At 41.0% G+C, this 115,343-nt stretch carries 113 protein-coding genes, 2 tRNA genes, 5 pseudogenes and 1 other annotated feature (2 of these 121 only partly in view); of the genes and pseudogenes, 75 read left to right on the top strand and 45 right to left on the bottom strand.

The window, feature by feature from the left end; all coding sequences use genetic code 11:
* Window positions 1-5, bottom strand: the start of a protein-coding gene (pyrC, locus tag J4G44_RS10865; protein ID WP_004972678.1) for a dihydroorotase. The gene continues 1,030 nt to the left of window position 1, outside the view; only the first 5 of its 1,035 coding nucleotides appear in the window; its start codon is at window positions 3-5; its stop codon lies beyond the left edge, outside the window.
* Window positions 6-202: 197 nt separating this feature from the next.
* On the opposite strand from pyrC, the gene J4G44_RS10860 reads away from it, so the two are divergent.
* Window positions 203-1,462, top strand: coding sequence for a GGDEF domain-containing protein (locus J4G44_RS10860; RefSeq protein WP_096902183.1), 1,260 nt, complete (start codon window positions 203-205; stop codon window positions 1,460-1,462).
* Between the two features lie 116 nt (window positions 1,463-1,578).
* Here J4G44_RS10860 and argG read toward each other — a convergent pair whose 3' ends face one another.
* Window positions 1,579-2,922, bottom strand: a complete 1,344-nt coding sequence (argG, locus tag J4G44_RS10855) for an argininosuccinate synthase (protein ID WP_004972682.1) — start codon at window positions 2,920-2,922, stop codon at window positions 1,579-1,581.
* Window positions 2,923-3,533: 611 nt separating this feature from the next.
* On the opposite strand from argG, the gene J4G44_RS10850 reads away from it, so the two are divergent.
* The 3 genes and pseudogenes from J4G44_RS10850 to J4G44_RS13670 form a co-directional block, all read left to right on the top strand.
* The gene (locus J4G44_RS10850) at window positions 3,534-5,567 is read left to right on the top strand and encodes an NADPH-dependent 2,4-dienoyl-CoA reductase (RefSeq protein ID WP_004972684.1); all 2,034 of its coding nucleotides are present in this window, start codon (window positions 3,534-3,536) and stop codon (window positions 5,565-5,567) included.
* A 129-nt stretch (window positions 5,568-5,696) separates the two neighbouring features.
* A tRNA-Ser gene (locus J4G44_RS10845) sits at window positions 5,697-5,786 on the top strand.
* 177 nt (window positions 5,787-5,963) lie between these two features.
* Window positions 5,964-6,155 (top strand): annotated as a pseudogene (locus J4G44_RS13670) (SIR2 family protein); the annotation flags it as partial.
* Between the two features lie 358 nt (window positions 6,156-6,513).
* On the opposite strand, the pseudogene J4G44_RS10840 reads toward J4G44_RS13670, so the two are convergent.
* Window positions 6,514-7,167 (bottom strand): annotated as a pseudogene (locus J4G44_RS10840) (IS66-like element ISAba25 family transposase); the annotation flags it as partial.
* Window positions 7,168-7,267: 100 nt separating this feature from the next.
* Between J4G44_RS10840 and J4G44_RS10835 the strand changes: the two are divergent.
* The 4 genes and pseudogenes from J4G44_RS10835 to purL form a co-directional block, all read left to right on the top strand.
* Window positions 7,268-10,087, top strand: a pseudogene (locus tag J4G44_RS10835) (ImcF-related family protein); the annotation flags it as partial.
* Between the two features lie 37 nt (window positions 10,088-10,124).
* Window positions 10,125-11,084, top strand: a complete 960-nt coding sequence (gene tagF / locus J4G44_RS10830; protein ID WP_207973962.1) for a type VI secretion system-associated protein TagF — start codon at window positions 10,125-10,127, stop codon at window positions 11,082-11,084.
* 2 nt (window positions 11,085-11,086) lie between these two features.
* Entirely contained in the window at window positions 11,087-11,854 is a 768-nt protein-coding gene (locus tag J4G44_RS10825; RefSeq protein WP_207973646.1) for an OmpA family protein, read from the top strand.
* 331 nt (window positions 11,855-12,185) lie between these two features.
* On the top strand, window positions 12,186-16,022 hold the full coding sequence (gene purL, locus J4G44_RS10820) for a phosphoribosylformylglycinamidine synthase (RefSeq protein WP_207973645.1): 3,837 nt from the start codon (window positions 12,186-12,188) through the stop codon (window positions 16,020-16,022).
* A 26-nt stretch (window positions 16,023-16,048) separates the two neighbouring features.
* Here purL and J4G44_RS13615 read toward each other — a convergent pair whose 3' ends face one another.
* Window positions 16,049-16,180: a hypothetical protein gene (locus J4G44_RS13615; protein ID WP_256732322.1), complete on the bottom strand. Its 132-nt coding sequence runs from the start codon at window positions 16,178-16,180 to the stop codon at window positions 16,049-16,051.
* 51 nt (window positions 16,181-16,231) lie between these two features.
* On the opposite strand from J4G44_RS13615, the gene J4G44_RS10815 reads away from it, so the two are divergent.
* Window positions 16,232-17,299 (top strand): 4-phosphoerythronate dehydrogenase, encoded by a 1,068-nt coding sequence (locus tag J4G44_RS10815; protein WP_004972744.1) that lies wholly within the window; start codon window positions 16,232-16,234, stop codon window positions 17,297-17,299.
* Window positions 17,296-18,276 carry an EF-P lysine aminoacylase EpmA gene (gene epmA, locus J4G44_RS10810; RefSeq protein WP_207973644.1) on the top strand — a complete coding sequence of 327 codons (981 nt, stop codon included), beginning with the start codon at window positions 17,296-17,298 and terminating at the stop codon, window positions 18,274-18,276. The genes J4G44_RS10815 and epmA overlap by 4 nt, the downstream gene beginning before the upstream one ends.
* Window positions 18,277-18,446: 170 nt before the next feature.
* Here epmA and J4G44_RS10805 read toward each other — a convergent pair whose 3' ends face one another.
* The 6 genes from J4G44_RS10805 to ahcY form a co-directional block, all read right to left on the bottom strand.
* Window positions 18,447-19,682, bottom strand: coding sequence for a multifunctional CCA addition/repair protein (locus tag J4G44_RS10805; RefSeq protein ID WP_004972751.1), 1,236 nt, complete (start codon window positions 19,680-19,682; stop codon window positions 18,447-18,449).
* A 90-nt stretch (window positions 19,683-19,772) separates the two neighbouring features.
* Entirely contained in the window at window positions 19,773-22,052 is a 2,280-nt protein-coding gene (locus J4G44_RS10800; RefSeq protein WP_004972754.1) for an NADP-dependent malic enzyme, read from the bottom strand.
* 139 nt (window positions 22,053-22,191) lie between these two features.
* Window positions 22,192-25,068: an EAL domain-containing protein gene (locus tag J4G44_RS10795; protein ID WP_180061152.1), complete on the bottom strand. Its 2,877-nt coding sequence runs from the start codon at window positions 25,066-25,068 to the stop codon at window positions 22,192-22,194.
* A 186-nt stretch (window positions 25,069-25,254) separates the two neighbouring features.
* Window positions 25,255-25,971, bottom strand: a complete 717-nt coding sequence (locus J4G44_RS10790; protein WP_004972758.1) for a 16S rRNA (uracil(1498)-N(3))-methyltransferase — start codon at window positions 25,969-25,971, stop codon at window positions 25,255-25,257.
* A gap of 41 nt (window positions 25,972-26,012) precedes the next feature.
* Window positions 26,013-26,849, bottom strand: a complete 837-nt coding sequence (metF, locus tag J4G44_RS10785) for a methylenetetrahydrofolate reductase [NAD(P)H] (protein WP_004972760.1) — start codon at window positions 26,847-26,849, stop codon at window positions 26,013-26,015.
* Between the two features lie 183 nt (window positions 26,850-27,032).
* Window positions 27,033-28,415, bottom strand: a complete 1,383-nt coding sequence (gene ahcY / locus J4G44_RS10780) for an adenosylhomocysteinase (protein WP_004972762.1) — start codon at window positions 28,413-28,415, stop codon at window positions 27,033-27,035.
* Window positions 28,416-28,635: 220 nt separating this feature from the next.
* Here ahcY and J4G44_RS10775 point away from each other — a divergent pair, with 220 nt between their 5' ends.
* Window positions 28,636-29,142 carry a cysteine peptidase family C39 domain-containing protein gene (locus J4G44_RS10775; protein ID WP_096902396.1) on the top strand — a complete coding sequence of 169 codons (507 nt, stop codon included), beginning with the start codon at window positions 28,636-28,638 and terminating at the stop codon, window positions 29,140-29,142.
* A gap of 90 nt (window positions 29,143-29,232) precedes the next feature.
* Here J4G44_RS10775 and J4G44_RS10770 read toward each other — a convergent pair whose 3' ends face one another.
* Entirely contained in the window at window positions 29,233-29,745 is a 513-nt protein-coding gene (locus J4G44_RS10770) for a tetratricopeptide repeat protein (protein ID WP_004972766.1), read from the bottom strand.
* Between the two features lie 205 nt (window positions 29,746-29,950).
* On the opposite strand from J4G44_RS10770, the gene J4G44_RS10765 reads away from it, so the two are divergent.
* Complete coding sequence (locus tag J4G44_RS10765; protein ID WP_004972768.1) at window positions 29,951-30,211, top strand: hypothetical protein; 261 nt, start codon at window positions 29,951-29,953, stop codon at window positions 30,209-30,211.
* Between the two features lie 77 nt (window positions 30,212-30,288).
* Here J4G44_RS10765 and J4G44_RS10760 read toward each other — a convergent pair whose 3' ends face one another.
* Both J4G44_RS10760 and lipA read right to left on the bottom strand, forming a co-directional pair.
* Window positions 30,289-30,675: a carboxymuconolactone decarboxylase family protein gene (locus tag J4G44_RS10760; protein ID WP_004972770.1), complete on the bottom strand. Its 387-nt coding sequence runs from the start codon at window positions 30,673-30,675 to the stop codon at window positions 30,289-30,291.
* 211 nt (window positions 30,676-30,886) lie between these two features.
* Window positions 30,887-31,900, bottom strand: coding sequence for a lipoyl synthase (gene lipA, locus J4G44_RS10755; protein ID WP_096902386.1), 1,014 nt, complete (start codon window positions 31,898-31,900; stop codon window positions 30,887-30,889).
* 287 nt (window positions 31,901-32,187) lie between these two features.
* On the opposite strand from lipA, the gene sthA reads away from it, so the two are divergent.
* Window positions 32,188-33,603 carry a Si-specific NAD(P)(+) transhydrogenase gene (gene sthA / locus J4G44_RS10750; protein ID WP_042068765.1) on the top strand — a complete coding sequence of 472 codons (1,416 nt, stop codon included), beginning with the start codon at window positions 32,188-32,190 and terminating at the stop codon, window positions 33,601-33,603.
* Window positions 33,604-33,734: 131 nt separating this feature from the next.
* Here sthA and J4G44_RS10745 read toward each other — a convergent pair whose 3' ends face one another.
* From J4G44_RS10745 to map, 4 genes are all read right to left on the bottom strand, one after another.
* Window positions 33,735-34,160, bottom strand: coding sequence for a VOC family protein (locus J4G44_RS10745; protein WP_136144686.1), 426 nt, complete (start codon window positions 34,158-34,160; stop codon window positions 33,735-33,737).
* A gap of 194 nt (window positions 34,161-34,354) precedes the next feature.
* Window positions 34,355-35,566, bottom strand: a complete 1,212-nt coding sequence (locus tag J4G44_RS10740) for an MFS transporter (RefSeq protein ID WP_207973643.1) — start codon at window positions 35,564-35,566, stop codon at window positions 34,355-34,357.
* Window positions 35,567-35,760: 194 nt separating this feature from the next.
* Window positions 35,761-36,813 (bottom strand): OmpW/AlkL family protein, encoded by a 1,053-nt coding sequence (locus tag J4G44_RS10735; RefSeq protein WP_207973642.1) that lies wholly within the window; start codon window positions 36,811-36,813, stop codon window positions 35,761-35,763.
* Between the two features lie 341 nt (window positions 36,814-37,154).
* Window positions 37,155-37,982, bottom strand: coding sequence for a type I methionyl aminopeptidase (map, locus tag J4G44_RS10730; protein ID WP_004972787.1), 828 nt, complete (start codon window positions 37,980-37,982; stop codon window positions 37,155-37,157).
* Between the two features lie 208 nt (window positions 37,983-38,190).
* Here map and rpsB point away from each other — a divergent pair, with 208 nt between their 5' ends.
* The 3 genes from rpsB to J4G44_RS10715 all read left to right on the top strand — a co-directional run bounded on the left by rpsB (window position 38,191) and on the right by J4G44_RS10715 (window position 40,670).
* Window positions 38,191-38,937 carry a 30S ribosomal protein S2 gene (gene rpsB, locus J4G44_RS10725; RefSeq protein WP_004972791.1) on the top strand — a complete coding sequence of 249 codons (747 nt, stop codon included), beginning with the start codon at window positions 38,191-38,193 and terminating at the stop codon, window positions 38,935-38,937.
* A 143-nt stretch (window positions 38,938-39,080) separates the two neighbouring features.
* Window positions 39,081-39,956 (top strand): translation elongation factor Ts, encoded by an 876-nt coding sequence (gene tsf / locus J4G44_RS10720; protein ID WP_004972793.1) that lies wholly within the window; start codon window positions 39,081-39,083, stop codon window positions 39,954-39,956.
* A 192-nt stretch (window positions 39,957-40,148) separates the two neighbouring features.
* A complete protein-coding gene (locus J4G44_RS10715; protein WP_004972795.1) occupies window positions 40,149-40,670 on the top strand; it encodes a DUF3465 domain-containing protein in 522 nt (173 codons plus the stop codon).
* 34 nt (window positions 40,671-40,704) lie between these two features.
* Here the strand turns inward: J4G44_RS10715 and J4G44_RS10710 are convergent, their stop codons facing one another.
* The 7 genes from J4G44_RS10710 to J4G44_RS10680 form a co-directional block, all read right to left on the bottom strand.
* A complete protein-coding gene (locus tag J4G44_RS10710; protein ID WP_004972797.1) occupies window positions 40,705-41,160 on the bottom strand; it encodes an Mpo1 family 2-hydroxy fatty acid dioxygenase in 456 nt (151 codons plus the stop codon).
* A 231-nt stretch (window positions 41,161-41,391) separates the two neighbouring features.
* Window positions 41,392-42,000: a septal ring lytic transglycosylase RlpA family protein gene (locus J4G44_RS10705; protein WP_004972798.1), complete on the bottom strand. Its 609-nt coding sequence runs from the start codon at window positions 41,998-42,000 to the stop codon at window positions 41,392-41,394.
* A 294-nt stretch (window positions 42,001-42,294) separates the two neighbouring features.
* The gene (gene mltB / locus J4G44_RS10700) at window positions 42,295-43,296 is read right to left on the bottom strand and encodes a lytic murein transglycosylase B (protein ID WP_096902392.1); all 1,002 of its coding nucleotides are present in this window, start codon (window positions 43,294-43,296) and stop codon (window positions 42,295-42,297) included.
* Window positions 43,297-43,665: 369 nt separating this feature from the next.
* Window positions 43,666-44,316, bottom strand: coding sequence for a hypothetical protein (locus tag J4G44_RS10695; protein ID WP_207973641.1), 651 nt, complete (start codon window positions 44,314-44,316; stop codon window positions 43,666-43,668).
* A gap of 18 nt (window positions 44,317-44,334) precedes the next feature.
* Complete coding sequence (gene queF, locus J4G44_RS10690; RefSeq protein ID WP_207973640.1) at window positions 44,335-45,150, bottom strand: NADPH-dependent 7-cyano-7-deazaguanine reductase QueF; 816 nt, start codon at window positions 45,148-45,150, stop codon at window positions 44,335-44,337.
* Window positions 45,150-45,923: an ABC transporter permease gene (locus J4G44_RS10685; RefSeq protein WP_096902393.1), complete on the bottom strand. Its 774-nt coding sequence runs from the start codon at window positions 45,921-45,923 to the stop codon at window positions 45,150-45,152. Before J4G44_RS10685 ends, queF begins: the two co-directional genes overlap by 1 nt.
* Entirely contained in the window at window positions 45,920-46,855 is a 936-nt protein-coding gene (locus J4G44_RS10680; protein WP_179988939.1) for an ABC transporter ATP-binding protein, read from the bottom strand. The genes J4G44_RS10685 and J4G44_RS10680 overlap by 4 nt, the downstream gene beginning before the upstream one ends.
* Window positions 46,856-47,034: 179 nt before the next feature.
* On the opposite strand from J4G44_RS10680, the gene J4G44_RS10675 reads away from it, so the two are divergent.
* A tRNA-Arg gene (locus tag J4G44_RS10675) sits at window positions 47,035-47,110 on the top strand.
* Window positions 47,111-47,278: 168 nt separating this feature from the next.
* Window positions 47,279-48,559 (top strand): tyrosine-type recombinase/integrase, encoded by a 1,281-nt coding sequence (locus J4G44_RS10670; RefSeq protein WP_104852264.1) that lies wholly within the window; start codon window positions 47,279-47,281, stop codon window positions 48,557-48,559.
* Here the strand turns inward: J4G44_RS10670 and J4G44_RS10665 are convergent.
* The 9 genes from J4G44_RS10665 to J4G44_RS10625 form a co-directional block, all read right to left on the bottom strand.
* Window positions 48,554-48,763, bottom strand: a complete 210-nt coding sequence (locus tag J4G44_RS10665) for an AlpA family phage regulatory protein (protein ID WP_104852263.1) — start codon at window positions 48,761-48,763, stop codon at window positions 48,554-48,556. The two genes, J4G44_RS10670 and J4G44_RS10665, sit on opposite strands and share 6 nt — an antisense overlap.
* A 79-nt stretch (window positions 48,764-48,842) precedes the next feature.
* The gene (locus tag J4G44_RS10660) at window positions 48,843-49,172 is read right to left on the bottom strand and encodes a hypothetical protein (protein WP_207973639.1); all 330 of its coding nucleotides are present in this window, start codon (window positions 49,170-49,172) and stop codon (window positions 48,843-48,845) included.
* Window positions 49,169-49,921 (bottom strand): hypothetical protein, encoded by a 753-nt coding sequence (locus J4G44_RS10655; RefSeq protein WP_207973638.1) that lies wholly within the window; start codon window positions 49,919-49,921, stop codon window positions 49,169-49,171. The genes J4G44_RS10660 and J4G44_RS10655 overlap by 4 nt, the downstream gene beginning before the upstream one ends.
* 139 nt (window positions 49,922-50,060) lie before the next feature.
* Entirely contained in the window at window positions 50,061-51,056 is a 996-nt protein-coding gene (locus J4G44_RS10650) for a recombinase RecT (protein WP_207973637.1), read from the bottom strand.
* A 4-nt stretch (window positions 51,057-51,060) separates the two neighbouring features.
* Window positions 51,061-51,276, bottom strand: a complete 216-nt coding sequence (locus tag J4G44_RS10645) for a hypothetical protein (RefSeq protein ID WP_207973636.1) — start codon at window positions 51,274-51,276, stop codon at window positions 51,061-51,063.
* Between the two features lie 7 nt (window positions 51,277-51,283).
* Window positions 51,284-52,264, bottom strand: a complete 981-nt coding sequence (locus tag J4G44_RS10640; protein WP_207973635.1) for a YqaJ viral recombinase family nuclease — start codon at window positions 52,262-52,264, stop codon at window positions 51,284-51,286.
* A gap of 2 nt (window positions 52,265-52,266) precedes the next feature.
* The gene (locus tag J4G44_RS10635; protein WP_207973634.1) at window positions 52,267-52,524 is read right to left on the bottom strand and encodes a hypothetical protein; all 258 of its coding nucleotides are present in this window, start codon (window positions 52,522-52,524) and stop codon (window positions 52,267-52,269) included.
* Window positions 52,524-52,862, bottom strand: a complete 339-nt coding sequence (locus tag J4G44_RS10630; protein WP_179995571.1) for a hypothetical protein — start codon at window positions 52,860-52,862, stop codon at window positions 52,524-52,526. Before J4G44_RS10630 ends, J4G44_RS10635 begins: the two co-directional genes overlap by 1 nt.
* 490 nt (window positions 52,863-53,352) lie before the next feature.
* On the bottom strand, window positions 53,353-54,030 hold the full coding sequence (locus tag J4G44_RS10625; RefSeq protein WP_207973633.1) for a S24 family peptidase: 678 nt from the start codon (window positions 54,028-54,030) through the stop codon (window positions 53,353-53,355).
* A 115-nt stretch (window positions 54,031-54,145) separates the two neighbouring features.
* Between J4G44_RS10625 and J4G44_RS10620 the strand changes: the two genes are divergently transcribed.
* From J4G44_RS10620 to J4G44_RS10500, 25 genes are all read left to right on the top strand, one after another.
* The gene (locus tag J4G44_RS10620; RefSeq protein ID WP_179995573.1) at window positions 54,146-54,340 is read left to right on the top strand and encodes a Cro/CI family transcriptional regulator; all 195 of its coding nucleotides are present in this window, start codon (window positions 54,146-54,148) and stop codon (window positions 54,338-54,340) included.
* Window positions 54,341-54,352: 12 nt separating this feature from the next.
* On the top strand, window positions 54,353-54,628 hold the full coding sequence (locus tag J4G44_RS10615; protein ID WP_179995574.1) for a hypothetical protein: 276 nt from the start codon (window positions 54,353-54,355) through the stop codon (window positions 54,626-54,628).
* Between the two features lie 42 nt (window positions 54,629-54,670).
* Entirely contained in the window at window positions 54,671-55,531 is an 861-nt protein-coding gene (locus tag J4G44_RS10610) for a replication protein (RefSeq protein WP_207973632.1), read from the top strand.
* Complete coding sequence (locus J4G44_RS10605; protein ID WP_207973631.1) at window positions 55,524-56,336, top strand: hypothetical protein; 813 nt, start codon at window positions 55,524-55,526, stop codon at window positions 56,334-56,336. Before J4G44_RS10610 ends, J4G44_RS10605 begins: the two co-directional genes overlap by 8 nt.
* 5 nt (window positions 56,337-56,341) lie before the next feature.
* Window positions 56,342-56,611, top strand: a complete 270-nt coding sequence (locus tag J4G44_RS10600) for a hypothetical protein (protein ID WP_338029143.1) — start codon at window positions 56,342-56,344, stop codon at window positions 56,609-56,611.
* Window positions 56,608-57,189 (top strand): hypothetical protein, encoded by a 582-nt coding sequence (locus J4G44_RS10595; RefSeq protein ID WP_207973629.1) that lies wholly within the window; start codon window positions 56,608-56,610, stop codon window positions 57,187-57,189. Before J4G44_RS10600 ends, J4G44_RS10595 begins: the two co-directional genes overlap by 4 nt.
* Window positions 57,186-57,338 carry a hypothetical protein gene (locus J4G44_RS10590; RefSeq protein WP_158660389.1) on the top strand — a complete coding sequence of 51 codons (153 nt, stop codon included), beginning with the start codon at window positions 57,186-57,188 and terminating at the stop codon, window positions 57,336-57,338. Before J4G44_RS10595 ends, J4G44_RS10590 begins: the two co-directional genes overlap by 4 nt.
* Window positions 57,331-57,846: a RusA family crossover junction endodeoxyribonuclease gene (locus tag J4G44_RS10585; protein WP_207973628.1), complete on the top strand. Its 516-nt coding sequence runs from the start codon at window positions 57,331-57,333 to the stop codon at window positions 57,844-57,846. Before J4G44_RS10590 ends, J4G44_RS10585 begins: the two co-directional genes overlap by 8 nt.
* A gap of 2 nt (window positions 57,847-57,848) precedes the next feature.
* Window positions 57,849-58,274 (top strand): hypothetical protein, encoded by a 426-nt coding sequence (locus J4G44_RS10580; protein WP_207973627.1) that lies wholly within the window; start codon window positions 57,849-57,851, stop codon window positions 58,272-58,274.
* Window positions 58,275-58,641: 367 nt separating this feature from the next.
* Entirely contained in the window at window positions 58,642-58,896 is a 255-nt protein-coding gene (locus J4G44_RS10575; protein ID WP_207973626.1) for a hypothetical protein, read from the top strand.
* Window positions 58,897-58,966: 70 nt separating this feature from the next.
* Window positions 58,967-59,263, top strand: a complete 297-nt coding sequence (locus tag J4G44_RS10570; protein WP_207973625.1) for a hypothetical protein — start codon at window positions 58,967-58,969, stop codon at window positions 59,261-59,263.
* Between the two features lie 2 nt (window positions 59,264-59,265).
* Window positions 59,266-59,496, top strand: coding sequence for a hypothetical protein (locus J4G44_RS10565; protein ID WP_207973624.1), 231 nt, complete (start codon window positions 59,266-59,268; stop codon window positions 59,494-59,496).
* A 1-nt stretch (window position 59,497) separates the two neighbouring features.
* Complete coding sequence (locus J4G44_RS10560) at window positions 59,498-59,728, top strand: hypothetical protein (protein ID WP_207973623.1); 231 nt, start codon at window positions 59,498-59,500, stop codon at window positions 59,726-59,728.
* Window positions 59,729-59,731: 3 nt separating this feature from the next.
* Window positions 59,732-61,390 (top strand): portal protein, encoded by a 1,659-nt coding sequence (locus J4G44_RS10555; protein WP_207973622.1) that lies wholly within the window; start codon window positions 59,732-59,734, stop codon window positions 61,388-61,390.
* On the top strand, window positions 61,387-61,899 hold the full coding sequence (locus J4G44_RS10550) for a Bbp19 family protein (protein ID WP_207973621.1): 513 nt from the start codon (window positions 61,387-61,389) through the stop codon (window positions 61,897-61,899). The genes J4G44_RS10555 and J4G44_RS10550 overlap by 4 nt, the downstream gene beginning before the upstream one ends.
* Window positions 61,892-62,515 (top strand): hypothetical protein, encoded by a 624-nt coding sequence (locus tag J4G44_RS10545; RefSeq protein WP_207973620.1) that lies wholly within the window; start codon window positions 61,892-61,894, stop codon window positions 62,513-62,515. Before J4G44_RS10550 ends, J4G44_RS10545 begins: the two co-directional genes overlap by 8 nt.
* A gap of 14 nt (window positions 62,516-62,529) precedes the next feature.
* On the top strand, window positions 62,530-63,429 hold the full coding sequence (locus J4G44_RS10540) for a phage capsid protein (RefSeq protein WP_207973619.1): 900 nt from the start codon (window positions 62,530-62,532) through the stop codon (window positions 63,427-63,429).
* Between the two features lie 215 nt (window positions 63,430-63,644).
* A complete protein-coding gene (locus tag J4G44_RS10535; RefSeq protein WP_207973618.1) occupies window positions 63,645-64,205 on the top strand; it encodes a phage connector family protein in 561 nt (186 codons plus the stop codon).
* Window positions 64,205-66,244, top strand: coding sequence for a phage nozzle protein (locus J4G44_RS10530; RefSeq protein ID WP_207973617.1), 2,040 nt, complete (start codon window positions 64,205-64,207; stop codon window positions 66,242-66,244). Before J4G44_RS10535 ends, J4G44_RS10530 begins: the two co-directional genes overlap by 1 nt.
* A gap of 2 nt (window positions 66,245-66,246) precedes the next feature.
* Window positions 66,247-66,699: a GNAT family N-acetyltransferase gene (locus tag J4G44_RS10525; RefSeq protein WP_207973616.1), complete on the top strand. Its 453-nt coding sequence runs from the start codon at window positions 66,247-66,249 to the stop codon at window positions 66,697-66,699.
* 2 nt (window positions 66,700-66,701) lie between these two features.
* The gene (locus J4G44_RS10520; RefSeq protein ID WP_228291695.1) at window positions 66,702-67,100 is read left to right on the top strand and encodes a hypothetical protein; all 399 of its coding nucleotides are present in this window, start codon (window positions 66,702-66,704) and stop codon (window positions 67,098-67,100) included.
* A complete protein-coding gene (locus J4G44_RS10515; protein WP_228291694.1) occupies window positions 67,100-69,139 on the top strand; it encodes a methyl-coenzyme M reductase in 2,040 nt (679 codons plus the stop codon). The genes J4G44_RS10520 and J4G44_RS10515 overlap by 1 nt, the downstream gene beginning before the upstream one ends.
* Window positions 69,139-71,982, top strand: coding sequence for a lytic transglycosylase domain-containing protein (locus tag J4G44_RS10510; RefSeq protein ID WP_207973615.1), 2,844 nt, complete (start codon window positions 69,139-69,141; stop codon window positions 71,980-71,982). The genes J4G44_RS10515 and J4G44_RS10510 overlap by 1 nt, the downstream gene beginning before the upstream one ends.
* Window positions 71,983-71,985: 3 nt before the next feature.
* Entirely contained in the window at window positions 71,986-74,511 is a 2,526-nt protein-coding gene (locus tag J4G44_RS10505) for a hypothetical protein (protein WP_207973614.1), read from the top strand.
* A gap of 23 nt (window positions 74,512-74,534) precedes the next feature.
* Window positions 74,535-74,711: a hypothetical protein gene (locus tag J4G44_RS10500; protein WP_228291693.1), complete on the top strand. Its 177-nt coding sequence runs from the start codon at window positions 74,535-74,537 to the stop codon at window positions 74,709-74,711.
* Window positions 74,712-74,747: 36 nt separating this feature from the next.
* Here J4G44_RS10500 and J4G44_RS10495 read toward each other — a convergent pair whose 3' ends face one another.
* A complete protein-coding gene (locus J4G44_RS10495) occupies window positions 74,748-74,891 on the bottom strand; it encodes a hypothetical protein (protein WP_207973612.1) in 144 nt (47 codons plus the stop codon).
* A gap of 148 nt (window positions 74,892-75,039) precedes the next feature.
* Here J4G44_RS10495 and J4G44_RS10490 point away from each other — a divergent pair, with 148 nt between their 5' ends.
* The 7 genes and pseudogenes from J4G44_RS10490 to J4G44_RS10455 all read left to right on the top strand — a co-directional run bounded on the left by J4G44_RS10490 (window position 75,040) and on the right by J4G44_RS10455 (window position 84,124).
* Complete coding sequence (locus J4G44_RS10490) at window positions 75,040-75,384, top strand: hypothetical protein (RefSeq protein ID WP_180060958.1); 345 nt, start codon at window positions 75,040-75,042, stop codon at window positions 75,382-75,384.
* Window positions 75,385-75,386: 2 nt separating this feature from the next.
* On the top strand, window positions 75,387-77,036 hold the full coding sequence (gene terL / locus J4G44_RS10485) for a phage terminase large subunit (RefSeq protein WP_207973611.1): 1,650 nt from the start codon (window positions 75,387-75,389) through the stop codon (window positions 77,034-77,036).
* A gap of 116 nt (window positions 77,037-77,152) precedes the next feature.
* The gene (locus tag J4G44_RS10480) at window positions 77,153-80,857 is read left to right on the top strand and encodes a hypothetical protein (protein WP_207973610.1); all 3,705 of its coding nucleotides are present in this window, start codon (window positions 77,153-77,155) and stop codon (window positions 80,855-80,857) included.
* 77 nt (window positions 80,858-80,934) lie between these two features.
* Window positions 80,935-81,252 carry a hypothetical protein gene (locus J4G44_RS10475; RefSeq protein WP_180060962.1) on the top strand — a complete coding sequence of 106 codons (318 nt, stop codon included), beginning with the start codon at window positions 80,935-80,937 and terminating at the stop codon, window positions 81,250-81,252.
* A 248-nt stretch (window positions 81,253-81,500) separates the two neighbouring features.
* Window positions 81,501-82,016 carry a glycoside hydrolase family 108 protein gene (locus J4G44_RS10465; RefSeq protein WP_207973959.1) on the top strand — a complete coding sequence of 172 codons (516 nt, stop codon included), beginning with the start codon at window positions 81,501-81,503 and terminating at the stop codon, window positions 82,014-82,016.
* Between the two features lie 336 nt (window positions 82,017-82,352).
* The gene (locus tag J4G44_RS10460; protein WP_228291692.1) at window positions 82,353-83,195 is read left to right on the top strand and encodes a tyrosine-type recombinase/integrase; all 843 of its coding nucleotides are present in this window, start codon (window positions 82,353-82,355) and stop codon (window positions 83,193-83,195) included.
* Window positions 83,170-84,124: pseudogene (locus J4G44_RS10455) on the top strand (IS3 family transposase). Before J4G44_RS10460 ends, J4G44_RS10455 begins: the two are co-directional and overlap by 26 nt.
* Window positions 83,445-83,561: a sequence feature (AL1L pseudoknot), on the top strand. Its footprint overlaps the pseudogene before it by 117 nt.
* Here the strand turns inward: J4G44_RS10455 and J4G44_RS10450 are convergent.
* Window positions 84,114-85,189, bottom strand: a protein-coding gene (locus J4G44_RS10450; protein WP_085945815.1) for an IS3-like element ISAba20 family transposase whose coding sequence is annotated in 2 segments (ribosomal slippage) — window positions 84,114-84,937 and window positions 84,937-85,189 — 1,077 coding nt in all. Because the reading frame shifts where the segments join, the coding sequence is not laid out codon by codon here. The pseudogene J4G44_RS10455 and the gene J4G44_RS10450 sit on opposite strands and share 11 nt — an antisense overlap.
* 70 nt (window positions 85,190-85,259) lie before the next feature.
* Between J4G44_RS10450 and J4G44_RS10445 the strand changes: the two are divergent.
* From J4G44_RS10445 to J4G44_RS10405, 9 genes and pseudogenes are all read left to right on the top strand, one after another.
* Window positions 85,260-85,607: pseudogene (locus J4G44_RS10445) on the top strand (integrase core domain-containing protein); the annotation flags it as partial.
* A gap of 103 nt (window positions 85,608-85,710) precedes the next feature.
* Window positions 85,711-85,947: a hypothetical protein gene (locus tag J4G44_RS10440; protein WP_228291691.1), complete on the top strand. Its 237-nt coding sequence runs from the start codon at window positions 85,711-85,713 to the stop codon at window positions 85,945-85,947.
* Between the two features lie 140 nt (window positions 85,948-86,087).
* Window positions 86,088-86,543 carry a helix-turn-helix domain-containing protein gene (locus J4G44_RS10435; RefSeq protein ID WP_004973749.1) on the top strand — a complete coding sequence of 152 codons (456 nt, stop codon included), beginning with the start codon at window positions 86,088-86,090 and terminating at the stop codon, window positions 86,541-86,543.
* Entirely contained in the window at window positions 86,533-87,099 is a 567-nt protein-coding gene (locus J4G44_RS10430) for an IS630 family transposase (protein WP_121533679.1), read from the top strand. Before J4G44_RS10435 ends, J4G44_RS10430 begins: the two co-directional genes overlap by 11 nt.
* A 524-nt stretch (window positions 87,100-87,623) precedes the next feature.
* On the top strand, window positions 87,624-88,526 hold the full coding sequence (locus tag J4G44_RS10425; RefSeq protein WP_207973609.1) for a helix-turn-helix transcriptional regulator: 903 nt from the start codon (window positions 87,624-87,626) through the stop codon (window positions 88,524-88,526).
* A 95-nt stretch (window positions 88,527-88,621) separates the two neighbouring features.
* Entirely contained in the window at window positions 88,622-89,677 is a 1,056-nt protein-coding gene (locus tag J4G44_RS10420; RefSeq protein WP_228291690.1) for an ATP-binding protein, read from the top strand.
* Window positions 89,678-89,690: 13 nt separating this feature from the next.
* Window positions 89,691-90,989 carry a coiled-coil domain-containing protein gene (locus tag J4G44_RS10415; RefSeq protein WP_179994490.1) on the top strand — a complete coding sequence of 433 codons (1,299 nt, stop codon included), beginning with the start codon at window positions 89,691-89,693 and terminating at the stop codon, window positions 90,987-90,989.
* Window positions 90,990-90,992: 3 nt separating this feature from the next.
* The gene (locus J4G44_RS10410; RefSeq protein WP_207973608.1) at window positions 90,993-92,912 is read left to right on the top strand and encodes a coiled-coil domain-containing protein; all 1,920 of its coding nucleotides are present in this window, start codon (window positions 90,993-90,995) and stop codon (window positions 92,910-92,912) included.
* Window positions 92,913-92,916: 4 nt separating this feature from the next.
* The gene (locus J4G44_RS10405; RefSeq protein ID WP_207973607.1) at window positions 92,917-93,564 is read left to right on the top strand and encodes an OmpA/MotB family protein; all 648 of its coding nucleotides are present in this window, start codon (window positions 92,917-92,919) and stop codon (window positions 93,562-93,564) included.
* A gap of 53 nt (window positions 93,565-93,617) precedes the next feature.
* Here the strand turns inward: J4G44_RS10405 and J4G44_RS10400 are convergent, their stop codons facing one another.
* The gene (locus tag J4G44_RS10400) at window positions 93,618-94,349 is read right to left on the bottom strand and encodes a Fic family protein (RefSeq protein WP_207973606.1); all 732 of its coding nucleotides are present in this window, start codon (window positions 94,347-94,349) and stop codon (window positions 93,618-93,620) included.
* Between the two features lie 434 nt (window positions 94,350-94,783).
* On the opposite strand from J4G44_RS10400, the gene J4G44_RS10395 reads away from it, so the two are divergent.
* Both J4G44_RS10395 and J4G44_RS10390 read left to right on the top strand, forming a co-directional pair.
* Window positions 94,784-94,981: a hypothetical protein gene (locus tag J4G44_RS10395; protein WP_004972905.1), complete on the top strand. Its 198-nt coding sequence runs from the start codon at window positions 94,784-94,786 to the stop codon at window positions 94,979-94,981.
* A 532-nt stretch (window positions 94,982-95,513) separates the two neighbouring features.
* A complete protein-coding gene (locus tag J4G44_RS10390) occupies window positions 95,514-95,732 on the top strand; it encodes a hypothetical protein (protein WP_004972907.1) in 219 nt (72 codons plus the stop codon).
* 114 nt (window positions 95,733-95,846) lie between these two features.
* Here the strand turns inward: J4G44_RS10390 and J4G44_RS10385 are convergent, their stop codons facing one another.
* The 3 genes from J4G44_RS10385 to J4G44_RS10375 form a co-directional block, all read right to left on the bottom strand.
* Window positions 95,847-96,215, bottom strand: coding sequence for a hypothetical protein (locus tag J4G44_RS10385; protein ID WP_004972910.1), 369 nt, complete (start codon window positions 96,213-96,215; stop codon window positions 95,847-95,849).
* A 217-nt stretch (window positions 96,216-96,432) separates the two neighbouring features.
* A complete protein-coding gene (locus J4G44_RS10380; RefSeq protein WP_167846115.1) occupies window positions 96,433-97,149 on the bottom strand; it encodes a hypothetical protein in 717 nt (238 codons plus the stop codon).
* A gap of 109 nt (window positions 97,150-97,258) precedes the next feature.
* Complete coding sequence (locus J4G44_RS10375) at window positions 97,259-97,957, bottom strand: exonuclease domain-containing protein (protein ID WP_096902516.1); 699 nt, start codon at window positions 97,955-97,957, stop codon at window positions 97,259-97,261.
* 251 nt (window positions 97,958-98,208) lie between these two features.
* Here J4G44_RS10375 and J4G44_RS10370 point away from each other — a divergent pair, with 251 nt between their 5' ends.
* From J4G44_RS10370 to ahpF, 7 genes are all read left to right on the top strand, one after another.
* Window positions 98,209-99,471, top strand: a complete 1,263-nt coding sequence (locus J4G44_RS10370) for an alpha/beta hydrolase (RefSeq protein ID WP_207973605.1) — start codon at window positions 98,209-98,211, stop codon at window positions 99,469-99,471.
* A gap of 177 nt (window positions 99,472-99,648) precedes the next feature.
* Complete coding sequence (gene glyA / locus J4G44_RS10365; protein ID WP_019836649.1) at window positions 99,649-100,902, top strand: serine hydroxymethyltransferase; 1,254 nt, start codon at window positions 99,649-99,651, stop codon at window positions 100,900-100,902.
* 163 nt (window positions 100,903-101,065) lie between these two features.
* Window positions 101,066-101,470: a nucleoside diphosphate kinase regulator gene (rnk, locus tag J4G44_RS10360; protein ID WP_004972920.1), complete on the top strand. Its 405-nt coding sequence runs from the start codon at window positions 101,066-101,068 to the stop codon at window positions 101,468-101,470.
* 213 nt (window positions 101,471-101,683) lie between these two features.
* Window positions 101,684-102,475, top strand: a complete 792-nt coding sequence (locus tag J4G44_RS10355; RefSeq protein ID WP_004972923.1) for a hypothetical protein — start codon at window positions 101,684-101,686, stop codon at window positions 102,473-102,475.
* A 30-nt stretch (window positions 102,476-102,505) separates the two neighbouring features.
* Window positions 102,506-103,633, top strand: a complete 1,128-nt coding sequence (locus J4G44_RS10350) for a toxic anion resistance protein (RefSeq protein ID WP_104852204.1) — start codon at window positions 102,506-102,508, stop codon at window positions 103,631-103,633.
* 56 nt (window positions 103,634-103,689) lie between these two features.
* The gene (locus J4G44_RS10345) at window positions 103,690-104,607 is read left to right on the top strand and encodes a hypothetical protein (RefSeq protein ID WP_131261786.1); all 918 of its coding nucleotides are present in this window, start codon (window positions 103,690-103,692) and stop codon (window positions 104,605-104,607) included.
* A gap of 216 nt (window positions 104,608-104,823) precedes the next feature.
* Window positions 104,824-106,389: an alkyl hydroperoxide reductase subunit F gene (ahpF, locus tag J4G44_RS10340; protein ID WP_096901839.1), complete on the top strand. Its 1,566-nt coding sequence runs from the start codon at window positions 104,824-104,826 to the stop codon at window positions 106,387-106,389.
* 236 nt (window positions 106,390-106,625) lie between these two features.
* On the opposite strand, the gene J4G44_RS10335 is transcribed toward ahpF, so the two are convergent.
* From J4G44_RS10335 to arsC, 3 genes are all read right to left on the bottom strand, one after another.
* Window positions 106,626-106,895 (bottom strand): YfhL family 4Fe-4S dicluster ferredoxin, encoded by a 270-nt coding sequence (locus J4G44_RS10335; protein ID WP_004972931.1) that lies wholly within the window; start codon window positions 106,893-106,895, stop codon window positions 106,626-106,628.
* A 27-nt stretch (window positions 106,896-106,922) separates the two neighbouring features.
* Entirely contained in the window at window positions 106,923-108,305 is a 1,383-nt protein-coding gene (trhP, locus tag J4G44_RS10330) for a prephenate-dependent tRNA uridine(34) hydroxylase TrhP (protein ID WP_136144203.1), read from the bottom strand.
* Between the two features lie 315 nt (window positions 108,306-108,620).
* Complete coding sequence (arsC, locus tag J4G44_RS10325) at window positions 108,621-109,049, bottom strand: arsenate reductase (glutaredoxin) (protein WP_154320582.1); 429 nt, start codon at window positions 109,047-109,049, stop codon at window positions 108,621-108,623.
* 98 nt (window positions 109,050-109,147) lie between these two features.
* On the opposite strand from arsC, the gene J4G44_RS10320 reads away from it, so the two are divergent.
* From J4G44_RS10320 to arsH, 3 genes are all read left to right on the top strand, one after another.
* Entirely contained in the window at window positions 109,148-109,465 is a 318-nt protein-coding gene (locus J4G44_RS10320; RefSeq protein WP_136144348.1) for an ArsR/SmtB family transcription factor, read from the top strand.
* Between the two features lie 4 nt (window positions 109,466-109,469).
* On the top strand, window positions 109,470-110,528 hold the full coding sequence (gene arsB / locus J4G44_RS10315) for an ACR3 family arsenite efflux transporter (protein WP_207973604.1): 1,059 nt from the start codon (window positions 109,470-109,472) through the stop codon (window positions 110,526-110,528).
* A 72-nt stretch (window positions 110,529-110,600) separates the two neighbouring features.
* Window positions 110,601-111,302, top strand: a complete 702-nt coding sequence (gene arsH / locus J4G44_RS10310) for an arsenical resistance protein ArsH (protein WP_178865848.1) — start codon at window positions 110,601-110,603, stop codon at window positions 111,300-111,302.
* A gap of 51 nt (window positions 111,303-111,353) precedes the next feature.
* On the opposite strand, the gene J4G44_RS10305 is transcribed toward arsH, so the two are convergent.
* Entirely contained in the window at window positions 111,354-111,755 is a 402-nt protein-coding gene (locus tag J4G44_RS10305) for a MerR family transcriptional regulator (protein ID WP_136144351.1), read from the bottom strand.
* A 75-nt stretch (window positions 111,756-111,830) separates the two neighbouring features.
* Here J4G44_RS10305 and J4G44_RS10300 point away from each other — a divergent pair, with 75 nt between their 5' ends.
* From J4G44_RS10300 to J4G44_RS10290, 3 genes are all read left to right on the top strand, one after another.
* A complete protein-coding gene (locus J4G44_RS10300; protein WP_178318927.1) occupies window positions 111,831-112,451 on the top strand; it encodes a cation efflux transmembrane domain-containing protein in 621 nt (206 codons plus the stop codon).
* Window positions 112,452-112,677: 226 nt separating this feature from the next.
* Window positions 112,678-112,932 carry a hypothetical protein gene (locus J4G44_RS10295; RefSeq protein WP_004972946.1) on the top strand — a complete coding sequence of 85 codons (255 nt, stop codon included), beginning with the start codon at window positions 112,678-112,680 and terminating at the stop codon, window positions 112,930-112,932.
* A gap of 20 nt (window positions 112,933-112,952) precedes the next feature.
* Complete coding sequence (locus J4G44_RS10290; protein ID WP_004972947.1) at window positions 112,953-113,138, top strand: hypothetical protein; 186 nt, start codon at window positions 112,953-112,955, stop codon at window positions 113,136-113,138.
* Between the two features lie 59 nt (window positions 113,139-113,197).
* Here J4G44_RS10290 and J4G44_RS10285 read toward each other — a convergent pair whose 3' ends face one another.
* Entirely contained in the window at window positions 113,198-113,977 is a 780-nt protein-coding gene (locus J4G44_RS10285) for a ferredoxin--NADP reductase (RefSeq protein WP_004972950.1), read from the bottom strand.
* Between the two features lie 120 nt (window positions 113,978-114,097).
* On the opposite strand from J4G44_RS10285, the gene tsaA reads away from it, so the two are divergent.
* Window positions 114,098-114,835, top strand: a complete 738-nt coding sequence (tsaA, locus tag J4G44_RS10280; RefSeq protein ID WP_207973603.1) for a tRNA (N6-threonylcarbamoyladenosine(37)-N6)-methyltransferase TrmO — start codon at window positions 114,098-114,100, stop codon at window positions 114,833-114,835.
* On the opposite strand, the gene J4G44_RS10275 is transcribed toward tsaA, so the two are convergent.
* Window positions 114,832-115,343, bottom strand: the end of a protein-coding gene (locus J4G44_RS10275) for an MgtC/SapB family protein (protein ID WP_167846470.1). It continues 691 nt past the right edge of the window; the window shows 512 of its 1,203 coding nt (coding positions 692-1,203); its start codon lies beyond the right edge, outside the window — the gene reads right to left on this strand; its stop codon occupies window positions 114,832-114,834. The genes tsaA and J4G44_RS10275 overlap by 4 nt on opposite strands.

The raw sequence follows: 115,343 nt of genomic DNA, 5'->3' as shown, positions 1-115,343 counted from the left end.
TTCAAGGCGCTGCCAGTCTGAAAAATAAAACAGATGATAATCTATAAATGTTAAAATGGTAACGTCGAAAGCCATAAAAAATAGAAATGCCTGAATTAATTGTTTCGACATTGTGTTATTTTTAAACCACTAAAAAAATTATATTCAGGTTGTTACAGTTTTGCTGTGCAACAATCGTGATTAAATGGAATTTAAAGCATCCATGGAATACAAATATAAGTTAGCCAAGCTACAGTACGACAAAGAAAAAAATGAAGAGTTGATTAAACGTCAACGTAAACGTGCGGGGCAGGTTTTTCCGAAACAACTGGAAGTTGAGTTTTGGCAACAGCATCTTGAACAAGCTCGGCACAACATTAACCAATATTTTTGGTCGGGCGTACTCATCTACTTTATTATCACCGTGCTGATGATTACTGGGGATTATTGGATTATTGATCGTAATTTTTTTAAACACGATTTTATCCACTCTTTACTAGGCTTGGTCAATGGCGCGTTTTGCTTACTGACCCTGTTCTTTTTTGCCCATTATAAAATTTTGCGCCCGTATTATGCCTATGCCGCCATGGCTATGATTTTTTGGGCCATTGTGTCGATGACCTGGCTGACCATGACGGTGCATACCGAAGTGTTTAGACACCAAGCCATGATGATCATCAGCATGATTTATATTATGGGTTTTGTACTGACGGGGGTGAAGCCGTTTCACATGCTGCTGACTGGGTTAATGGCGGCTGTGGTTGCCATGATTATGCTATTAACCTTGTATATTCCAATTGATGTGATGGTGATGGGGCGGGTGTTGGTTGGCAGTACGGTAGTGGGTTTTTTAATCAGTAAAATGCTGTGTACCCGTGAGCGGATGATTTTTTTGGTCATGCACCAAGCCCGACTTAGTGAAAAAATTAACCGTATTCATGCTGAAGAATTGTTGCATTTAAGTCAGCATGACGCGCTGACTAAAGTATCCAATAGACGTACTTTTGATGAAATGCTGGACAGCTATTTCGAACAGGCACGGCATGATGAAGTGCCATTGTCTTTACTCTTTATCGATGTCGATTTTTTTAAAAAATATAACGATCATTATGGGCATCAAAAGGGAGATGAAGTCATTTCAGCGATTGCCAAATCCATTAAAGACTCAATTCGTCACATGGATTTTGTTGCGCGTTATGGTGGTGAAGAATTTGTGGTGTTATTGCCAGAAACCGATGCGCATGGTGCGTATGCTGTGGCTTCCAATATTTTTAAAGCGGTTGAGCGTTTAGCGATTCCACATAGTCAATCTTTGGTTGACAGTAATGTCACCATCAGTTTGGGCTTTACCGTCTATAAAGGTGAGGCGGACATTTTTAAAAGCGATTTCTTACAACGTGCAGACCAAGCCTTGTACCGTGCGAAACAGTTGGGACGTAATCAAATTTATTACCACACTTTGCAGGTGGAAGAAGTGCTGTAAATTTTTCTATTGCAGCTTTCATTTAGTATGAATTGTTTAGTCCTCATGTTTAAACAAACATAAAAAAGCCGCTCAATTTGAGCGGCTTTCGATTTCACAAAATCATCACCAAGTGATTATTTGTTTTTGTCTTTCAATTGTGGCACTGCAGAACCTGAACCAATCGACAATAAGCCAGAATTGGTATAAAGACCCAATTTAGCGCGTGTATCGGTAATGTCTAGGTTACGCATAGTTAACTGACCAATACGATCCATTGGCGTAAACATTGAATCACCTTTCTCCATAGTTAAACGCTCAGCTTCATAAGTGAGGTTCGGAGATTCAGTGTTCATAATGGTATAGTCATTACCACGACGTAATTCTAAAGTCACTGTACCAGTAATTGCTTTAGCCACCCAACGCTGCGCAGTTTCACGTAACATTAACGCTTGAGAATCGAACCAACGACCTTGATACAATAAACGACCTAAACGTAAACCGTTAATGCGGTATTGTTCAATCGTATCTTCGTTGTGAATACCCGTAACCAAACGCTCATAAGCAATGTGCAATAACGCCATGCCTGGTGCTTCATAAATACCGCGAGATTTTGCTTCAATAATACGGTTTTCGATTTGGTCAGACATCCCCAAACCATGACGACCACCAATACGGTTCGCTTCAAGAATCAACTCAACAGGGTTTTCAAAACGCTGACCGTTTAATGCAACTGGCATACCTTCTTCAAAGGTAACCGACACTTCTTCGGCTTTAACTTCAACGTCATCTTTCCAGAACGCCACGCCCATGATTGGATCAACGATTTTGATGCCAGCATCTAGGTACTCAAGGTCTTTCGCTTCGTGTGTTGCACCTAGCATGTTTGAGTCAGTTGAATAAGCTTTTTCTTTTGACATTTTATAGTCAAAACCATTGTCGATAAGGAATTGTGACATTTCCGCACGACCGCCTAATTCATCAATAAAGGTTTGGTCTAACCACGGCTTATAAATTTTAAGCGCAGGATTAGTCAATAAACCATAACGATAGAAACGCTCAATATCGTTACCTTTATAGGTTGAACCATCACCCCAGATGTTTACGTCATCTTCTTTCATGGCAGTCACTAGCATTGTACCTGTTACTGCACGACCAAGCGGGGTGGTGTTAAAGTAAGGTATACCGCCTGTGCTGATATGGAATGCACCACATTGAATGGCAGCAATACCTTCCAAAGCCAACTGCATACGGCAGTCAACCAAGACTGCTTTTACCGCACCGTATTCTTCGGCTTTCTTTGGAATGGCATCATAGTCATCTTCATCTGGCTGACCCAAGTTTGCGGTATACGCATATGGTTCAGCGCCTTTTTGCTTCATCCACAATAAAGCAGCTGAAGTATCTAGACCACCAGAAAAGGCGATACCGACTTTTTTGCCTACTGGTACATTCTGCAAGATAGTTGCATTATCAGTCATTGCTAGTCCTAACTTTTTTAAAATAGGCACCACATTTGGTGGCCAAGGAGAATTCTAAACTGCAAATTATAGCACTCTTTAAAATGCTTGTTTTCGTTAAAAAAGCGCATTTGATAAAAAAATCAGGTTCAGGCTTAAATTTTCATTTAGAAATGGCAAACTTGGTATAGATGTTGAAGATCAAAACCTGCAATTGGGATGGTGCAGAATAAAATCACTTTTACTTTTGGGCGGTTTTATATCAAGTTTATATCAAGAATAGTTAGGGTCTATTGCCAAGTTTCATAACGCAATCTGAGAAAGTTTTAGCCACATGAGCAAGAACAAAGCACTGCTTTGTTTGCTGCGCAAGGGGACAAGCATATTTTTTGCTGCTATTGCGTTATGAGTCAGTCATTTAGAATGACTAAATTTCCTGCCTCATGCCTTATATCAGCTAAAAAACTTTGCGAGATATATCTCTCACGTCGCAAACATAGAAGAAGTGTCAACAGACCCTATAAATTGACGTTTGCGCCACACAGTCGAACTTTAGAGTCATAAACAGTTTATAAAAATCGGTTAAAGTATTCATGCAACAAGTTGCAAAGCTCATTATATAAGGACTCATCATGACAACTCGCTATGCAAATATTCTAAAACCATTACATTTAGGATTTACCACCATTAAAAACCGTGTCGTGATGGGTTCAATGCACACGGGTTTGGAAGATCGTTTTTATAATTATCCAAAACTGGCTGCTTATTTTGGCGAACGTGCCAAAGGTGGCGTGGGTTTAATTATTACAGGTGGTATTTCACCTAACCGTCAAGGCTGGTTATTGCCTGCGGGCGGTACTATGAATACATTGGGCGATGTTGCACCACATCGATTAGTGACACATGCCGTACATAAGCATGGTGCGAAAATTTTAATGCAAATTCTGCATTCAGGACGCTATGGTTATCAACCATTTGTGGTGTCTGCAAGTCCGATTAAATCTCCAATTTCACCATTTAAACCACGTAAAATGAGTGAAAGACAAATTTTAAATACCATTGAAGATTATGCGAAAACAGCTAGTTTAGCCAAAATGGCAGGCTACGATGGTGTCGAAATTATGGGTTCGGAAGGCTATTTACTGAATCAGTTTTTAAGCCGTCATGTGAATCAGCGTGAAGACCAATGGGGCGGTACGATTGAAAACCGTATGCGTTTTGCTTTAGAAGTAGTCAAAGCCATTCGCGCCGAAGTGGGTGAAAAATTTATTATCTGCTTCCGCTTGTCGATGCTGGATTTAGTCCACGATGGCAATACCATGCACGAAGTGATTACCGTTGCCAAAGCCTTAGAGCATGCGGGTGTGAACTTGCTCAATACAGGGATTGGCTGGCATGAAGCGCGCATTCCAACCATCGTGACTTCTGTGCCACGCGCAGCTTTTGTTGATTACACCGCAGAAGTGAAAAAACACGTTGAGATTCCTGTAATTGCATCCAACCGTATTAATATGCCTGATACTGCAGAAGAAATATTGGCAGCGGGTAAAGCTGATATGATTCAAATGGCACGACCATTGTTGGCAGATGCGTTTTGGGTCAATAAAACTGCGACCAATCGTGTCAATGAAATTAACACCTGTATTGCCTGTAACCAAGCGTGTTTAGATCATACCTTTAAAAATCAGCGTGCGACTTGTTTGGTCAATCCGCGTGCAGCCTATGAAACTGAATTGGTCTATGAAAAAACCAAGCAACCGAAGCGTATTGCAGTTGTCGGTGGTGGTGTTGCGGGAATGTCTGCTGCTACAGTTGCTGCTAGTCGTGGGCACCATGTGACTTTATTTGAAGCCAGCAACGAAGTGGGCGGTCAATTCAACTTGGCAAAAGTCGTGCCGGGCAAAGAAGAATTTCACGAAACCATTCGCTACTTTAAAGTGCAAATTGAAAAAACTGGGGTCGATTTGCGTTTAAATACCAAAGTCAACCGCGAGCAACTCGAACGTGAAGGTTTTGATGAAGTGGTCATTGCAACAGGTGTAGTACCACGTGCTTTAAAAATTGAAGGCAGCGATGCACCGCAAGTATTGTCTTATGCAGAAGTATTACGTGGTGCACCTGTTGGACAAAAAGTCGCTGTGATTGGTGCAGGCGGTATCGGTTTTGATGTGTCGGAGTTTTTACTGAAACCTGAACATCAGCCACAACCGCAGCCTTTGGCAGATTGGCAGCGTGAGTGGGGAGTCGATCCGAATCCTAACTATGTGACTGAAGGTGGTATGCTTGCTCCAGAAGTTCATCCCCCAGTCCGTGAAATTTATTTATTGCAACGTAAGACGACAGCTTTAGGTGCAGGTTTGGGTAAAACTTCAGGATGGGTACATCGTGCACAGTTGAAAAAACATGCGGTGCGTATGCTACGTGGTGTGCAATATAAAGCCATCAGCAATGAAGGCTTGTGGATTGAAATGGCAGGTCAAGACCAATTGTTACGTGTAGATAGCATTGTAGTCTGTGCAGGGCAGGAGTCGGTTAAAGATTTAATGCCTGCGGCAGATGAAAATACTTTGGCTAACTATCATATTATTGGTGGTGCAAAGCTTGCTGCAGAGTTAGATGCAAAACGTGCGATTCGTGAAGGGGCTGAATTGGCTGCTAAACTTTAAAAAGTGAGGTGGCTATGCTGTTGTTTTGATGAACTTTAGCGCTGATTTGGTGAAACAATATTCACTTGAGTGCTTGAGTGGTATTTTTTACTTGTCATCAAATCAAAAGCTTCGTATCATGGCCCACATGGAAGCGTGGCAGAGCGGTTTAATGCACCGGTCTTGAAAACCGACGAGGGCGCGAGTCCTCCGTGAGTTCGAATCTCACCGCTTCCGCCAAATATCAATGACTTAGCCCTGACATATTCAGGGCTTTGTTGTTTCTAGGGTTATGCAACGTAAGCCTGTAGTAAGCAAAAAATATTTAATTTTGAAATACTAATTATCAAATTGCTTGAATTGTTTCTAATATATAAGATGTGCTTATCTTCAGAACAACAATTTAGAAGTTAAGTTATGGACATTTTTGAGTTTGTTAGTAGTTACAAGAATCACCCAGTTTTATTTGTGGGTACTGGTCTAAGTCTTCGATATTTAAATAACTCTTTTAATTGGGAAGGGCTTTTGAAGTATGTAGCTATTGATCTCTATGGCACCGATGAAAAATTTTATGATATGAAGAACAAGGTGCATAAGACCCATGATGGCATACGCGCCAACTTAAGGCTTAAATTGTTGAAATATATTATAATTATCGCTTGAAAAATAAAAAAGGTGGTTGTATTTATTAATGCGCTAACACAAAACACAACTACCGTGGCGTATCATGATTCATTTTCAACAGTTATTACAAGTACTTCCTTCAAATATTGAACAAATGGCGATCAATTGTAATGCTTTTCAACGGGCTAGAAAAATTAAATGTAAGCGTCCGCTGAACCCCATGCCTATTTTTTAATTTGAGTTGGATTTCCAGCGATGTGGCAGTAATTCTTCTATTTGGGTCGCTTTATGCGTCGGCAGCCTTTTCAGTACAGTAAGCATCCGCTGAACCCCATAGCTTTTTTTAATTCGATTCAGGTTTCCAGCGGTGCGGCAGCAATTCTTCAATTTGGGTCACTTTATGTGTCGGCAGCCTTTTCAGCACATCACTTAAATAGGCATACGGATCCAAGCCATTCAGCTTTGCTGACTGGATTAAAGTCATGATATTCGCCGCTCGCTGACCACTGCGCAGCGAACCTGCAAACAGCCAGTTCTTGCGCCCCAACGCCCAGGGACGCATCTGATTCTCTACCCAATTGTTGCATATCGGTAGATTGCCATCATCCAGATAGCGGCTTAAGGCTGGCCAACGCTTCAGAGTGTAATTGATGGCCTTGGCGGTGGGAGAACTCGATGGCACCGTCAGATGATGTTGGTTGAGCCATTCATATAGTTGTTGCATCACCGGTTGGCTATGCTGTTGTCGGTATTCGCGGCGGTCTTCCGCTGTACCATCCGTCTTTTTCCTGAGTTCTGCTTCTATGGCATACAGTTTCTGAATCAGCACTAATGCCTGTTCAGCGACCTGACTTTTCCCGGTCACATGCAGTTCATGGAATTTACGACGTGCATGGGCCATGCAGCCCACCTCAATGACCTGGCCTGATTTGAAGCGTGCTTTATAACCACTGTAATCATCACAGACTAGATAGCCCTGCCAGCCTTTCAAGAACTCTGTCAACGGCAATTTAAAACTGACCCCTTTGATCTCGTATTAAGTTTCAACCTGTGGCTGAATCCCTATTCTTTTTTATCCTTCAAACGATAACTCTCACCCGATGGAATTTAAAACCTTAAAGCCAGCATTAAAAAGTTTTATTGGTACTTTATTTGAAGATAATCCGTATCAATTCCAACCTGTTTTTCGAGGTTTTTATTTTACCAGTGCTTTACAGGAATGCAGCATCGAAAGCCCGATGACAGAAAGTATTGCACAAGAATTTCAACTGCAGCAGCTTGCAAGCCCTTTTCAGGACGAAGAAAAAAGTTCGATTGCCCCAAATCATGGTTATTTTTTACAAGGTTTGTTTTCCAATGTGATTTTGCGTGATCAACATTTGGTGAAACAACATATTAATCCTGCGAAAAAACGTCAGCGATATATGGCGTTTACTGCTGCATTACTTGGTGTTGGATTGTTGCTCAGTGTTTGGGTGTGGTCATATCGTCATAACCAACAACTCATTGCCGATGTTCAGGCAGACTTAGATCAAGTTATACGACTGGAAAAAACTTTTGGACAGGTTTTATCCACACAACTCGAAAGCTTATTAATTTTACAAGCACGTCTGCAACAGTTGGATGGGTTTTCCGAACAACGTCCACTTAAGTTCAGTTTTGGCTTATATCAGGGCAAGAAGTTACGCGAACAGCTCAAAGTTGAATATCTAAAAGGCGTTCAGCAGATTGTATTGTTGCCAACCCAGCAAAATATCGCGCAATACTTACAGCGTGTCCAACAAGATGCGGCAACACTCAAAGCGCATCATATACATGCAAAAACGCAGCAAGTTGCGAAAACTCAACCATATTTAGAGCCTTCCGTGCAAAATCCGCAAGATGCTTATAATGCGTTAAAGGCTTATTTAATGCTGACGAATCCTGAATATCGGGAGAGCAGTCATTTAAGTGATCAGATTTCACGTTTTTGGCGCACTTGGTTGGATGCCCATCGTGGAGAAATGCCACGTACGGACATGATTCAGCAGGCAGAAAAAATCCTGTCTTATGCCATGACACTCGCTCATCAGGACGATTTTCCTGTACTGGAAAGCGATGCACAAATGGTCGATCAAACTCGTCAAGTGCTGTTGTCGGTCATTCAGGGAATGCCTGCACGAGATCGGGTATATAACGAAATAAAAATGCGTGCAGCAGTACGTTTTCCTGCACTTACGGTCAGTCAAATTGTGGGGGAGCAACACAGTCGCATTGTTTTAGGCAGTCATGCTTTGCCTGGTATTTTTACGCAGCAGGCGTGGAATGAATATGTCGAACAAGCCATTGATCAGGTAGCCAATCAGCCAACGGACAGCAAAGATTGGGTGCTCAATAGTCATCAGTCGGATGATCTAACTTTTTCAGGAAGTCCTGAACAAATCCGTAAACAATTGCTGAGCTTGTATCAGCAAGAATATGTGAGTGAATGGAAGAAATTTCTAAATGGCATCCATTATGCAAAAACAGATCAGTTCAATCAGCAAGTGAAACAGCTTGATCTGTTGGGAGAGCCGCAAAACTCGCCAATTCGCAAGTTATTGCAACGTATTGCAGTGGAAACCAATTGGGATAATCCAATTGTGCAAGCTGAACTTGCTGTGCCTGAACAAGGATTTATGGCGTGGTTTAAAGACAAAGTGCTGCGTCAATCTAATGACAAAGCTGCAGCGCAGGCAGCTCTAAAAGCACAAGGTGCGATTTCTCAAGAATACCAAATGTTTTATCAACTGCTGCGTAAACGTGACGATTTACAGGATCAATCTCTGTTTGATGTGTATATGAACAACCTTGCACAGGTGCGCAGCAAGTTAAATGATCTTCAAACGGCAGGGGAAATTGGACCAAGTGCAATGGCATTGTTCAAACAAACCATCCATGATCAAAACTCGGTCTTTAATACAACGCAAAAATATGTCGATGAAAAAATGATGGTGGGTTTAAAAGAGGCTGACCAACAATTATTACAAAAACTGTTGATGACACCGCTAACTCAATCTTTTGCAAGTTTAATTGTACCGACACAAGATGAAATTAATAAATTATGGCGTATTCAAGCCTATCAACCGTTTGCAACACATTTAGGTCAGAAATATCCATTTCATTCAGGGGGGACTTTACAGGCAACCAGTCAGGAAATGGGACAAATTTTTGGTGAAACAGGAAGTATTGCTGGCTTTGTCAAAGACACTTTAGATCCGTTGTTGATTCGTCGTGGTTATGTCTTAACTTCAAAAACATGGAAAGATTTAGGCTTAAATTTAAATCCTCAGTTTGTGATGGCATTTCCGCAATATGTTGCGCCAATTCATGGTATGGCAACAGGACGTTTAGATCAGCCTGCAACATCTGCTGTTTCAAATCAATCCAATTTCCAATTTTATCCATTACAGCACCCACAATTTTTATCGTATAGCATCGATATTGATGGTCAGCGAATGCAGTTTGAAAATGGAATTCAACAATGGGTCAACTTTGTGTGGCCCAATCCAGGCGCAATTCCCGGCGTGCGTATTAGTGCAGTCGATTTAAACGGTCAGTCGCATACTATTTTTGAAGCACCGGGCGAATATGGCATTAACCGTTTAATTGATGCTGCACAGCGCAAAGAGCAAAACGGTCACTTTGAAATGACTTGGGTCAGTAAAACGGAACCATCTTTATCTTTAAAAGTGAATTTCCGACTCATTAGCGGACATAGCTCGGGCAATATTGGTTCAAGTCGTGGTTATGTGGGGTTGCAGTTGGTCGATCAAGTCACCACGACCAAAGCACTTCTTGTGGTTGCTGCACAAACGACAGCAATGAGTCCCGCACAAACAGCGGCTACGCAGTCTAAAACTACAATGTCTGCACAAGTGGGAGGCGTTCCGCAATGATCAAGAGAAATAACACTTGGCAAAAGGCGTGGTGGGTATGCAAGCAGTAAAAACCGTACCTTTATATTATGGAAAAATACCTGCCCGTGGTGATTTTATAAAGTCTAAAGGGCAATCGGAACTCATTCAGCAGCTCGATCAGTGGATTAGTAATGCACTGGAACATGCCATGCAGAGCGCAGATTTTAAACAGCGTTATGCAACTTTGCCTGCTTTAGATTTTTTGATTGCCCATCCAGCAGAACCAATGTTTTTAGCTGTTAATTTAAAGGCGAGCCAAGATAGCTCGGGGCGGGCATTTCCAATGCTACTGGGGCAGTTGTTTGAGGTCGAACAGCCGAGTCAAAAGTTATTATTTGTGCCGTTTTTTTACAAAGCTATTTGGACTGATTTATTGCAACGCAATCAGGTCTTAAGCAATATCCGTGATCCCAATATGTCATTTGAACTGTTGAATCAATTGCCGAATAGGGTTCAACTTTTGAGTGCAGAAGAATACCAAGACTTTTATGAAAAACACAGCACGCATTCATTGGCACAATTAATGAAAATCAGTGTCAATGACTTGGCTCAGAGTATGATTGGGTTGGGACTTTTACTGCAACCCGTCCTCAAAAATGGCACTCGTCGTTTAAACAAAGTGATGATTTTACCGCTGAATCATCCGCGATATTGCTTTGAAATCGCAGCATTTTGGATGGGCATGATCGGGCGGTTTTTAGGCGCGCATCATACTGAAACTTTGCTGGGGATACTACATTTTGAGGCACCCATTTTGATCATTGATTTTCAGGGGGCTGATGTCATGACGCTGCGCGATCTATTTATTCAAAATATGCAGGGTGAACATTGGGTTTCTTTAATTCAAGCCACTTGGATTGATGCTTATTTAGAACAAAATGCAGGTCTTGCAACATTGGAACAATTACTTTGTCAGCGGCAGTTAAATCTTAACCAAGCCTTGAAGCTGTTTAGGCAAACTTTTTTAGATAAATAAATATGAAAAATAATCAAAAACGTATTCGCGTAAGTCTACTTATTGGCTTGTGTTTTTTAGTCCAAAGTCATTTGATCTATGCAGCGCCCATTGTTATAGAAGGTGTGGTGCCAAACGAAGCAAGTAAACAAGCCATTTTGGCGAAAATGCAAGCTGTGTATGGTGAATCGCAGGTGTTAGATAAAATTCAAGTCCGTGCAGTTGCTGCACCGAATGGTTGGGATGATTCAGTCACTCGTATGATTACAGCAGAGTTAAAAAAGATTTCTCAAGGGCAGTTACGTGTGAAAGGGACTCAAGTTGATTTGAAAGGAAAAGTGAATGCTGCTCATCAAATTCAAGCCACGACAGCAAATTTTCAGGCTTTGGTACAGCAGCCTTATCGTTTGAACACACAGCTTTCGGAGAGTCAGTATGAACAAAAAATGCTGGATGCTGCGCTCAAAAACAGGATTGTTGAGTTTGAATCGGGCAGTGCAATTTTGACTGACGTAGGGCAAAAAATTCTGGATGAAATGGCTGTGGCATTGAAGCAAGTTGGCACCCAAAAAGTGAAAATTGTTGGACATACAGACAGTTCGGGCGATGCGCATAAAAATATAGTGTTAAGCCAATCACGTGCAGGCGCGGTAAAAAATTATTTGATCGATAAAGGTATTGCGATAACGCATTTAAGCACCGAAGGTCAAGGTTCTAATCAGCCTGTCGCAGACAATACAACGCCACAAGGACGTAAGAAAAATCGACGTATTGAATTTGAGGTGCTTTGATTAGTTGATATTGAGCAAGGCGGAAGTTGAGCGTCATGTCCTGATCTTTAGAGCATCTGTGTGTAAACAGATGGCATAGAAAATAAAAACAGCATCAATCATTCAGTAATTTCCACAGTGAGAGTGCTTTGTGCAATTTAAAGCACGAATCTTGAATACATTGATCTGAAATAGAGGCTTTAAATCAACATTCGGAAGTTTTACTGCCGAAACGCGCCAAGAAAACCATTTTCCATCTAGCTGATTATGGCATTTCACAGTAGAATATGCGCTCTCTTCAAGTCACATTGTGGCATGGTCCAAAAGATCAGCCCGTGGAGCCAAAATCAGCATGTTTATCGTTGCCGGTGCACCTGCACATTCATCTTTTAAGAAAACTCAACTCTTAAACCGTTTAGCGTCAATGAGTTCTGTTCAATCTTTCGATAGCCAATGGGTTTATTTATTTGACCAAGCGCTCGACGAGCAACAACAGCAATCTGCTTTACAGCTTTTAAACGATGGTGCATCTTTTGAATTACGCCAAGCTGCAAGTGATGAAGTTCAAATTTTAGTGACACCACGTGTGGGCACAATTTCTCCTTGGTCATCAAAAGCAACCGATATTTTTGCCAACTGTAATACGCCTGTACACCGCCTAGAACGCGGTGTTTTGTTTACCTTAAAAGGTATTGCAGACGTTTCAAATGAAGCAAAACAAGTATTGCATGACCGCATGACCGAAAGTGTGTTTAACCACATTGATGATGCAGCAGCGTTATTTGTTGAAACTGAACCAAAGCCTTTAAATAGCATTGATATTTTGGGTGAAGGCAAAGCGGCATTGGTAAAAGCCAACAGTGAGTTTGGTTTTGCCTTATCTGATGAAGAAATTGACTATTTAACTGAAGCATTTATCAAGTTAGGCCGTAATCCGCATGACATCGAATTGATGATGTTTGCACAAGCCAACTCTGAGCACTGCCGTCACAAAATCTTTGGTTCTGAATGGACAATTGATGGCGAAGTACAGCCATTATCATTGTTCCAAATGATCAAAAATACTTATAAAGAATCACCAACAGACGTATTGTCGGCTTACAAAGACAACGCTTCGGTGATTGTTGGTTTTGATACGCAGCGTTTCTATCCGAAAAAAGATGCTGCAACAGGTCACTACGTTTATAAATATAAGAGCCAAGCTGCCCACATTCTTATGAAAGTGGAAACACACAACCACCCAACTGCAATTGCACCATTTGCAGGTGCTGCGACAGGTTCGGGTGGTGAAATCCGTGATGAAGGCGCGACAGGTCGTGGTGGTAAACCAAAAGCAGGTTTAACAGGCTTTACAGTATCGAATTTAAATATTCCTGGTTTTGAACAGCCTTGGGAAGAAAACTATGGCAAGCCTTCACGTATGGCATCGCCATTACAAATTATGATTGAAGGCCCATTGGGCGGTGCAGCGTTTAACAACGAATTTGGTCGTCCTGCGTTAAATGGTTACTTCCGTACTTTCGAGCAAAACGTGAATGGTGAAGTAAAAGGCTTCCATAAACCAATCATGATTGCAGGTGGTTACGGCAACATTCGTCCAGACCATGTCGAAAAAGACCCAATTCAGCCAGGCGATTTATTAATCGTTTTAGGCGGCCCTGCGATGTTGATCGGTTTAGGCGGTGGCGCTGCATCTTCTGTAGATAGCGGAACCATGGGTGAAAATCTTGACTTCGCTTCAGTACAACGTGAAAACCCAGAAATGGAACGCCGTTGCCAAGAAGTGATTGATACATGCTGGCGTTTGGAAGATGCTAACCCAATCGTATCAGTGCATGACGTGGGTGCAGGTGGTATTTCGAACGCAATGCCTGAGTTGGTGAATGATCACGAACTAGGTGCTGTACTTGATTTGCGTAAGATTCCATCTTTAGAACCAGGCATGTCACCAATGGAAATTTGGTCAAACGAAGCGCAAGAGCGTTATGTATTGGCCATCCGTCCAAGTTCTTTAGAATTATTTGAATCAATCTGTGCGCGTGAGCGTTGTCCGTTTGCAGTATTGGGTGAAGCGACAGAAGCGCGTCATTTAACGGTTGAAGATCCACTGTTCAATAACAAAGCTGTAGATATGCCAATGCAGGTCTTGTTAGGTGGTACGCCACGCATGAGCCGTTCTTATGAAAGCATTGAGCGTCAAGGTGATGATTTTGATGCAGCTCAAGTTACTGATCTGAAAGATGCGATTTACCGTGTCATCAAGAATCCAACTGTTGCGTCCAAATCATTCCTAATCACGATTGGTGACCGTTCAATTACAGGTATGGTTGCACGTGATCAGTTGGTTGGCCCATGGCAGGTGCCTGTTGCAGATGCAGCAGTAACCACTACCAGCTTGCAAGGCTTTACAGGTGAAGCAATGGCGATGGGTGAACGTCCACCTGTAGCTTTATTAAACCCTGCAGCATCTGCGCGTTTGGCAGTGGCAGAATCTATTTCCAATATCATGTCAGCCAAAATTGACCAGATCAGCGACATTAAATTATCTGCAAACTGGATGGCAGCAGCAGGTCAAAAAGGCGAAGACCAAGCTTTGTTTGAAGGTGTAAAAGCCATTGGTATGGAAATGTGTCCTGCGCTAGGAATTGCAATTCCAGTAGGTAAAGACTCATTGTCTATGCGTACCACTTGGAATGACGAAGGTGTTGATAAATCTGTAACTTCACCAATGTCAGGTGTAATTACTGCATTTGCACCAGTGACCGATGTACGTAAAACACTAACCCCTGAATTGAAAAATACCGATTCAGTATTGGTACGTATTGACTTGTCTAAAGGTCAGTTCCGTTTAGGCGGTTCAATTTTAGCGCAAGTGTATAAAGCTATTGGTTCAGTAACACCAGATGTCGATAACTTTGACGAATTCAAAGCATTCTTTGCTTTGGTACAAGACTGGAATAACCGTGGCTTGATTCAAGCTTATCACGACATTGGTGATGGTGGTTTATTGGCAACTGTAACAGAAATGATGTTCGCTTCACGTTTAGGTGTGGCGTTAGAAGATCAATCTGTTGCGGCATTGTTTGCTGAAGAAATTGGTGCAGTACTACAAATCTCTAAAGCAGACTGGGCTAACTTAGCTGCTGAAGTTGCTGCATCTACTTTGAAAGATGCGATTTCGGTAGCCGGTACAGTTAATAGCACAGACCAACTTGCTGTAAATGGCTTGGTGCTTGAACGTGCCGATTTGCAAGCGGCTTGGAGTGAAGTATCACACCAAATCCAGCGTTTACGTGACAACTCAGAAACTGCTGATCAAGAATTTGCTTTGATCACAGACAAAAACCACAAAGGCTTAATTGCTCAACCGACATTTGACTTAAATGAGCCAGTTGAAGCGCCATACATCAACACACGTCGTCCTAACATGGTGATTTTACGTGAACAAGGCGTAAACGGTCATGTAGAAATGGCGGCAGCATTTGACAAAGTCGGCTTTAACACCGTTGACGTACACATGAGTGACTTGCTTGCAGGGCGTGTCGATTTAGACGACTTTGAAGGCTTAGTGGCGTGTGGTGGTTTCTCTTACGGTGACGTATTAGGTGCTGGCGGTGGCTGGGCGAAGTCAGTCTTGTTCAACCCGAAATTACGCGACCAGTTTGAGAAATTCTTTAACCGTCAAGAAACGTTCTCACTGGGTATCTGTAACGGTTGTCAAATGTTGTCACAATTAGCACCACTCATTCCAGGTGCAGAAGCGTGGCCACGTTTCCATCGCAATACTTCAGAAGTGTTTGAAGCGCGTAGCGTTAACGTCCGTGTGGAAAAATCAAACTCTGTATTATTGCAAGATATGGAAGGCTCGATTTTACCAATCGCAGTGGCACATGGTGAAGGTTGCGTCGTTGCACCAGAAGCTAATTTGGCAGCCTTGAACGCAGGCAACCAAGTGATTTTACGTTATGTCGATAGCCACGGAAATGCGACTCAACATTATCCAATGAACCCGAATGGTTCGCCAGAAGGTATTTCAGGCGTAACTTCAAAAGATGGTCGTGCAACAATTATGATGCCGCACCCTGAACGTAATTTCCGTGCGCTTCAACATTCTTGGAAACCTGAAGAATGGACTGAAGATGGTGCATGGTTACGTATGTTCCGCAATGCGCGTAAATTTATTGGTTAAGATTTAACTCGCTTAATCTATAGCAGTCAGCCACCTTCGGGTGGCTGATTTTTTTGCTGTGAATATGCAACTTTTATATAGACGTGCATGTTTCCACCTAAATGAATCGTCGGCTTGCTGTTCAACAATTCTGCATTAATCTCAACAATCATAGTCATCCTAGACAACTCAAGCTATCATAAACAAGCAAACACACATGGGATGGCGTTATGAAAATCATTGCAGATGAAAATCTGGCATATACCGATTATTTCTTTGCAGATTTGGCAGAAATAGAGCACAAGGCTGGACGCCGTCTAACGCATCAAGATGTGCAAGATGCTGATGCGCTGCTAGTTCGTTCCGTCACCCAAGTGAATGCAGCATTGATTCAACAGACCGCGCTTCAATTTATTGGCAGCGCGACCATTGGCACAGACCACCTTGATATCCCAGCCATCGAGCAGCAGGGCATTGCATGGTCAAATGCGGCAGGTTGTAATGCGCAGGCGGTGAGTGAGTATGTGATTACCGCATTGCTTCATCTCGAGCCTGAATTACTACATGCCAATCAAAACTTTAAACTTGGCATTATTGGACTGGGCAATGTCGGCTCGCGCTTGGTCAAAATGGCACAATTATTAGGTTGGGATGTCATCGCATACGATCCATTTGTGCAGTTGCCCAATGTGCAGCAATGTGACTTAGATGCACTATTACAACAGGCAGATGCAATTTCCATTCATGTGCCATTAACAGAAACTGGTGAACATCCTACTCATCATTTAATTAATGCAGCGCGTTTGGCATGTATGAAGCCTCAAGCCATTCTGATTAATTCAGCGCGTGGGCCAGTGGTAGAAGAAGCGGCTTTAATGCAGGATATTCAACATACTCAGCGTTTAGTGGTATTAGATGTTTTTGAATATGAACCTGAAATCTCTGCAGAATTATTAGATTTGCTTGCTTTGGCAACCCCGCATATTGCAGGGTATAGCCTAGAAGGCAAGGCACGCGGCACACAAATGATTTATCAGGCTTTTTGTGAAAATTTTGGTTTAGATGCCACAAAACAATTTGAAACTCAATTGCCAAGCTGCGCGCAATATTTCAAAACCCAAGATTTGAAAAATAGTCTGCATGCACATTTAAGTCAAATTTATGATATTGCACAGGATGATGCCAATTTACGTGCCTGTGTCAAAGCGGGCAAAGTTGAGCAGCAGGCTTTTGATCATTTAAGAAAAACCTATCCTCTGCGTCGTGAATGGGCAGCACACGGAGGCCCGCAAGCATGAGTTCAAATCTCCAATATCAACCAACTTGCGACTTAAACAGCATGCGCGCACGTGCACAATTGTATGCACAAATACGCCATTTTTTTGCGGAACGTGAAGTACTTGAAGTTGAAACGCCAATTTTGTCACAGGCAGGAGTGACAGATGTGCATTTGGCTTCAGTGCAAGCACAGCGCCATGTGCAGGGCAAATTGCATACGCACTATTTACAGACCTCACCTGAATTTGCCATGAAGCGTTTATTGGCCAGTGGTAGTGGTGCTATTTATCAAATTTGCAAAGTCTTTCGTGATGATGAGCATGGACGTAAACACAACAGCGAATTTACCATGTTGGAATGGTATCGTCCCGAATTTAGCCTGAAAGAGCTTATGTTTGAGGTGACAGATTTACTTAATCTGACGTTAAAACAACGCTTTGGCGAAGTACGTCCAACAGTGTTGAGTTATAAACACGCATTTATGGATCGTTTGGATTTAAATCCTTTACAGGCAAGTCTGCAACAATTGAAAGACTGCTGTCATCGTGTGGGTTCGCATCTGGATTTGGGTGATGACCGTCTAGGCTACATCGACCTATTGTTTTCACATTTTGTAGAACCAAGTTTGGGCTTTGATGCTCCTGTATTTTTAACCGATTTTCCACCTGAATTAGCATCTTTGGCTAAAACCAGAACAGATGATGATGGGGAATTGGTCGCAGCCCGTTTTGAGCTATATATCGAAGGTTTAGAGCTTGCCAATGCCTATGATGAATTGATTGATGCTACTGTGCTGCGTTCTCGTTTTGAAGCCGATAATGCAGAACGCGCACAACTTGGTTTACATGTGATGCCAATTGATGAATATTTATTGGCTGCGTTGCCGAACATGCCTGAATGTTCAGGTATCGCCTTGGGCATAGATCGCTTATTGATGATTGCAACTGAGCAGATGCGTTTAGAGCAAGTGATTAGCTTTCCTGCGCAGCTTGCCTAAAAGCAAAAGACAGTTTCTTATTTCAAGAAGGATTTATTTGAGCTAAAAAGCCGTAGCTTCTATATTTTAGAAGATTACGGCTTTTCGATCAGAAATTTAGGCTGACTTAAATAGGTTAAGAATGATAGATCAAAGAGCGCATGTAATGACGTTCTATAGACTTAAATAGCCTAAGCAGTAGCAGCCAAGTGACGTGCCTTTAATTGCTCAATCGCTTTAATGCGTCGTTCAATCAGCATTTCACCAATATCGGGGCCTTGGACATCGGCAGGTAAGTCTTGCGCCTTAATGCTGCGTACCACTTGAATCGCTTCCAAAATATAGCTCGCTTGCGGATAGTCACGATCTTCCAAACCTAAACGCCCACGAGAGTCACATTCACAGGCTTGTACAAAGGCTTCTACACGCTCAGGACGACGCAAGACATCCAAACGCTGTAATAAGCGCCATAACGTGCCAGGCTTTAAGCTCAATGCTTGGTGGCATTTTAAATGCTCTTTACATACAGCAAGTGCAAGTTGTTTGGTATTGGTCGGTACGCGCAGGCGTTCACACACTTCCGTTACAGGTCGAATCCCACGTTCTTCATGCATAATGTGCCGTGGTAATTCATCGGCAGGGGTCAAGGCCTTGCCTAAATCATGCAATAACACTGCAAAGCGTACATCGAGTGAGTAATTGGCACGACAGGCTTGTTGTAGTGACATCATGGTGTGCACACCACTGTCAATTTCAGGGTGATATTCAGGACGCTGTGGAATACCGAATAAAGCATCTAATTCAGGAAATAAAACTTTTAAAGCACCACAGGCACGCAACGTTTCAAAATAAACATCGGCACGTGCTTCCATTAAGGCGCGTGAAGTTTCTTTCCACACGCGTTCAGGTGTCAGCGCGTGTAACTCACCAGATTCTGCCAATTCTTGCATTAATAACAAGGTTTCAGGGGCAACCACAAAGCCTAAAGCATGATAACGTGCCGCAAAACGGGCAATGCGCAGTACTCGTAACGGGTCTTCTACAAATGCATTGGATACATGGCGCAGCACTTTATTGCACAAATCTTGCTGTCCACCGTAAGGGTCATAAACATTGCCATCGCTATCCATTGCCATGGCGTTAATGGTTAAGTCACGGCGGATTAAATCTTCTTCTAGAGTCACGCTTGGGTCGGTATGAAATTCAAAACCGTGATAACCATGTCCAGATTTGCGCTCTGTACGAGCAAGTGCATATTCATCTTTGGTTTCAGGATGAAGAAAAACAGGGAAATCTTTGCCCACAGGTTGAAAACCTTGAGCCAAAAGTTGTTCGGGCGTTGCGCCAACGACAACATAATCTTTTTCGTGATAGGGATGCCCGAGTAAGTGATCTCGAACTGCACCGCCTACTAAATAAACTTGCATGAAAAAACCTCTATTCTTCAAGCAATCATGCTACAGAATAGAGGTTTTCTCAAGTCTATAATTCTGAGTCAGTCACTCAGAAATATAGGTTTATGCTTTAACTTGTGCTGTTTGTTGAATTTCAGCAACAGTGAGGGCAGTCATATTCACAACACGACGTGTCGTTGCAGTCGGAGTCAAAATATGTACAGGTTTTGCTGCACCTAACAAGATAGGGCCAATCGTAACATTGTTACCTGAAGTCGATTTCAACAAGTTAAATGAAATATTGGCAGCATCTAAGTTCGGCATAATCAACAAGTTTGCAGAACCTTTGAAGCGTGAGTTCGGGAAAGCAAAATGACGGATATTTTCGTCTAATGCTGCATCACCGTGCATTTCACCTTCAACTTCAAGCTCAGGTGCAATCTCACTCAAGATTTCAAAGACTTTACGCATTTTTTGTGCGCTAGAGTCTTGTTGGTCAGAACCAAAACTTGAGTGAGAAAGTAGAGCAACGCGTGGTGTCATACCAAAACGGCGTACTTCTTCAGCCGCTAAAAGTGTCATTTCAGCCAACTGTTCAGCAGTTGGGTTTGTGTTGACATAAGTGTCGGCAATGAACAAGTTGCGATCTTCAAGCATCAATGCGTTAAGGGTAAAGAAGTTAGTACGACCTTCTTTTAGACCAATCACATTTTTTACGAAATCAAGGTGAATGTCGTAGCTTGAATAAGTACCACATAACATACCATCGGCTAAACCATGCTTCACTAACATTGCTGCAATGAGGGTAGAGCGACGACGTGCTTCACGCTGCGCGTATTCAGGTGTAACGCCTTTACGCTGCATGATGGTGTAGTAATCATCTGCAAATTTTTCGTAGTTAGGGTTGTTTTCCTGGTCTACTATTTCCATATTCACGCCATGTTCAAGACGTAAACCTAACTTTTTGATGTTCGCTTCAATTACTGAGGTACGACCTACAAGGATTGGTTTAGCCAAGCCTTCATCCACTGCAATTTGTACTGCGCGAAGGACGCGTAAGTCTTCACCTTCTGCATAAGCAATACGTTTAGGATCAGTTTTTGCTTGAGCAAAAATAGGCTTCATCATAAATGCCGAGTTATATACAAACTCAGACAAACGCTGACGGTATGCAGAGAAGTCTTGAATTGGACGACTTGCTACACCTGAATCCATTGCTGCCTGAGCAACTGCAGGTGCAATTTCAAGAATTAAACGCTGATCAAGTGGGCGTGGAATTAAATAGTCACGACCAAATGATGCAGATTTTTCACCATAAGTTGCTGCATCTGCTTCAATGTGTGCCATGCGTGCAATTGCGTGTACACAAGCAATTTTCATTTCTTCGTTGATGGTAGTTGCGCCAACATCTAATGCACCACGGAAAATATACGGGAAGCAAAGTGCGTTGTTAACTTGGTTCGGATAATCCGAACGACCTGTTGCCATAATCACATCTGGACGTACTTCATGCGCATGTTCAGGCAAGATTTCTGGGTCTGGGTTAGCCAAAGCAAAGATAATTGGATTTTCAGCCATTTCTTTGACCATAGCTTTGGTCAAGATACCCGCTGCAGAAAGACCAAGGAACATATCCGCACCGCTAATTACATCAGCAAGTTGCGTTCCTTCAATGTCTTGCATATAGCGTTTTTTCGAGTCATCCAAACCTTCACGTTTGGTGGTGATTAGACCACGCGAATCCGCAACAATGATATTTTCTTTTTTCGCGCCCAATGCACATAACAGGTCTAAACAAGACAGTGCGGCTGCACCTGCACCTGAAGCAACGATTTTGATTTCTTCAATTTTCTTGCCGTTAAGTAACAAGGCATTGAGTAGGGCAGAACCTACAATGATTGACGTACCGTGTTGGTCATCGTGGAACACAGGAATATTCATGCGTTCACGAAGTTTTTGCTCAATGTAGAAACATTCTGGCGCCTTGATGTCTTCAAGGTTGATACCACCAAAAGTTGGTTCTAATGCTGCAACAATATCTACAATTTTGTCTGGATCATTTTCAGCAATTTCGATGTCAAATACATCGACACCAGCAAACTTTTTAAAGAGTACGCCTTTACCTTCCATCACAGGTTTAGACGCCAAAGGACCGATATTACCTAAACCTAATACTGCTGTACCGTTACTAACGACAGCAACCAAGTTACCGCGAGCGGTATAAAGTGCAGCTGTTGAAGGATCACGTTCAATCTCTAAACATGGTGCTGCGACACCTGGTGAGTAAGCGAGCGCTAAGTCACGTTGGTTGACCAGCTGCTTACTTGGAGTAACGCTGATTTTTCCTGGTGTTGGAAATTCGTGATAGTAAAGTGCCTGCTGTTTTAATGATTGATCGTCCATCTGAATCTCGTGTGTGACAAGTTGGCCAGCGATGCTGGTGGTTTTTTTATGAATCTTATCGAATATACCATTACTTGCCCCCTTAGCACAGACGTCACTGTTTATTTTTAGAACAAACTTAGAGCTTTTGGGTCTAGTTTCAGATTAAGGAGCGATAAGCGCGCGATACTAAATTGGCTTTTAGAAATTGGGTCGCTTCACTTTCAGGCAAAGGCCTAGAGAATAAATATCCCTGAGCAATATCACAATTTAAATTCTGCAAATATTGCAGTTGTTGCTCAGTTTCAATCCCCTCAGCCACCACGCTCATGCCCATGGCTTTGCCCATAGCAATCATGGCACTAACAATGGCTTCTTGTTTGGTATTTCCAATTTTAGAAACAAAGCTACGGTCTATTTTTAAACTGTCAATTGGGAAGTCTGTTAAGTAAGAAAGTGAAGAATAGCCTGTACCAAAATCATCTAAGGCGATATGAATATCACGTTGTTTAATTTCATCTAATAAAGACTTCACGGTTGTGGAGTTTTCCACTAAAGAGGATTCGGTAATTTCTAATTCTAAGCTTGCACCTGAAATTTGATAGGTATTAATCGCATCATCTAAATCTTGCAGCAATTGACCACGTTGCAGTTGTTGTGCAACTACATTAACCGATACTTGGATATGATCAAAACCTAACAGATTCCATTCACGAATTTGCTTGGCAGTTTGTTGAATTACAACCCGACCAATATCGGAAATTAAACTGGTTTGTTCTGCAATAGGAATAAATAGGTTGGGTGGAATAATGCCTTTGGTTGGATGCTGCCAGCGCACCAATGCTTCAAACCCGATCACCTGATAATTATGGAAATCAATTTTAGGTTGATAATATACAATTAATTCATCATTTTTAATGGCTTGGCGTAAGTCACGCTCTAAATGTACATCCTGCTCTAGCAGTTTGGTGTTGTCTAAAGTGTAATATTTAATGGTATTGCCACCTAAACGCTTAGCCTCAGACAAGGCTTGTTCAGCACAATTATTTAGATAATCCAACTGGCGTCCATGTTCAGGATAGAGGGAAACCCCCATCGATAGGGTAATAATATGTTCTTGTCCCTGTACATTAAACGGCAAATTAAAGGCTTTGGTGATACGTTCACAGTGCTCTTCGATTGAAGGGCGAATATGAGAAATTTCATAAACAATTGCAAAATCATCGCCATTTAAGTGTGCAACAAACAGCGCTTCGGCATTGGTGATACGTAAACGCTGCGCCACTTGGCGGAGTAATTCATCGCCACCATTATTGCTTAAATATTCGTTTAAAGGTCTGAAACGGTCAATATTGAGTCGAATGACCGCCAATTGCTGCAATGAATCTTGCTGTGAAATAAGATATTGATGTAGTTGATAATTATAATAAAAACGATTGGGGAGATCGGTCAGCGCATCATAATTTTCTAAATAGGATAAACGCTGTTCTTGTAGTTTATGTTCGGTTAAATCAGACACAATTCCAATATAATTAATAATACGGTTTTGCTCATCTTTGACTGCATTGATATGCATACGAACTTCTAATTCTTTTCCTGAGCGGAATTTTATATTCCTTTCAGTATGATATTCACCCTTGCTGAGTAATTGTTGAACAATTTCCTCTTGTGTCATGCGTGGATTTGCTTTGTTGGATTTGACTAAATCAAACAGATATTTACCTATAATATGGTCACGTTGAAATCCACTCATTTGTGCATAGAATGGATTGCTTTCAATATAGCGCAGGTTTTCATCTAAAATAAAAATACCTTCAGCTGCTTGTTCAAGTACGCTAGCAGTGAGTTTTAAGCGTTCTTGTGCAATCCGTTCTTGGTGAATGTCACGGCGAACCCCGACCATGCGTAAAGGTTTATTGGTGACAGGATCACGCTCAATTACCCGCCCAATATCTTGCACCCAATACCATTGACCTGAATTATGTTGAATGCGATAAGTGGCTTGATAGCGTTCTGTCTGACCACGTAAATGCTCTTTCATGGTTTGATGAAGGTGTGCAATATCATCACGGTGAATTAATTGCTGTAATTTATTCAGATGCTTTTTGGAATTTTTTAAACGAGTTTGCTGTGAGCCAGTGCCAAAGACAATGCTTCTTTCTCGGATATTCCAGTCCCACGCTTTAATACCTGCGGCTTCATGTGCCAAAATTAAACTATGTTGTTGATTGATTAAGTGTAGATGGGTTTGTTCTAAGTCAAAGGTACGTTCTCTAATTTTTTGTTCCAGCATTTGATTGTTAAATTGCAGTTGTAATTCAATATCTTTAGATTTGTTCATTTCCACTTGCAATTGTTGGCGGAGTTGATCTGTCCAGCCGACTTGTTGCTCTGCGGCTTTTTTGAGTTGGTCGTTCTTAAAATAGACGCTCGATAAACGACGATGCATGTGCATTGAAGTATTGGCACAAATCAGTAAGGTAATTAAGGCAAAATTTGTCGCGAGAAAAAAGAAAGCGGAAGTTTCGGAGTGAACTAAAAACTGTGCGGCAATATAGGGTGTGATCACTGGAATGAATACCCAGCAAAAATAACTCAAGCGCTGCGTTAAAAAGGTGAGGGCAAAGGTTTGACTCACAATAATTAATAAGGTCGCTAAAATAATCGCTTCATAGTTGCTCAGTTCAGGGTTTTGCTGAGGTAAAAAGTAATACAGTAAACTTACCCCAACCGCGATTGCTGTTCCGATCAAGAAACACACCAATTTTAACCAACGATGTGCTTGTTGGAGTTGATATTGTCCCACTTTAAAGTGAATTGCTGTGAGCAGTAAACACGAACCAATGGTCAGTTCAGTGAGAATAAACCAGATATTGAAGTAAGGTGATGAATGTGAGAAAGAAATTTGATAAATAAAAAACACATACAGGCAAACAATCAGGATGCTGACCAAAAAGAATCGAATAAGCCGAATGGTATTGGTGATTTGCGCAGCATCTAAGTATTGCTGCAACAATTCATCTTGAGCGTCTGACATACTTCCCCAAAATCTAGTTAAATGATTCCATCATTTATATTTTTAAATAACATCACTTTCATGCATAAAATATTGCTGTTTTGTGTTTAAATTTTATGCAAATTTTTTAATATATTGTTCGAGATTAATCCTGTACTTTATAAATTGCAATGTTATTGGCAATCGATTTCTGTAAAAACGGATAAATTACTCGGCCAAGCGATAATTTAAGAGAGCTAAAGCAACCACAGGTGCGGTTTCAGTGCGTAATACCCGAGTACCAATACACCAGTTTTGAAAGCCAACCGCATTGGCAGCGCTAATTTCTGTTTCGCTTAAACCACCTTCAGGCCCAATTAATAAAGCCAAATCTTTACTGACATTGTTTAGCACATCTACTTGATCTTTATTCGGTGCTAACACTAATTTGGTGGTAGGAAGGTCACTATTCAGCCAGTCCTCTAAACGTAGTGGGGCTAAAATTTTCGGTACGATATTCATGCCACATTGTTCACAGGCTGCAATGGCAATGCCTTGCCAATGATCTAATTTTTTTTGATCGCGGTCATATTTTAAGCGCATTTCACAGCGTTCAGAGGTGAGCAACTGAATGTTAGTCACGCCAAGCTCTACCGCTTTTTGAATCGCATAATCCATACGATCGCCTTTGCTCATTACTTGTCCTAATAAGGCGCTAAAGCTTGGGATGCGATTGTCTGGATTAAAACTTTTAATCTGCACTTGCGCTGTTTTTTTGGTAACTTCAACCAGTTCCACTTCATATTCACCACCTTGCCCATTGAACAAGGTGGCGGTTTCACCGACTTGTGCGCGTAGTACTTTCACCCAGTGATGAAATACTGTTTCAGTCAGTTCAACTTGCGTATCTACTGCTAATTCAGCCTCAATATAAAAACGGGGCATAGGGATTACTCGTTCAAGTCAATAAATATGAAAAATACAGCTTAAGCCAAACCAAGATCTGTCACTAATTGACGAGTCGGTTCGGTGTTGTTCATGGTGTAAAAATGCAAACTTGGTGCACCACCTGCAATCAGGCGTTCGCACAGTTTAATAATCACTTCATGACCAAAGGCTTTGATTGAAGCTGTGTCATCACCATAGGTTGCTAATTGCTTACGAATCCAGCGTGGAATTTCTGCACCTGTACCATCTGCAAAGCGAATTAAATTGCTGGCATTGGTAATCGGCATAATGCCAGGCGCAACAGGAATATTCACACCTTGCTTTTGAATACGTTCTACAAAGTAAAAGTACGCATCTGGATTAAAAAAGAACTGGGTGATGGCAGCATTGGCACCAGCATTTACTTTGGTGACAAAGTTTTTAATGTCTTGATCAAAGTGGTCTGCTTGTGGATGCATTTCAGGATAAGCCGCAACTTCAATGTGAAAATGATCACCTGAATGTTCACGAATAAAACGCACCAAGTCAGACGCATACGGCAATTCGCCTAAACCAACTTGACCTGAAGGTAAATCACCACGCAAAGCCACAATGCGGTCAATGCCTTGTGCTTTATAAATATCAAGCAATTCAGCAATACGCGCTTTGTCATCACCAATACAAGACAGGTGCGGCGCTACAGGTGTGCCTTTGCCATTGAAGTCGCTAATGGTCGATAAAGTACGTTCACGAGTAGAACCACCTGCACCATAAGTGATAGAAAAAAACTCTGGATTTAAAAGTTGTAATTCTTGATGCACAACTTTGAGTTTTTCTGCACCTACATCGGTTTTAGATGGGAAAAATTCAAATGAAATAGGAACTTGTTTGGTCATGATTAAATCCTTGCTATAAATACTTATTTATATTTTTTCACCTCTCCTAAATCCTCTCTTGCGCTGGGTTTAAAAGCAGTGCTTTAAACTTGCTCAGGAGAGGACTTACCCTCGAATACATTCATTAAACAATGAATCATTCCCTCTCCCTATGAGAGAGGGTTAGGGAGAAGGATTAAAAACTTAGTATTTATAAGCATCCGATTTAAACGGACCTTCAACAGCTACACCTAAGTAGTCCGCTTGTACTTGAGTCAATTGTGTTAATACACCACCAAAACCAGCAACCATTGCAGCAGCAACTTCTTCGTCTAGTTTTTTCGGTAAGATTTCAACACGAATTGCCGCTTGTTTTTGATCGGCAGGAAGATCGGCAAATTTCTCTGCAAATAAGTGCATTTGTGCCAATACTTGGTTAGCAAATGAACCATCCATAATACGTGATGGGTGACCTGTTGCGTTACCCAAGTTCACTAAACGACCTTCAGAAAGCAAGATTAAATAATCGTTTTCGTTTTCTGAACGATACACTTGGTGTACTTGTGGCTTCACTTCAACCCACTTATAACCACGTAAGTAGTTGGTGTCGATTTCAGTATCGAAGTGACCAATGTTGCATACAACAGCGCCTGCTTTAAGTGTATCTAGCATTGCTGCGTCACACACGTGATAGTTACCTGTTGTAGTCACAATCAAGTCAGTATTTTCTAAAAGCTCTAGGTTCACGTCTGCTTTATTGCCTGTTTGTACGCCATTCTTGTACGGAGATACAACTTCGTAACCATCCATACATGCTTGCATTGCACAAATTGGGTCAATTTCAGAAACACGAACAATCATGCCTTCTTGACGTAAAGATTGTGCAGAACCTTTACCTACATCACCATAACCAATAACCAATGCACGACGACCAGACAATAACATGTCTGTACCACGTTTAATCGCATCGTTGAGTGAGTGACGGCAACCGTATTTATTGTCGTTTTTAGATTTAGTCACAGAGTCGTTGACGTTAATTGCAGGCACTTTTAAAGAACCATCTTTCCACATTTCAATTAGACGTTGTACGCCCGTAGTGGTTTCTTCAGTAATGCCGTGAATGCGCTCTAATAATGCAGGATATTTTTCGTGAACAAGTGCAGTTAAGTCACCGCCATCGTCCAAAATCATGTTGGCATCCCATGGTGTGCCATTTACATTAATTTGTTGTTCAAGACACCATACATATTCTTCTTCAGTTTCGCCTTTCCAAGCAAAAACAGGCACACCTGAAGCAGCAATTGCTGCAGCAGCGTGGTCTTGAGTAGAGAAGATGTTACAAGAAGTCCAACGAACTTCTGCGCCCAATTCAACTAGCGTTTCAATTAAAACAGCAGTTTGAATGGTCATGTGGATACAGCCGAGAATTTTCGCGCCTGCAAGAGGTTTTGCAGCTGAGTAGCGCTTACGCAAACCCATAAGGGCTGGCATTTCTGCTTCTGCAAGTTTGATTTCTTTACGACCAAAATCAGCTAGTGTGATATCGGCAACTTTATAATCTGTAAATGAAGCATTAACCGCGTTCATCACGATCTCCTTATAAAAAACAATTGATCATTCAGTTCGCGGATGCCGTTTCTTGCATAGCAAACGCATTGCTATGCTGGTCGAGCCTGGCGATTTTACGTTTCGTGCCTGTAAAACGTCGCAGCATCCCTCGACTAGCGCGATATTGTACTTGGAAATTGATTCAGTTCCAATCATGTTTTGTTTATTATCACTACAAACATATTTTTGAGATTGAATGATGGCTTTAGAGCTTCCTCAAGAGTTGGCAAATTTAGAAGCCAACGGCGGGATTTACGCAGTGTGGATGTTGCTACGACACTTAGGAATTGATGCCGATATTCAACAATTGATTGAAGTGTGTGGTTATACGCCAGAGCAGGGCACAACCACAATTGGCTTGGCTGTTGGACTGAAAAAGTTTGGCTTTAATGTGCAGTTTTATACTGACCCTGACCCAGATTTACAAGATGCAGAAAAGTTAAGTTATGCCGAAGCTAAACAGCTTAAATTGCCTGTATTGGCGGCAATCGGCTATCAGCAAATTCAGCACGCATTTGATGAAAATAAATTTATAATTGTCTATTACGACACTTTAGAAGGCGTGGGCAATCACTCATTGCTATATTCAATTGATGATGCTGAAATTTGTTTCTTTGACAGTTTTGAGCCGATGCCTGCGGCTGTGTTTGAACAACAGCGTCAGCAAGAGGGCATTTGCAGACAAGTAATTGTGGTCGAAGTCTAAGTGTTATTCAAAGTCTAAGCTTTATTCAATGACGATTCGAGTCATGCAAAAAATTGTCTAGCCCATCAATTGATTGGCTAGACAAAGGGATTACTCCGCTGCGTCTGCTTTTTGTGTCCAATATTCAGCTTTATTTTCGTCAGCATCTACACCCAAAGCATTTGCATAAATAAAAGCAAGGTCACGCATGGCTTGTACTTCGCCCAATTCTGCTGCTTGCTGTACCAATGCCACAGAGCGAGCGACATCTTGTTCAACCACATCACCACGACGGTAGTAGCCTGCCAACTCTAAAATAGCGGCAGGGTGTTGTGCATCACTGGCTTTTTTGAGCCAGACAAAAGCATCTTCAAAATGTTGTTTGGCATCTTCAGGGTCATCTTCTAGAACATCTTTGGCATATACGGTATAGCCTTCACCAAGCCAATACATGGCTTCGATATGTCCGTTTGCGGCAGCTTTGAGCGCCCATTGTTCGGCAAGTTCAATATCTTCATTAAAATCGCTTTGCATATACAGCACCGCCATTTCAAATTGGGCATCGGCTTGTCCTGCAATGGCGCGGTTCATTAGCGCAGGGGAGATTGAAACAGATTCTGACATAATGTCATCCAGCAAAATTACAACATAAGATTGTGCGATAGCCTAAAAGGTCTGCTGGGAAAAAGCCATCTTCGGTGTGATTTTTTTAAAAAATTAGGGTTAATTGATCATGCGTTTATGCAGACAATAACAAAAAATCACTTGAGCCATATCGTCAAGTTTCAATATGCTGAATGTTAAACATGGTCATAATGAGAACAATAAGATGGCAAATTTTTTAACTGCTGAACAAGCAAAAGTTTATTCAGATCATGCCAAGCTAGATATTGAATTATATAAGCAGCGTTTGGCGTCTTTAATCGAAGAGAATGCCAAGCAGGGCAATACCGCAGTTTTTACTGTGCTGCCAAAACATTTACCTTTAGAAGATATTCGAAATTTATCGGCACAGCTGACTGATTTGGGTTATCAGGTGCGCTTTGAGTTAAATGAGTTCTTTTATAGCTTTAATGTGTATTGGATTTAAAACTCAACTCTACCGACATTTCACCAAATAGTTTTAGTGAAATGTCGAGCGTTTATATTTTTTGATTTAGATTGCGTTTAAGTATTTGCAGTATGTTCTGCCAAAACTTCCAACGCTGCGCGAAAAGCTTCCTGAGTTGCAGGTGCGCCACAATAAGGCAAGCTGTGTAACAAGACTTCCTGAATTTCTTCGACACTTGCCCCGTTATTTAGCGCACCACGAATATGTCCTTTAAGCTCTGTCGGGCTTTTTAAAGCAGTTAAAAAGGCGATAGTAATTAAGGAACGATATTTGCGTGGTAACACACCTTCACGTTGCCAAGTTGAACCCCATGCATGTTCATTAATCCAGTCCTGCAAAGGTTGGGTAAATGGTACAGTGTTGTCCTGTGCGCGTTTTACAAAGCTTTCGCCCATGACTTCAGTGCGAACTTTTAAGCCATTGTCATAGTCTTGTTGTGACATTTTACTATCCCTGTTTTATTGTTTGAGCTCGGTGTATAGATTAAGTGCATAGATTAACAATTTATGGCGATGACACCATGCGCACTTGGTCGTAGACCATCAAAAAATATTCACATCTATCTATTTTTAATATATCCACAAGGTATAAAAAACCCCGAACATAAAGTCGGGGCTGTTTTAGCTTTATCGCAAATTTTGAAATAAGCGAGTGTTAAGCTTCAATGGTTTGCACGCTAATTTTTTTAGCAGGGTCGGCTTTACGACGTACTGTTGGTACAGGTTCACCATAATATTGACGGTCTGCAAAATAACTTGAACGTACCATTGGCGCAGCCCAAATATTTTTAAAACCTAACTTTTGACCATGCGCTGTATAACGCTCAAATTCTTCAGGTGTTACAAAGCGGTCAATTGGCGCATGTTCTTTAGATGGCTGTAAATATTGACCAATGGTCACATAATCTACATCGTGCGCTTTAAGATCATCTAACAGTGCAATAACTTCTTCTTCAGATTCTCCAATACCTACCATCAAACCGCATTTGGTTGGAATATCTGGGCAATATTCTTTAAACATTTTCAGCAAGTTCAAAGAGTGCTGATAGTCTGAACCCGGACGCATGGCTTTATATAAGCGTGGCACAGTTTCAATGTTGTGGTTAAAAACATCTGGCGGACATTCGGTCATAATGCGTAGTGCAATATCCATACGACCACGGAAGTCTGGCACCAAAATTTCTAACAACGTATTTGGGCTTAAAGAGCGGGCTTCTTTAATACAATCGACAAAATGTTGTGCACCACCATCTAACAAGTCATCACGGTCTACAGAGGTGATCACGGCATATTTTAAGCCTAAGTTGGCAATGGTTTCTGCCATGTGACGAGGTTCTTCAGGATCTAGTGCATTTGGACGACCATGCGCAACATCACAGAACGGGCAGCGACGGGTACAAATATCACCCATGATCATAAAGGTTGCTGTACCACCACCAAAGCATTCTGGAAGGTTTGGACAAGCGGCTTCTTCACAAACGGTGTGCAATTTTTGCTGACGCAAAGTGGTTTTAATACGTTGAACTTCTTCTGGTGCCGTCATTTTGACCCGAATCCAGTCAGGTTTACGAGGCGTTTCAACCGTAGGAACAACTTTTACAGGAATACGTGCGACTTTTTCAGCACCACGAAGTTTGACACCCTGTTCTGGTTTACGGTTTGCAGACATATTCAACTTTTCCACTGTTTTTGAAAGGGGAGAGATTTAGTGTAGGCTAGATTTTACGTGAAATAGAGTCTGATTAAACCGAATCTAAGTGCAAAAGTAAAATGTCACCTTAACTTCATCATAAGACGGTTATTATAACGAAATTGTGCTTAAATTGGGTAAAAACGATATTCATATAAAAAATGTGGTTATCACGTAATATATGCACAGTAAATACAGAAAATTCAAAAGATTTACGTCATAATATAGCCCATTGAAAAGACAGATTTAAAGAAAAGGAGCGTTGAATGCCACGTAAAAAAGAGGTCGTTAGTGGAACTTTCGTGAAGTACGATGCGGTTGTTCTCGGTTCAGGCCCTGCGGGTGAAGGCGCGGCAATGAAACTTGCCAAATCAGGTAAGCGTGTTGCGATTGTAGATGTTCGTGAGCAGCTTGGCGGTAACTGTACCCATGTGGGTACCATTCCAAGTAAAGCATTGCGTCAGACAGTGTCGAATATTATCCGTTATCGCCGTGACCCAATGTTTAAAAAAATGGGCGATTGGCGTCAGTTCACCATGAAGCAAGTGTTGCAAAGTGCGCATAAAGTTATTCAGCAGCAAGTTGAAACGCACTCTCGCTTTTATGACCGTAATGAAATTGCGATTTATCATGGTCGTGCTTATATCCAAGATAAAAATACGGTCTTGGTATTTGGTGCAGATGGCATTAAAGAAACCATTATGTGTCAGCAAATTGTGATAGCGACAGGTAGCCGTCCATATCGTCCAGAAATGTTGGATTTCAACCATCCACGTGTATTTGATTCAGACAAAATTTTGGATTTGGATTTCTCGATTCAAAAAATTATTATTTATGGCGCGGGTGTGATTGGTTGTGAATATGCATCCATCTTCATTGGTTTAGATCATAAAGTTGATTTGATTAATACTCAGCACAAATTGCTCAGCTATTTGGATGATGAAATTTCAGATGCCTTGTCATATCACTTGCGTGCGCAAGGGGTGCTGATTCGCCACAATGAGCAAATTGATCATTTAGAAACTTTTGATGATCACGTGGTTTTATATTTGCAAAGTGGCAAGAAAATCAAAGCCGATGCGATTTTGTGGTGTAACGGACGTTCAGGTAATACTGATGGTTTAGGTTTAGAAAACGTAGAACTTAAACCAAACAGCCGTGGTCAATTAACGGTGAATGATCAATATCAAACCGAAGTAGAGAATATTTATGCTGCGGGCGATGTGATTGGTTGGCCTTCGTTGGCATCTGCTGCCTATGACCAAGGTCGTTGCGCGGGTGCAAATATGAGCGGCGAAGAAAATGTTGCGCCTGTGACCGATATTCCAACAGGTATTTATACCATTCCAGAAATTTCTTCGATTGGTAAAACTGAGCAGGAATTGACGGAAGAAAAAATTCCTTATGAAGTTGGTCAGGCATCTTTCCGTCATTTAGCGCGTGCGCAAATTACGGGTGATACAGTGGGTGAATTGAAGATTTTATTCCACCGTGACACTTTAGAAGTATTGGGTGTGCATTGCTTTGGTAATAATGCGGCAGAAATTATCCACATTGGTCAGGCGGTGATGAACAGCCCGAACAATACCATTAAGTATTTTGTGGAAACCACATTCAACTATCCAACCATGGCGGAAGCGTATCGTGTGGCGACCTTGAATGGGATGAATCGTTTGTTTTAAGTGATTCTGCTGACTGTAAAATAGAAAATTTAAAACACCCCATAAGATCATTCTTGTGGGGTATTTTTTTATTGACTTGCTGTAAGGAAATTTATGCATTGAGGGAAAGTTGATTTGTGGAACATTGAGCGTTAAATATCAATTATGACTGATGCCGCACTGCGTGGCGTTTCGCCATGAAAGACAGCTTCAATATTGTTACCATCAGGATCAAGTACATAAGCTGCATAATAACCAGGATGATAAGCACGTTCATCAGGTTTGCCATTGCACTTGCCGCCATGTGCCAATGCTGCAAGATAGAAAGCATTGACCATTTCACGATTTTTAGCTTGAAAGGCGAGATGATGACGCCCAGTGAGTATGCCTTGTGCGGCAGGACTTTTTACTGAGGAGATAAAAAGTTCATCTGCCCAAAAGTGATCCTTGGCTGTTCCCATAACTGGAATATCCAACACTGCCAAGATGGCGGTATAAAATGCTCGACTTGCTTCAAGGTCACTCACCACAAGATGAATATGGTCAATCAGTCTTCCACGATGCAATTGAATCTGCATAAGACGCTCCATGTCTAAAGCGGAATTTTGAATAGCAAAATAGACTTAATATTTTAGAGATTGGGTTTTAATGCGCACAAAACGCCTGATTAAAATATTCGAATAGTTGTGGCGTTTGCATCCATAAAAAGATCGATAAGCCAAAAAGGGCAGTGATGGCAAGTGTGAGCAATACTTTAAAATTCAATAAAGAATTAATCATGAATGACGTGCTCCTCATCTACCCAAAAATGGACCAAGACCGCAAACGCACTTAAAGCAATAGAAACAATCCAGATTGCATTATAGTTACCTGTCAGATCGTGATTTAAACCGCCAAGCCATCCACCAAAAAATGAGCCGACTTGGTGTGTGAAAAACACAATGCCGCTGAGCATGGTCAGGTACTTAATCCCAAACATATTTGCCACAATACCATTGGTCAAAGGCACTGTAGATAACCACAATAAACCCATAATGATCCCGAATGCATAAATTGTCCAGATGCTTAAAGGCAGGATTAAAAAGGCGATAATGGCAATGCCGCGTAGTCCGTAAAGCCACATTAGCAAATGCGGTTTGGAATAGCGACCGCCTAACCAACCCGCCGTATAGGTGCCTACAATATTAAATAAGCCCACGAGTGCTAGAAAAACTGTGCCTGTGGTTGCATTAAAGCCATGATCAATTAAGTAGCTAGGTAAGTGAATCCCAATAAAAACCACTTGAAAGCCACAGACAAAAAAGCCCAAAGCTAAAAACCAAAAGGGTTTATGATTTTTGGCAATCACCAAAACCTGCTTAAAGCCTAAAGCGGGTTGGCTGACTGAACTTGCATTAGGGTTTTGATACATGGGTGCTTTGAGCATCCATGCCAAAGGAACAATCCAGGCAATTAAAATTGCACTGACAATTAATGCGCCCGACCAGCCCACATTTTGTAATAACAATAAGGTCGATGGCAACATAATAAATTGCCCAAACGAGCCTGCAGCACTGGCAATACCCATTGCAAGGCTACGCTTTTCTGGTGGAGCTGCACGACCCACTGCAGAAAGTAATACTGGGAATGATGTCGCAGAAAGAGCCAATCCTAAAATTAAACCCACACTTAAATTTAGCAATAACCCAGTCGAGCTGACGGCCATGAGCAATAAGCCGAGTGCATACAGTGCACCACCAACTGCAACTACAATTTTACTGCCGTATTTGTCTGCAAAAGCACCTGTGATGGGTTGGACTGCACCCCAAATCAGGTTTTGCATGGCAATGGCTAAACTAAAGACATTATGTCCCCAGCCAAATTCATGGCTCATAGGCACCAAATACAAACCAAATGCATGCCGAACCCCAAGCGATAATGCCAAAATAATGGCGCTTCCAATTAACATATAAATTAGAGGTTTGGAAAATTGAGCATTCGACATAAGGCATCCACGTATGGCTAACAGCTTGTTATGGTAATCGATTCAGCTCAAGAGCGCGATAAAATAAAATTCATCAAATGATAAAATTGAGTTATCAAGATAGAAGCGATTGCTTTAATTAAATAGTGTAAGAAAAAATAAGACGACCGTAGCCGTCTTAAATTTAGTTGAAAGTGGAAAAGTAAAATTAGAGCTTAAAAGCGCATCCCAAAACCTGCATATGCAATGATCGGATTCACTTCAATATCGGCTTTGGAGTGAATGAGTTCGCCGTGTTTAGCATCGGTCACAGTAATGGTGGTTTCGTTTTTAAGATGTGCATAAGATACAGAACCGACCGCAAACCATTTTTCATTAAAGTCGTAGGTAAAACCGACAGTGGCAACGGGCGCAAAGGCATCGGTGGCATCTAATTCAACTTTAGGATTGGCTGCACTTGGTGTGCCTTCTAAAGATGCGCCCGCTTTTCCTTCTTTAATATTGGCAATCATGTGACCTGCGGCAATCAGATCTTGTTCAGTGCGTGGGTTAATTTCTAATTCATTAAAATAAGCATACATTAACCCGACACCGACATAAGGACGGAATTTATTTACACCTGTTTTGCCAAAATGGTATTGAAACTCAAATGCAGGTGTCCAAGCACGGGCAGAAGCAGCAGGGCCATGTGCTGCTAAATCGGTAATGAGAATATCATTTTGTAATTCTAGCTCACCCAACGCACCGCCTAATGGACGTGCAATTGCGGAGAAGGGAGCATAAATTTTCCCTTTGCCTTGCAAATCAACTTTAGGTGGAATACCGCCTTTAACTTCAAAGGAAATATTATCGGTAAAGAAATAGTTGCTGATAATACCCAGTGTGGTGACATCATCTGCTTCTAAACCTGTGCCGGGATTATCCCATTGCTCCAAACCTGAAATTGTGGCTTGTCCACTCATGTTGGCAGGTACGGTAGGCAGTAAATTTAATGCTCCGCTTAATAATACGGGTGGCTCAAAACCGTCACGTAAATTATCTCTTACAGTTTGAGATTGAACCTCACCGACATCGGCTGTGTAGCCGTTGTGAATGGCTGTATTGACCCGAAAAGGTTGTGCTTTGCCTTGCGGCATAACGTGCAATGCTCCCACCGAGACAGAAAAGCGTTTAAAACCATCACCATCTTTTAAACTAAAATAAGGTGAGTTGGCATAACTGATGACTGGCAAACTACTCAGTGCCAAACAGCATAGTGTTTTTTTCATTGTGGAACTCCATGTCCAATTTTGCTTGTTGTTATTTACGGCATTGTTATGCAAGGCATTATGAAATGGACTGGAAAAATAAAACTGTTGTTTTTACAAGATATTTTTTTAAACTTTTGTGAATAACTGGAAAAGTGTGCAGGTGTTTTGTTAAATCCAAAACTGTTGAATACGTGAAAATGCTTGTTTTATTGGATGGCTTTAAAGTTCTATTGGTTTGAAATAAAAAGATTTTATAGAAATTGTATGCGTTGAAATTAATAAAAAAGACCAGTCGGAACTGATCTTTTTGACATACGGGTTAAATTTTTAGCCAATGACAGATTTTGGCTGCAAACACGTTATGCAGTAAAGCGTGATAAATCTTCATCAGGGCGGGCAGTCAGCACTTCCAAGCCATCTTTGGTGACCAAAATGGTGTGTTCAAACTGTGCCGATAATTTGTGGTCTTTGGTCACCACTGTCCATTTATCGCCAAGTAATTTGGTTTGCCATACGCCTGCATTGACCATTGGTTCAATGGTAAAAGTCATACCTTCTTCTAAAATCATGCCTGTGTTGGCTTGACCATAGTGCAATACTTGTGGCTCATCGTGGAAGGTCGTCCCAATACCATGACCGCAATATTCACGCACGACACTAAAGCGTTCAGATTCAACATATTTTTGAATCGCATGACCAATATCACCAATGGTTGAACCGGGTTTAACGGTTGCCATACCGCGATACATCGCTTCTTGGGCAACTTTGCATAAACGATTGGCTAAAATGGAAGTTTCACCACCCACGATATACATCATATTGGTATCGCCGTGGAAACCATCTTTAATGACTGTGACATCAATATTTAAAATATCGCCTTTCTTCAGCACTTTACTTTCTGACGGAATACCGTGACAAACCACATGGTTAACCGATGTGCAAATGGTGTGTTGGAATGCTGGACGACCCGGAGCAGCACCATAACCTAAGCAGGCAGGAATAGCTTGTTGTTGATTGACAATATAGTCATGGCAAATCGTATCCAGTTCGAGCGTAGTAACGCCTGGTTTAACGTGTGCTTTGATCATCTCCAAAACTTCTGCCGCCAGTCGTCCTGCCACGCGCATTTTTTCAATATCTTCTGCGGTTTTGATGAGTCGACGAGGTGCTTGATAAGTTGTGTTCATGATCTTTAAAAACTTTTGGAAATTTGTGTGTGACTATGGTATAAATAGCCGCCCATTTTATCAAATGCTTTTTATGAATATGTTTCAAAGAGCTTGGTAAAAGGGAAATTAAAAATCCGCACATATATCGTCACATTACTCTGGGTGCCCTTTGGGGTGGAGAATGCGGATATATGGAGGCCTAACCCAAACATTTAAGGTAAAGAAAATGGCAGATTACAACGTAAGCATGCGCGACCTTCTTCAAGCTGGCGCACACTTTGGTCACCAAACACGTTTCTGGAACCCAAAGATGCGTCAATACATCTTTGGTGCGCGTAACAAAATTCACATCATCAACCTTGAACACACTGTTCCTGCGTTAAATGATGCTTTGAACTTTGCAAACCAATTGGCTAGCAAAAAGAACAAAGTTTTGTTCGTTGGTACAAAACGTGCTGCTTCTGCAATCATCCGTGAACAAGCTCAACGCGCTGGTCAACCGTATGTAGATCACCGTTGGTTAGGTGGTATGTTGACGAACTGGAAAACACTTCGCCAATCTATCAGCCGTTTAAAAGATCTTCAAGTTCAGTCTACTGACGGTACTTTTGCTAAGCTTACTAAACGTGAAGCTTTAGAGCGTAGCCGTGAAATGGAAAAACTTGAGCGCGCTTTAGGCGGTGTGAAAAACATGGGTGGTTTACCTGACGCATTATTCGTAATTGACGTTGATCACGAAGCAATTGCAATTAAAGAAGCTAAAAACTTAGGTATTCCTGTAATCGGTATCGTAGATACAAACTCTAACCCAGACAACGTAGACTACGTTATTCCGGGTAACGACGATGCGATCCGTGCAGTAACACTTTACGCTTCTTCAATGGCTGATGCGATCATTGCTGGTAAAGAATACGCTCAAACTCAAGCCAATGCTCAAGCAAAAGGCGAAGAAGCTCCTGCTTCTGAGGCTTAATGCGTTTTGACGTAAGCTTGTCATTTTTGCGACATGTGATGGTGGCAAAGTAAGCGTCATGTATGCAGACGGCCCAAGAGACACCCTCTGGGCCGTTTCTGTTAAAAAAAGAATTCATTTTCTACCGATTTTAGGAGATAAACATGACTGCAGTTACAGCAAGCATGGTTAAAGAATTGCGTGATCGTACTGGTCTAGCAATGATGGAATGTAAAAAAGCATTAACAGAAGCGGGCGGTGACATCGAATTAGCGATTGACAACCTTCGTAAATCTGGTCAAGCAAAAGCTGCTAAAAAAGCAGGTAACATTGCTGCTGACGGTGCAATCACAATCGTTCAAGAAGGCAACAAAGCGATTCTTTTAGAAGTAAACTGTCAAACTGACTTCGTTGCAAAAGACGAAAACTTTGCTGGTTTCTCTGCGAAAGTTGCTGCTGCTGCTCTTGCTGCAAACGAAACTGATGCTGCTAAAATTGCTGAACTTAAACTTGAAGATGGCGCAACTGTTGAAGAAACACGTGTTGCACTTGTTCAAAAAATTGGTGAAAACATCCAAGTTCGTCGTGCACAAATCGTTGAAGGTGAAAACCTTGCTGTGTACAAGCACGGTTTAAAAATCGGTGTTGTTGTTTCTTACACAGGTGATGCTGCGACTGGTAAAGGTATTGCAATGCACGTTGCTGCATTCAACCCAGTTGCTGTTACTGCTGAACAAGTTCCTGCTGATCTTATCGCTAAAGAGAAAGAAATTGCAGAAGCGAAAGCAGTTGAATCTGGTAAGCCTGCAAACATCGTAGAGAAGATGGTAACTGGTTCAGTTGAAAAATACTTGAACGAAGTTGCGCTTGATCGTCAAATGTACGTAATTGACAACGAGAAGAAAGTTGCTGAAGTATTAAAAGCAACTGGTACAACTGTTGCTCAATTCGTTCGTTTCGAAGTAGGCGAAGGTATTGAGAAAAAAGCAGAAATGAGCTTCGCTGAAGAAGTTGCTGCTGCTCAAGCTGCTGCAAAATAATTTTTACTTAAGGTAAAATATTTTGTAAGGAAAGCCCCAATTTATTTTGGGGCTTTTTTGTGAATATAGATTTTGGCAATATGCAATCGTGGCATAAATATTGAGATGAAGATTAAAGATATTAATTTTAAATCAGTATGTTACGAATAATTGACTTAATCGTATAGGGTGGAATCAGAACAAGAAGGTTATATGGCAAATAAAAAGAATTTAAGCATCGGCGCAATTATTGTAGTGCTAATTGCTGCATTTTTTGGCATAGATTTACAGCAGTTTCAGTCTGAAACATCAAATGCACCATCTACAAGTACTGCTCGCACATCGCAAACTGAAAAAGAGCAGTTAGACGTACAGCGAGATGCGCTGCAAGATGATGCTCAGGGTGTTCAGCTGATTGAACGTGCGTTTGAGCGCAAACAGAGCGATTTACAAGTCCGTGCGAGTGGGCAGGTCATTGCAGTGTTAGCGGATGACAACGAAGGCTCACGTCATCAAAAATTTATTTTAAAACTGAATAATGGGCAAACTGTATTGGTTGCACATAATATTGATCTTGCACCACGAATTACCAATATTGCAAAAGGTGATACTGTTGAGTTTTTTGGTGAATATGAATACTCAGATAAGGGTGGGGTGATTCACTGGACGCATCATGATCCAGCAAATAAACACGTGGGCGGATGGTTAAAACATCAAGGAAGAACCTATCAATAACGGTTCTTCCGATAACGAAAATAGGATATAGCGTTTAAATGCTCATAATGCTGTTTTTACGACGTGTTTTCCAAGAGGGTAGGATTTTACCTAAATAGGCATCCATGCACCAAATTGGGCCAATGAGAAGGAATTGGAGGTCTTTGAAGAATGAAGGCTTTTTCCCTTCAACTTTGTGACCATAAAACTGCCCAATCCACGCCAAAACAAAAATTGCGATATAAAAACCCATTCCAACAGGCAAAACATAAATCAGCCATGCCATTACCAGCATTAATGCTGCCATTGCAACTGCAAGAACCAAGTCTAAACGTGCATAAAAAATAAAACTGAGCACCAGAAGTAATGTTGTTAGTAAAGCGCTGAAATGCGCCAAGATGCCGACAATCGAAAAAAAGATCGTAGGTACGCACACCCAGTGAATTAATTTATTGGTTTTATTTTGATGGCTCTCGCTGTATTCATCTAGCCACTCGCTTACTGTCTTCATGTGCTACTCCTGTAGACCGATCATCCGTTGTTATTGTTTGACTGTCTAAAATATAACTGAGAACAGTGAGGCGGTCAAAACAGTATTCATATTTTCAAAATGAAGTGGCAACAAAATTTGTGTGGATCATCTTTGTGCAGACATGCATGGGATGACTGTAAATCTTACAGGCATTAAAAAAGCCACATTGCTGTGGCTTTCAAGTCAAATGTGAAGTCGTGTAAGCGAATCTTAAGAGTTTGGACCGTCAATACGCTCAATGCTTACTTTGGCAGTACCTGCATTGGTGATGCCCAATTGTTTTGCAGCGCCATAAGAAAGATCGAGTACACGGTTGCCATGGAATGGACCACGGTCATTTACTTTAACTACAACGCTCTTACCATTGTTTTTATTGGTTACGCGAATATAGCAGTTTAGCGGCAGGCTACGGTGTGCAGCAGTCATTGCGTTCATGTCGAACGTTTCACCGCTTGCAGTTTTACGACCGTGGAATTGACGACCGTACCAAGATGCCATACCTGTTTGGCTAAATTTACGTACAGTGTTCGATGCCACTGTATTTAACTTTTCAATCACTGAAGGCTCTTCAGCAGGAATTTCAATTTTCGCTGCAATCGTTTGACGACGGATTTGGTCGCCTGAACGTTCGGTGATTGAAAGGCTATTCAAATTTGAGAAATGTGAATTAAAACTTTGTGCTTCTTTGTTGAGTACACGCGCAGCTAGGCTAGATGACTCATTATCATTGTTGAATGATGATTGCACCATTTCAGCTTGCGACTGACTTAGGGCAACAGCTGCAGAAAGTGCAAGTAAGTATTTAAGTGAACTATGCATGGTTTGAACTCCTGAAGACAGAATTTTTAACTTATTTCGCTCTTAACTGATTGAAATAGCGGTAATCCTGTCTGTAATTTCACTTTTTCGACTACATTTGACGAAGTGGATAATATTCATCCCTTACTAAAGGTGTCTAGTCTTTATACGAAAATAATGACAAAAAGTACCAAAAACTAACTCTATTTGATTAAAAAATAACCAATATTGTAACACAATGTGTAAAAAGTTTGTTCTGTGATCAAATTGTCAAAAATATTTCTTGACTTTTTTGTTTTATATTTAAATTTTTGTTTAGCGACTCGCAATTTCAGTGCCCAATAACCACAATGCAGTCGCATACATACGGCTACGGTTATAAGTCGTAATCACCTGAAAATTTGGATAGGTTATATAGTAGATATGACCATAATTTTCTTGTAATTGAATGACATTGACCAAGTCGAGGTCATCTATTTGCACAATTGGATTCATTGGCATCACGCCTTGCGATTTTAAAACCCCATAAGGTGTTGGCAGGGTCAAATCTTTGGCAATGACACTGTCAGGATTGTTGCCTGTATATCGTGCAGCAAATGCAATGGGTTGATTGCGCTGCCAGCCATGTTGTGCCAAGTAGTTTGCAATGGAGCCAATGGCATCGACTGCCGAGTTGCGTAGATCAATATGTCCGTTGCCGTCATAATCGACCCCAAATTTTGGAATATTGCTAGGCATAAACTGCGGATAACCAACAGCACCTGCATAAGAACCAACAATTGAAGAAGTTGGCACACCATCTTTATATGACCATGCGATCAGTGCCGCGAGTTCATCTTTAAAGTATTCCGCGCGACGTTCATAACCAAAGCCTAAGGTGGCAAGGGCATCACGGGTTACAAAAGAGCCCTTATTGCTTCCAAAACCTGTTTCTACACCCAGAATCCCTAAAATAATGGATTGCGGTACACCAAATTGCTGTTCAGCACGATTGAGCGTGTCCGCATATTGTTGTTTAAAGCGCACACCGCGCTGAATAGTGCTTTCTGCAAGGAAATTGGTTTTATAGTCGTACCAAGGCTTACTTTCGCCTGGGCGGTTCATGATGTTGATGATATTGGGTAAGTTTTTAGAGCCTTCCATCGCCCAATCGACTTGTGCTGCACTCAAGCCATAGGTCTGCATGGTTTTTTGTTTAAAACTGGCATAAGACGGATGATTTTGGAAATCATTGGCCTGACAAAAACTGGTGATAGAAAATGCACCAATGAGTAAAGAAAGACGTTTTAGTTTGTTATAAAAATCAAGTTTGAACATATTGAGGAAAATTCCAAATTGATGATTTACACAACTTATTTATATGCAGTAAATAAGTTGCTACTTATATATGAAGAATAAGCCGCTATTGGGGCCAAACTGCGAAAGCGAAGTAAGCGGCTAAGATAGCATTCATGCGTGACTGGTTTGCAAAAACTTATACAAAAATAGACAAAGAATGTGTAAAAAGCGCGCAGGATTTGTAACAAAATTCAATCTAGGTGCAAAAAGTTATTCTTGATTGTGCAAAAGTTGCAGACATATCCTGATATTGCATTGCATATAAAAATGCCTGATCAAAATCAGGCATTTTGCACTTAACATGCAACAAAAGGGCTTAAAACGCATTATGAGTTAAACCCACTGATATTAATGATGGAATAAGGTGTCGTGATATTCCGCTAAAACCAAGAGTTCCTCTTTGGTTAAATTTGGAATGATTTTATCCACCGCAATATGGACAGCTTTAATTACCGCTGCTGCGCCAATATCTGCTGCTTTACGCTTAATCATGCCCAAATCGAGGGTTTTGTTAAAGTCGCTCATAAAGTGGCGTACCGTCGCTTCTGCAAACTGTTTATACAGTTCACCAAAAGCAGCTTTATTTATATCTGCGCCCGATTTAATTTCCGCATAACTGTTTTTAAGGTTAGTGACCAGTCCTGCATCTAAATTCAGACCTACACGATGAGTGCCGACTGTGTCCTGAAATAAACTTCGTTCTGAAAATTCAATGGATTGTTTCACCACATCATTCGGAGATTTACCTAGTAGTTGCTTTAACAATACAGCGACTGTTGATTTGACATAGCCCGCAAGTTTTTCGGCAGTGTCGCGTTTATCGCTGGCAGGAAAACGACGTACCAACTCGGTTAAAATGGCATCAATGATTTCTTCATTAATCATTAATGCGGTTTTGTCGCGCAGTGGGTACAGCGGCTCACTTGAATTTTTTTTCTGTTGTGCAGTTTCAATCGTATTTAATAATTCTGCAGATGGAATGAATCCAAAAAATGGCATTGTTCAACCTCAATGTTGTTATTGTCGCGCTAAACGAATAGGGCGAGGCATCCATGTTAAGTCCGATACACGGCAAGGGTTAATGTCTAAACCACCACGACGTGTATAGGTTGCATATACCATCAGTTTTTCTGGTGCGAATTTTTGCCAGATGTCTGCAAACATCTGTTCCACACATTGTTCATGGAAACCATTATGCTGACGATAAGAAATAATATAAGCCAAAATACTGCGATAACAAGGTTTTTTGCCTTGATAACGGATAAAAACCGTGCCCCAGTCAGGTTGTCCTGTGACTGGACAATTGCTGCGTAATAAATGCGAGTAAAGTTGTACCTCTACATCTTCCGCTTGTTCTAAATCGAATTGCAATAAATTTGGGTCTGGATGCTGTTCTAAACGCTCAGGCGTGAGCTGATCAATGCAAATGCCCTCAGGTTGGCTAATTGCCAAATCATCAACCTTAAATAAAGTTAGCGTAACAGGTGCTTGTGCTGCAGCCGTTAAATCATGCTCAACAGTTTCAATGAAATTGGCTTCAGACTGAAAGCGAGTAAAGTTCATACTATTAAAGTAGAGCTTTAATGATTTTGATTCGATCAGGTTAGGTGATGAAGCAGGTAGTGTAATCCGACCAATCGCAACTTGCGGAATGCCTGCGGCATTCAACCACGAAATTTCAAAAACGTGCCACCAGTCTTGCCCGAGTTGAATTCCCTCGACATCTGCATATTTTTCGCGTGAATCAACACGTGAAATAGGGAATAAAATATCGGGTTGATATTCTGTAGGATAATTGGTGTCTTTACCAAGGAGAGATTGTTCAACACTCATTATTCACGCATTCCTGAACCACGAGAAAGTAAATGATAGGCAATACCATAAAGCACTGCGCAGCATAGTGTAATCACAGATAATGAAATCGTCACGTTGACATCACTATGTCCTAAAATGCCGTAACGGAAAGCATTAACCATATACACTACAGGGTTAATTAAAGAGAGATTTTGCCAAAAAGGGCTTAAGGCACTAATGGCATAGAATACACCACCTAAATAAGTCAGTGGAGTCAGTACAAAAGTTGGAATAATAGAAATATCATCAAATGATTTGGCATAAACAGCATTAATAAAACCGCCTAATGAAAATAAAAAGGACGTAATTAATACGGTATAAATGGTAACAAACCAATTGGTAATATAAAGGTCGGTAAAGAATAGACTCATGGTGGTGACAATAATACCGACCAATACGCCACGACTAACACCACCCAAAACATAGCCCCATAAAATGGCATGCAAAGGTACAGGGCTCATGATTAGTTCTTCAATGCTTTTCTGGAATTTTGCACTAAAAAAACTTGAAGATACGTTGGCATAGCTGTTGGTAATGACTGCCATCATAATTAAGCCGGGCACAATAAATTGCATATAGCTAAAGCCGCCCATTTCACCAATACGCGAACCGACCAAATTACCAAAAATCACAAAGTACAAACTCATGGTGATGGCTGGCGGGAGCAAGGTTTGAGGCCATATGCGCATAAAACGACGAACTTCTTTATGCACTAAGGTATAGAGTGCAATCCGTAGTTGGGTAAAATTCATTGCGCAGCTCCATCTAAATTCTTTTCGACCATTTTGACAAATAACTCTTCTAGACGGTTGGACTTATTGCGCATACTGCGCACGCGAATGCCTTGCGCTTCTAAAAGTTGGAATAAATCATTTAAGGTATGAGCTTTATCCATGGTGACTTCTAGGGTCACTGCATCAATTAGGTTGAAACGTACACCAATAATATCTAAATGAATGGGTTGAATCGGTTCAGCTAAATCAAAAATAAAAGATTCTTCACTTAACTGGTTTAAGAAGTTTTTCATTGAAGTGTCTTCTTTAATCACACCACGATCAATAATCGCGATACGACGACACAACATTTCCGCTTCTTCTAAATAGTGGGTGGTGAGAATGATTGAAGTGCCTTTATCATTCATTTCTGTCAAGAAATCCCACATTGAACGGCGCAGCTCAATATCTACACCTGCAGTGGGTTCATCCAAAATAAGTAGTTTCGGTTCGTGCATCATGGCACGTGCAATCATTAAACGACGCTTCATACCGCCAGACAGCATACGCGCTTGAGTGGCACGTTTATCCCACAAACCCAGTTTTTCTAAATATTCTTCGGCACGTTGTTCGGCAACTTTTTTAGGAATACCGTAATAGCCTGCTTGTGTGACCAAAATATCAAACGTCTTTTCAAACTGACCGAAGTTAAATTCTTGCGGCACAACCCCTAAGCATTGCTTGGCTTGAGATGGATGTGTATCCAAATTGTGCCCAAAAATTTCTACTGTACCTGCCGTTTTTTTGGTGAGAGAACTGATGATGCTAATGGTTGTAGATTTACCTGCACCATTGGGTCCAAGTAGGGCATAAAACTCGCCTTCAGGAACGGTCAAATTAATTCCTTTCAGTGCTTGGAAACCATTTCGATAGGTCTTTGACACGTCCCTTAACGTCAATGCATCAGTCATGAAATTCTCACTTGAGGAATAGAGCCACTATTGTGAGCGATCTGCGCCAATAAACCAAGTAAGTTAGATGGAATTCTATGTTGCAAGTTTGGAACATTGTTTAAAGCATAAGCATAAAAATACGTAACTTATATATAGTTGCTTTACCTTCAGCAATTTTTTGTTATGATGTGCAGCGCGCGCTCATAGCTCAACTGGATAGAGTACAGGTCTCCGAAGCCTGTGGCGTGGGTTCGAGTCCCGCTGAGCGCACCAGATACTTTGTTTAAACTTGTATAAACTCGTATAAACCTATTGAATATAATAGACATAACAAATAAAACCTGTATAAAGTTGTATAAACCTTTTTAAAGTTGTAACGCATTGATGCATTACAGGATGCGTTACACACCAACTTTGTACTCATCGGTGTAACGCAAAAACATGCCAAAGCAAGTAATTTCGCTTACAGACAGTAAGATCAAATCCTTTTTACGTGAATTAAAACTTAACAATCCCAACGGCTTAAATACTGATGTAAGGCTGTCAGATGGTGCGGGATTAAATCTTCTAATTCGCAAAAATGGGTCGGTAATGTGGCGATTCGACTACACACGGCCAGTCACAAAAAAAAGAAATACCATGTCCATTGGTTATTACCCTGAGATTACTTTGGCAAAAGCACGCGATTATCGTGAACAATTTAGGGCATTATTGGCAGAAGGTAAGGACCCACAAGTAGAGAGACAGGGCGTAGAAGAAAAAGAAAGACTTAAACAGCAAAATACTTTTAAAGCGGTAGCTGAGTTATATAAAAGCAAACAGCGATTGGCTGAGGCTACTGTGATACGCAATGAGCGCATCTTTGAAAAACTTTATCGAGACATTGGTAATTTGCCTATTGCTGATATCACGCCACGTGACTTGGCTAAAGTTATCGAAAAAGATGAAAACAAGGGATTCATTGAATCCGCCATGAGAATTAGATCAAAAGCATCGCAGGTATTTCGTTTTGCCGTAAAAATGGGTTTGTGTCAGCGAGATATTGCTCAAGACCTATCTGGCACCATTACACAAAGAGAAAAACAACACTATTCAGCATTAACTGATCCGTTTGACTTCGCACGATTGCTTTTTGATATTGATAACTATGAATCGCAACTTGTACACGTAAAGTTTGCGTTACAGCTGGCACCTTTGGTTTTTGTACGCATTGGAGAATTAAGAGCTGCTAAGTGGGCTGATATAGATTTTGATAATGCTACATGGTCTTACACGCCATCCAAGACTTCTGCAAAAACAGGTTTGAGCCATATTGTGCCGCTATCAACTCAAGCTGTAGCGATTTTAAAAGAAGCATATAACTTCACAAACAATTCAATTTATGTATTCCCATCACGTTCTGATAAAAACCGCCCTATTTCCAATATGTCAATTAATATGGCATTACGTCGCATGGGATACGGAAAAGAGGAAATGACAGGTCATGGCTTCCGAGCGATTGCACGCACATTGCTTGATGAAGTCTTGGAATTTCCATTGGAGCTGATTGAGCAGCAGCTTGCGCACCAAGTCCGTGATATGCACGGCAGGGCATACAACCGAACAAAGCATTTAGACAAAAGAAAAGTGATGATGCAGCGATGGTCAGATTATTGTGATGAATTAAAACTGCAATTTGAATCATCGAAAAATATTAGATATGACGAAAAAAAGCCCTCATGATACGAGGGCTTGTTTTTTATTGAAGTGAGCATAAATAGTCGACTTCCACCAGTGCTTGTATCCGCTTTCACTTACCCAGTCAGGCTCTGGAAATTGCTGAGATTCAATCATCTTGATGATAGATGCACGCGTCATACCGACCATTTTGGTGACTTCACTTGTCTTTAAAAGGCGATCTTCTTCACCATATAAGGCGTTTTCCATCCTCACACCTCACTTAAACCCACATTTACTACAAAACACACCACAGCGAACCGTGAACTTTTTACACATGAAGCAGTATTCAGTCATTGGCTGGCTCCTGTGACTCCAGTGCCGCCTTAACCCCAATTGCAATAAGCTCTTGCAAGCGCTCATAAGTGACCATGTTTTCCATTTGCTCAACAAGTTTATTGTTGATTTCAAATTGTTCGAGTAGAGCTTTTTCGGATTGGGCTTTGGCTGCTTGCCATCCAGCACGGAACGCATCCCAAAGCTCGTTAAACTCGTCTACTTGCAATTCCATTTCGCTATCTAGCGCAATATACTGCTGCAATTCTTCATCAAACTTAAAAGACCAATCTGGATTTACATTGTTTGATTCCTCAAAACATTTTCTTTGAATATCCATCACGCCACCACTTCCTCACTAAGATTCACACCAACAAGACGACCACCATCAATACAGAAATTGACTGTGTTTAAACCAAATAAGTCAGACAATAGGACGTACAGCTGATCTTCCGTAATTGTTAAGTGGTTTTTGGTTGTGACCACTGTTTTGATTTGGTCTTTTAGTAAAGCGATGGCATCAGGCTCACTAGGCTGTGGATCCTGAGCTGGTGTCGCTAAAGTAGGCTGCACTTGAATCACATTTTCTTCAGCAGTTGGTGCCGCAATAACTTCAGTATTCATTTCTTGACCATTAGTTTTTAATTGATATTTGTAGCTGCCGAATTTACCAGTGCGGATTATTTCACCCTCATTTTTCAGCTTATAAATGCCATTGGTGAATTGCTTGTCATTCAGTTGCAAAGCAGCCATCAATTCAGGCTTTGTTAAACCTGCAGGAAAGTCATGTAAGTACTGCAAAATTGCATCATGAACCTTTCCCCGTACCACAGTTGCGACTTGTTCTGCTTGTGGCTCAGTTGAAATTTCTGCTCTAGTCACACCTGACAGAAAATAAACTCCATGCTCTTCTTGCACATCGATCGTTGCTAGGATGTTTTTCACGGTCTTAATACTAAGGCGGCAAACAGTCATTAATTGGTTTGCAGACAAGCCAAGCGGATCATTCTTTAAAGCATCAATTACCTTGTCTTTTGCTTTTTCTAGAGCCGTTTGCTCATGAAAGCGTCTCATATCAGCAGCTGAATTCATTATTCTCTCCAGTTCGCTTCTTTGAATTTTGCGTTCAGAATTAGGCTGTCAATTTCACCTAAACTCACGTTGTTAAATATGTGTGTCATCTTGGTCCCGAACACTGTTAGTGTTCGGGTGATGGTTGAATATGAAAAACTCATGGTGTTAGAGCTGCTTCTTGAGCTTCATACGCTGAATTAATTTGAGCAATTTGCTGTTCAGTCATTTTCGCTGTAAATGGTTCAAAACGGGTCGCCATGACTGTATTCAACGCATCCAGGTCGCTTACATTGTTAATTTCATCAATCACAGCGGTCACAGATTCAGCAGGGAGCATTTGAGCTTCTTTAAGCTCTTTATGTTTGGCTTTGTATGCCTCACCAATTTCAGATTTGGCAGGCTCACCCAAATTAAGTGCTGCAATATCAGCACCGACCTGTTTCAAATCATCAAGTGATGTTGAGTTATCAATGCGCTGGTAATACGGTGTTAAGTCAATTTCGGTAGCAACAGACTCAACCGCCTGCTTCTTAGCCATGCGTGCTTTTAATGCTGACGAACCACTATTGGCTTTCGCTGTGCTTGTTTCTGCTGTAACAGCAGCAGGGGTAATATCAATTTCCTTGTCCTTTTCTTCCTCAGCAATTGCCATACCTTTGAGCACGTCAGGGAAGACATCACGCAAAGCATAAGAGCGTGCGCGTAACTTCATCATGCGCTTTGGATACTGCGTCCAAGGTCCTTGCTTACCTGACAAGCCAGCTTTTTTGGCATCTTCCATGCTGAACTCAGAAACGGTTGGCTCTTCGCCTTTACGTTTTACTGTGCAAATTGCCTTAGTACCATCTTCTGAAAGTTCTTCACGGATGAAGTCGAGTAAGCCTGAGCTGCGCACCAAAGCAAGCATTGCATCACCCCAGATAGAAGGGCGACCATTAATCACCGCAATGTTTTGCATTGCTTGAAGTGGCTGCAATCCGATTTCAGCACCCCATTGCATGGCAACAAGAATGTTGCCTGGCTTGCGCTGATAATCCTTTGGAACAATGTCAGAACCCGCTAAAAGGTCAGCAATCTGCATTGCTTCTTGCAAGTTATTTGGCGTTAAGAAATTAACAGCTTGGTTCGCTGGAGCTTTAACAATTGAGTTCATGGTTTTAATCCTTTGAGTTTAATTCTTTAAGTTTTTGCAGCATTTGGTGTGCAAGTTCGATTTCTTCTTCATACAGGTAAATTTCACGGCCATCATTGATATGCAGGCCGTAAATCACATCTATCTTCTCGGTTTCCACATCCCGAAAAAGATCTACCTGTACCTCCTCATCGTGTTTAGTGAACCTAGCGGAAAGTTTTTCCACTGTGATTTGACTCATACCCACCTCAACCAATCCGCAGCACGCGAGTGCTTGAAGTCTTTACAAATTGTTCGTAGATGTCTGGATGGGCTGCTTTCAGAGACTTGCTGTCCAGCGTGTTGCGTTCCTGATATTTGAATGTGGCCAAACGCTTTTCTTCAGCAATAATCATTTCTGCGTCTTGCATGTGTGTGCAGATCTGCAGCTTTAATGCATCAAGTTCGCCACTTGCTTCTTTGATCGTGGCGTTTAGGTCCTTATACTCAGCTACTAGCTGGGCAAGGTCGTCATCTGCTTGCAGCGCCTGATCAGGATTGTGTTTTGCCCAACGATGCAAGACATCATCAAATGTGGTTGGCGCTGGTGGCACGTCTGCCAGTACATGCTCGTGCCAAAACTCAGAACATTGCTCGATAAGCATTTCAAACAATTCAGGGTCGAAAGCAATTTGGTAGGTACGGAACTTTTGACCACCGATCAGCACACCTAAACCGCAAAGTGATGCACCTGTAATACCCATGTACCACTGGCATTGAGTCAGGTAATAATCAGGTACCGATTCAGTTTGCTCATCGCCCCAAAGTTTTGCCAAGTATTGGTTTGCAGTCTTGCACTCAAGGATTCGGTCTGTGGTTAGCTTTCCATTTTTAATGCGCACATTACCTGCAATTTCAGGATTAATGATTGCACGGTCGATATTGGCACGCATCCAGTCTTGTTCAGGGTGAGCGATCGTTGCATTAACACGCTGCACCTTAACGCCATTTCGTTTGGCATACTCTTTGGCAACAATGTCTTCTAAAGTGTTGCCCCAGTAAGCAGCCTCGGATTGAGAATCTTCAAGTTCAGACCGTGAAGTTTTATCAAGCCACAATTGATAAGGTGATTTATATTTGCTCAAACCAAGGATTGCCGCCACATCTGAACCACCAATGCCTAAACGACGAGACTCAAGCCATGCTTGGCGAGCGTTTTCAGCACTTTGTAAATTAACTGCAGTATTCATATTTAGTCCCCTTGATATGCGCCACAAACGCTTTTACGTGGGTAAATTTCAGAACGCACAAAGCCACGAGTTATTTGTGTTGGCATTTGGTTGATAGGTGCAACCCATGTCGGGAAGTATTTAGAATCCAAGTCAACCCACTGACCACCATCAAATTTTTGATTCGAGTCTTTGCGGTAATACTCAAGCGCTTCACCATTCACTAAAGCGTGATGTGTTGTGCCAGCTGGAGGTGCTACTTTCGGAGTGAAGATACTCATCAAACACCCCCTACAATCGCAGCATTAATTTTTTGAATTTCGTAGCGATCTATTTCAGCGTTTACTGACTCGTTGAAGCGAATCACGTTGATAACTTCCATTTCTGCAACAGATGCGTCATCAAGTTTGTATTCAACATAAACGTCAGCATCATCAGCCTTGATACGTGCCGTGCAATATTCATCAGCGCAGAAGCTGTTTTGCATTTGGTATGAGCTGCTATAAAAATGCTCAGTAGGTTGCTCTTTGGCAGGCTGTACCGCATACGCTGCGAACATCCCTGAGCCAACAAGTAGTGCGAATAACGCAGCCTTGAATGATTTTTGAAGTTTTGCCATAATGACCTCGTTGTATTCGAGCCCGCCTGATTTGACCGTCTGCGGGCTTTTTGTTGTTTACGAGGTAAAGCATACTTTACTAATTGCAAGTTGTAAAGAGTGCTTTACTTATTATTTTCAAGCAAACTTTACTTTTATTTTCTATAGGCAATAAAAAACCCGCTCAAGGCGGGCATTTGGGTTATTTGTTTTTATAAATCCAACTCCCTATAAAAATAAAAATTCTCATGAAAATTGGATAAAACCACGTCATTAAAACACCTAAGGCTATGAGATAAGGATAGGATGCATAAAACCCATCGTATTTAAATTCGGGTGGTCGCTCAAATACAGTGAAAAAGTAGTATTTGACTCCCTCATAAAACCAGTAATTAACTTTTACTGAATATGCGAAAGATAGGATCAACCCAAGTAATATAATTAATAAGCCAATCCTTTGAACTGGTTTGTAAGTTCCATAGTTCCAAAATTTTTTAAGCATTCGGCCCCCTTATAACTCCCTGGTAAATCTAACAACTACACCTAGAACTTTAATGTCATGTTTTTGAGAATCTAGAACAGGAAAATCATTGTTGTGAGGTATGAGCTCAAATTGTGCCTCACCATCATCATCATATCCTGTTACTCGATATCTCCTAAAAACCACAGTATTTCCTTCACAGAGGGCTAACACGTAGCCGCCTGGGCTGGGTAATTTATAAGGATCAATAATCAATCTATCCCCAACCTCAAAGATAGGCGACATGCTCTGATCTACTACTTTAACTATAAAGACAGATTCCCTATCTAAACCCTCATAGTTAGTAGCAATATATTCTTCAGGGGTAATCTGACCATTAATATATTCACGCCATTTCTGTGTTTGATCCATGCTCAGCACTGGTGCATCAATACTATTTGATTTAATTGTTATAGAAAGCTTAGAAGGATTAGCAGTCAGCATAGGTGCATTACCACCAGCAAGCCATTTGTGATTTACGCCTAAAAATTCTGCGGCTCTTGAAAGGTTGGCACCTTCCAAATTTTTGGTGGGACCATTAAACCATTGACCAATACTGGCTTTGCTCACTTTGCAATATTCAGCCATTTCGGTGTTTTTTAATTTCTTACCGAAAGCGCTTTCGTAATGCTGCCGCGCCAAAGCCATTCGATCCTGAAGATTAGCCATCCGATTGCCCTCGCTCTAAGTAAAGCTAGCTTAACTTTTTGAAAGTAAAGTGTGCTTGCATATAGTTGGTAAAGTGTGCTTTACTATTCAAAAGCGTACTTTACGGAGTTATGTCATGCATATCGTTATGAAAACTTCCGATGCTCTTGCAATTTTCAAAACCAAAGTTCGAATCGCCCAAGAAATCGGAATTACCAAACAGGCTGTAAGTCAATGGGGTGAAACAGTCCCAGACGAATCAGCGTTAAAGCTCCTAAGAAAGAAGCCAGAAATTCCACACCGGGAAGTAAGTGAGAAAATTCCCGCCTAAAGAGGTGTTTTTATGAGTCTTGAAAAGAAATCCACGCATGTTCGTTTGTCTCCAGAGATTCATGAGCGAGCTAAAACACTCGCCATGATCAAGGGTAAAGATCTTGCCCAATACCTAGCGTTTCTTCTTGAAAAAGAAATCGTTGGTGAGTGGCATGTTCTTAATGTACAGGCGAAATCTTTTGAGCGCTTGGGATTAGCAGCTTTGGTGCGGGATATCTCATCCGAGATTAGTTTTGTAGAGGGATTTGAAGGGAATTCAGATCATCTAGAAGAAGAAAAAGCCTGACGAGCGAGGTCAGGCTTTTGTTGCATTCACGCGAGGTAACGAATGAATACACAGATAAATATAACAGAACTCATTGGGGCATCAAAGCCTATATGGAGCGAAAGTGTGTCATATACCAAGAAACCTAACGTCATATTTGATGATGTTATGGGGCAGATCAGTGGCAATGCGTACAAGTGCTTAGATGTAATTGTGCGCTGTACTTATGGTTATCACAAGCCAAGTGCTCAAATTTCGGAATCTGCCTTTATGGAGTTTACTGGTATTAAGCGCAAAGAGACTCTTCGCTCTGCTATTCGTGAGTTAGAGCAAGTCAAGATTGTGGAGATCACCAGAAAAACAGGTGTTGTAAACAACTTTAAAATAACCCCAAACCAGTACGAAAATTTAGCACCAGGACTAAAGAATAGCACCAGCACTAAAAATCCGTCCCAGACTAGCACTAAAAAACCGTCCCAGACTAGCACTAAAAAACCGTCCCCTAATAAAGAAAACCTTAAAGAAAACTTTAAAGAAATATATCCATTAGAGAGCGAGCAAAAAAAATCGTCAGTGGATGATGTTCTGAATCTTTGGATTCCAAATCTGAGTTCACTCAATGCATGGCTGCAAAGAGCGGGTGAAAAAGCAATGAGCCAAGATGAGGTTAATCACTGGCTTGTTGAAATCAATGCTCACTACGAACCAAAGATCAAAGCTGGTTTGGTGTCGGAAAACCAAATGTATTCCAACTTTGTGAAGTGGGTGAAGCGCAACTATAAAAAACCAAAACAATCACAACATCCTGAAAAACCACAATCTGCAAAACAGCAACGTGATGACGCATGGGCTAATTACTACGCAAAACGAAATCAGCAGCAGCCGAACAACATCATTGATGTGATCGAGGTGCAGCATGACTAATTTCTTTTTTGGCCCACAGCAAGCACAGCAGCTTATTGACACCATGCGCGTCATTCATGGAAACCTGTTTACTCACCAGATGGGCAACGTATCACCTGAGCAGGTCGAAACTATCATCACAGGCGCAATGGTTGGCGTGTCAGAGGCTCAATTCCACTTCGGATTAGCACAGCTAAGCACACAGGCTTATTGCCCATCTATCGCGCAATTCAGAGCGTTATGTGTATCTGGTTCGTGGTGGTCAGTTGATGAGGCGTGGGCGCGTGCATGTGAATACACCAAAGACCGCAACAAGAACAAGATCACCACACTGGCGAAATACGCACTGGAGCAAGTGGAGCACTTGATCACGATGGGTCAGATGCGTGAGGCACAAAGCCAATTCAAGGGTGTTTATAACGCCAATCTACTCAAGGCACAGGTTAGCGGCAAATCACAGGAGTTCTATAAAGCACCTTTGCAGATCGGAACGAAGCAAATCGCTGAGGAAAAAACTTCTGCGCAAAAGGCGGGCTTGAATGATGAACAAAAACTTATCTTGGTGATGGCAGACCGATTGCGTCAGCAGGGAATGTCGCCAAAAGAGGCGTTTGTTCAAGCACAAATTGCAATTCGTGGTGAGGTTAAGAAAGCAAACAAGTTTGAGCATGCTGAACACGACTTGGAAATGAAAGCTGATTCTGATTATTGGCCTGACCCGTTTGATGATTTTGAAAAATACAAAGCTGCTTTGCAGGCTGAGCAAAAACCATTGCCGAATGCGGTGCGTTTTATTGAGTTAGAGCAAGCAGGGGGTGGGGTGTGAACGAAATGCTAAACCAACGTATCCAAGCTGTTCAAATTGGCAAAGACATCACGCATGCACAGTTGGTTGCCAAGCGTAATTTACGCGAAGAACTTGAAACCGAAATGGAGAAGTATTTAGCGCGTGGCGGGCAGATCAAACAGGTTGAGCAAAAACAATACGAGGCAAGGCACGGCACAAATACCCAGTACACAAATATGGGGTGTCGTTGCAAGAAGTGCCATGCGTGGGCGTTAAAGGCGAAAAAGGTGAAAACTGGGGAGATTAGACTGTGAAAAAGCGCAATAAGAAATATAACCCGAATAAACCCGCGATTAATCCAGTGCGTAAATTTCAGTTGATTGGTGAGGCACAAGAAGAAAACAGAATGCTTGAATTGTGGCAACTCATGAATGGAAAAACCGAAAATGATGCACCTGAAATTGGGCGCTTATTGAAATTTACAAAGGGTGATCTAGTTATCGCAATGCGTAAAAACCTCATTGATGAACAGCAAAGTTTTCATATTGCCTGCGAGATTCATGCAAAGCATCCAGATGGCACTGCTATCAAATTGGACTACGAGATAGCGATACCAGAACGCATGACATACAGCCAATTCTTAGGTGGTGCTGATGTTGAAAATGGAGAGGATCCAATCTATGTGATGGATAAGGGAATAAAGACTCGGTGGGAGGGTGTGAACAAACTAATGGATGCGTATCTCCATGAAATCGCGGGACCTGGCTTCAAGATTATAAAGCAGCCTTATGTTGTGACTTGTTTTTCAGCATTCAGAAATCAGGAGTGTTTAAGAAAGTTTAAGTGCGTTCAATTAGTGACTCTCGGTAATGGCTTGGGGGTAGCAGCATGAATGATTTAAAAACATTACGCGACAAGTTAAACGGCTCAATTCGTCACAACGAGGATGAGGCTGAACTACAAGCTCAATGGGACGCATTGCATCAAGCCATGGAAGATGAGCAGGCGGCTGAAGAATTTGAACGGAGTTTTAATGAGTAATCTACGTTGGTCTGAAAATCAGCTAGAAGTTCATTTGAATAGGCATAAATTACGCAAGGATTTCGCCACAGCGCAATTTAAAACCAAAAATGATGCAAAGGTACATGACGCACAGCAAAACGCAATACAAGAGATTACAGCGCAAAATACAACACATCAAGAAAAAACAATTTTGGATTGTGAAATAGCGACGATTCCACCGAGCGTAAATCATTACTGGGTAGCGTCAGGAAAGCGCCGCTATTTGAGCGACAAAGCACGTGATTTTCATGATGTGGTCAGCATGTTGGTACCACGAATCAACACAGCAGCACGCTTAAAACTTGATGTGACGTTCCATTTTCCAAATCGTGTGCGTCGTGACATCGACAACTACCTAAAAGCGACAATCGACAGTTTAGTGAAGTGTGGGCTGTGTGTGGACGATGAGCAGTTTGATGAGCTGATTGTTAGACGTGGTGATGTGGTCAAAGGTGGATTGATAAAAATTAAAGTGCTGGAGATTTAGCAATGGAAAGTCTGGTGGATTTAGTAAGTTCAAGCACTGACCCTCGCGCGCGCGCGCGTTTTCAAAATCTTCAATTAAAAAAGAAGGTTAAAGAATTTCGTGTGGCGATGCGTGGATATAAACGACCAGACTTCAATCGCATGATTTTAGACCTTTGCAAACTCGGCTGGACACACGAAAAGATTGCGTTTGTTTTGCCAGTTGCAAACGCCAGTACCGTGTCTGAATGGGCACGTGGTGGCAAACCTAATTACGAAAATGGAGAGGCATTTGTGATGCTATGGAAAACCGAAACAGGTATTGAGCGTGAACCGCGTGAAGGTGAGTGGCAAACGTATAAATATACCGTGGGGCAGTTAGATATTTTTGAAGATGGCGGTTTGTGTGACCAAGTGATTAGTGAGTTGGATCGGGAGATTAAAGGGTGATTAAGTTTATTACGGTATGGGTGCTTACAGTCAATTTCGTTGATTACTATGATCGTGGAGCTGGTGCATCTTCATACCAATTGCAATACGCCACTCAAGCTATTTGCGAAAGACAGCGTAAGTACCATGATAGACATGAAACATCTACACGCTGCGACTTTCAGCAAGTGCCACTACTGGTGAAGTAAATGCCACCTGACTACACCCACATCGAAAAAGACGGCACGCCGTGGAAGAACGTCAATAACGATTGGTATTTTTGGCGCGATGGCTGGGGATGGATTCAGTATGTCGGGCCGAAGAATAGTAATTTTTTTAATAAGTTTAGGTAGTATTATCACCATATATTTTAATTTTAAGAGGGCTTATGATTTTTATCGCTGGCATCATGATTACATTTTTGTTTTGGCATATTTCAGTTGTGCAGAAAAACTTAAATGGCCGTATAAATATTTTGCAGGAAAGTAGCAGTAAAAACTTTTCAGATATTAGAGGGGAGTACAGAAAGAAGATTGATAGGCTTGAAAAGCAAATATCTGATTTAAGCGTAGAGCTACACGAAACAAAGAAACAATTAACAAAAATTCAGAACAAGGATGATGATTCAGATTTATATCTGTAACACCCAACAAACCGCCACACATTACCATCCAAATTGACCCTATTCGACAACCATTGAATAGGGCTTTTTTATGTCTACACGTCGCGCAACTCGAACACCAGGTGCAAAAGAACCTGAGCCAACAACACAAGAACAAGCAGATCAGGCATTGGAAGAAATTCTAAATGATGCATCTGCAGGTGCAGTGATTCCCATTGAACAATTTGATGCTGTTGCTGAACGTGCGGAACAGCTAGATCAGATTCTTGAAAACCAAAAACGCATTGAAAAGAAACTCGATCAATTGCTGAAAGCGGGTGGTATTGAAGCGCCTAAACAGAAGCGCTGGGTGCAAGGCAAGAATGGGCTAGAACACAAGGAGATTTAGCCATGTGTGGTGGATTTGTAGGAAAGGCAATCAGCACGGTAACCGATGCAATTGGCTTGACTGATACCAAAGCAGCTGCAAAGGGTTTTGATGCCGAGGCAGCAGCACAGCAAGCAAAGAATGAAGCACAACGGGCAGAGAATAACGCTAAAGCACAGCGTAAAAAACGCAAAGCGTCAGATGTTCTTTCGTCTGCAGTGACTGATGAAAAGAAAAATACATTAGGGGGTTGATATGTGCGGTGGTGGTTCGCTCGGAAAGCTATTCAAAAAAGGTGCTGGAAGTATTTTTGGAAATGGTATTTCAGAAATGCTTGGTCGTGTTGATCAGAAAAATGCGGAAGCATCATCACCAGAAGCCCAGCAAACTAAAGATGACAACGCAGCTCAGGCGGTGCGTAAAAAGAAACGCTTATCTGAAGTACTGTCATCAAGTGAAGATAAAAAAACAACTTTAGGCGGCTAATGCATGAATGATCTAGCGAATCGAATTTGCAAACGTCTTAGTGAGCTTCGGACAGAACGGGCAAAGTTCGAAGCGCACTGGACGGAATGCTACAAATACGGTGCACCAGAGCGGCAGCAGTGTTTTAGCGGCGGTACTGATCTTAGCTCGACACGTGAAAAACAGCGTGCGGATTTGCTGGACTCTACTGCAGCCGAAGCAGTTTTAAAAATTGTGGCCACACTTATTGCAGGTACAACACCTGCAAATGCGCAATGGTTTAAGGCTGTGCCTGATGGTGTAGACGATCCTGCGGTATTAACCGAGGGCGAACACTGGTTAGAGCAAGTCTGTCAGTTCATTTTCCGTAATATTCACGGTGCAAACTTCGACAGTGAAAACTTTGATCAGATGGTGGACTTTGTTGTAGCAGGCTGGTCAGTCATCTATGAAGATATCGACCGCAAAAAAGGCGGTGGCTATGTGTTTGAGTCGTGGCCGATTGGTGAATGCTTTATTGCATCTACACGGCCTGACAACATTGTCGATACGATTTATCGCGAGTACAGCCAAACCGCAGCACAGCTTGTCTCAAATTACGGCAAACACAAAGTAAGTCAGCGTGTTTTAGATGCTTATGAAAAGACACCTGATCAAGCTTTTAAAATCGTTCGTGTGATTGAGCCGCGGGATGTTAAAGCACCAGACATCAACAAGGTTTTGTTGCCTAAACACATGCCGTTTGCTTCATATCACATTGAACTTGAATCAAAAGTCATTCTTAAAGAATCAGGCTATAACGAATTTCCTTGTGCAGTACCACGGTTTAGAAAGATTCCAGGCAGTGTTTATGGTATCGGCTTGATGTCTACGGCTTTGCCTGAGGCAAAGTCTGCCAATGCTTTGATGCGGGACACATTGCGCAGTGCTGAAATTGATGTGCTCGGCTTTTGGATTGCCGAAGATGATGGTGTTCTAAACCCACGTACTGTGCGTATTGGTGGTGGCAAGATTGCTACTGCAAACAGCGTGGATTCAATGAAACGCCTAGACTCAGGGCGTGGCTTTCAAGTTGCAGATGCGCTACTGGGACGTTTACAGGATTCAATCAAGCGCAAGTTAATGGCGGATGGTATGGACTCGCCATATAACCAACCGATGACAGCCGCAGAAACCTACATGCGTCTTGACATGATTCGTCAGCAGATCGGACCGCTATATGGTCGTGCTCAGGCTGAAATGCTTATTCCATTGTTGGAGCGTTCTTTTGGTCTAGCTTATCGTTCAGGTATTTTGGGTGAAGCTCCCGAAGAACTGCAGGGGCGCAACACATCATTCAAATTTATCTCACCTTTGGCACGTACTCAGCAGCTTGAGGACGTGGGCGCTATTGAGCGCTTTATGGCTTCCATGGCACCAATTGCCGAAATGGACCCGAATGCACTGGACAACATCAATGTAGATGCAATTCCGCAAGTATTGGCACAGCGTTTGGGTGTACCAACTTCAATTATTCGCACAGAAGAACAGTTGAGTGAATATCGTGAGCAGAAAGCTCAAGCACAGCAGCAACAAGCGGAACAAGAACAACAGGCAGTTATGGCACAGCAAATGACAGGTGCAGTAGCGCAGGGCATGGGCAAGGGTCTAGAAACTCAAATGGCCAGTGAGGTGATGCAGTGATTTTAATTATCGCAATTTTGGCAATTCTTTTATTGATTGCATGTGTGGCTGTTTATGCAGTGCATGAAAAGCTTGAAGCATGTTGCGCTCAACGAGATCGTTTTCATACCTATGCATCTGTCAGATTGACGAAGATACGTGCTTTAGAGAAAGAATCTGAAAAATTACGTCATGAAATTGGCAGTCTGCATGCGTCATTTAAAAACATGTTGGCTGAAAATGAAGAAGAACTTGGTTTTGGTCATCACGTGAAATGGCGCTCACACCGTAAGCCGACGTCTGAAACCTACCGCATTCATTTTGATATGGAGCCAAACGGCCAGCGCATTTTAGAAGAACTCACTATGCGTTTTAAACGCGGTATTTATACCGATGATGAACGTGAAACATGTCGACGCATTGGGCGTTCAGAAGTCGTGGACTTCATTATTAACCGCATTAATACCGCTAACGACAGCAAGTACAGCGAACACTTAGAACTAGCACACATGGAGCAATACAATGACTGAGCAAACTAATACGCCTGCAGTAGACGACACGGCAAACAATACGCCAGCGCCAACCGATAACAATCAACCTGCGCCAGCTGCAGATCAAAACAACACGCCTGCAGATCAGGGCAATCAAGAAACTACGCCTGCGGTTGTTCCAAATGTTCCTGCATCGGCTGGTGATTATGAGTTCAACATTGATGGTTTTGATGTAGATGCATTTAAAACCGAAAACGGTGCGGTTTTAGATCGTTTTCATTCTGCAGGTTTAACTAATGAACAAGCCAGTGAAGTTGTCAAAATTTGGGATGAATTTCAGCAAGTTAATTTAGAAGCATTGCAACAGGAATGGGGTGCTGAATATCAAGCCAACGTCAATTTGGCACAGCAGGCGATTGAAGCACTTGGTTTTAAACCTGCAGATTTAGATTCACCAACAGCCGTGATTAAGCTTGCTGCAGCAATTGGCAAGCAGATTCAAGAAGATTTACCACCACAAAACACACAGCAAAGTGGTTTTGAATCAATTGAACAATTAATGAAATCGGAAGCGTATAGCAATGCTAATCATCCTGAACATGCTGCAACCGCAGCTCGGGTACGAGATTGGTTTTCAAAAAGTACACCAGAATAAATAAGGGGTAAGAGATGTCACAAGACTTCGCAACTAACAATGGGATGATTACCGCTGCTTTTAAGCGTGAATTCCACACGGCATTTGAAATTCAATGCCAACAAACGCAGTCAGTTCTACAGGCATTGGTCAACGACCGTGGTCAAATTAATGGCTCATCTTTCACTGTAAATGATTTGGGTACAGTTGAAATGGAGAAAATGACAACTCGCTTTGCTGACACTAAGTGGTCAGTACCAGAGGCGGGTACACGTTTGGCGGTCATGGAAGATTATGGCTTGTTTGTACCAATTGACCCACGTGATGAGCCTAAACTTTCTGCCAACCCAACATCAAGCTATATGCAAGCATGTTTGGCAGCAGAGCATCGTCAGCGTGATCGTATTATTTACAAGTCACTTGGTGCATCGGTTCAGCGTAAAACCACCGATGGCGAAACCTATACAGCAACAGCATTGCCAGCTGGTCAAATTATTGCTGCATCTGCAGCACCAATGAACAAAGCCAAAATTGCAAAAGCACGTGCATTGTTCCGCAAAAACCAATGCGACAATTTGCCGTTATACATGATCTATAACTCAGAAATTCTTGAGCAGATTCTTGTAGATGAAGCGCTAACAAAGTGGGATCGCGACACCATTCAGCAAATTCAAGATGGTGATGTAGCTAAAAAATGGGGTGGCTTTATTTGGCTACCGTATGAAGAACTTGCTGATGGTGCGGGTGGTGCTACAGAAGGTCGTACCTTTGCAGTGGCAAAAGGTGGAACGCATTACGGTCGTAACACAATTTCTAACTTTGATATCGCTGTCCGTGCAGATAAGTCAAACGTGAAGCAAATTGGTGGCATCTCGTCTTACGGTGCAGCGCGTGCCAATGAGCAGAAGTTAGTACAAATCGACTTCCTTCGTTAAGGGCTTGACCTAGCATCTTGGGCATGGGGTGCTAGGTTTTTTTGGAGCAGTAAAAATGCTGCAATTCTTAAAATGTTTATTTGGTTTTCATGGTGCTATAGAGGTCGGTTGTTACAACTGCAAAGAGTGTCGTGATTGTTTGAAATCGCTCGACTGATACTCAACAAACCAAACCTTAAAAGCTTTCAAGATCATAAAAACTTGAGGGCTTTTTTATGACCACAACAAAAGTATCTATCTGCAACCATGCCTTAAATTTAATTGGTGACCGCAGTATTACAAGCTTTGACGAGAACACGGCAATCGCTGAACGCTGCCGCAGTATTTACGATCAAATCCGTAAATCTATTTTGCGTGACCATCCTTGGAGCAGTGCCAAGAAGCGTGTGATTCTTGCGCCAGTATCCACATATCCAGCATTCGGCTACTCACATGCCTTTCCATTGCCGCGTGATTTTATCCGCATTATTAGCGCCAACATTGAGCGTTATGAAGTGGAAAGCCGCTACATCTTGGCAGACACAGAGCAGATCAATCTTGAATATATCTTTGACAACGACAACGAAGATACATGGGATTCAATGCTGGTTGAGGCGATGTCACTTAAATTGGCATCTAAGTTATGCAAGCCGAATACAGGAAGTGATGCAGCAGGGCAAACCGCGTTGGCTGAATATGAGCGATTGATTAAGCGAGCACGTGCAATCAATGCGCAGGAACGCCCAAGTGATGACATTGTGTATTCAGATTCACGTTATATCGGGAGTCGCTACTAATGAAACAATGGATTTTAAAAAACAACCTAAGCAGCGGTGAATTATCGCCATTGCTGTGGACACGTACCGATGTGCAGCAATATGCCAATGGCGCTAAGAAACTTTTAAATGCTTTGCCTTTGGTGGAAGGTGGTGCAAAAAAAAGACCAGGTACGCGCTTTCGTGGATTGTTCACTGGTGCATTGCGCTTGATTCCATTTATTGCCAACTCAGAAAGTCCGTATCTTTTGATTTTAGGTATTGGCACACTCAAGGTTTACAACCCACGAACCAAGTCAATTGTTTGGGAAACTGAAACGCCATATAACACTGCGCAAAAAGTCCGTGAAATTCAGTTTGCGCATACCCGATACCGCATGTATTTCGTTCAAGGTGATGTGCCAGTACATCGGTTTATTACTAGCGCGAACTTTGATACGTGGCAATTTACGCCGTTTGTTTTCTCAGTACAGCCGAACGATGAAATTGGCACATCACCAAACGTGGCATTAACACCTAGTGGTACAGACGTTGGCAAAGTTATTAACTTGACTGCAGCTGCATTCCCAGCATGGACGTCAGCAGAAAGCTACATCATTGGTGAGCGTGTTATTTATTCAGGGCAAACATGGCGTGCTGTTGTAGACAATACCAACTCGGCACCAACGGTCAGCAATCCAGATTGGGAGTCTGTAACGGCTGGTGATGCATCTGTATTTACTTCTGAGCACGTTGGTGCGGTTGTAGCTATTAATAGCGGGCAAGTAAAAATTACATCCATTACTTCACCTGCGGTGGCGGTGGGTGAGGTTTTGGTGAAACTTAGCTCTACTGTTCAGGCGATTGCTAAGTCATGGACGCTTAATTCATTGGCATTTTCGGCAGCCACAGGTTACCCGCGCTCAGTTGTATTTTTTAAACAGCGTTTAGTTTTTGCCAACACAAAAAATAGTCCTAACCAGATGTGGTTCAGTTCAATTGGAAATGATGGTGATTTCCTAGAATCAACCGATGATGCAGATGCATTTTCAATAGCTTCATCATCTGCGCAGTCAGACAACATTTTGCACTTGGCACAGCGTGGTGGTGTGGTTGCGTTCACTGGTGGCTCAGAGTTTTTAATTAGCTCAACAGGTGCATTAACGCCTGCATCTGCACAAATTGATCAACATACATCTTATGGTGTGCAAAAAGATGTACGACCCTGCATGGTTGGAAGTGAAATGCTATTTGTGCAACGTGGCGGTGAGCGCTTGCGTGCTTTGTCATATCGCTTTGAAGTAGACGGTTTGGTGTCGCCTGAACTATCAGCAGTTGCCCCGCATATTGCAGAACAGCACGGTGGTATTAAAGAAATTACTTATCAGCAAACCCCAAACAGTGTTGTGTGGATGGTACTTGGTGATGGAAAGATGGCAAGCATTACACTCAATCGTGACCAAGAAATGAATGCTTGGGCAATGCACGATTTTGGCTGCAATGTGATTTCAGTTTGTGCATTGCCAACAGCAACAGGTGCCGACCTATGTTTTATGCTGACAGATCGGAACGGCAGTCTGTTTTTAGAAGAAATGCTAGAAGATGCCCGAAGTGATTGCGAGTTTGAGATTTTCGCAGGTACCACAACGCCGCCAGCATTAGCAAGCAAACTTATTAATCCAATGAGTAGTTGGAGTAACTTTGATGGATGTTTCTATTCAGAAGATTTTGCACCAATCGAAGCCAATTATTTTTATGGCCAACCGTTTGAAACAAGCATCGAGCTATTACCACCTGACTTTAGCGATGCACCTGCAACCATGATGTTTCATAAAGCTACGGTACATAGTGCTGTGGTGTGGCTGAAAGATTCCATTGGTGGTTTTGTGAATGATTATGAGCTGCAGCATAAGCGCAACGACCAGAACGCATTCCAAAATAAACCATTTACAGGCTATGTCGAAGAAACATTAAGTGGCTGGCATCCATTGCATCAACTTGATTTAAAAATAACACACAACAAACCGCTGCCTTTTCATGTGCAGAGTGTATCCATGTTGGTATCAATTAATGAGAGATAAAGATGCTTGTAAGAACAGCAACACTTCAAGATTTGGATACGCTTGTTGATTTTGGCAAGCGTCTTACTAAAGAGTCCCCACGGTTTGAAAAACAAGGTTTTAGTGAAGCATTGGCGCGTGAATTTTTTGCAGAACTGATTGAAAAGCTGAACTCGATTTTTTTGGTTTGTGATGAATACGCCAATCCAGTCGGCACATTGATTGGTGCAATCAGCATTGATTGGCGCACAGGGCATAAGTTGGCATTTGAGCAAGGCGTTTATGTGTTACCCGAATACCGTGGTACAGGTGCGGCAACCGATTTAATCAAAACATTTAAACAATGGGCTGAAACTTACAAAGCAGACCGTATTCAAATTGGCACTATCACAGGGATTCAAGCCAACCGTACAGTAAAGTTTTACGAAAAGTTAGGTTTTGAATTAGTCGGTTATGTCTTGGAAAAGGAGATTTAATCATGTGCGGTGGTGGAAATATTATTGGTGACATTTTTAGTGGCGCTCAAGGCATGATGAATGCTGTGCAGTCGAACGCAGAGGCCAAAGGGAATGCTAAAACAGTTCGCTCAGTTGCTCGTGTAGAAGCGGAAAAACTTAAACGACAGGGCAAGGCGAATGCATCTAGCGCACGCGCAGCAGCTGCCGAAAATGGTTTGGATGTTGATGTTGGTGCGGCAGCCATGATTCAGGATGAACACATGGGGGATGCTGAATATAACGCTGCAATTGCTATTTCAGATGCAGAAAACAATGCCCGAAATATTAGACGTGCAGGCAAGATGCAGCGCAACAATTACGGTATGCAGGCAGCCAGTAGTTTTATTAGTGCAGGTGCTAAAGCAGCGGGGTGGAAATAATGCTAATTCCTCGTTCACAGGGGCGTGAAGTATCACGTCCATCTTTGCAACAACATACACCAATGACAGGCTTGGCAAGTATTGGTAACGCCATTGGTGGCGCATTTGAAGCACGTGATCAAAAACAACAGGAAGCCGAAGTATCAGCTAAACGCCTTGAGCTGTATCACAATGCTTTAGATGAGCAAGAGGCTAAAGTTAAGCTTGATGATGTAATGACTACTGAAATGTCAGAACAAGTCACCTTGCTTAAAAACGATGTGTCTAACGGTGTTATGACTGCAGATGCAGCCAGTCAGACTTTTAAAAAATGGTCAGACGAGCGCTATAAGCAGCTTGAAAATGATATGCCGATGCATGCACGTCAAAACCTTAAAAACTATTGGGATGCTAATTCAACCAAACAGACACCAGGCTTTTTACCATTGCAACTACGTGCAGACGTTCAAAAAGGCGTGGTGCTTGCTGATCGTATAACCGATATTGCGACACGTTATGAGCGCAAACAAGGCCGTGAATATCTTGAAACAAGCCTTGCAGGTTTGAACTTGCCCGAAGCAGATAAGCAGGCACGTTTATACAACTATGAAACCACACGTGATGTTTTAGATATTGATGGGCGTATTTCTGCAGCGGTTGAGGGTAATAATATAGCCGATCTACAGACACTGGTATCTGATTTAGACAACGGCAAGTATGGCTATATTGATGGCCCAACAGCACAGCAAAAAAAGAACATGGCATTAAGCCGCATTGATGCGCTGAATAAACAAGCCGAAGTGCAGGAAAATAAGCGGGTACAGGTCGCAGGTAAACTATTTAACGATTTTAAAACTCAAGTCATGACTGGCCGTGCATTAGATGATGACTATGTAAATAACGTGGGTGAGTCTGTCAAAGGCACAGAACATGAGGGTGAATATCAGTTTTACAAGCAGCAGTCTTTGAACTTTGGGCGTTTTAGTAAACTCAGCACAAGTGAGCAATTGAAACTGATCAATGAGCAGAAAGCCAAAGCCAAAAACAGCAAGTCAGCAGACCCAGCAACAGAAGAAAAGATTTTAGGCGTGTATGAATCTATCTATGCTGAAAAGCTTAAAACAGGACAAAACAACCCAAATCAGTTGGTGGCTGAGGCAGGGATTCAGGTCAATACAATTGAGCCTGCAGAATTTAAAACCAACCCTAAAGGTGCAGCACAAAAGATTGTAGATAACGCTACAAGCCAATTGGCGCTGAAAGATAACAATATCAAGCTTGCACCTATTTCACAGGAAGATTTACCAGACGCGAAAAAGGCTTTTGATGCCATGTCGGTGAATGACAAGCTGAATTTTATTGGTGGCTTAATTTCAGAATCTAAAGGCGTTCAAAGTGGCAATGCAATTTGGGGCGCAACTTTAGGGCAGCTTGGCGGTGGTGACTTGTCGTACATCATGGCAGGCGTGGCACGTATGAATAATTATAAGTCCACCCAAGGCGAGGATGTTGCAACTGCAATTATTAGCGGCACACAGGTGCTTAAAAACAAGCAATTGATTATCCCAAAGGATGACATCCTAAAACAAAAGTTTAGCGAATATGTTGGAAACTCTGCATCAGGCAACACAGCAAATATGAGTTTTGCAGCGTTCAAGTCTATCTATGCGCACCTAACTGAGCGCAACAGTTATCAGCATAAAGACAAAGATGATTTTAGCAAAGAAATAATGGATTCTGCGTTAAGCATGTCCACTGGTGGCGTGTACGTCCAAGGCAATTTTAAAAACACGGTGGGTGGAAAGATTAAAGACTGGAAAGTGTCTAAGCCGTATGGCATGGATGACACTTTGTTTGAGGGGCATCTAGCCAAAGGCTATGCACAAATTGCCAATCAAACAGGCTTATCTGTATCTGATCTTGAATCTTTGCGCTTGCGCCGTTCAGATCGTCGCTCACCTAAAGGTGAAATTCAATACGACCTAATCAATGAACGTGGTAATCCGCTGCAAGTTGGTGGCGTTGTGTGGCGAATCAATATTGATGGAGCGACCAAGTAATGAGTAACTGGTTATCTGAGTTTTCAGGCGAAGAACAGCGCCAAGTTGATGAGCTAAACAAGCAGGGCATTACAGGCAAGCCGACACAGAAAAAAGAAGTAGGTTTATTTGATGGTGCTGCATCTTCACCATTTCGCGGTGCAGGTGCAGGCTTTGCCAAGGTTGCTGATACGATTGCCGCACCAATTGATGCATTGTCTGACCGCCTTGCCTACACCTTTCAAGATGTGCACACCGATGAATTTTTAGAGCCATATTCTGCATACAAGGAACGCCAAAATAAAAAGCGTGATGACTTGGTTTATGGTGGTATTGAAGCCTTAGAAGATAAGGAAAACACAGGCTTAGTCGGGAATATTGGTTTTAGTCTTGGTGACTATGCGACACGTGCGGTAACAGGTAGTGCGATTGGTGGTGTACCAGGTGCAATTGCTGCAACAGGATTGTCTGAGACTGATTATGTTTATGGCGATTTGACACGACAAGGCGTGGATGAAGCCACAGCCGCCAAAGTTGCTGTAACAGATGGTGTTATTGCTGGTGCATCTGTGTGGCTGCCTGCAAGCTACGGTTTTAAAGGTACAGGTGGCATCATTAAAGACGGGTTGCTATCGGTTGGCGGTGCAACAGCATTATCGCAAGGTGGGCAGGCTGTAAGTGGTGCAATTTTAGATTCTGCAGGATATGAAAAGCAGGCCAAAAAATACGAAGTCACAGCCGAATCAGTCACTACAGATATTTTTCTGAACACCCTATTTTTTGGTGGAGCACGTGGGGCAAGCCGTTATTTAAATGCAGATGCCACACCTGAACAGATTGAAGCACGTACTACTCAGCAGCAAGCCGCATTGGTGCTAAATGAAATAGAATTTGACGATGCAGCAATTCCAGTCACACCATCTAATCCAATTCAGCATAATAACCATTTGGTGAATATGCGCGAAGCAACCGAGTCAATAAAAGCGGGTCGGCCAGTTAAAATTAACCGTGCCGTTGAGGGTGAAGAAAAGCAGAAGCCAGTCAACTACAGCACCATGGCTTTACCAACCAATGCCAAAACCATTGCACATAAAGCGCAGCAGGCAGGCATTAATCCATCGGTGGCTTTGACCATTGCACACATTGAAACAGCGGGTACTTTTGACCATACAGCCAAGAATCCAACATCTACAGCACATGGTTTATTCCAAGTTTTAGATAAGACTTGGAAGCAGCAAGGCGGTGGTGATCGAAATAATATTGATGAACAAATTCGCATGGGTTTTAAGCACATGCAGAATGCAGAAAAGTACATCAAAAAACAGATTGGACGTGATCTGCAACCACATGAGCATTATTTAGGGCATTTGCTTGGGCCAGCTGGTGCAGTCAATGTCTTAAAAGCCGACCCAAATACACCGCTCATTGATATTGTGCGCAAGTACGACCCTAAAAATGCCAACGATATTGTGAAAAATAACGGCATGTCTGGTCTAACCGCAGGGCAAGCGATTCAAAAGTGGCAGCAAAAATGGAACACTTTAAGCGCGCGTTATGGTGGCGGTGGTACAAGTACGGTAATGGGTTTAGATGGTTCATCGTATGATGTTGCTTTTGAAGTTAAATCACTTGGCGAACTGATTGCATCCAACGACCTTGCGTATGGTGTGAATCCGCTTTATCCAGCAGAACTACAGCCACGTGATCGTACCCGCGAAGCATCACGCCAGCAGATTGAAAACATGGCCAATGACTTGCGTCCTGAATGGCTGGGTGAGTCGCCTAAGCTTTCCGATGGTGCGCCTATTGTGGGTATGGATAACGTGGTGGAATCAGGCAACGGACGTACTCTAGCCATAGGCAAAGCATACGAAAGCGGCAGAGCAGATGCCTATCAACAATTTGTGGCTGACTTTGCAGCATCACGCGGCATGGATATTTCAGGCATAGATCGTCCAGTTTTAGTGCGTACACGCTTAACTGATACTGACCGTGTGCAATTCACGCAACTAGCCAATCAAACCGATGTGGCGCAATTCAGTGCAACTGAGCGTGCCAAAACCGATGCAGACCGTTTGCCCGATACATCACTAATCAAACTCAATGCAGATGGCAATATCAATCTTGAGCAAAGCATGGATTTTGTGCGTAGCTTTGTTAGCCAACTACCGAAGTCTGAACAGGCTTCTGTCATTACTGGTGATGGGCGCTTGTCACAAGATGGTAAACGTCGCATTGAATCAGCCATTGCCCAGCGTGCATATAACGACTCAGGCTTAATTGCCCGATTATCTGAAAACTTGGACGATGACAGCAAAACGGTACTGAATGCATTGTTGCGTGCTGCACCGCAATTAGCACAGCTGAATGACTTAGTGAAGCAAGGTGGACGGCATAGCAACACCTTAGCCGATGATTTAGCACAAGCAGCGCAAAAGCTCAGTGATTTGAAAGCCAATGGTCAAAACGTACCTGATTATTTAAATCAAAATCAGCTCATCGATGACGGCTTAAGTGATGGTGCCAAGGCATTTTTAAATGTATTTGATAGCAATAAACGTAGTGCTAAAGCCATTTCAGACAATATTCAGTCTGAGATTGATCGGATCGAGGGCATGGGCGACCCACGGCAAGGTTCGTTATTTGGGGATAGCCCAGAAGAACAGGCGGCATTAGATGTTATTTTGCAAAACCCTGATCAGGAGATTTCGGTGAGCCGTATGCGACCAGATGGGGAAATGGAAGAAATCACCATGACCTTGCGTGAACGTCTGGATGAATTGGAAGCCGAAGCAAAACAAGCAGAGCAAGATACACTTGCAGCACAAACAGCCATTAGCTGTGCTTTACAGTTTGGAGAATAATCAATGAAAGAACAATGCAAACAGGCTGTAGCCAAAGCACTCGGCAAAGCATCATTAAATCAACAAGAAGCACAGCAAATTGAACAGCGCATCAAAGACGCAATGAAGTCCTTAGCAAAGCAGGATATTCTGAACTGGCGCAATTTATCCGATGCAGACAAGCTCACCAAAGCAGGCGAGTTTGTGGCGCAAGATATTCAGGCGCAGTTAAAACGAAAGCATAAGATTGCTGCGCAAGATATTCTCACCCAAAACAAAAACCTTGCCTTACTAGATCATCCAACATTATCGGCTAGTGAAGTTGTAGACCGTATGGTGGCACCGCATGGCGATATGTCAGGCATCCAGTCTATTGATTCTAAAGCGCGTGCGATTGCATCCATTTGCCGTGGTGAACTGGTGGACTTTTACACCAACATTAAAGGCGGTTTAGGTGTATTCACCGATGCTGATTTGGTTCAAAAAATTGTCCGTGAACGATTCAATGACAGCACAGGCGACCCATTAGCTAAGCAGATTAGCGACAAAATGGGAGAAGTCTTTGAAAACATGCGCGAACGCTTTAATCGCTCAGGTGGTGATATTGGCAAGTTGGATGATTGGGGATTGCCGCAGACGCATAGCCTAGAAAAGATTGTATTAGCTGGCAAACAAGCGTGGGTACAGAAAGCAGAAGGCTTAATTGATACTTCAAAATATGTGCATGAGGATGGCACATTTTATTCACAGCAAGAAATCCGTGAATTACTCGAATACTCATACGACACACTAAGCAGTAATGGTGCCAATAAAACTGAAATTGGTCGTCAATCTTTTGGCGGTAATTCAAAAGTCACATCACGCCACAGTGAAAGCCGCGTGCTGCATTTCAAGGATGCTGAATCATGGATGGAATATCAGGCTGAATTTGGCGGTATGCCGTTTGTAGACTTGGTGGAAGCGCATATTAACGGCTTGTCTAAAGATATTGCACTGGTTGAAAACTTGGGTAGTAGCCCTAAAAATGCCATGCGTATTTTGATGGATGCAGCAGAACAAAAGGACTGGCAAAAGGGATTGGATGCAGACACCACAGCCAAATCACGCAAACGCGCACAGACCATGTTTGATGAGTTTACTGGTCAGAATACACCGCAATCAGAAGTGTTAGCCAATCTTGGTCTTGCATACCGATCAATGAACGTGGCATCTATGTTGGGTGGCACCACATTATCATCCATCACAGACCAAGCCATGATTGCCAAAACTGCATCAGTGCATGGCATTGCTTTCCGCAAAACCTTTGGTGAATTGCTCACGCAGCTTAATCCGAAAAACAAAGAAGATCGGGAGTTGGCGCACAGCTTAGGTTTAGCCACTGAGGAAATGCTGGGCAGTATTGCGCGTTGGTCAGATGATGGATTGACTTCTGTGCATGGAAAGTCACAGAAATTAGCGCGTGTATCCAGTGGTATTGCATCCCAAGTCATGCGCGTTTCAGGGCTGAATGCGCTCACTGCAGCCTCAAAAGTTGGCTTCTCTAAAATGCTCATGGAAAAGTACGGACGTTTAAGCCGTAGCAAGGCTTGGGCTGATTTAGATGCTACAGATCGTGAGTTGATGGAGAAAACAGGGCTGTCTGAACGTGCTTGGGAAGTCATGCGTTTAGCTGATCCAGTTGTAGATCGTAAGGGTAATCAGTTGATGTCGGCACGTTCTATCTACCAAATTCCAGACGATAAGTTAAAAGCCTTTGGTGACCCGCAAAAAGTACGTGACGAAGTTGCAAGTCAATTCCAAGCGCATTTACTGGATGAGCAAGGCATGGCGGTTGTAGAAGCTGGCTTGCGTGAACGTACATGGATGAGCGCAGGACAGAAAAAAGGCACAGGCATGGGTGAGATTATGAAATCCATGCTGCAATTTAAGTCTTTCCCTGCAGCGTTTTTAATGCGTCATGGTTCGCGTGCAATGGCACAGGACGGTGTAAAGGGTAAAGCGGCTTATGGCGTTTCGCTATTTGCCATGACGACGCTGCTTGGTGCTTTGGTGGTTCAGCTTAAAGAACTTGCTAACGGTAATGACCCGCAAACTATGTGGGATAGTGACGACCCACAAAAGACAATGAACTTTCTTACACGCTCAGCCATTCAAGGCGGTGGCTTGTCTATCCTTGGCGACATTCTTGTTGCTGGTACAGACACATCGGGGCGCAGTGCTACAGACTTCATGGTTGGCCCATTCGGTTCGGATGCTAAAGCTGTGCTCGGTTTAACCGTTGGTAACTTTACCCAATATTACGAAGATAAAGACACCAATGCAGCCAATGAAGCATTCCGCTTGGTAAAGGGTAAGATTCCAGCGCAAAACCTTTGGTACACCAAGGCCGCAACTAATCGCATGATTTTTGATGAAATGCAGGATATGATTGCACCTGGCTACCGTGAAAAGTTATTGCGTAAAGCGGAACGTGAGCATGATCGTACCCGCTGGATGGGTGATGACTGGGGTGATATTCAAGCACCAGATTTTGAGAGGCTGGTAGAGTGATAAAAAAACTATGGGGAAAGGTAGTGAATATTTATATTTATTCTTTATTTGCTGCACCTATTGCCATAGTTTTCTTAATGAGTGGTGATCAGAATTACATAGTAAATAAGATTTTAACTTTTTATTTTATGGGTGCTCTGGCTTTAGCAATTGTTCTTTGGCCAATCTTAGCTTTTATAGGTAGAAAGAAACGATCATAAAAATAAGGCTGCATTTGCAGCCTTATTTGTTTTGGATTAACGGCCACCTGGGCGACGATCAGCAGCACGATCTCCACAAGATGAGCCGTCTTTAGCAGATTGCCAGCTGTGGTCACATGGGCCTGCAAAAGTCATAGTTGTTGGCAGTGCTAGAACTGCTGCAATAATCAATTTTTTCATTGTAAAGTACCTTGGTTATAGTTGATTGCATAATTGCTTGATGAGCATACATTTCAAATTATTAATAATCCATAGTATTTAAAGTAACTTACCCAACAAACCACAATTTTATCCCCCGTATATATGGCTTATATGCGGGGGATTTTTTATGTCAGATGAAAAAAAGCAAGGTCACTTAAAAGCAGAAACACGGGAAAAATTAAAACTGTGTTTAGAAATGTCTGCAGAAGATACCGTAGACTTGATGACGGAAGCATACGGTCAAGATATTTTTGATAAACAAGGTCGTGGCGACAAAGTTTGGCTATACAAGGGAGCCAAAGAAGCCTTGTCTTGCATGGAAAAAATTAAGCGTATTCTGAATGACGAGGAATTGACGCGCGGTAATACCGATGAGCGCTCTATTACACCAGAACAGCAAGCCATGAAGATTTTAGAGGATGTGACCAAGCGATTAGAGGAGCGCAGACAGAAGCCTGAACGTCCGAGCTAACAGTGAAGATAAGCTTTGCAGCTTTCTATCTGGTTTACGCTGAAACGCTAAACTGGATAGTGCCTGATTTCCATTTAGACGTCTGCGATTTTTTAGAGGACTACGGCACACTTGGGCTTTTAATGATGCCACGTGGTCACGGCAAGTCTACCATTCTTGATATTTACAATGCTTGGAGATTATTCGGCAACCCTGAGCATTTAATTTTACACCAAGGTGCTACTGACCCCGATGCTTATAAAGTCAGTCGTGGTACCGAGCAGGTATTAGAGCGTCATCCTTTATGCAACTTACTCAAAGTTAAAAAGGCGCGTGGCGAAACACAAAAATGGTGGGTATCAGGTTCAACTGATGTGCGTCACGGTTCCATCCATGCACGCGGTATTTTATCTAACGTCACAGGTTCACGTGCAAATGAAATTCAAAATGATGACGTAGAAGTACCAAGCAACATCGGCACACCTGAAGCACGTGAAAAACTGCGTTATCGTCTTTCTGAGCAGACGCACATTCTTATTCCTGGTGGACAAAAGCTATTTGTTGGTACACCACACACCCATGATTCGCTTTATACCCTGATTCAAAAACTTGGTGCTAAATGCCTAATTCTTAAAATGTTCCAAAATGAGAAGCGTTTTGAGCAAGTCATTGAGTGCATTGTTGATTACAAACCGATTTATGTTTTTAGTGGCATTGGCAGCAGCTCAAAATTATTAAAAGAAGGTGAGGATTATCAGGTTCAGAAAAAGGGTGTTATCTACCACATTACTTTTGATGAATCTCACTACCTGATTGATGTTTACAGTGAAGCATTGTGGCCTGAACGGTTTACTCCAAAAGTCATGGAAGAACGCCGTAAAGAATGCCGCACGATTAACGAGTGGGATTCACAGTATCAGCTACACGCCAAGCCAGTTGGTGATGTACGTTTAGACCCTGACAAGATGATTCCTTATGATTGTGAGCCTGAGTTAAAACGCGCTAATGGCCAATACATTATGATGCTTGGAGAGCGTCAAATTGTTGGTATTACAATGCGCTGGGACCCGTCAAGCGGAAAACTTAAATCTGATATTTCATCGGTGGCATTGGTGCTGCATGATGATTTTGGCAATAAGTATTGGCATAGATCGGTAGCATTGACTGGTGATGTGGTCACACATGATCAGCATGGCAATATTGTTGGTGGTCAGGTATGGCAGCTTTGCGATTTGATCTCTGAATTTCATGTGCCAAGCATGACAATTGAAACTAACGGCATTGGTAATTTTGCACCTGCATCTTTGAAAGGTGCTTTAAAAGCACGTCGTATCCGTTGTGGCGTAAAAGAAGTACATAACTCAGGCAATAAAAATAAGCGCATCCTTGAAGCTATTGAGGGGCCTTTAATGTCAGGCTTGCTTTGGGTGCATACGTCTGTCATTGATACACCAGAAGAAGGTGAGAACAGCTCAAGACAATACAAAAATATGCGTATGTTTAACCCAGCTGCAAGTGATCAAGACGATGATGATTTAGACTCTTTGGCGGGTGCAGTCACTGATTCGCCAGAACGCATCGGCAAAATACACAGACAAAATGAAGCGAATGAAAGCCCTAATTGGAGAACAAACGGTGGCGTGGTTGAAGCCACTTTAGACTTTGAGAATTAGGGGGCTTTATGGCTGTCCAAGAACAAACGCCGATTATTGTATATGTTGCAAATGGCACCACCACACAGTTTGCAATTCCTTTTGATTTGCATGATCCAGCAGACTTGCTTGTTTTGGTGAATAACGAAGTGACTGCGGTTGGCTCATATAGTGTAGTCAATGGTGCTGTTATATTTGGTGCTGCGCCTGCAGATGGCAGTATGATTACGCTATGCCGCGACACAAAACTAGATCGCACAACCAATTATAAAACTTACGACAATTCATTTCGTCCTGAATCTGTCAATTGGGATTTTGACAAAATTTGGCACGTGCTACAGGAAGCAAATATTGTAGATGCAAAAATCCTTGCTCGTATCAAAGAAGAAATCGAATGGCGTCGTACGCACGATTTTAACTACGATGAACTTGCACAGGTACGCGAGCAGCAATTATTTGACGCACTAAAAGGCTATGCCGATACACTGTACTCAGCCACCAATCCTAATGTTTTCCAAGGTGTGATTGCAGGTGTGGTTTTCGCACGTGATGGCAAGAGCATTCAAACCCATATTGAAGAAATTTTGGATAATTTAGCTGTTAGTCGTGAAGATATTGAATCAAAAGCTAGTCAAACCTATGTAGATGAACAACTCTCAACCAAAGCACCACAAGCCACGACTTATACAAAAATCGAAGTAGATAATGCTTTATCACTAAAAGCACCTCAATCAAACACATACACAAAGGCTGAAGTAGATACTACGTTTGCAGCCTATGTTGGTGGCAGAAAAGCCTACACAACTCTTGCTTTAGCACAAGCAGATCAGGTTAATTTGACTGCGAACACTGCCATTGAAGTCACCAACGATGGCGCAAACAACGGCACATACCAATGGAACGGTACAACACTAACAAAGAGTGCTTATGATCCATTAACACAAGCCAAAACATACGCAGATCAAGGAATTAAGGATTATGTTGTTGGCCAAAATTACACAGGGCCTGCTCAAGTCAATCGCGATGGAATGATATGGGAGTTACCATCTGGCGAAGTCGCAAATGGCACAGAAGCACAAAGCCCAGGTGTAGATGCTCGTTGGATTAAAAAACTCACCACTAAGACATTGGTTAAGTTGCATCCTGATTTTAAACCTTATGTGACAGAGGACGGTGCTGAAAAACAAAACCGTAATAATTCATACGTCAATCTTCTTGATGAAGCCATTGTGAGCATTGCGCTAATGGGCAGCAAAGTCAAAAGTTACCTGTATGCTTGCATGCCACTTTTCTACATCGTGAAAAATGAGGCAGCGGGCACATGTAGTATCAATATTCAAATTAAACTTACAAACAATTTGAATGACGGTGATACAGCTAGTGACTTATTGTTAACTGGTTTTGGTGGGCCATACAATATTGACTCAAATGGTTTTATCAAAATCTATAACAACGCCTCACCCGAAAAGTACGAGCTTGTCATTGACACAAAGCGATTTGCTGACAATGTTGCATACTTGTTGACAGCTTCAAGCAAGAAAGATGGCTTACTACTCACGTCTGCACTTGAATATGTCGATATGCCTTACTGTCAGGGCAATATTAGTGATGCTGCGGGTGTTGGTAGTGCTTTCGCATTTGCACGTGCAGTAAAGTTTCTTGAAGCAAAGGGTGATTTAACAAATAAAGTTATTCGCTTTTCGCAAATTCAGAAAACAGCAACGGTGGTGCAGATTCAATTCATTGTTTATGATGAAATTGCAAAGACAACTGTAACTTTCAGAAAAACATATACACATGCTGAATTTGTCGGTGTTTTGAACGTGTCTCCTTGGGCACTAGCGGGTGTAGATCATAAAAGCTTGCCATACGGCTTGGCGCTTGTGATTGATGCTGACCACTTGAATCAGCATTTTACAGGTCGTGCTACTTGGTCGATCCTACCACTTGATGCAAATAAGTCGGTATTCAAAGAAGCAAATGTTTCTGAGATTCGTTTGCTTGACCAATATGATTTTCCATCGGCTGGTTACTGCGATTATCGTGGCTATTGGTCGGAAACCGCAGGCTATCGACGCATGAATATGGGTATCAAGATTCCCGCAGGTACTACATCTATCAAAGCAACTGGTGGATTCGACAAGAATGCAAATATTGTATTTGGTGATGCTTCAGGTCGCTTAATCGAGGGCGGTTATGCACTTAAAAATGTGGATGGTACAAAGTACAGTGGCGATGAAGTTATCACATCAGTAGATGTTGCACTGCCAGTGGGTGCTGAATATTTGCACATGGCAACATTAGCTGCAAACCTTTCTACAGCAACGCTTAACGTCATTGGTGATTTTAAATACGCACCGAAGCGTGACTTTAAAACTGTTCAAGATGTACTGCTTGATAAAACCATGCCAGACGGGGTTTATACAGCGCAGAAGTATTTATTCAGAAAGAGTGGCACTTTACTAAATGATTTACAAGTCATTGATGGTACAAACCTATCTCTTGCAGATACCTACTCAGCAAGTTCGATCAAGAAGGGTAGCTCTGGTGGGCAGTTGGTTTTCTATAAAGATCGGAAGCACTACTACTACAATGGTGTCGCACGGGAAATCTATGTTGAAGTTGATGGTGTTAAAACAATTTTGACAAATCCATCTATGCATCCAACAGCATGGTCAAAAGGCGTAGCACAGCAGCAAGGTCGTACTGTCATTGAAGTGCTTGATGATGATTCTATTCTCTTTGATATGCTGGAAAGTCAAGCCAATGGTAGTCAGGCATACTCACTATGGAAGATGAAAGTTGGTCAAGAGCCACAGCGATGCTTTATGTACTCTCACGATTCATATACAGACTCAGGTTCGGTTGTACGCTCAGCAAACGGCTGCCCACTAGGTGATTGGTCTTTTACTTATGCTAAAGGTTTGATTTTTGCTACTGAATACGGGGCGGGAACATCCGAATATTGGTATAACCAAGCGACAAGTGGTGGCAATGGTCGTGGTGTGTCAAGTCGTGTCTGGGTTTCTGCTGATAATGGCGACACGTGGTACACATGTTTGAACCTGAACGAGCTGAAAGATACTGCACAGCCGATTTCCGATACAAACTGGAAGTATTTTGATAGTACACATGATAAAAACATGACGCATATTCATTGTATTAAATATGATGCTTATGCAGATCGTATTTATATGACGAATGGTGATAGTACGGCTGGTTTATTCTCTGTGTCTATTGATGAAGTTAAAACGTGGCTTGCAGCAGCAACACCAGTTGTTCCGACTCAAATCCCTGTTTACGCACAAGCAACAGGATTGACTTGGAATGTTGTGAAATTAAATGATTGGCAATGGCATACAAACATCAATTACCACAATATGCGTCAGCAACACACCGCCATTTTTCCGATTGAACACGGATTGCTGCTCGGTCACGATGCTGCACGTGAGTTTATGTATATTGCACACCGCAACGGTATTCTCAACCAAAATACTTTAGCGTTAGAGCCATCCTACAATTGGGAGAGTCGAAATGATTTTGATGAGAGTTGGCAATTCTTCCAAAGCCAAACATTAACAGATGGTTTTGTTATGGCAATGGTACGTAACAAGAAGTCTGATCCAGTTTTAACTTTCCATTCTGCATCTGGGAAATATTGTCGAATCTGGGCGACTTACAACGGCTTCGGTCATCGTGAAGTGTTTGAAAGCACTTTAAATGAAATCACGTTTGGTTGTCGTGCTTTCTTCGATGGTGATGGGAACATTATCTTGTCAACTGGTGCTGGCACAGGCTCATGGGACAGTGGTTATTACTTGCTGAGTGTTGATAAGATTTAATACCCAGCAAATCGCCACCGACCCTGATCTTTAATTAGATCAGGGTTTTTTATTACCAAAATTTAAGGGGAGCGCAAGTGAATGAGCCAAGTGCATCACTTTGGAAAAAATTAAATGAGGTGTCGGATCGGCTGCAACGCGTATCCGAACAATTGATTGAAGCAAATGCGATTAACAAAAGTTATCACCAAGCACTAGAGCAGCAGCGCATTAAAGTTGAAGTGCTAGAGCAAGACAATCACAAAGCGCAGGGTGCAATTGGAATGCTCAAATGGGGCTTGGGGATTGTTATTAGCATCGCAATTTCAGGCGGCAGCTGGGCTGTAACTTCTATTAACCAACTTAAACAAGATGTAGCCATTGTTCAAAGTCAGCGAGAGGATAAAAAACAATGAAATTTATTCAAGAAAGCGCGTGGCAATATTTGTCTGTAAAACTTCCAGCTTGGGGGGCATTTATTTTGGGTGTGTTGCCTGTGCTAATTCAAGAAGGTGTGAACACTCAGTTGATAGCACCGCAGTATCACGCCATGCTTTTAACTGTAGTTTTGCCTGCACTAGCATTATTCGGCAAAAAAAAATATCAACCCGAATTACATCCTGAACCAACCGTTTTAGGCTTCGCAAATCTTCCAGTTGATTCGATTACTTTTGATGAAGCATTTAAGCGATTAATCGGGCATGAAGGTGGTTACAGTACAGATCGTCGTGATCCAGGCAACTGGACTGGCGGGCGTGTCGGTGTAGGCACCTTAAAAGGCACTAAGTTTGGCTTAGCTGCAAATACATACCCTAATCTTGATATTAAAAATCTCACACTGGCGCAGGCTAAAGCGATTTATAAAAAAGATTGGTGGGACAAGCTTGGGGCAGATGGCATGCACTCGGCAATCGTATTTCAGCTTTGGGACTTTGCGATTAATGCAGGGAAAAGTCGAGCGATTAAGGAATTACAGCAAGCAGTTGGTGTGCCTGCGGACGGTATCATTGGGCCACAAACTTTAGCAGCTGTGAATTCGCATGACTTGAACGATGTAATTTTAAGTTTAACCGCAGAGCGTTTGAAGTTTTACACCAGCCTGAGCACATTCAAAACACACGGCAAAGGCTGGACTAATCGGGTAGCAGACAACTTGAAGTATGCAGCTCAGGATAATTAAAGAAAGCTCTCACTTGGGGGTTTTGGCGCAAACCCTACGCAATTGAGCGTGTTGGGGTTTGCTGTTTTAGAATACATTAAATTAATTGTGTGGATAACCTACCTTTTTTATGAGCATACGAATCACGCACAAAGAAACGGAAATGGGGATTGATTTTTATTTATGCGTTACAGTTTGCGTTACACATACTTTTATTAGTTTATTATTTAATATAAATCAACAATATAAGAATTATATTATATGCACGCTGAGCGCACCATTTCACTGTTTTACCTCATCCGAAGAAATACGAAAATCATTAAAAATAAATAGCTTACGTACTTCTATTGTCCGATAATGTCCGAAGGCGTTTTAGGATACCGTAAAGTTTTACGGTATTTTTTACGGTATATCCCGTTTCTTGCAAAAATATACCGTAAAAAGATGCCTAAACTCGTTGTTAGTCTTACTGACTCAAAAATTAAATCAGCAATATCAATGCAAAAGAAATCATCTGAAAAAAATATTAAGCTTTCAGATGGTGGCGGCCTTTATCTGTTATTAGATACAAAAGGTGGGGCATATTGGCGCTTTGATTATGTTCGCCCAATTACAAAGAAAAGAGCTACTATCGCAATTGGTGTTTATCCAAGCTGTACATTAGCATCAGCACGTGCAAAACGAGGCGAGTTCAGAGAACAGCTTGTTCAGAATATTGATCCTGCCATGCAGAAAAAACGAGAAGCTGAAATAACGCATAAAAAAAATACTTTTAAGCTAATCGCAAATGAATATCGTAAAACAGAAGAGTTGGAGCCTAGCACTCAGCGAAGGAATCAATTTGTTTGGGATAAGTTGTATGCTGCAATTGGAGATTATCCGATAGACAGTATTACACCATCGCAAATTTTAGAAGTGTGTCGTATATACGAAAGGCAAGGTAAGACAGATTCTGCAAAGCGCATGAGAAGCAAAGCATCTCAGGTGTTTCGGTATGCGATTGCTTTGGGTTTATGTCAATTTAACGTTGCTGACCAAATTAGCGGTATTTTGAAGGTGGGTAAAACTAAGCATCGAGCGGCTATTACTGATGAGCAAAAGCTAGGACAACTATTAAAGAATATTGAACCGTACCGGGTTTGTCGGAGACCAACTTTCTTGAGAGAATGTTCCAATGACAAAACCAAAATATACCCCTGAAATCAGAGAAAGAGCGGTTCAATTATTGATTGAATCTGAAAAAGATTATCCTTCTACTTGGGCTGCAATCACAGCTATTGCACCTAAGATTGGTTGTACTCCTGAAACATTGCGTGTTTGGTATTTAAAGCATATGGATCAACTAAATCCTGCCAAAGTACAACAGATATCTGACCAAGAAAAAATGAAGCAAATGGAACGTGAAATTAAAGAATTAAAACGTGCCAATGAAATTCTACGTAAAGCAGCCGCTTTTTTCGCCCAGGCGGAGCTCGACCGCCCACACAAATAATGGTGGATTTTATCCAGAACAATAAAGATCGATATGGTGTTGAAGCGATTTGTAGAATTTTACCGATTGCAGCTTCGACCTATTATCGGGCTTTAGATCTCGTTGATAACCCAGAACATCGAGCGAAACGTGCTCTGCATGATTTACATCATGCAGAGCAAATCAAACGTATTTGGAAAGAAAGTTTAGGTCGATATGGTGTGCGTAAGGTCTGGCAACAATTGAAACGTGAAGGTTATGTTATCGCACGTTGTACAGTTGCTCGATTGATGCAGAAGCTAGGTATACAAGGTGTTTGGCGTGGTAAGAATAAACAAACCACCCGTAGCCGAGATGATCAAAAACGAGCAGATGACTTAGTAAAACGCAATTTTAATGCAGATCATCCTGACCCTTGCGAAGCAGTGCTTCTCAGGTCGCTGACTTCACGTATATTCAAACTCATTCAGGCTGGGTCTATACCGCCTTTATTATTGATGTGTTCTCGCGAGCAATTGTTGGATGGAAAGTATCAACACGTATGAATACAGATATGGTGCTCGATGCACTGGAGCAAGCATTGCATGATCGAGGGGTAATACCCCCATTTTTAATTGAATTAATGGGTAGAAAATCTAAAGCCCTTGTTATTGTTTAAAAATAGGTGGACAACCATTTACTGACATATGAGGTCGTTCATGATTATAAAAGTACTGCCAGTCAGTTGTATAGTCCTGCACCTCGCTCAGATCTCGAAATAAATATTGATTTAGACACTCATAACGTACTGTACGATTAAATCGCTCAACATATGCATTTTGCTGTGGATTGCCTGGTTGAGTAAATACATGCTCAATACCATGCTGATCACACCACTTTTCCATCAGCTCACTTATATACTCTGGGCCATTGTCGGTTCTAATGCGTTTAGGTTTACCTCGCCATTCAATGAGCTGATCAAGTCCTCTCAGCACACGTTCTGCTGGCAACGAAAAGTCAATCAATATATCCAATGACTCGCGATTATAGTCATCAATCACGTTGTGAACTCGATAACTACGTCCATCACTGAGTTGATCATACATAAAGTCCATTGACCATGATTCATTCTTAGCTGTCGGTACTGCAAGGGTTTCAGGCTGTTCTCGTTTAATCCGCTTATTAGGCTTGATTCTTAAATTAAGCTCAAGCTCCTTATAAATGCGATAGACACGTTTGTGGTTCCATTTGTATTTTTTAACATTACGCAAATACAGGAAACAAAGCTTGAAGCCCCATGTTTTATGATCATTGGTTAATTGAATCAACCATTCGGCAATCTGTTGATTCTCTTCATCTAAACGAGCTTTATAGCGATAACACGTTTGACTGACTTTAAAAATTAAGCAGGCCATGCTGATTGAAATCTTAAATTGCTCAGTAGCTTGCTGAGCAAGTGACTTTCGCTGAACAGGCCTTAAAACTTTTTTAAAAGTGCATCTTGCAAGATGTCTGACTTTAGCCGCTCATCAGCATACATGCGTTTTAAACGGGCATTTTCAGCCTCAAGTTCTTTAAGCCGCGTCATCATTGAAAGATCCATGCCGCCATATTTGGACTTCCACTTGTAGAATGTAGCAGAGCTCATACCATGTTCGCGGCACAAGTTCGGTATGGGTGTTCCTGCTTCAGCTTGCTTCAAGATACTCATGATCAAGCTGTCTGAATACTTAGATGTTTTCATAGAAAATCTCCTTAAATCAAGGTTATTCGATTTTCTACTTTTAAACTCAATTATTTTTAGGGGGGATTACCGAGGCATGCCAAAGAACGTGATTCATCATAGTGACAGAGGCGTGCAATATCTTTCCATTCGTTATACCAATCGTTTAGAAGCAGCAAATTTACGAGCATCAGTCGGTACGACCGGTGATTCATACGATAATGCTTTGGCTGAAACGGTGAATGGCTTATACAAAACAGAGGTGATTGAATATTTAAAAGCGGATTGGCAAGGTTTAGCGGATGTACAACTTGCGACACTAAACTGGGTAGATTGGTTCAATAAAGAGCGTGTACACAGTGCACTGGGTTATGTATCACCTTTTGAGTTTGAAGCAATGTACTATGATAAGATTAACCCGTTAGGTCAGGTGGCCTAACTTAAATAAAAAAGTCTCCGACAAACCCGGTACGGTTCAGCTAGTTAATAAGGAAACAGGGCAACAGTATTTAACTTTAGTTGATCCTAAAGGCATCCGAAACATGAATCACGATGATGCCAAAATTGAGTTCTATAAAGAGATAAAAAGTATTGAAGCAAAACTCGATCATTCTGACTTGATTTTGAATAGCTTTATTTTGTCTATTACCCCAATGAAAGATATTCTGAATAACTCTCTTTCTGAAGAAGAGTTTGCTGAAAAGAATGTCTTATTTATGGTGGGTAATGGTACAGCGTATCTTGGGCAGATGTTTAAAAAGATATTAGAAAAAATATAAAAAATATTCCTAGTACCCAAGTTTCTACACTGTTTGGCTGTGTAGAAACTTGGGTAAAAATTTGGTTTTATAAAAATCACTAAGTTGACAAAAATAACTAATCATGCGAAAAAGTTTTTTTAGTTAACAGATGTTCACACATGCCTCGAATTGTTTCTGTACCACTTAGTTTAGAACAGCGAGAACGACTCATTTTTCTGGCCAAGCATGCAAAACATTGGCGTGAAAGACAACGTGCCCAAACTATTCTCTGGCTTTCTGAAGGTAAAAGTGTTGCGGAAGTTGCCACTCTACAAGAACGTATCCCAGAAACCATAAGGCTACAACGCCGACGTTGGGAATTGTATGAGTTTGAATCGATTAAAGAAGGTCATCGCTCAGGTCGGCCCAATACATTGATCTCAGACTATCAGGCGAAAATCCTAGATTGGGTCAATACAAGTCCACTCAATGCAGAACAAATCCGAGTCAAACTACATGAAGAATACGAAGTGTCCGTGTCTGTTGAAACCATTCGTAAGTTTTTACGTGATTCAGGTATGGTCTTCAAGCGTACCCGTCATAGCTTGAAAAAAAAGAGATCCGATTGCATTTGAACAAGCAACACAGCAGATTGAAAAATTACGAGAGCAAGCGGCACGTGGTGAAATTATATTAGGTTATGTTGATGAAACAGGGTTTTCATCTACACCTGATAACCGCTATGCGTGGACAAAGATAGGTGATGTTCATGCGGTTGATGCAATAAGATTAAAACGAGTTAATGTCATGGGGTGTTTGCTTTCAACGGGGAAACTGGTGACAAGTTGTTTACAAGAGTCAGTTACAAGCACTTGGTTTTATGCCTATTTAACTGGAATAGCTCAACAAGTAAAACAGACTTATAACCTTCCATTGGTTCTTATTGTTGATAATGCCTCGATTCATAGAAGTAAAAAGATGGCTGATTACAGAGAGCTACTTAAAAGTAACTTTTCGACGAATTTGTATTTTATTCCAGCTTATAGCCCTGAGTTAAATCGAATCGAGATGGTATGGAAGCAGATGAAATATTATTGGCGAGATTTTCAAGTCATGACAGCTGATAAAATAGAGCAATGGGTGGAGAGAGTATCAAACCAATTCGGAAAAGAATACATGTTTACTTTTTGATGACAGCTTATATAGATTTAAATTTTTTAAATTAAAGGTTTAAATTTTTAGTTCAACTGCCACCATCTCTATTGTAGTAGTTTACCCAAGAAAAATTGGAAATTTAAGAAATAAAATAATTTTTACGACTTGTGACATGTCCTGTCATTTTTATGCCTTATCTTCACTTTATTCCATTGAATAGTCATTTTGATCAAAAGTTTAAATTTAAAAGGAAAATTGAAAGGACATTAGCATGACGATAAGCCCTGGTTCATTTACGAATAATCATAAGAAGAAAGCTTTAACGCGTATTTTTAGAGCATTAATACTTGGGAAAATAAAGTGGGCTGAATTAAAAAAGTTCTATTTAGCAATGTTACACCTCGAACGTTATTTAGAAAGGCTAAATATTCTTTAAATTGAAATTACATTAATACTTTTTGTGATTTAGTGTAATTTTTTGTGTGTTTAATGTGTTATATTTCTAGCATATCGGAACTTTAAACGTTTGGTATATGTTTTTAAATAATTAGAGAAAATTTATGAAACGTGATGATTCTATTCATGAGCGTTTAGCCGACAGATTAGCCAATATTTTAACAAAGTTAAATATGGGGTATCAGTTAAGTATAAAAGAACTTGCATCAGAGTTTGGGGTAAGTACACGTACTATTTCGAGAGATTTTGACCGTCTTAATACTTATTTGCCTTTGCTGCAGGATATTGAAAGTAAAAAATATTATTTAGATTTAAACTACTTAGGAAAAATTGCCCCAAAAGATATCCGTAATTTTGCTCAGCTTTCAGGGATTAATCATTTGTATCCGTCATTGGATATATCCTTTTTGCGTGAACTTTTAGATAGTCGAGCACATCAAATTTATAGTGCTAAGGGTTACTCTTTTGAAGATGTGAGTCAGTTTAAAGAATTATTCAAAGTTCTAGGAAAAGCAATTCAAGAGCAGCGACAAATCAGTTTTGTATACAAAGGAGAACCTAGACTAGTTCAACCTTATCGATTGATTCATCATCATGGTAGTTGGTATTTAGCAGCAGTCAGAAAAAATCAATTGCGTACTTATCGCATTTCACATATTCAGCTCATGCAATCTCCACATGAAGATTCTCAATTTGTCCCTGACCCAAATATTGTAAAACTTGTGGAAAATGATGACAGTATCTGGTTTGGACAGGATAAGCAGGAAATCATTTTATCTATTGATAGTCAGGTCGCATTTTACTTTAAGCAGCGATCTATATTGCCTGAGCAGCAAATAGTAAAAGAGTTAAATGATGGTGGATTGCTGGTTTCTTCTAAAATTAATCATGACATGCAGTTATTGCCGTTAATACGATTTTGGATTCCACATTTAAAAATTGTCAATCCAGATGGATTGCAAGAAGAGCTAGAAAAAGATTTAAAAAAATACTTATCTCTAGCATGAGAAAAAAGGGGAGCTGTGTTAATACAGTCACATAAAGATGATGAATGTTAAGACATGGATTAGTGAGTTTTTAAAAATTAAAGTTGGCATTAGTAATGAAAAATATGATTAAAGAAATTTTTAATGTTGGAAATGGAAAACAAATATCAAATATTGAAGACAATATCGTGAGTTTGGAAAAAGCTAGAGAACGGTTACAAAAATTTCAAACAGAACGTGAGGAAAATAGCATTGTTGAACATCCTTCTGAAAAAGAAGAGACTCTTAATTCTGTTTTTCAGATAGTACAGCCAATCGTCACTCTAGATAATGATGTGATTTTATCGATAGCAACTCGTGTTCAATTAGATGAAGGGTTGGCTAAGTTAAAATTTCATAAAACAATATATGAAGACTGGAATTTCGGTAGTGTAGATAAACAGGGACGTAGCGTTATTCTAAATTTCTATGGTGCTCCCGGTACTGGAAAAACTCTCACAGCAGAAGCTTTTGCAGGAAGTTTAGGAAAGCCTATTATTAAACTAGGTATAGCTGAATTAGAAAGTAAATTCATGGGGGAGACTTCAAAAAATATTCAGGCTGTATTTAAAGTGGCTACAGAACAAGATGCAGTCCTATTTTTTGATGAAGCTGATACTTTGTTAGGTAAACGCTTATCTTCTGTTACCCAAGGTATTGATAATGAAGTCAATGCAATGCGTTCTACTTTATTGATTGAATTAGAACGTTTTAATGGGATTGCTATTTTTGCGACTAACTTTGCTAAAAATTACGATGAGGCTTTTAGAAGCCGTATTAGTCATCACATCCATTTTGATTTGCCAGATTTAGAAGCGCGTAAAAAACTTTGGGCAAAAATGTTGGTAGATCAAATACCGTTATTAGAGCCTAAAGACGAATTTATACAAACTGCATCAGACTTATCTGATGGATTCTCTGGGCGAGAAATACGTACTTGTATGAGATTAGTTCTACCTAAAGCTTTATTAGAAGCTGAAAAAAATCAAGAAGATCCAAAAGTTAAATTAGAGCAACTTCAAGAAGTTATTCATCGTATTAAACAAGCCAAAGTTGAAGTTGCGAATAGTGAAACAAAATTAAGTGCTAAAGAAATAAGTACTGCAAAATCATTGTTGGGCGTAAGTAAATAAGTAGGGGGTAGAAATGGGTTTTTGGAGTTCAGTTGGGTCAGCGATTTCTTCAGCTGCGAGAAGTGTTGGTTCAGCAGTTTCATCTGTAGGTAGAGGAATATCATCTGCAGCAAGTGCAGTATGGGATACAGCAAAAAGTGCAGCTAGAAAAGCTGTTGATTGGATGGCAGATGAAGCTGAAAACTTTGTTGGCAAGGTAAAAGATGTTTGGAAAATGGCCAAACCATGGGTCGAAAAAATAGCGCCGTATATTTCCAAAGGTATCGCTTTACTTCCATTTCCATGGGCTGGAGCAGTTGCAAAAGCAGTAGAAAAGGGTATCCAAGCATTATTGGCATTGGAAAATAGCCCTATTTTAAAAAAGGTTGAGCAAGCGATTATTTGGGCTTCAAATGCGGCAAAGCATTTCCGTGATATGTACATGACGCCTAAAGATGTGAAGGAAGCTGAACAGCGTCAGCAAGACTTGCAAGAAGCTATGGATGCGATGAAAACTGAGGAACAACGTCAGTCTATTCGTTTTGCAGCTGTGATTAATGATTATGTTTTAGTACAAACCCATATCCAAGAAATCTTAGAAAAAGATACAGTGAAAGATTTCTCACATTATCTACGTTTACGTGCAACCCAAAAATTATTAAGAGCTGCGGAAAAAACACTAAATACTGCTCGTAATTTAGATGAAATTACCGCAGATGATTCATTCCTCTTACGTATAGGTGCTGATCTGCTCGCAGAGAATCCAAATCTTAGCGATGCTGATGCAGAGAAACTAGATAGAATTATTAAACGTCGTTTCAGTGGTAAGTCACTAGTTCCATTTGTATTTGAAGAATTAATTTGTGCTTGGGAAACTAAGTTACAAAATATGGAAGCAAAATGGAAACAGATGAATAAAGAGTCAGCGACTTTAAAACGTCAAATAAAAGAACTGGAAGTGAAAATGCAAATTGAATCACTCACTTCTGATGAAGAAGCACAATTGGTTGATTTGAAAAATGATGCAAAAAATACCTCTCACCAACTAACTCAACAAGCAGAAGAAAACCGTGCAATGCAAAGTTATGTTCACGCTGCAGAAGGTTTCCTTCAAGTTTTAGAGAAAACTGCTGAACAATTTGAAGAAGAAGGTCGTGACTATATTGTAGATGACGTTGCAACTGTTGGACGTCTACTAGTTGAGTGTGCCCAGCATGGTAAACAATGGAACGAGCTAACAGGGGATGAGCAAAGCCTTATTACTGACTATGCGAATATTTTCGCAGAAGACAGTAAAAAACGAACTCAAGAGTTAGTTGAGGCAGAGGTCTAATTTATGGAAATTTTGAGTTTTTTACTTCCTTTTCATTTGTCTCCATTTAAATTAGATGCTTTACCTAGTATTTTCTTTTTTGTTATTTGGGGTCTTTTCTTCTTCACAATTTTTAGAGTGTATCAAACAGCAAAGCCTGAGAATTGGGAGCATAATTGGTATGGTGGCAACAAAAATAATCAGTCAAAAAAACTAGATGCCGAACATGGCTCCGTTATGGAAATTAGCGAAGCTGTTGCAACACCATCTGAAAAATTGGCAGATATTATGCCTGGCATGATTCTGATTATTGGTTTGTTGGGTACATTTTTAGGTTTAGGGCTTGCCTTAGATAAAGCATCTTCAATTCTCACGGGCGCTAATGCATTGAGTAATATGGATGCATCAATGGCGAACCTTATGCAAATGCTTGAGGGATTAGGGACTAAATTTAAAACATCTACTTGGGGATTACTTGCTTTTATTCTTTTAAAAGTCATTTTATCTAATAATGGTTATGAAGAACGTCGCTTACGTTGGTCAATTGAAAAAGTGAAAAGTGAGCTCGATATTGTTCGTGATCAAAAATTACAAGAGGACCGTAACAATAATAATAAGCTGATTGATTGTATGCAAAGTATAGCTATGCAATTTGAACAAACTGTTGCGAAAAATCAATCTACTAATCAAGAACAACTCAAGCAATTAACTCAGCATACTCAAGATACGATTAAAGCCATTCAACTTAGTCATGATGAACAGTTAAAACAGCTACATTTAAGTAATGAAGAAAATGTACGTTCTTTAACTTCACAATCTAGACTTATAGAAGGGTTAGTTGAGAACACACAGCAAAATCATGCTTCTCATCTAGAACAAACAGGGAAATTTTTATTATCATTTGAGCAAAATAGTAAAGATCATCTTTTATTGCTTACTCAAAATCATTCTGGGCAAATTGAAACTTTAAACAAACAGTCTACATTGTTGGAAAGGAAGTTTGATGTTTTAGCGCAACAATCAGTGAGCCTAATCGAATTAGTTGGAGAGCAACATAAAGAAACTGCACAATTGCTCCAAGATAATGTAGCTCAGAGTGTTCAGACGCGTGATGCTATGGTTGACTTCATTCATAAGAATGAAGAAACAGTTGTTAGACTAGGAAAGGCTGCTGAAGGAATGTCTCAAGCCGCATCGACAATGGGAACGTCAGCGAGCCAACTACAAACCGTTATTGATAGCTTTAGACAGAATATGGAAGAAGTCATTTCTTTGATGAAAAAAGACTTGAACTCTACCATTTCTAATATGAATACTAGCTTTAGCCAAAATATGACAAAAATGTCAGATAATCTCAAATCGTCTATTGGTGATATGAGTACAAGCTTCAAGAAAAATATGTCTGAAATGTCCAAAGGTTTAGGTGAAGCAACTCATGATATTTCTAATGCGGTAACTAGTTTATCTACAAGTGTTGATAAAACGATGAATGAAGTTACTGCTACGATTGGTCAATCCATGGAATTGCAGACAAAAGCACAAAAAGTATTTACTCAGAGCACGAATACATTAAATGAATATATTGAAGAGATGACAGGTTTGGTTAATAAGTTGTCTGGAGATATTACAGGTGGCTTAAAAGCTGTTTCAGAAAGTAATCGTCAAGTGATTGGTCTGGGTAAACAAATCAAACTAAGTAGCGAGGATCTTACACAAACAGTGGGGAACGTATTTAATGATTTGTCTCAAAATCTCGATGCTCTTAATTGTTTGAAGCCTACACTAGAAAATTTAGCAAATGGTATTGTTTTACAAAAGGAAACATTGGAAAGGATGGAGTCTCAGAATTTGAAGCAAAATAGTTCTCAAAAGAAAAATGAAAAGATTAAGAGTGCTAATGTAAATTCTGCTATTTCACAGGCACTACTGGGTTGGAAGGATTAAGTGAATGAAGGATAAGCCAAGTGAGTGGGTATCCATTTCAGATCTTATGGCTGGTGTAATGGCTGTCGTAATGTTGCTGCTTGTCATGTCAGTTCTACAAAAAACCTACGCAGAATTAAAGCATAAGCAAGAGTTAGAGCAGGGGGGGGCTGCCCAGCAGAAAAGAATTAGTGAGATGTTAACGGATCTAAAGAATTCTGTAGATGAAACAGGAGCGAGTAATTTAATTTCCTTTGACATCGCTGATGGAAAAATCACATTAAAAGAAAATATTTTTAATGTAGGCAGTGCTTGTATCACACCATCGGCAGCTAAAACATTCAAAAGCCTCGATCAACGTATCGTTAGTTTTTTAAAGGAAAATCCGAATGCCTCTGTTTTTGTTGAGGGACATACTGATAATTCAGTTGTAAAGCAGCCTGTTCTTGACTTTAAGGAAAAATGTACGGTTTATGATGACAACTTTACGTTATCTGCGGCTAGAGCAAGAGAAGCTAGAAAATTAATCATTTCAAATTTGGATTCTAAAGATGCAAATCGGGTTATCGTTGCGGGTTATGGTGACTCTCGTCCTCTATATGGTATTGATCCATCAGATGGAAGAAATAGACGGGTAGAAATTCAGTTTGCAGTATCAGAAAGTAGTAAATAACAATCTAATATATCCCTTATCTCATCGTCTTAAGACGATGAGATAAGGGTTTTTTATATTCCTAAGACTACTTGATAGGGCTTAAAGCCTTCCAATACAGCATCTGTAACCAGCTGAATAAAATTCTCAGTTTTTCCATAAGCCATCCATTGATCTAATGCTTCATAGTAAGCCAAACGATTTTCTACTGTAATCACACAAGGTGGATAGCCTGCTTTTAAGAGTTCAAGATTCATCAAGAGACGCGATGTACGACCATTCCCATCAATAAATGGATGTATGCCTACAAAATCTGCATGTACTTTGGCTGCACGTTCAATTGGATGTAGCTTATGTGCTTCACTATTATACCAGTCTACTAATTGAGCCATCTTGTCATTTAATAACGTGTAATCAGGCGGGGTAGACGTAGCACCTGATATCAGGACATTTTGCTGACGATAACGTCCAGCATTATCATCATCAATATTCTTTAAGATAAGCTGATGGATATTACGAATTTGCCATTCAGAAAAAGGCTCCTCTTTCCGAATGATATCTTCAACATAGTAAATTGCATTTCTATGGTTGATCGCTTCGAAGTGTTCTCTTAATGCCTTTCCACCCACAGTAATACCTTCGAGTACTACTTTTGTTTCTAGCAGGGTGAGGGTATTACCTTCAATTGCATTGGAATGATAGGTCCAGCGGATAATAAGATCTTCTTGTAAATTTTTTACAATTGCAGGAGCAAGAGGACGATGCTGATCTAATTTTTTCTTTAAATCATCAATACTTTCAAACATGCCCTGAACCCTGAATCTTAATTAATTAATGATACATGAAAAACGGAGCATCTAAAAACGTAATGATATAGCGTATTATAGATGAGAGATTGAATATGATAGAATAATGAGATAGATCTAAATCATGGATGTGGGAAATAAAATCATTAGGCATTTGATGTCATACATCTGATTAGAGTTTTTACGGTATTTAATACGGTAAATAAAATCTTTAAGTATGAAAAGTTAAATACTATCAATAGCCTACTGATGGTTTCTGGTGCGCGCTGAGCGCACCAAATTAGTATATAAGCATTGAACTGTAATATAAAAAATAGTTGAAAAGTATATAAAAAATTAAGATAAACATTCGATCTTATTTGCCATAGCCTGATCACGTTTTTCAGCATATAAAACTCACATATTTTAAAACTGAAAAATCTGAGGGCAGCTTCGTGGGCTATATCGTTAAACTCATTCCAGAAAACTTATATTTTGTTCCGCATGATAATGAAATTGGTACCACGGAATTTCGCAGTAAAGCCGTCGCAGAAGGTTTGTTCTACGATTATGCTGAAGCAACAGCAATGGTAAAGCTATACAATAAAGATATGCTGCAAGATGTTGATTATGAAATTGAGTTAATTGAATAATCGTCGACTTCTTATTATTTGAAAGTATCGCCAAGTTATGCAGAAGCTAATCGCAAAGCTGGAGCTTTTAACCGCATAAAATTATGCCGTAACTGAAAATTAAATCAATTGAAATTTTGCTGTGTGAATGTATTGAAATGTAGTGGGCTATTGCAGCAAAAAATAAGTTTCACTATATTAAAACTACAGTAGGTCATTCAATGTAATAGACGCTACGATGCAGTTGGACGGATCAATGACAGCTCGTTGAGTTTGTAACTCTTGTTCAAACAATAAAATCAGCACTAGCCTTCCAACATAAAAAAACTCGCAGCAATGCGAGTTTTTTCTGTGCTAGAATGAAAAACAAGCAAATTTACTGTGGTTTTGTAAGTTGTAAATAAAATTTTAAAAAATATGTGTTTGAATTTATTAGATAATTTAAATTTAGTTTAAAAAAATACTACATTGTCAAACAATCTAACAACTCACTTTTTTAAAAAATTTATAAGCTATGGTATAAAAAATTTCCGTCAAGAAAAAGGGAACAACAATGACGCAAATCATCGATATTAAAGTTAAAGACCAGTTTAGCCATATTTACGAAGCAAAAGCATTGCTACGTAATATCCCAGAAACTTCATTGGCAGCGGGTTTGGCACTATTTCACAAAATTGAACACATTATTGTGGAAGGTGAAGTGATTTTACCAAGCATCGAACTTTTGTTTGAAAGCCGCGAGTCTGATAGTATTTTCCGTGTGTTGGAGTAAATATTTGTGAGACTACTTTATTTTTAGAAAAGCTCATTTCGATGAGCTTTTTTGTGCGCAGGATTTTTAAAGCACACGTAAATAAAGTGCTCATTAAGTGTAAAACATATCGCTTTAAACCGTCTGATCTTCTACAAGTTGGATATTTACATCGTATTTATCAAACTCTTGAATAATTTTTTGAATGACCGCTTGCCCAATGTCATCATCGGGTTGAAAACTCAACTCTTGATTGGTTTGACTATCAAAACATTCAATTTGCAAGATTTGCCAGAGCTGGGCATCTGTACTTTGTTGAATCACTATGCGTCGCGGTTGTAAATGTGCTGAAATTTGACGCGGCAACACATTGGTAATCGCTAACTGTATTTGGCTTTCCTGATCTTTTGGGCTTAAAAAGGTAATCACCCAATTGCCAACTTTACTGAGTTGCATTGGATTGTCATAAGCATCAAACGCTAAAAAAAATGCATAATTCATCATAACCCTGTGCCTCAACAATTCTAGAAAATACTATATCGCTGATTTTTATCAGTCGGGGCTATGCCGCTAAAGTCTTAGCTTTTATAGGAATAATGGATCTAAGGTTTATATGTGTTTTTAAGGTGTTGAAAAGTAATAAAAATAAATTAATCCATATGTCCCTGAGCATGGTTTTAATTGTTAAAAAGACTTAAAACTAAGTAAAAAAATCTAAGCTTTAAGTCGGATTAAGCTTTTGCAGAGAGTGGTTGATTTGCTGCAAAATCTGATTGAGTGCTTTCGGTGGTAAACGAGTTTCTTGCAAAGAGGTAATCCATTGCATTTGGCAGAGTTTTAAGCTGCGAATATCCTGAGCTTGTAAAATTCGCTGAATCAGTTGTTTTGCCATTAATCCACAATGACGCTGCAAAGTATCCATCATGAGAAATTTTACATCTTCAAAACTCAAAGCGGTAATTTCAGGCTGTATTTCTGCTTGGGGTTCAGGTTGTTCAGCGGGCTGTTCTGTATTGATGGCAGCTGCAACACGTGCTTCTAAATATGCAGGAACTGAATTTACTTGAAGATGTTGGGTGTGGATTGGTTCTGCCAAACTTTCAGCATGCGCTTGCGGGGTGCTGCTTGCAAGTTGGCTATGAATTTCTGTGTGTAAAGTGGTAGATGATGCCTCTTGCTCTTGTTGCAGCAGAATGTTAGCCGTTTGCTCTTGGTGTTGCAAAGTGTCTTGCTCAAGCGCAGCAGGGGCAATCAGGTGCATATCTAATAGCTGTTCAATCAATTCAGGTGGTGCAAGACGTTGCTTGAACTGATCTCCGAGTAAATCAAAATCTTCAGTACCAATCAGTACCAATAAACGACGTTGACGTGCATTTAAATCACGTGTGCGCTGTTGTAATGCATCTAGACCGAGTTGAGTTTTTTGATAATTAAACATGAGCCTTAATTTATTTCCCCAATAAATTAAGGCAAAGCATAGACTTTGAAAATTACAATAATATGAATAATTTATGACAGGTAAATGCAATAAGATTCACTTGAAACATTTATAAAGTCAAAATACTGGTATTTTCGAGCGCCTTGCGTAAGTAAGGATCTAAATCTTCTTGTCTTAATAACCATTGCACATAATCGGCAGGAAGGTCAGCAATTGCCGTACCACGATGTTTACCAAAATTGATAATTTGTGGAATACGTGCTTCTTCTGAGGCAGTGTAGAGTTCTTCAATACTTTGAATTTGTAATTGATGAACTTCGTGCATCAAAATATTGGCCGTTAAAATAATATCCATATCGGCACGATGCGCTTTTTTAATCATGTCACGCGCTTTTTCGCTGCCTTTGGTAATCATATAAATTAAAGCTGAAATATTGTGTGCTTCGGCGTTTGGCCATACGCGACGTGCAAGTGCCAAAGTGCAAATGGCTTTAATTTTAGAAGTATCCACACCACATTTTTCTAAAGCGCGAATATCGTAATCAATATTATGCCCAATGATATAGGTGGTTTCGGCAGGTAATTCAAAACTGCTGTAATGCGGTTGATCAATTAAATCCGATTCTAAAATATGATGCACCGCCATCGCTGCGAATGAAATAGGCTCATCAACTTGATACAACTGATCGAAAATTTTACTTTTATCTAGACTGATTTTGCCATCTTGAATTTGAATGGGGGCGTAGGCAATCTCAATGGGTTGTCCATTTAAAGTATGGGTTTCTGTGTCGAGAATAATAGCCTGCATGTCCTGATTCGCTTGCGTCATTCAATAAAAATGCAATCTAACATTAGCCGCTGCGTATGACAAATTGAATTGAAATTTAATAGACAACTGTATATGTGATCAATTTACTGATTTTTAACGTAAGTATTTAATTTTAAATAAAATACACTTGCATATTAATTATCCAAATCTTGCCTAATACGGTAAAGAAGCGTACAAATAAAGATTGCGAAGGATGCAATCAATAAGAATATGAAGATAAGGGTAAACAAATGAAAAAAATATGGTTAAGTGTGGCTTTGGTCAGCAGCAGTTTGTTTTTAACCGCCTGTAATGATGATCATGACGATACGAATGTGGGGGTTATTGATGATGAGGTTCCGAAATATAATTTTAGTGCCCCTATTGTAAAAACAGAGTCTTATTTAGATCAAGGTACAAATGCGAATAATGTTTTAGATACAGTAAGTGCCTCTAAAACATTGATGACTTATAAAATGTTAGGTGTAAATGGACAGGAAACTCAGGCAACTGCACTTGTTTTTACCCCTCAAACAGTTAAACCTGCGGGCGGATGGCCACTTGTAGTATGGGCACATGGCACAACAGGCGTGGCAGATGCGTGTGCACCGAGCCGTCAAGGTTTAAAAGGAAATGAATACTTCATTGCTAAACTATTGGCGGCAGGTTATGCCGTTGTTGCACCAGATTACGAAGGTTTAGGTGAGCCGAGCGGTAAAGAATTACACCCATTCTTAAATTTAAAAAGTGCAGCTTATTCGATTACAGATGCTGTTGTCGCTGCAAGCAAGCTTTTGGGTAATACTGCAGAAACGCGCTGGAGTGTAGTTGGACATTCACAGGGTGGACATGCGGCTTTAGGTGCAGCGCAGTATGCATCGCGTGCGCAGTTAAATTATAAGGGTGCCATAGCTATCGCACCTGCATCAAATTTAGCGTTGGTATTGGCGGGTGGTGAACAAAAAGCAGCTCAGGAGCCAGATGTAATAAAGAAAGTACAGACACTTGTACCATTAGATACGTTTACTGCTCTAATTGCTGCGGGGCTAAGAAATACTGCTCCAACCTTGAAATATTCTGAAATATTTGTGTCACCAACAGATCAACTTGCTGCTCAGGCAGAGTCAATCTGTTATGAGGCATTAGGTGGGAGTATGCTTCAGCCAATGCGAGAGCACGCACAGACTTATGGAAAATTGGATGGTTATCCACGTACTCAACCGAATTTCATGACGACCATCCCTGAAGTTAAAGATTTCTTAACCAATGGTTCACAGCCATTAAAAGTGAAAATCAGTACGCCTATATTTATTTATCAAGGAACGGCTGACCCAACTGTACCGAAACAAGTCACGGATTACTTGGTTCAGTCAGCTCAAGGGATGGGAACTAAAATTCATTACGTCACTGATCAGGATTTACCTGTAGAGCAAAAATGGGATCATGGTTCGGTGTATGTGGATAATATGGATGAGATTATTAAAGATGTACAATCTTTAATGCCTATTCAGTAAGTTGTTGAATTACGATAAAGATTGATTTGACCTGATATAGCTCATGTTTTATCTGAAACATGAGCTATTTTTATGTAAAACTGAGCAAAGTTCATTCTCTCAGTTCACAAACTTTATGCTACAATACGCGCCAATCTTAGCACGGCTTAAAAGCCCTAAATTAATAGGACCTCGCTAATGTTTGCCAATATTTCTATTGCCGAATTTGATCCAGAATTAGCTCAAGCGATCACCAATGAAGATGCGCGCCAAGAAGCTCATATTGAGTTAATTGCTTCTGAAAACTACTGCTCACCTGCAGTAATGGAAGCTCAAGGTTCAAAACTTACCAATAAATATGCAGAAGGCTACCCAGGCAAACGCTACTACGGCGGTTGCGAATACGTAGATATTATTGAACAATTGGCGATTGACCGTGCTAAAGAACTCTTTGGTGCAGATTATGCTAACGTTCAACCACACGCTGGTTCACAAGCAAACTCTGCAGTTTACTTAGCTTTACTTAACCCAGGCGACACTGTGTTAGGTATGAGCTTGGCACATGGTGGTCACTTGACTCATGGTGCAAAAGTAAGCTTCTCAGGTAAAACATATAACGCTATCCAATATGGTTTAAACCCAGAAACTGGCGAAATTGATTACGAAGAAGTTGAGCGTTTAGCGCTTGAACACAAACCACGCATGATTGTTGCGGGTTTCTCTGCGTATAGCCAAATTGTAGATTGGCAGCGTTTCCGCGACATCGCAGACAAAGTTGGTGCTTATTTATTTGTAGATATGGCACACGTAGCAGGTCTAGTGGCTGCTGGTGTATATCCGAACCCTGTGCAAATTGCTGACGTAACGACTACTACTACACACAAAACATTGCGTGGTCCACGTTCTGGTCTAATTCTTGCGAAAGCAAACGAAGAGATCGAGAAAAAATTACAATCTGCTGTGTTCCCTGGTAACCAAGGTGGTCCATTGGTACACGCAGTTGCAGCAAAAGCAATTTGTTTTAAAGAAGCAATGGCGCCTGAATACAAAGCGTATCAACAACAAGTTGTTAAAAATGCGCAAGCGATGGCTGAAGTTCTTATTGAACGTGGTTATGATGTAGTATCTGGTGGTACGAAAAACCACTTGTTCTTGCTTTCTTTAATCAAGCAAGATATTACAGGTAAAGATGCAGATGCATGGTTAGGTGCTGCGCACATTACTGTAAACAAAAACTCTGTACCGAACGATCCACGTTCTCCATTTGTAACTTCTGGTATCCGTATCGGTACTCCAGCGGTAACTACACGTGGTTTTGGTGAAGCAGAAGTACGTGATCTTGCAGGTTGGATTGCAGACATTCTTGACAGCAAAGGTGACGAAGCTGTAATTAATACTGTAAAAGCAAAAGTTGAAGCTGTTTGCGCGAAATTCCCAGTTTACGCAAAATAAGCACAGCCTTGAGAAAAGCCCCTCAAGGGGGCTTTTTTTATGGATGTAAAAAATTGATTTTTCGTTCAATAAGCTGAATTTCTGTTATAACTTAAGCGTATTGAATATGATTGTAGGCAAGCTGATGATGACAGTATTGTCGGAATGACAGGAATAAAAGTAAATGATTAGACCAAAGATTATTATTTCAGAACAAGATTTGCACCGTTTGGAAACGATGCTTGAGCATCAACCTAAATTGACGCCAACGATGCAACATCTAGAAGATGAATTGGCACGTGCTGAAGTGGTTGCGCCACAAGATGTACCGAATAATGTGGTGAGCATGAATGCCCGCGCATTGATTACCATTGCACCTGCAAAAGAACCGACTGAAATTACCTTGGTTTATCCGCATGACTTTAAAGGTGAGAAAGGGCAGGTGAATGTGGTTGCACCTGTCGGGACTGCCATTTTAGGTTTAGCTGAAGGTCAGGAAATTGAATGGCCACAGCCCGATGGTCATATGATGAAAGTCAAAATTGAGAAGATTTTGTATCAGCCAGAGCGTGAAGGTGATTATTTATAATCTGTTTATCATCCTGCGTTAGGAACATTGAAAGCCATGTTGATCATGGCTTTTTTATGCACTGGTGTTTTGAATCAGGCATCTTGTGACTGATGTTATGCGAATCTATAAAAAAGCATTTAAGCAGATCGAAATAAAAAATTGCAAAATATTACATGACCTTAGCCGAAAAACACGTACTATAAAATCATGTAAAGAGGGTTGTGATGGTCTATGGCTCAGTTTGAAGTGTTACTGCCTTTGCAAGAGATTACGGTGGATCGTGCAGAGCTTTTGGCGATTCAACGCAATGATTTAGTTCCGTTGTTGAATGATCAATATCGTCTAAATCATTATGCAGATCAGGTGATTCAAGCGCAGTCAGTTTTATTGGATGGGGTGGATCCACATTTAACTCAGCAATTGAGTGTGACCATTGAGCAGTTGATTCAGGCGCTTGGCAAATCTAAAAAAGTGTTAAAGCAACGTAAGTTTAATGCACTACAAAAGTGGCTAGGCATAGATTTGGAATATGGCGCGGGGCAAGTGCAATATTATAAAAACCTAGATCATTTATTAGGACAAGCAGATCGTTTAAGCCAAAAGCTGCAAATCGAAATTCAGAAATCACAATCACGTTTTCAGCAGTTGGTTGGTTTGCGTGAGCAAATGGCGAAATACATTCAAGCTGCCGATGAGTTTTTAGTGGAATATCCACGATTTGTGCGCAATCAGCATCCTTTGGATAATTTTAGCGAACGACTGGCCAAGAAAATTTATAGTTTAAAGACTTTGCAAAGTAGTAATGATATTGCGATTACTCAAATGCAACTTTCACAGCAACTCTCTTTTAGTTTGTTAGATCGCTTTAAAGAAGCGCAGCAGGTACTCATTCCTGCATGGCAATATCATGTCAAACAAAGTCAGCAAAGTGGCTCACACAGTCAGCTAGAAAAGCTGGATCAAAGTCGTGAGCATTTAATTAAGACATTAAGAAAATCCTTAGAAAAACCTGCGCAATCATAAGGCATGGTTTTGATTAGATAGAGGCGAAATATGACAACTTCTGAACAACGCAACGTCGCTGTGCAAGTGAGTGATGAACAGACTCAGCAACAATTTCAGCAACTCAATTTGCAGGAAATTGGCTTACAGCCTGATGACTTTCAGGAGGTGCTGGCTGCGCGTAAAGAATTAAGCGATCTTAGCCATCATTCGGTTGCAGAATATGGCAAAAATATCGCCACTAAAACGTCAAGTTATACCGATGAGCTTTTAGGTTTGGTGCAAAATAAGGATTTGGATGTCACAGGGCAAAAGCTGAATCAGGTGGTGCAGGTTGCACAGCAGTTAAATACCAACAGTATTTTAAATCCAAACAAAAGCAGTGGCTTTTTGGGTGGTTTATTCAATAAGTTAAAAGGCGCTAAACAAAGTTTTGATCAAAACTTTAACAGCACCAAAGCGCAAATTGATAGTCTGGTCACAGAAATTGAAAGCTCACAAAATGGTTTAAAAAACCGTGTAGATACACTGGATAAAATGTTTCATGGTGTGCAAGATGAATATAAACAATTGGGGATTTATATTGCAGCAGGTAAGTTAAAACAGCAGGAAATTCAGCAGCAAATTTCTGAATTTTCCGCGCAGCCGCAGGATCAGACCACGACTCAAAAAATTTATGATCTCAATCATCTTGCTAATAATTTAGAAAAGCGGGTGAGTGATTTGCAGGTGTTGCAACAATCTGCCATGCAAACTTTGCCGATGATTCGGATTATCCAGTCCAATAATTTAATGTTGGTCGATAAATTTTATGCGATTAAAAACATTACCTTACCTGCGTGGAAAAACCAGATTAGTTTGGCGATTTCTTTAAATGAGCAGAAAAACAGTGTGCAACTGGCCAACAGTATTGATGATGCCACCAATGAATTGCTGCGCCGTAATGCAGATTTATTGCATCAAAACTCGGTTGATACTGCCAAAGCCAATCAGCGTTCGGTGATTGATATTGAAACCCTTGAACACGTACAAAATACCCTCATTAAAACAGTGAACGATGTGATCCAGGTACAAAAAGAAGGCATGCAAAAACGTGCAGAAGCGACTACGCGTTTGCGAGCCTTACAGGAGAATCTGAATCAATTGGTGATTGGTTCAAGTCAACAGTCTGGTCAATAAATGCATTTTGACAATGACTTCATTTAATCTGAAATTTACCTGATAAGGAGTCGGATTTGCCCCCACTTGATGAATATGCCATTCAGCCACAGCAGCTAAAAACAGGTGTTGTGGCATTACAGCAGCGTCAAAAAAAGCTCAGTTTTTTGGCTGTGCTGTCTATGACGGTGGTGCTTATATCGGCAATTGGCTTTTTTATTCAGCAAGATGTGATTTATAGCTTCTTTGGTTTAAGCACTGAAGTTCAGCAATTACACATGCCTGCAAGTGTCGATGCGACTTTGGCAAATTTAGGGCAGCAACCTGATTATTTTTTCAGTTTGTTGAACTGGTTGGGTTGGTTGATTTTAAAACTGTCGGTGTCATTTATTGGTGCATTCGTTCTAGTTCATCTACTCAAGAAAATTCGTTTTTTTTATATTCGCTTTCAGTCCTTTGTCTTGAAATTTGTAGCTTGGTTGCTGAGTTTTATTTTACTTTGGTCGGCATTGAGTTATGTTCAGCATGACCGACAAGATGATACGCAGCAGGTATATGCCAAAATTGTGCATTATGAAAAGCACATTCAAGAAAGTGAATTGGCGCGTTATTTACAAAATGCAGAAATGGCAGCGCCTGTTAAAGCCTATTTGTTGGCGCAAACGGCATTGATGCATCATCCCGCAGATAAAGATGCAGCCATTCCGCAAGTGTTGACCTTGGTCAAAGCAGAGCAGCAAGATCCGCAATTTTTACATTATGGATTTAAACCTGAACAATTATGGACGATGCAGCAGCAAGTTTATGGCAAAGCTTTAACGCCTATGGCGCAAAGCGTACATAAGCAAGTGCAGCAAGCACAGCAATTAAATACGCTGGTTTATTATATGAATCTCGCGGTTATGGCGCTTATGTTAATACTGTCTGCGGTACTCTGGTTTTTATCGCGACATTTACAGCAGCGTATTCTGCGGATTCAACAACAACTTGAATAAAAAATGATTAGGCTCAATTGCTTAAGGCAGACATTCAGTTTTTATGTTAATGTCTAAATTGAATAGCTTTAGGTATTTTAAATGAAATAGTAAGCTTGAAACTCACTATCATTTAAAAAAACGATCATAAATATAAAAATAAACCGTTTCCCCTATGTAACTATTTTTCGTAAGATGACATCAACAAATAAATTTACTCCCTTGGAGACGTTAGCCATGTTAGACCAAAATACTTCTACACAACTTAAAACTTTATTAGAACGTCTTGAAAGCCCAATCGAGCTTGTCGCGACTTTAGATGGTTCTGATAAATCTGCCAAAATTAAAGAATTGGTTGAAGAAATTGCAGCACTTTCGCCACAAGTTACTGCACGTTTTGACGGTAACAACGCACGTGCACCAAGTTTTGGGATTGCAAAAGTAGGTGAGCAACCGCGCGTATTCTTCGCAGGTTTACCAATGGGGCACGAGTTCACTTCATTAATTTTGGCTTTATTGCAAACTTCTGGTTATGCACCAAAAGTATCGGATGAAGTATTAACGCAAATCAAAGAATTGAATCTTTCATCTCACTTTGATGTGTTTGTATCGTTGAGCTGCCACAACTGTCCAGATGTAGTACAAGCTTTGAACCTCATTGCGATTTACAACCCTGGCACAACAGCAACCATGATTGATGGTGCATTCTTCCAAGAAGAAGTTGAGCAGCGCAAAATTATGGCTGTGCCGATGGTATTCCAAGATGGCAACCACATTGGTCAAGGTCGTATGACTTTGGAAGAAATTGTAGCGAAATTAGATACAGATTCTGCGAGCAAAGATGCAGCGAAACTGAATGCCAAAGAGGCGTTTGATGTCTTGGTAATTGGTGGCGGCCCTGCAGGGAATACATCTGCAATCTATGCAGCACGTAAAGGTATTCGTACAGGTATTGTGGCTGAGCGTATGGGCGGTCAGGTGATGGATACCATGGATATTGAAAACTTCACTTCTATCCAAAAAACACAAGGTCCAAAGTTTGCGGCAGAAATGGAAGCGCATGTGCGTGAATACGATGTCGATATTATGAATCTACAAAAAGTATCTGCCATTAAAGGTGCTGATGAAACTGCCAATGGTTTGGTCGAAGTGACTTTGGAAAATGGCGCAACACTTGAATCGAAAACGGTGATCTTGTCTACAGGTGCACGTTGGAGAGAGATGAATGTACCTGGTGAAGCAGAATACCGTACCCGCGGCGTGGCATACTGCCCACACTGTGATGGCCCGTTGTTTAAAGGCAAACGTGTTGCAGTGATTGGTGGTGGTAACTCAGGTGTAGAAGCAGCGATTGACCTTGCAGGGATTGTAGAGCATGTGACTTTGGTAGAGTTTGATACTAAATTACGTGCAGACCAAGTCTTGCAAAACAAATTGAACAGCTTGCCAAATACTACTGTAATTACCAATGCATTATCGACTGAGGTGATTGGTGATGGCGCACAAGTGACTGCATTGAAATATAAAGACCGTGCGACAGATGTTGAGCATACTGTTGAACTTGCAGGAATTTTCGTACAAATTGGTTTATTACCAAATACGGACTTCTTAAAAGAGTCAAAAGTAGAGCTGACGAATCGTGGTGAGATTGTGATAAATGAGCGCAATGAAACCAATGTAAAAGGTGTATTTGCGGCAGGTGACTGTACAACTGTACCGTACAAGCAAATCATCATTGCAACAGGTGAAGGCGCGAAAGCATCACTTTCAGCATTTGATTACATCATCCGTTCAGGTCAATAAGTCTGAACGAATACATCTGAATACGCGGATTAACCATCCTTAAATTGTATTCGCTAAAAAGATAGCGCCTGAGTTCCCCAATACTCAGGCGCTATGTTCAGTAAAGTGCGTTATCGCACAGTATTAAAAGTTTATTTATTCTATTTTTGGTTTTAAGAACTGAGTCGGCTAACAACTCAGTTCTTTTTTTATTTTTAACATCCAGTTTGATTTACAGCAGTTAGATTCATTTCAGTCTAATTAGCCTTATTATTTTGTCCAAATAAATTCAACTGATTAAACTTTTCCTGTAGCTGCTCTTTGGTTTCGACATGCTCAGGATGCGGAATAATACATTCAATTGGGCAGACTGAAACGCAGGTTTGATAGTCATAAAACCCAACACATTCTGTGCAACGCGCCACATCAATTTCATACACCTTTTCACCCTCATAAATTGCTTCATTCGGGCATTCGGGTAAGCACATATCGCAATTGATGCATTGGTCGGTAATCAGGAGTGCCATCGCAATACTCGCTTAGTTTATTGCCACTTAGTTGGCTTGATAAGCCAACGATGAGGCAGAAATATCTGCAGTCGAATTTGGTAAGTTGCGAATCAGCAGGGCATAACGCATATCGACATCTGCAGGTATAGGGATTTCTACAATATGCCCTGAACCTTTGGCATCTTCAATCAGATTGCCTTTTTTATCTTTAATTTCAGTTAAAGTGAAATAGATATTGCCTTGTGGCGTCATCAATTCTAAAGAATCGCCCACTACAAAACGGTTTTTTACATCAATTTTAATGTAGTCACCATTGCGTTCTAAGACTTCACCACAAAATTGCTGATGATCAAAACTTGATGAACCTGTTTCGTAGTTTTGGTATTCGCTGTGCACATGACGACGCAAGAAACCTTCGGTATAACCACGGTTAGCTAGACCTTCTAATTGAGTCATTAATGCAGGGTCAAATGGTTTGCCTGCAAGCGCATCATCAATCGCTTTACGGTAAATTTGTGCAGTACGTGCGCAGTAGAAATAAGATTTGGTGCGACCTTCAATTTTTAGTGAATGGATGCCCATTTTAGTTAAACGGTCAACGTGCTGCACTGCGCGTAAATCTTTAGAATTCATAAAATAAGTGCCGTGTTCATCTTCTTCGGCAGCAAACATATCTTCGTCATTACGTTGTAATAACACAGGCTCGTTAAATTGATGCTGTGCCTGCATGTGTTGTTCATCTGCATCGGCAGTTTCAGAAAGATTTTTGACAGGAATTACGTCACCTGTTTCATCTTCTTTTGCATCGTGAATTTTATATTCCCAACGGCAGGCATTGGTACATGCGCCTTGGTTGGCATCACGTTTATTCATATAGCCTGAAAGCATGCAACGACCTGAATAGGCCATGCACAGCGCACCATGCACAAATACTTCAATTTCCATGCCAGGCACGTTGTTTTTAATTTCTTCAATTTCATCAATCGACAATTCACGCGAAAGAATGACACGGGTTAAACCCATATTTTGCCAGAATTTCACCGTTGCCCAGTTCACTGCATTGGCTTGTACCGATAAATGTACAGGCATATCGGGGAAGTTTTCACGCACCATCATAATCAGACCAGGGTCAGACATGATCAGTGCATCGGGTTGCATAGCAACCACTGGCTCTAGGTCACGAATAAAGTTTTTGAGTTTGCTGTTATGCGGCTGGATGTTCACCACCACATAAAACTTTTTGCCTAATTCATGCGCTTCTTGAATACCAATTGCCAAATTGTCATGATCAAATTCGTTATTACGCACGCGCAAACTATAACGCGGCTGACCTGCATAGACTGCATCTGCACCATAAGCAAAGGCATAGCGCATGTTTTTTAAAGAACCAGCAGGAGAGAGAAGTTCGGTGACGTGGGAAATGGTCATGATCAAAAAGCAATAGCAGAAATATGGCTTTATTGTATGAATCTAAATTTAGGATTCAACCTAGTAAATAGCTCGGGATTCAGAAGAAAACTCGTGCTGCTTGGGAAGGGAGATAAAAATTCAATCAGTGGTTTTGCAAGGTCGTTTTGATCTGAAATTAGAAAGCATGTTTTATCCATCACATGGAGAGCATCTGTTGTAAATGATCTTGATATAGAAAGTTCCTCATCCTGAGCCATACAGAATCTAAGAGAAGGGACTTTCATACCAATTTGACTCATTGCCTATAATCAATTTCTGATGGATAAAAGCGTGTTAACGTACTCGTTGCCCATGTTCATCAATGACCACCTCACCATCTTCTTTGCTGAAGCTTTTTAGTTGTGGTTGAGTGAGCAAGTCTAAGACCAGTTCAGAAGGGCGGCACAATTTCACACCTAACTCGGTCACGACAAATGGACGATTAATTAAAATCGGATGCTCGACCATCAATGCAATTAATTCCGCATCGCTGTGTGAACTACCTTCAAGTTGCAACTGTTCGTATGGTTCTACATTTTTGCGGATTGCATCGCGCACGCTTAAACCTGCTTGTTGAATCATGCTAGTAAGTTCAGCTTGTGTAGGTGGGGTTTTTAAATATTCAATAATTTCAGGTTCTTGTCCTGTATTACGAATTAATTCTAAAGTATTGCGTGACGTTCCACAGGCAGGGTTATGAAAAATTTTGATGCTGTTGCTCATGTGTAGTGACCCGTTTTAGTCCGATAAAAATTCAATATTGCATTTATATATGGATATGCGTATATTCGCAATAGTTAATATTGAAGTGCAGATAAAAAATGAATCAAACTGATTTTTTTAAATGTTTGTCAGACCCAACCCGACTGGACATTCTGAAATTGGTGATGGCTCAACACAATATTTGTGTATGCGAATTGACAGAACAATTGCAGTTAAATCAACCGAAAATATCACGTCATTTGGCGTTGTTACGGAATTTATCTATTTTGCTAGATCAACGTCAGGGGCAGTGGGTGTATTACCGTTTGAACCCAGATTTACCCGAATGGGCGTTTGCTGTTTTAAATATTATCGCGCAGCAAGATGTCAGCCCGATGAAGCACATCAACCCTACAATTGCAACACATTGCGAGTAAGCACATGGCACAGTCCAAACTTTCTTTTTTAGATCGTAATCTGACCTTATGGATTTTTATTGCCATGGGGCTAGGTGTTGCGATTGGCGTGGTATTTCCTGCAGTATCGGCAAGCTTAGATCAAATGAGTGTGGGAACAGTCAATCTTCCCATTGCGATTGGTTTGATTTTGATGATGTATCCACCATTGGCAAAAGTCGATTACGCAGCTTTGCCAGAAGTGTTTAAAGACCGCCGAACCTTGTTGTTGTCTTTGGTACAAAACTGGTTGATTGCTCCGTGTTTGATGTTCGCTTTGGCGATTATTTTCTTGCAAAACTATCCTGAATATATGACAGGTTTGATTTTAATTGGTCTGGCACGCTGTATCGCGATGGTCTTGGTCTGGAACAACTTGGCTTGTGGTGATAACCAATACGTGGCTGCATTAGTTGCGTTTAACAGTATTTTTCAGATTGTATTCTTTAGTACTTATGCATGGCTGTTTCTGAGTTTCTTGCCGCCGTATTTTGGCGTGGCAGGACAAGTGATTGATGTTGGTTTTTGGACAATCACCCAAGCTGTTTTAATCTATTTGGGTATTCCTTTTTTGATGGGCTTTTTAACACGCTTGATTTTAGTGAAAAGCAAAGGCTTAGATTGGTATCAAACGTCTTTTTTACCCAAAATTAGCCCATTTAGTCTGTTGGCATTGCTATTTACCATTGTGGCGATGTTCGCACTAAAAGGCGCAGAAGTACTGAGCTTGCCGATGGATGTTTTACGCATTTCCATTCCATTGATTATTTACTTCGTTGCCATGTTCTTTATTAGCTTCTTTATGAGCAAATGGATGGGCAATGATTATCCACGGACGACCGCCATTTCCTTTACCGCAGCAGGGAATAATTTTGAATTAGCACTTGCTGTTGCCATTGCAATGTTTGGCTTGGCTTCTCCCGTTGCATTTACCACGATTATTGGCCCTTTGGTTGAAGTGCCTGTGTTGATTGCTTTGGTGAGTGTGTCTTTATGGCTGCGTAAAAAGTTTTATCAAAATGAGTCGATTGTCAGTTCAAAGTAATTTTCTTCATTTTGAGGTTTAAGATAAAAACATGGGCATGCGTTGCCCATTTTAGTTTTAAGAGTATGCAGCATGGTATTACCCAATATTGATTTAGATTTATTGCCTACACCAAGTTTTGAACAGGTGCAGGCAAAGCCGTTGAACCATCCGCCACGTATTTTATTGATGTACGGTTCAAACCGTGAGCGTTCTTATAGTCGTTTGGCGGTACAGGAAGCGGGCAGAATTTTGGAGCACTTTGGCGCTGAGGTAAAAATTTTCCATCCCAAAGGTTTGCCTTTACCTGAAGATGGCGATGCTTCACATCCCAAAGTTCAAGAGCTGCATGAATTGTTGGCGTGGGCAGAAGGTATGGTTTGGTGTAGCCCAGAACGTCATGGTTCGATGAGCTCAATTTTTAAAGCACAAATTGATTGGATTCCACTTGCTGCAGGTGCAATTCGTGCCACACAAGGTAAAACGCTTGCTTTAATGCAAGTGTGTGGCGGGTCGCAGTCATTTAACAGCGTCAATCAATTGCGTATTTTAGGACGTTGGATGCGGATGATCACCATTCCCAATCAGTCTTCTATTCCTAAAGCCTTTTTAGAGTTTGAGGAAGATGGCCGCATGAAAGCGTCTAGCTATTACGACCGTATTGTCGATGTGATGGAAGAGTTATATAAATTTACTTTGCTGACTCGCGGGCAAGCAGCATATTTGGTAGATCGTTATTCTGAACGTGTGGAAACTGCCGAGCAGTTGTCGCAACGTGTTAATCAGAAGTCTTGATAATTCAATTTTAGATAAGCAAAACCGCATGAGAAAAGGCTGAGAGAGTGATTATTCGGCTTCGAGCCGTTTTAAAATCTGACAATCATCAATAGTTGTTTGTGTGATGCAGGCTTGTCTAAGTTGCTGAAGTTGTAGCTGAAAATGCTGCAACTCGGCAATTTTATCTTCTACATGCCTTAAATGTTCATCAATCAATTCATTCACGGCGCAGCAGTTTTGCTTTGGCTGTTTTTCTAATTCAATCAAAGCTTCAATTTCTTTTAAGTTCATATCTAAAGCACGACAACGCTTAATAAAAATCAAACGCTTGAGTGCCTCATCATTGTAATAGCGATAATTATTTTCGGCACGAAAGCTTGGGGTGAGTAAGTGTTTCTTTTCATAAAAACGAATTGTATCTGTGCTGACTCCAACTTTTTTAGCTAATTCATGAATTAAATATTGTGCCATACTTGACCTTGGACTAAGTCTATAGTTTTAAATGAGCATAATCGAAACAGTTTCATTTTGAAAGAAGGTGTGTCTATGGCATGTACGTGTAGTCATGAACCTGCGCCAATCAAACCGAATAGTAAATTTAGAACCGCGTTATGGATTGCATTGGTGATCAATCTCAGCATGTTTTTTATCGAGTTGATAGGTGGTGCCTATGCCCATTCATCATCCCTATGGGCAGATTCACTGGATTTCTTTGGAGATGCTGTCAATTACGGGATTTCACTTGCGGTGTTAAGTGCAAGTTTGTATTGGCGTGCTACTGTGGCTTTGGTCAAAGGCATCACGATGGCCTTGTTTGGTGTGGTGGTGATGGGCAAGGTTATCTATGCCTATATACAGGGTATTCCACCTGAAGCCATAACCATGGGTATTATTGGGATCATCGCCTTATTAGCCAATGTGGTTACTGCATTGATTTTATATGCATTTCGAGATGGTGATTCGAATATGAAATCGGTGTGGTTATGTAGCCGTAATGATGCGATTGGTAATTTCGCAGTTATTTTGGCGGCAGTGGGTGTATTTGGTACGGGTAGTTTGATTCCAGATCTTGTGGTAGCCGTGATTATGGCGAGTTTGGGCTTAACAGCGGGGTATCATGTGATTCAGCAAGCTTTGGCTGAACGAAGAATAAATGTACCAGAATAAAGAATAAACGTAAAAAGCACTCCATCTGATTTGAGTGATTTAGATGGAGTGCTTTTAATTTTTTGTAGTCGCAATAATTTTAAAATTTGAAGTAAAAATAACGATAAGTTATTCCAAATTGCTATTTACAAAAAATAATATATAACTAAAATTAAAAATAAATTGATGTATTTAAAAATAATTTACACGATGAATAATATTTAATTTTTTTTAAATTGAGGGTTAAATGAAACTAATTAAATTATTTTCTATAGCAAGTCTGATTGCTTTGGCTGGCTGTAGTTCTAAAGTAGTGACTTATGATACTGCAGGGCAAGTGATTGGTTCATGTGTCGCTACACAGGGCTTTATTTTGGGGGCTAAAGCTGTGTGTTATGGTGGTGCCAACATACAAGGCATTAACTATTCTAAAGTAGATGAGCGCACGGGTTTATTGCCAACCATACCAAATAATTCGCAGATTTCACTGCAACAAGACTAATTTTTTAGAGGGGTAATACAATGAAAATTTCTAGTTTAATCGCATTAACAGCGGCTATTTTGATGACAGGTTGTGCTTCAAAAGTGACAACTTATGATTCGAGTGGTCGTATGATTGGTTCATGTCAGGCAGAGCGTGGGTTTGTAATTGGTGGTGGTGCACACTGTGAAGGACGTGCTAACCAAGAAGGTCGCAGTGTACGTTAATTGATGCTAATGACAAAAAACCGAGCTATTTAGCTCGGTTTTTTTAGATTCAACAGCTTTTATTTTTCAACGAAAGCACGTTCAATCACGTAATCGCCCAATTCACCCATACGTGGTGATTCTTTTAAACCATGTTGGTCAAGTAATGCTGCAACATCTTTTAAGAATGCAGGGCTACCACATAACATGGCACGGTCAGTTTCAGGGTTAAAACGTGGTAAACCAATTTTTTCAAAGATTTCACCCGATTCAATTGCCGTGGTCACACGTCCTTGGTTTGGATATTCTTCACGTGTAACGGTTGGGTAATATACCAGTTTTTCACGAATACCAAGTTCTTGGAAAAACTCGTGATTTGGTAATTCATTTAGAATTAAATCTTGATAAGCCAATTCAGAAATGAAACGTGTACCGTGAACCACAATCACTTTTTCAAAGCGTTCATAAGTTTCAGGGTCGCGGATGGTTGCCAAAAATGGAGCTAGACCTGTACCTGAAGAAAGTAAGTATAGGTTTTTACCAGGATTTAAATCATCCAGTACCAAAGTGCCTGTAGGTTTTTTAGAAACCAGCAATTCATCGCCCACTTTTACTTTTTGTAAAATAGACGTTAAAGGGCCATCAGGTACTTTAATTGAGAAGAATTCTAGCTCTTCTTCATAGTTAGCACTGGCAATCGAGTAAGCGCGCATTAAAGGCTTGCCATTTACTTCCAGACCAATCATCACAAATTGACCGTTTTTAAAACGTAGTGCGGTATCGCGAGTCGTTTTAAAACTGAATAAAGTGTCATTCCAGTGGTGTACGTGAGTAATCTTTTCGACGTTGAAAGCAGCCATTAAAGGTCTCAATAAATTATCAAATTAGAACAGCTTGCTATTCTAATCTAAAATCATTCTCTATAAACTGAATATATTTAATTGAGCTTATCAGAAAAAGTGATGAAGACTGATCTAAAAATGCCAATAATCGGATTTATGCACTCTCCCTACCGAGAAAAATTTGGTATTCCTCGTCAACCAAATCTGGTACAGGTCGAATCGTATATTGAAATGCAAGCGCCTTATAACGATGTGTTGGCATTTCAAGGGATCGAAGCGTTTAGTCACTTATGGTTAATCTGGCAATTTCACGACAATAAAAACCAAACCGATGCTCATCCAACCGTACAGAAACAGCAAAACCCCTGTTTTCGTGCACAAGTGCGTCCGCCACGTTTGGGTGGTAATCAAAAAATAGGTGTGTTTGCGACGCGCAGCATGTATCGACCTGCACCCATTGGTTTATCTGTAGTGCAATTTAAACAGGTCAAAAAAGTGGGTAAGTCACTGCGAGTTTATGTGACAGGAGCAGATTTGTTGCATGGCACGCCTATTTTGGATATTAAACCTTATATTCAATATTCAGATGCTGTGCCTGATGCACAAAGTGGTTATGCGCAAGATGAACCCATAAGAAAAACAGTGCTATGGATGGACACAGCCGAAGCGCAAAAAAATCAGTTGCTCGAATCTGGCGTATTACAGCCACAGATTGCGCAGGAATTGGAACAGGTCTTGTCTTTAGATCCACGACCTGCATATCAGGATGATGCTGAACGAATTTACACCATGAATTTTGCAGATTTTGATGTCAGTTTCCGTGTCGATCAGCACGCAGTACACATCCTAAAAATTGTTTTAATCGCTGTCGATTAAACCATCATATATAAAATAGCCACCAACGCCAGCATGTGCAAAATTTGGGTAGGTGCGAAATAAAGTGCAAAACGTAAGCCGCCAATGAGTGCGGCATTGATACATTTAGAAATTGCATGAGCAACAAGACCTAAAATTAAGGCGTACAGCAACATTTGCTGACTGGGTGGACCTTGCATCACCACGGTTGCAATTGCGGCATGCACCTCAAATAAAGAGGCGAGTAAGGTACCAATGATTAAGCCTGCGTCGCCAAGCATTTGCTCTAAGCCGTAGACCATGGCTTGAATTGCGGTTAAGGTCGCCACAATAATAGCGGCTTCTTTAAGGCTAAACATACGGGTGTCGGCTTCAGGTTTTGCTGTTGTCGTATTTTTATGCTTTTTAAGCAAGCATACGCCGACCAAAATTAAAATGCCAATGCCTGCCAGACTGGGCATAATTAACAGCTTAAACCACGCCAGATTGACACCCGCCACAATAATCAACATTTGCGCTAAAGTTGCCA

Source organism: Acinetobacter towneri, from assembly GCF_017498585.1.
Taxonomy (GTDB): domain Bacteria; phylum Pseudomonadota; class Gammaproteobacteria; order Pseudomonadales; family Moraxellaceae; genus Acinetobacter; species Acinetobacter towneri.
This window is presented reverse-complemented; position numbering and strand designations above follow the sequence as displayed.

Coding starts and splice junctions, on each gene's coding strand:
- metF (WP_004972760.1), bottom strand. CDS start 26,849: ATGACCAAACAAGTTCCTATTTCATTTGAATTTTTCCCATCTAAAACC.
- ahpF (WP_096901839.1), top strand. CDS start 104,824: ATGTTAGACCAAAATACTTCTACACAACTTAAAACTTTATTAGAACGT.
- J4G44_RS10555 (WP_207973622.1), top strand. CDS start 59,732: ATGAATGATCTAGCGAATCGAATTTGCAAACGTCTTAGTGAGCTTCGG.
- trhP (WP_136144203.1), bottom strand. CDS start 108,305: ATGACCATTTCCCACGTCACCGAACTTCTCTCTCCTGCTGGTTCTTTA.
- J4G44_RS10410 (WP_207973608.1), top strand. CDS start 90,993: ATGGAAATTTTGAGTTTTTTACTTCCTTTTCATTTGTCTCCATTTAAA.
- J4G44_RS10565 (WP_207973624.1), top strand. CDS start 59,266: ATGTGTGGTGGATTTGTAGGAAAGGCAATCAGCACGGTAACCGATGCA.
- J4G44_RS10305 (WP_136144351.1), bottom strand. CDS start 111,755: ATGGCACAATATTTAATTCATGAATTAGCTAAAAAAGTTGGAGTCAGC.
- arsC (WP_154320582.1), bottom strand. CDS start 109,049: ATGAGCAACAGCATCAAAATTTTTCATAACCCTGCCTGTGGAACGTCA.
- J4G44_RS10645 (WP_207973636.1), bottom strand. CDS start 51,276: ATGAGTCAAATCACAGTGGAAAAACTTTCCGCTAGGTTCACTAAACAC.
- J4G44_RS10385 (WP_004972910.1), bottom strand. CDS start 96,215: ATGATGAATTATGCATTTTTTTTAGCGTTTGATGCTTATGACAATCCA.
- J4G44_RS10440 (WP_228291691.1), top strand. CDS start 85,711: ATGAATCACGATGATGCCAAAATTGAGTTCTATAAAGAGATAAAAAGT.
- J4G44_RS10505 (WP_207973614.1), top strand. CDS start 71,986: ATGAAAGAACAATGCAAACAGGCTGTAGCCAAAGCACTCGGCAAAGCA.
- J4G44_RS10630 (WP_179995571.1), bottom strand. CDS start 52,862: ATGGCAAAACTTCAAAAATCATTCAAGGCTGCGTTATTCGCACTACTT.
- J4G44_RS10350 (WP_104852204.1), top strand. CDS start 102,506: ATGACAACTTCTGAACAACGCAACGTCGCTGTGCAAGTGAGTGATGAA.
- J4G44_RS10610 (WP_207973632.1), top strand. CDS start 54,671: ATGAATACACAGATAAATATAACAGAACTCATTGGGGCATCAAAGCCT.
- J4G44_RS10600 (WP_338029143.1), top strand. CDS start 56,342: ATGCTAAACCAACGTATCCAAGCTGTTCAAATTGGCAAAGACATCACG.
- J4G44_RS10495 (WP_207973612.1), bottom strand. CDS start 74,891: ATGAAAAAATTGATTATTGCAGCAGTTCTAGCACTGCCAACAACTATG.
- J4G44_RS10665 (WP_104852263.1), bottom strand. CDS start 48,763: ATGGAAAACGCCTTATATGGTGAAGAAGATCGCCTTTTAAAGACAAGT.
- J4G44_RS10370 (WP_207973605.1), top strand. CDS start 98,209: ATGAAAAAAATATGGTTAAGTGTGGCTTTGGTCAGCAGCAGTTTGTTT.
- J4G44_RS10705 (WP_004972798.1), bottom strand. CDS start 42,000: ATGCATAGTTCACTTAAATACTTACTTGCACTTTCTGCAGCTGTTGCC.
- J4G44_RS10560 (WP_207973623.1), top strand. CDS start 59,498: ATGTGCGGTGGTGGTTCGCTCGGAAAGCTATTCAAAAAAGGTGCTGGA.
- J4G44_RS10300 (WP_178318927.1), top strand. CDS start 111,831: ATGGCATGTACGTGTAGTCATGAACCTGCGCCAATCAAACCGAATAGT.
- J4G44_RS10650 (WP_207973637.1), bottom strand. CDS start 51,056: ATGAACTCAATTGTTAAAGCTCCAGCGAACCAAGCTGTTAATTTCTTA.
- sthA (WP_042068765.1), top strand. CDS start 32,188: ATGCCACGTAAAAAAGAGGTCGTTAGTGGAACTTTCGTGAAGTACGAT.
- J4G44_RS10425 (WP_207973609.1), top strand. CDS start 87,624: ATGAAACGTGATGATTCTATTCATGAGCGTTTAGCCGACAGATTAGCC.
- J4G44_RS10420 (WP_228291690.1), top strand. CDS start 88,622: ATGAAAAATATGATTAAAGAAATTTTTAATGTTGGAAATGGAAAACAA.
- J4G44_RS10375 (WP_096902516.1), bottom strand. CDS start 97,957: ATGCAGGCTATTATTCTCGACACAGAAACCCATACTTTAAATGGACAA.
- tsf (WP_004972793.1), top strand. CDS start 39,081: ATGACTGCAGTTACAGCAAGCATGGTTAAAGAATTGCGTGATCGTACT.
- J4G44_RS10490 (WP_180060958.1), top strand. CDS start 75,040: ATGTCAGATGAAAAAAAGCAAGGTCACTTAAAAGCAGAAACACGGGAA.
- argG (WP_004972682.1), bottom strand. CDS start 2,922: ATGACTGATAATGCAACTATCTTGCAGAATGTACCAGTAGGCAAAAAA.
- J4G44_RS10520 (WP_228291695.1), top strand. CDS start 66,702: ATGTGCGGTGGTGGAAATATTATTGGTGACATTTTTAGTGGCGCTCAA.
- J4G44_RS10765 (WP_004972768.1), top strand. CDS start 29,951: ATGGCAAATTTTTTAACTGCTGAACAAGCAAAAGTTTATTCAGATCAT.
- J4G44_RS10795 (WP_180061152.1), bottom strand. CDS start 25,068: ATGTCAGACGCTCAAGATGAATTGTTGCAGCAATACTTAGATGCTGCG.
- J4G44_RS10770 (WP_004972766.1), bottom strand. CDS start 29,745: ATGTCAGAATCTGTTTCAATCTCCCCTGCGCTAATGAACCGCGCCATT.
- J4G44_RS10285 (WP_004972950.1), bottom strand. CDS start 113,977: ATGGCTGCTTTCAACGTCGAAAAGATTACTCACGTACACCACTGGAAT.
- J4G44_RS10530 (WP_207973617.1), top strand. CDS start 64,205: ATGAAACAATGGATTTTAAAAAACAACCTAAGCAGCGGTGAATTATCG.
- J4G44_RS10640 (WP_207973635.1), bottom strand. CDS start 52,264: ATGAATACTGCAGTTAATTTACAAAGTGCTGAAAACGCTCGCCAAGCA.
- mltB (WP_096902392.1), bottom strand. CDS start 43,296: ATGTTCAAACTTGATTTTTATAACAAACTAAAACGTCTTTCTTTACTC.
- J4G44_RS10295 (WP_004972946.1), top strand. CDS start 112,678: ATGAAACTAATTAAATTATTTTCTATAGCAAGTCTGATTGCTTTGGCT.
- J4G44_RS10580 (WP_207973627.1), top strand. CDS start 57,849: ATGGAAAGTCTGGTGGATTTAGTAAGTTCAAGCACTGACCCTCGCGCG.
- J4G44_RS10825 (WP_207973646.1), top strand. CDS start 11,087: ATGAAAAATAATCAAAAACGTATTCGCGTAAGTCTACTTATTGGCTTG.
- J4G44_RS10400 (WP_207973606.1), bottom strand. CDS start 94,349: ATGTTTGAAAGTATTGATGATTTAAAGAAAAAATTAGATCAGCATCGT.
- J4G44_RS10745 (WP_136144686.1), bottom strand. CDS start 34,160: ATGCAGATTCAATTGCATCGTGGAAGACTGATTGACCATATTCATCTT.
- rnk (WP_004972920.1), top strand. CDS start 101,066: ATGATTAGACCAAAGATTATTATTTCAGAACAAGATTTGCACCGTTTG.
- J4G44_RS10635 (WP_207973634.1), bottom strand. CDS start 52,524: ATGAGTATCTTCACTCCGAAAGTAGCACCTCCAGCTGGCACAACACAT.
- J4G44_RS10625 (WP_207973633.1), bottom strand. CDS start 54,030: ATGGCTAATCTTCAGGATCGAATGGCTTTGGCGCGGCAGCATTACGAA.
- arsB (WP_207973604.1), top strand. CDS start 109,470: ATGGCACAGTCCAAACTTTCTTTTTTAGATCGTAATCTGACCTTATGG.
- J4G44_RS10460 (WP_228291692.1), top strand. CDS start 82,353: ATGTCCGAAGGCGTTTTAGGATACCGTAAAGTTTTACGGTATTTTTTA.
- arsH (WP_178865848.1), top strand. CDS start 110,601: ATGGTATTACCCAATATTGATTTAGATTTATTGCCTACACCAAGTTTT.
- glyA (WP_019836649.1), top strand. CDS start 99,649: ATGTTTGCCAATATTTCTATTGCCGAATTTGATCCAGAATTAGCTCAA.
- J4G44_RS10585 (WP_207973628.1), top strand. CDS start 57,331: ATGAGTAATCTACGTTGGTCTGAAAATCAGCTAGAAGTTCATTTGAAT.
- J4G44_RS10355 (WP_004972923.1), top strand. CDS start 101,684: ATGGCTCAGTTTGAAGTGTTACTGCCTTTGCAAGAGATTACGGTGGAT.
- J4G44_RS10670 (WP_104852264.1), top strand. CDS start 47,279: ATGCCAAAGCAAGTAATTTCGCTTACAGACAGTAAGATCAAATCCTTT.
- J4G44_RS13615 (WP_256732322.1), bottom strand. CDS start 16,180: ATGACTATGATTGTTGAGATTAATGCAGAATTGTTGAACAGCAAGCCG.
- J4G44_RS10695 (WP_207973641.1), bottom strand. CDS start 44,316: ATGCCATTTTTTGGATTCATTCCATCTGCAGAATTATTAAATACGATT.
- J4G44_RS10715 (WP_004972795.1), top strand. CDS start 40,149: ATGGCAAATAAAAAGAATTTAAGCATCGGCGCAATTATTGTAGTGCTA.
- J4G44_RS10535 (WP_207973618.1), top strand. CDS start 63,645: ATGACCACAACAAAAGTATCTATCTGCAACCATGCCTTAAATTTAATT.
- J4G44_RS10710 (WP_004972797.1), bottom strand. CDS start 41,160: ATGAAGACAGTAAGCGAGTGGCTAGATGAATACAGCGAGAGCCATCAA.
- J4G44_RS10290 (WP_004972947.1), top strand. CDS start 112,953: ATGAAAATTTCTAGTTTAATCGCATTAACAGCGGCTATTTTGATGACA.
- J4G44_RS10335 (WP_004972931.1), bottom strand. CDS start 106,895: ATGGCACTCCTGATTACCGACCAATGCATCAATTGCGATATGTGCTTA.
- J4G44_RS10510 (WP_207973615.1), top strand. CDS start 69,139: ATGAGTAACTGGTTATCTGAGTTTTCAGGCGAAGAACAGCGCCAAGTT.
- map (WP_004972787.1), bottom strand. CDS start 37,982: ATGAACACAACTTATCAAGCACCTCGTCGACTCATCAAAACCGCAGAA.
- J4G44_RS10570 (WP_207973625.1), top strand. CDS start 58,967: ATGTCTACACGTCGCGCAACTCGAACACCAGGTGCAAAAGAACCTGAG.
- J4G44_RS10790 (WP_004972758.1), bottom strand. CDS start 25,971: ATGCCCCGTTTTTATATTGAGGCTGAATTAGCAGTAGATACGCAAGTT.
- J4G44_RS10805 (WP_004972751.1), bottom strand. CDS start 19,682: ATGCAAGTTTATTTAGTAGGCGGTGCAGTTCGAGATCACTTACTCGGG.
- lipA (WP_096902386.1), bottom strand. CDS start 31,900: ATGTCTGCAAACCGTAAACCAGAACAGGGTGTCAAACTTCGTGGTGCT.
- J4G44_RS10680 (WP_179988939.1), bottom strand. CDS start 46,855: ATGACTGATGCATTGACGTTAAGGGACGTGTCAAAGACCTATCGAAAT.
- J4G44_RS10850 (WP_004972684.1), top strand. CDS start 3,534: ATGACAACTCGCTATGCAAATATTCTAAAACCATTACATTTAGGATTT.
- J4G44_RS10540 (WP_207973619.1), top strand. CDS start 62,530: ATGTCACAAGACTTCGCAACTAACAATGGGATGATTACCGCTGCTTTT.
- purL (WP_207973645.1), top strand. CDS start 12,186: ATGTTTATCGTTGCCGGTGCACCTGCACATTCATCTTTTAAGAAAACT.
- J4G44_RS10590 (WP_158660389.1), top strand. CDS start 57,186: ATGAATGATTTAAAAACATTACGCGACAAGTTAAACGGCTCAATTCGT.
- J4G44_RS10435 (WP_004973749.1), top strand. CDS start 86,088: ATGCCTCGAATTGTTTCTGTACCACTTAGTTTAGAACAGCGAGAACGA.
- J4G44_RS10775 (WP_096902396.1), top strand. CDS start 28,636: ATGGCTTTAGAGCTTCCTCAAGAGTTGGCAAATTTAGAAGCCAACGGC.
- J4G44_RS10390 (WP_004972907.1), top strand. CDS start 95,514: ATGACGCAAATCATCGATATTAAAGTTAAAGACCAGTTTAGCCATATT.
- J4G44_RS10740 (WP_207973643.1), bottom strand. CDS start 35,566: ATGTCGAATGCTCAATTTTCCAAACCTCTAATTTATATGTTAATTGGA.
- J4G44_RS10815 (WP_004972744.1), top strand. CDS start 16,232: ATGAAAATCATTGCAGATGAAAATCTGGCATATACCGATTATTTCTTT.
- epmA (WP_207973644.1), top strand. CDS start 17,296: ATGAGTTCAAATCTCCAATATCAACCAACTTGCGACTTAAACAGCATG.
- ahcY (WP_004972762.1), bottom strand. CDS start 28,415: ATGAACGCGGTTAATGCTTCATTTACAGATTATAAAGTTGCCGATATC.
- J4G44_RS10525 (WP_207973616.1), top strand. CDS start 66,247: ATGCTTGTAAGAACAGCAACACTTCAAGATTTGGATACGCTTGTTGAT.
- J4G44_RS10685 (WP_096902393.1), bottom strand. CDS start 45,923: ATGAATTTTACCCAACTACGGATTGCACTCTATACCTTAGTGCATAAA.
- tsaA (WP_207973603.1), top strand. CDS start 114,098: ATGCCAATAATCGGATTTATGCACTCTCCCTACCGAGAAAAATTTGGT.
- J4G44_RS10620 (WP_179995573.1), top strand. CDS start 54,146: ATGCATATCGTTATGAAAACTTCCGATGCTCTTGCAATTTTCAAAACC.
- J4G44_RS10615 (WP_179995574.1), top strand. CDS start 54,353: ATGAGTCTTGAAAAGAAATCCACGCATGTTCGTTTGTCTCCAGAGATT.
- J4G44_RS10515 (WP_228291694.1), top strand. CDS start 67,100: ATGCTAATTCCTCGTTCACAGGGGCGTGAAGTATCACGTCCATCTTTG.
- J4G44_RS10860 (WP_096902183.1), top strand. CDS start 203: ATGGAATACAAATATAAGTTAGCCAAGCTACAGTACGACAAAGAAAAA.
- J4G44_RS10380 (WP_167846115.1), bottom strand. CDS start 97,149: ATGTTTAATTATCAAAAAACTCAACTCGGTCTAGATGCATTACAACAG.
- J4G44_RS10655 (WP_207973638.1), bottom strand. CDS start 49,921: ATGAATTCAGCTGCTGATATGAGACGCTTTCATGAGCAAACGGCTCTA.
- J4G44_RS10320 (WP_136144348.1), top strand. CDS start 109,148: ATGAATCAAACTGATTTTTTTAAATGTTTGTCAGACCCAACCCGACTG.
- J4G44_RS10405 (WP_207973607.1), top strand. CDS start 92,917: ATGAAGGATAAGCCAAGTGAGTGGGTATCCATTTCAGATCTTATGGCT.
- J4G44_RS10800 (WP_004972754.1), bottom strand. CDS start 22,052: ATGGACGATCAATCATTAAAACAGCAGGCACTTTACTATCACGAATTT.
- J4G44_RS10735 (WP_207973642.1), bottom strand. CDS start 36,813: ATGAAAAAAACACTATGCTGTTTGGCACTGAGTAGTTTGCCAGTCATC.
- J4G44_RS10545 (WP_207973620.1), top strand. CDS start 61,892: ATGACTGAGCAAACTAATACGCCTGCAGTAGACGACACGGCAAACAAT.
- tagF (WP_207973962.1), top strand. CDS start 10,125: ATGCAAGCAGTAAAAACCGTACCTTTATATTATGGAAAAATACCTGCC.
- rpsB (WP_004972791.1), top strand. CDS start 38,191: ATGGCAGATTACAACGTAAGCATGCGCGACCTTCTTCAAGCTGGCGCA.
- queF (WP_207973640.1), bottom strand. CDS start 45,150: ATGAGTGTTGAACAATCTCTCCTTGGTAAAGACACCAATTATCCTACA.
- J4G44_RS10760 (WP_004972770.1), bottom strand. CDS start 30,675: ATGTCACAACAAGACTATGACAATGGCTTAAAAGTTCGCACTGAAGTC.
- J4G44_RS10575 (WP_207973626.1), top strand. CDS start 58,642: ATGATTTTTATCGCTGGCATCATGATTACATTTTTGTTTTGGCATATT.
- J4G44_RS10605 (WP_207973631.1), top strand. CDS start 55,524: ATGACTAATTTCTTTTTTGGCCCACAGCAAGCACAGCAGCTTATTGAC.
- J4G44_RS10415 (WP_179994490.1), top strand. CDS start 89,691: ATGGGTTTTTGGAGTTCAGTTGGGTCAGCGATTTCTTCAGCTGCGAGA.